Here is a 98,365-nt window from a genome sequence, read left to right as displayed (position 1 = left end):
CTGATCGTGGGGTGCTGGGACCGGTACCGCTGGGAGAACCGGCCTCGCTCCAAGCGCATCCGCGCAGCATGATCACACCTACTGGCGGACGTTCTAAGGACGCACCACGCCACCTCGCCGGGTCGCTGCACACCAGCGGCCCGGCGAGATGGTGTCCGGCCCCGGCCGGACCCTGCCCCGCCGCCCACCCCTGCGGCACGCAGCCCGTGTGAGAGAGAAGGTCTCGATGTCCACAGGAACAGCAGTGACCACCGCGACGAAGAGAGTGCCGCGTGTGCGGCTCGGTCCGGTGGTGGAACGGATCCTCGGTTACGTCATCCTCGGCGCGGCCGTCATCTGGGTCCTCGCCAACGCCATCGCCAACCCGGACCGGTTCCTGGGGTCGGTGCTCGTCGGCCTGCAGAACGGCATGCTCTACGCCCTCGTGGCGCTCGGCTACACCATGGTTTACGGCATCATCGAGTTGATCAACTTCGCCCACGGTGACCTGTTCATGCTCTCGACGATCGTCGCGGCAGCAGTCATGGTGAGCGTGATGGGCGTCGGCCAGCTGGGAGTCTCCACTTTCCTGCCGCTGCTCGTGGCGATGGTGGTCTGTATGGCGTTCGGCGCCCTGGTCAATGTCAGCGCCGAGTTCTTCGCGTACCGGCGGCTGAGAACGGCACCGAAGCTGGCGCCCCTCATGACCGCTGTGGGCCTGAGCTTCGTCTTCCGCGGTTTCGCCCAGCAGGACTACATCAACGGCTCGGCGCAGAAGAACTGGCCCGTCACGTGGGGCGGCCCGATCCTCGAGGGCGTCTACGTCTACAAGATCGTTCTCATCGCGGCGGTCACCATCCCCCTGCTGCTCGCGATGACCTACATCGTCACGCGCACCAAGATGGGCAAGGCCATGCGCGCCGTGGCACAGGACCAGGACGGCGCCCGCCTCATGGGCATCAACGTCAACGGCACCATCTCGTTCGTCTTCATGCTCGGTGGAGCCCTCGCCGGTGCCGCCGGCGTCCTGTACTTCCTCGCGCAGACCCAGACCTACTACGACACCGGCACGCAGCTCGGCCTGATCGCGTTCACCGCTGCCGTCCTCGGTGGTATCGGCAACCTCAGCGGAGCGGTGGTCGGCGGCCTCGCCATCGGCCTGGTGCAGGCCCTCAACGAGGGCGGCACCTACGGGCTCGGCTCGAACTGGTCGCAGTCGGTGGTGTTCCTGATCCTCATCGTGCTCATGGTCTTCAAGCCCGAGGGCATCTTCGGCCGCCCGACCACGGAGAAGGTGTGACGTGGCTACCACGACGGTGAACAGCAAGCGCCCTGGGAGTTCCGGGGGACTGCAGGTGCGGGGCTTCACGGACAAGTACGCGTGGCCGCTCGGCTACGTCGCCGTGATCCTCTTTCTCTTCCTGCTCTACCAGGCGATCCTGCCGAGCCTCATCACCGACGTCTCCGGGCCGGTGCTCGCGTGGCTGCCGGTCGCGACCGTCAACGAGTGCCTCATGTGGGCGATCATGGCGTTGGGTCTCAACGTCGTCGTCGGGTACGCCGGCCTCCTCGACCTGGGATACGTGGCGTTCTGGGCGCTCGGCGGGTACACCGCGGGCTGGCTCATGGCCTACCCGTTCAACTGGGAGTGGGACTTCCACCTCTTCTCCCCGGTGCCGGCCGACGCACCCGGAACGCATATCAACTTCTGGCTGGTCTGCCTCGTCGCGGGTGTGCTGTGCGCCCTGCTGGGCATCCTCATCGGCGCACCGACGCTGCGTCTGCGGGGTGACTACCTGGCTCTGGTGACCCTGGGCTTCGGTGAGGTCATCACCCAGTTCTTCCGCAACTCCAACGAGATCGCGGGCTTCAACGTCGCCAACGGCGACTCCGGCATCTCCTCGATCGACTCCATCGGGACCGGGGTGCTGGGGGCCACGGGCATCGCCCCGCCCCTGCTGACCAACTCCTCGGCCGGCAACGTGTGGAAGATCCTCGTCCTCGGCCTCATCGTCGGAGGGTGCATCTTCGTCTCGCTCCGTATCCGTGAGGGGCGCCTCGGCCGGGCGTGGCTGGCGATCCGCGAGGACGAGCTGGCGGCGTCGATGATGGGCGTGCCGCTGGTACGCACCAAGCTGCTCGCCTATGCCGTCGGCGCCTTCTTCGGCGGTGTCGGTGGCGTGGCGAACGCCTCGGGCATCACCACGGCGGTCTCGCCGTCCGGCTTCGACTTCGGCAAGTCCGTCCTGGTGCTGCTCATGGTGGTGCTGGGCGGCATGGGCAACGTGTGGGGCGTGACCGTCGGCGCGTTCCTGCTGTCGTGGCTCAACAGCAACGGCCTCAAGCAGATCGGCGTGCAGAGCGACGCCCTGTTCGGCACCGACCTCGCTGCCACGCTGCCGCGCTACAACTACATCATCCTCGGCATCCTGCTCGTGCTCATGATGCTGTTCAGACGCGAAGGACTCATCCCCGAAGGCCGGACGAGAGCCCTGCTCAAGACACCGTCACGGACCGAGGCGGAGTCGCTGGGTGCAGACTCGCTGGAGGCGGCGGCGGAGACCGAGGCCGTGGAAAGGGCCGACCCGGCGGCCGACGCCAAGATCGCGGCCTCGGCGGCCGCGATGGCCGGTCCGGCCGGTGATGCGACGTCGAGCGGCGACAGCACGACCTCGCCCGGCAGCGGCACGCAGAGGAAGAACTCCGATGACTGAGACGACAGCCACTGCGCCGGCGCCAGTCGGCGACCCGTTCACCGACAACATCCTCTACGCCGACCACATCACCATCAGGTTCGGTGGTCTGGTGGCCGTGGACGACGTCTCCTTCGCCATCCCCCCGCGGTCGGTGACCAGCCTCATCGGCCCGAACGGCGCGGGCAAGACCACGTTCTTCAACGTGCTCACTGGCCTCTACGAGGCCAGTGAGGGGTCGGTCCACCTCAACGGCCGTGACGTCACCACCGTCAAGCCGCACCGGCGCGCCGCCATGGGGATGGCCCGCACGTTCCAGAACATCCGGCTCTTCGGCCTCATGACGGCCGAGGAGAACGTCATGGTCGCCATGCACCCGCACCTCAAGGCGGGCGTCCTGTCGACCATCATCCGCACCCCCGGGCAGCGCCGCGAGGAGCGCGAAGCGCGGGACACCGCCCGTGAGCTGCTCGCGTACGTCGGCATCCCCAAGGCCGAAGGCGAGCTGGCCCGCAACCTCTCCTACGGCGACCAGCGCCGCCTGGAGATCGCGCGGGCGATGGCGCTACAGCCGAAGGTGCTGCTGCTCGACGAGCCCACCGCAGGCATGAACCCGCAGGAGTCGGCGGCGTTCAACGACTTCGTCTACCGGGTGCGTGACGAGCGGGGCATCTCGGTGCTCCTCATCGAGCACGACATGAGCGTCATCATGAAGATCAGCGAGCGGATCACCGTGCTCGACCGCGGCCGCATGATCGCTGAGGGCACCCCCGACGACATCCGGAACAACCAGCAGGTGATCGAGGCCTACCTCGGCAAGACCGGCACCCGCGAGGGACGTCGCCTGCCCGTGGCCGAGAAGGGGACAGCATGAGCACCACCACCGAGCAGGCGGCCCCCCCGGCCCGTGGAGGCGGCAAGGAGCCGGTGCTGGAGCTGAGAGGCATCAGCGTCAGCTACGGCAGCATCACGGCGGTGCGCGACCTCTCCCTCGAGGTCTACCCCGGCGAGATCGTCACCCTCATCGGTTCCAACGGGGCCGGGAAGTCGACGACGCTGCGCACCATCTCCGGGCTCCTGCGCCCCCGCACGGGCGACGTGGTCTTCGAGGGCAACAGCATCACCGGGGTGCCCGGCCACGAGGTGGTCAAGCGAGGCATCTGCCACTCCCCCGAGGGGCGGAAGATCTTCCAGCGGATGACCGTGTCGGAGAACCTCGACCTCGGCGCCTTCACCCGCAAGGACAAGGAGAAGATCGCCGAAGACCGCGAGAACGTGCTGGAGCTCTTCCCCCGTCTGCGGGAGAGGATCGACCAGAAGGCCGGCACGATGTCCGGCGGTGAGCAGCAGATGCTCGCCGTCGCGCGGGCACTGCTGGGCAACCCGCGCGTCCTGCTCCTCGACGAGCCGTCGATGGGCCTCGCGCCGGTGCTCGTCGACGTCATCTTCGAGACCATCGAGCGCATCCGGCAGCAGGGCGTCACCGTGCTCCTGGTGGAACAGAACGCGCTGGCGGCCCTGGAGATCGCCGACTACGCGTACGTGCTGGAGTCCGGCACCCTGAGCCTGCAGGGGCCCGCCGCGCAGCTCCTGGACGACCCATCGGTCACCGCCGCGTACCTCGGCGGTCACTGACCTTCAGGGCCGTCTGCGCGACGGTCGGAGAACGCACAGCGCCCGGTCCCCGCAAGGGGGCCGGGCGCTGTGCGTTGCCAGGGGCTCAGGAGTGCCTGAGAGGGCCCGTGAGGGCCAGAAGGGGGCTGGTCAGCTGGTGACCTGGCTGAGGACGGCGTCGGCCACCTCGCGCATGGTGAGCCGGCGGTCCATGGAGGTCTTCTGGATCCAGCGGAACGCCTCGGGCTCGGACAGGCCCATCCGGGTCATGAGGAGGCCCTTGGCGCGCTCGACGCGCTTGCGGGTCTCGAACCGCTCGGTGAGGTCGGCCACCTCCTCTTCGAGGTCGGCGATCTCCTGGAAGCGGGAGACGGCGATCTCGACGGCGGGCAGCAGGTCTGCGGACGTGAAGGGCTTCACCACGTACGCCATCGCGCCGGCGTCACGGGCCCTGTCGACAAGCTCGCGCTGGGAGAAGGCCGTCAGGAGGACGACGGGGGCCAACCGCGCCTTGCCGATGCGCTCGGCGGCGCTGATGCCGTCCATGACGGGCATCTTGACGTCCATGACCACGAGGTCGGGCTGCAGCTCCTCGACGAGGCGGACGGCGCTCTCGCCGTCGCCGGCCTCACCGACCACGTCATAGCCCGCCTCGCGGAGGATCTCGACCACGTCGAGGCGGATGATCGCCTCGTCTTCCGCGACGACGACGCGACGGCGCGGCCCCGCGCCCGGCTCCGTCTGGATACCCTGCTCACTCACGCGGGTACTTTAGTGGCCCCGCGGAGCGCGCCCCACAAGCGTGCCCCACCTGCAGCAGTAAACTGAAGAAACTTGCCCCGGTAACCCAATTGGCAGAGGTAGCGGATTCAAAACCCGCTCAGTGTGGGTTCGAGTCCCACCCGGGGCACAGATCAGCGGCGTCAGGACCCTCCGCGGAGAGTCCTGACGATGCCCTTTCCCGCTGTGCGTGGAGCTGTCCGAACGATGGTCGAGTCCGGCGCCGGTGACACAGAGATCGTCCGGGACGCCAGCACGAACGCCGCACCAACGGCTGAGGGGCCGGGCCCGGCGCAGCAGCTGCACCCGGCCCGGCCCCTCGCCGTCGTCGTCCTACTGGTTCTTCTCGTCTCCCACGCGGTGCACGCGGATGGCGTTGGTGGACCCGACCTTGCCCGGCAGCGACCCGGCCACGATGACCACGGTGGAACCGCTCTCGACGCGGTTGATGTCGAGGAGAGCCTTGTCGACCTGGGCGACCATGTCGTCGGTGGTGTCGACGAACGGCACCAGGAACGGCTCCGTGCCCCACGTCAGCGCCAGCTGGTTGCGGGTCGACGGCTCGGGCGTGAACGCCAGCGCAGGGATCGGCGAGCGCAGGCGCGCCATACGACGGGCAGAGTCACCGGAGACCGTGAAGGTGACCAGCTGGCTCGCGCCGATGTTCTCCGCGATGGCCCGCGCCGCCCACGTCACCGCACCGGGCTGGGTGTGGGGCGTGGTGCCGAGGGGGCGGATCCTGTCGAGCGCTTCCTTTTCGGTGTTCGCGATGATCCGGGCCATCGTCTGGACCGTCTCGATGGCGAACTCGCCGACGCTGGTCTCCCCGGAGAGCATCAGCGCGTCGGCGCCGTCCAAAACGGCGTTGGCGACGTCGCTGGCCTCGGCGCGGGTCGGGCGCGGGGCGCTGATCATCGACTCGAGCATCTGCGTGGCCACGATGACCGGCTTCGCGTTGCGGCGGCACAGCTCGACGGCGCGCTTCTGAACGATCGGCACCTGCTCCAGCGGCAGCTCGACGCCGAGGTCACCGCGGGCGACCATGACTCCGTCGAACGCCGCGACGATGCCCTCCAGGTCGGCCACGGCCTGCGGCTTCTCGACCTTGGCGATGACGGGCAGGCGGACACCGACCTCGTCCATGATCGCGTGGACGTCGTCGATGTCGGCGCCGGAGCGCACGAAGGACAGGGCGATGAAGTCGACACCGGTCTTGAGTGCCCAGCGGAGGTCTTCGGCGTCCTTCTCGGACAGGGCGGGCACGGACACGGCGACGCCGGGCAGGTTGATGCCCTTGTTGTTGGAGACCGGACCGGGCACGACGACCTTGGTGTGCACCCGGGGACCGTCGACGGCGGTGACCTCGAGGCCCACCCGCCCGTCGTCGATGAGGAGCGGATCACCGGGGGCCACGTCACCGGCGAGGCCCTTGTAGGTGGTGGAGCAGATGTCCTTGGTGCCCGGCACGTCCTCGGTGGTGATGGTGAAGCTGTCACCGACGGCCAGCAGGTGCGGGCCGTTGACGAAGCGCCCGAGGCGGATCTTGGGGCCCTGCAGGTCGGCCAGGATGGCGACGGCGTGGCCGGCGGCATCGCTGGCCTTGCGGACCAGGTTGTAGCGACGCAGGTGGTCAGCCTGGTCACCATGAGACATGTTCAGCCGGGCGACGTCCATCCCGGCATCGATGACGGCTGCCATCCGCTCCGGGGTGTCGAGAGCCGGCCCCAGCGTGCAGACGATCTTCGCGCGGCGCATGGCTCCAACCCTAGGCCCGCGCCGGGTGCCCCGGATCTCGGGGGCACCCGGCGCGCAACCTCAACCGGGGGGTCAGGGCGGGCTCGTCCTGATGTTCAGACGGACAGCGGGCGCGCGTTCGGCGTGACCGGCGCCGGCAGGGTGCTCGGGCGACCGGTGAGGTACTCGTCGACGGCAGCCGCGCACGCGCGTCCCTCGGCGATGGCCCACACGATGAGGCTCGCGCCGCGGCCGGCGTCGCCGACCACGAAGGTGCCGGGCCGGGAGGACTGCCAGCCCGCGTCGCGTACGAGCGCGCCGTCACGGCCGACCTCGAGGCCGAGCTGCTCGACCATCGGCATCTTTTCGACGCCGGAGAAGCCCAGCGCGAGGAGCACCAGCTGCGCGGGCAGCTCGCGCTCGGAACCCTCCACCACGGTGTAGGTGCGGTCCGGGTGGCGGACCACCTCGACCATGCGCAGACCGGCCACGCCGCCCTCGCCGTCGTCCACCAGCTCCGTGGTGGAGGCGGTGTAGACGCGCTCGCCACCCTCCTCGTGCGCGGAGGAGGTGCGGAGCACCAGCGGGTAGGTCGGCCAGGGCTGGTTACCGGTGCGGTCCTTCGGGGGCGTCGGGCCGATGGCCAGCTGCGTCACCGACTTCGGGTTCTGCCGCAGCACCGTGCCCAGGCAGTCGGCGCCGGTGTCACCGGCGCCGATGATGATGACGTCCTTGCCCTCGGCGGTGATCCGCTTCTCCGCGGGCACTGACGCGGGGATGGGCTGGCCCAGTGCCAGCTTGTTGCCCTGCGGCAGGAACTCCATGGCCTGGAGCACGCCGCGCAGGTGACGGCCCGGCACGTCGAGCTCGCGCGGCTGCAGCGCGCCCACGGCCATGACCACCGCGTCGTAACGGCTGGCGAGGCGGGCGGCGTCGACGGCGCCGCCGACGTCCACGCCGGTGCGGAAGCGGGTCCCCTCCGCCTCCATCTGCTGGATGCGCCGGTCGATGTGGCGCTTCTCCATCTTGTACTCGGGCACGCCGTAGCGCATGAGCCCGCCGAGGGCGTCGTCGCGCTCGTACACGGCCACGGTGTGACCGGCGCGCGTGAGCTGCTGGGCGGCAGCGAGCCCCGCGGGGCCGGAGCCGATCACCGCGACGGTCTTGCCGGTGAGGCGCTCGGGCGGCAGGGGCTGGACCCAGCCCTCGTCCCAGGCGCGCTCGATGATCGACTCCTCGACCAGCTTGATGGTCACCGGGTCCTGGTTGATGCCCAGCACGCACGCCGCCTCGCACGGGGCGGGGCACAGCTTGCCCGTGAACTCCGGGAAGTTGTTCGTGGCGTGGAGCTGCTCGATGGCCTCGCGGAAGTCACCACGGCGGGTGAGGTCGTTCCACTCGGGGATGAGGTTGCCCAGCGGACAGCCGTTGTGGCAGAAGGGGATGCCGCAGTCCATGCAGCGGCCCGCCTGCCGGGAGAGCACGGCCTGGTCGACCGGCTCGTAGACCTCGCGCCAGTCCTTGATGCGCACCGGCACCGGGCGGCGCGGAGCGTTCTCGCGGACGGGGGTGGTGAGAAACCCTCGGGGGTCAGCCACGGACGGCCTCCATGATCTGCTGCCAGACGTCGGCGCCGTCGGGGTCGTTCCCCTCGGCGATGGCGCGCTCACGCAGCGCGGTGACGCGCGCGTAGTCACGCGGGACGAGCACGGTGATGCGGGACAGGGCCTCGTCCGTCAGCGAGCCGTCGGACAGGAGCGAGGAGGCGACGGCGGAGCCGGTCTCCTCCACGTGCCGCGCGAGAAGGCGAGCGACGAGCTCACGCTCGGCGTCGGTGCCCTCCGCCAGCGGCCGTGAGGTCAGCTCACCACTGCGCACAGCGGCGGCGTTGAGCTTCTCCGGGAGCAGGTCGAGCACGAACGCCGTGCCGCCGGACATGCCCGCGCCGACGTTGCGACCGGTCTTGCCCAGCACGAGGACCGTGCCGCCGGTCATGTACTCGCAGGCGTGGTCTCCCGTGCCCTCGACGACGATCGTCGCTCCGGAGTTGCGCACGGCGAACCGCTCGCCCACCCGGCCGGACAGGAACACCTCCCCCGAGGTGGCGCCGTAGCCGACGGTGTTGCCGGCGATGACGTTGTCGCGTGCTCCGAGCCCGCCGAACGGCGCGACGTCGTGCGGACGCACCACCACCCGGCCCCCCGAGAGGCCCTTGCCGACGTAGTCGTTGGCGTCACCGACGAGACGCAGCGTGACGCCCGCCGGCAGGAACGCACCGAACGACTGGCCCGCCGACCCCACGAGGGTGAGGTCGATGGTGCCGTCGGGCGCGCCCTCCGGACCGAACCGCTTGGTCACCTCGTGGCCGAGCATCGTGCCGACCGTGCGGTTGACATTGCGGATGGCGAACGTGGCGCTCACCCGCTCGCCGTCCTCCAGGGCCGGGCGCGCGGCGGCGAGGAGCTGGTGGTCCAGCGCCTTCTCCAGGCCGTGGTCCTGCACGGAGGTCTGGCGGCGGGAGGTGCCCTCGGCGACCTCGACGTCGGCGAGCACCGGGGACAGGTCCAGGCCGGAGGCCTTCCAGTGCTCGACAGCGCGGCGCACGTCGAGGGAGCCGACCTGGCCGACCGCCTCGTCGATGCTGCGGAAGCCCAGCGCGGCGAGGTGCTCGCGCACCTCTTCGGCCAGGTACTCGAAGAACGTCACCACGAACTCGGGCTTGCCGGTGAACCGCTCGCGCAGCACGGGGTTCTGCGTGGCCACGCCCACGGGGCAGGTGTCGAGCTGGCAGACGCGCATCATGATGCAGCCGCTGACCACGAGCGGAGCCGTGGAGAAGCCGAACTCCTCCGCGCCCAGCAGCGCTGCCACGACGACGTCGCGGCCGGTCTTGAGCTGCCCGTCGACCTGGACGCTCACCCGGTCACGCAGGCCGTTGAGCAGCAGCGTCTGCTGGGTCTCGGCCAGGCCGAGCTCCCACGGGGCGCCCGCGTGCTTGAGCGAGGTCAGCGGGGCCGCACCGGTGCCGCCGTCGTACCCGGAGATGAGGACGACGTCGGAGTGCGCCTTCGCCACGCCCGCCGCGACCGTGCCGACGCCGACCTCGGACACGAGCTTGGTGTGCACGCGCGCCGCGGGGTTGGCGTTCTTGAGGTCGTGGATGAGCTGGGCGAGGTCTTCGATGGAGTAGATGTCGTGGTGGGGCGGCGGCGAGATGAGCCCCACGCCGGGCGTCGCGTGACGCGTCTTGGCGATGTTCGGGTACACCTTCGGGCCGGGCAGCTGCCCGCCCTCGCCCGGCTTCGCGCCCTGCGCCATCTTGATCTGCAGGTCGGTGGCGTGGGTGAGGTAGGCGCTGGTGACGCCGAACCGCCCCGAGGCGATCTGCTTGATGGCGCTGCGGCGCTCGGGGTCGAGCAGCCTGTCGACGTCCTCGCCGCCCTCACCGGTGTTCGACTTGGCGCCGAGGCGGTTCATGGCGATGGCGAGCGTCTCGTGCGCCTCGGCGGAGATGGAGCCGTAGCTCATCGCCCCGGTGGAGAACCGCTTGACGATCTCGCTGACCGGCTCGACCTCGTCGATCGGCACCGGCTGGCGCCCGGTGGCCGCGGCGTCCTTGAAGGAGAACAGACCGCGCAGCGTCATGAGGCGCTCGGACTGGTCGTCGACGCGGGCGGTGTACTGCCGGAACACGTCGTAGCGGCGCGCGCGGGTGGCGTGCTGGAGGCGGAAGACCGTCTCGGGGTCGAACAGGTGCGGCTCGCCCTCGCGCTTCCACTGGTACTCCCCGCCCACGGCGAGGCGGCGGTGCGCGGGCGCCGCCCCTTCGACGGGGTAGGCGCCGGCGTGGCGGGCGGCCACCTCTGCGGCCACGACGTCGATGCCGACGCCGCCGAGCTGCGTGGTCGTGCCGGTGAACCAGCGGTCGACCAGCTCCTGGGACAGCCCGATGGCCTCGAAGACCTGGGCGCCCCGGTAGGAGGCCACCGTGGAGATGCCCATCTTGGACATCACCTTGAGCACGCCCTTGCCGAGCGCGTAGATGAGGTTGCGGACGGCCTTCTGCGGGTCCTGTCCCTCCAGCAGCCCGTGGCGGCACAGGTCCTCGACGGACTCCATGGCCAGGTACGGGTTGATGCAGGCCGCGCCGTAGCCGATGAGCAGCGCGACGTGGTGGACCTCGCGGACGTCTCCGGCCTCGACCACGAGGCCGACCTGCGTGCGGGTCTTCTCGCGGATGAGGTGGTGGTGCACGGCGCTGGTGAGCAGCAGCGACGGGATCGGCGCCCACACGGCGTCGGAGTCACGGTCGGACAGGAGGACGAAGCGCGCGCCCTCGGCGATGGCGTCGGAGACCTCCGCGCAGATCTCGCGCAGGCGGCGCTCCAGCTCCTCGCCGCCGCCGGCCACGCGGTAGAGGCCGCGCACCCGGTGGGTGGAGTAGCCGGGCAGGTCCTCCTCGGACCCCATGTGGATGATCTTGGCGAGCTCGTCGTTGTCGATCACCGGGAACGGCAGGCGCAGCTGCCGGCAGTGCTCCGGGGTGGCGGCCAAGGCGTTGCACTCCGGGCCCATGTCCACACCGAGGCTGGTGACGACCTCCTCGCGGATGGCGTCGAGCGGCGGGTTGGTCACCTGCGCGAAGAGCTGGGTGAAGTAGTCGAAGAGCAGCCGGGGGCGCTCGGACAGCACGGCGATGGGGGTGTCGGTGCCCATCGACCCGACAGGCTCCGCGCCGGTGGCGGCCATCGGCGCGAGGATGAGCCGGAGCTCCTCCTCGGTGTAGCCGAACGCCTGCTGGCGACGCGTCACCGAAGCGTGCGTGTGCAGCACGTGCTCACGCTCGGGCAGGTCGCCGAGCTGGATGAGGCCCTCGCGCAGCCACTCCGCGTACGGATGCTCCGCGGCCAGCTGACCCTTGATCTCGTCGTCCGGGATGATCCGCCCCGGCTCGGACTCGGTGCCGACGTCGAGCAGGAGCATCCGGCCCGGCTGCAGCCGACCCTTGCTCACGACGCGCTCGGGGGCGATGTCGAGCACGCCGACCTCGCTGGCGAGGACGACGAGCCCGTCGTCGGTGACCCAGTACCGCGAGGGACGCAGGCCGTTCCTGTCGAGCACGGCGCCGATGAGGCGGCCGTCGGTGAAGGTCACCGCAGCCGGGCCGTCCCAGGGCTCCATGAAGCTGGAGTGGAAGGCGTAGAACGCCCGCCGCGCCTCGTCCATCTGGGTGTGGTTCTCCCACGCCTCGGGGATCATCATGAGGACGGCGTGGGGCAGCGAACGGCCCGTGAGGTGCAGCAGCTCGAGCACCTCGTCGAACGAGGCCGAGTCACTGGCGCCGGGCGTGCAGATGGGGAACAGGCGGGAGAGGTCACCCTCGATGAGGGGCGTGGCGAGCTGGCTCTCGCGAGCGCGCATCCAGTTGCGGTTGCCGCGCACGGTGTTGATCTCGCCGTTGTGGGCGACGTACCGGAACGGGTGCGCCAGCGGCCAGCTCGGGAAGGTGTTGGTGGAGAACCGGGAGTGCACGATCGCCAGCTGGGTCGCCAGGCGCCGGTCGGACAGGTCCGGGAAGAACGGCTCCAGCTGCCCCGTGGTGAGCATGCCCTTGTAGACGAGGGTGCGGCTGCTCAGGGAGGCGAAGTAGACGTCGAGCTCGCGCTCGGCGCGCTTGCGCAGCACGAAGGCCAGGCGGTCGAGCTCGATGCCCGAGATGCCCTGGCGCGAGCCGTTGCCGGCCACGACGAGGTGTCGGAAACGCGGCATGCACGAGCGGGCGGTGTGGCCCACGAGCGAGGCCGTCACCGGGACCTCGCGCCAGCCGACGACGCGCAGGCCCTCCTCGGCGGCGGTCGCGGCGATCTCGGCCTTGGCGATCGCCTCCTCGGTGTCGTCGTCGGGGAGGAAGCCCAGGCCGACGGCGTACTGGCCGGCCGGGGGCAGCTCCACGCCCGACGGCGAGGCCTCCTGCGCCCAGACCTCGCGCAGGAACGCGTCCGGCACCTGCACGAGGATGCCGGCGCCGTCGCCGCTGTCGACCTCGGCGCCGACGGCGCCGCGGTGGTCGAGGTTGCGCAGGGCAGTGAGCGCCTGCTGCACCACCTCATGGGTGGCGCCGGAGCGGAGGTTGGCCACGAAGGCCACGCCGCAGGCGTCCTTCTCCCCCGAAGGGTCGTACAGACCCTGCGCACCGGGCAGCGCGGAGTAGCGCTGCAGTGCGCGGGAGGTCTCGCGCGTGAGGGCCATGGTGACCGTCCTCGGGGCTGGCCGGCGGCATGGTCCGCCGGGTGGGGTCTCGGGGCTGGCGGCAGTGCTGCTGTTCGACTCGATGACTTGCTGGTGGTGCTCGTCGAGCGGGGACGGCGCTGGCCCGGCACGCTTCAGTTGACGATAGCACCGGAGCGAGACTGCTCCGAGGTCGAGACCGGGATCGCTATCTCACATCGCGAGACGAATCATCCCGCCCAGCGGACGGGCTTGACGCTGAGGACGGAGGCGCTGAGCCGGCGGTGTCGTCGACGGTGGCGCCCGGGGCAGTCACGGTGTCAGAGCCGTCAGCGGTGTCGGCTGTCGCGGCGGTATCCCGTCCGGGGACCAGCACCGAGTCCTCGATGCCCGGGTGGCGGCGAGCGCTGACAACGAACGCCACGATGCCGGCCAGACCCACCACGAGGCAGGTCCAGATGTTGAGGCGCAGCCCCAGCACCTGCTCGGCGGGGTCGATGCGCAAAGCCTCGATCCACACCCGGCCGAGCGTGTAGAGGACGACGTAGGAGAAGAAGACCCGACCGTGCCCGAGCCGGAAGCGACGCTGGGCCCACACGAGCACCGCGGCGGCGCCCACGTTCCAGATCGCCTCGTAGAGGAAGGTGGGGTGGTAGGTCTCGACGTCCTCGTAGCCCGGCTCGCGGTGCTGCGGATCGATCTCCAGCGCCCACGGCAGCGTGGTGGGCTTGCCGTAGAGCTCCTGGTTGAACCAGTTGCCGAACCGGCCCACCGCCTGGGCCAGGAGCAGGCCGGGCGCAAGAGTGTCCGCGTAGGCGGAGAACCTCGCCCCGACGGCGCGACATCCGAACCAGGCGCCCACGGCCCCGAGCGCCACGGCACCCCAGATGCCGAGGCCGCCGTTCCAGATGTACAGCGCCGCGACCGGGTTGCCGCCCTCCCCGAAGTACGCCGCCGGTGAGGAGACCACGTGGTAGAGGCGACCCCCGACGATGCCGAACGGCACCGCCCACAGGGCGATGTCGGCGATCTGACCGGGCAGACCGCCGCGGGCCCGCCAGCGGCGGTCGGTCAGCCAGACCGCCAGGGCGATGCCCGCGAGGATGCAGAACGCGTACGCGCGCAGCGGCACCGGACCGAGGTGCCAGACCCCCTGCTCGGGGCTGGGGATGAACGCGAGGACGCCGGCGCTCGCCAGCGCCCCGCTCAGCACGCTGCTGCCACTCGGGTGAGCGGCGTCGGACGGGTCGCGCGGACCGCCGTCGTCGTGTCCATCACGCGCGGGAACCCGCGACGCCGGCGGCGAGGTCACGCACCACACGCTCGAGGCCGGGGACACCCTCCTCGGACAGGGCGCGCACGAGAGCGGAGCCCACGATCACCCCGTCGGCGTAGGCGCCGACCTCGGCGGCCTGCTCGCCCGTCGAGACACCCAGGCCGACACAGACCCGCTCGGCCCCGGCGGCGCGAGACGCGGCGACGAGGCCCTCGGCCGCGGCACCCACGGACGCGCGGGCTCCGGTGACGCCCATCGTCGACGCGGCGTACGTCCAGCCGCGGCACGCAGCGGCCGTGGAGGCCAGGCGCGCGGGCGTGGACGACGGGGCGACGAGGAAGACGCGCTCGAGGTGGTGGGCGTCGCTGGCGGCCAGCCACTCCCCCGCCTCGTCGGGCACGAGGTCGGGGGTGATGAGGCCGGCACCGCCGGCGGAGGCGAGGTCACGGGCGAAGGCCTCCACCCCGTACCGCAGGACGGGCGCCCAGTAGCTCATGACGAGCACCGGTGCCCGCTCGCCGTCGGGAGCCGAGGTGAGCTGCTCCACCGACTCCAGGACGTGGCGGATGCGGGTGCCCCCGCGCAGCGACGTCTCAGCGGCAGCCTGGATGACCGGCCCGTCCATGACGGGGTCGGAGTAGGGCAGGCCCAGCTCGATGACATCGAGGCCGGCCGCCACGGACGCGCGCAGCGCGTCGACGCAGCCGGCCCGGTCGGGGAACCCCGCGGGCAGGTAGCCGACCAGGGCGGAACGGCCGGCCGCACGGGCGGCGTCGATGGCGGTGGCGCTGGCGCGCCCCGTCGTCGTCGTCGCCGTCCCCGCCGTCGTCGTCGTTCCAGTCGTGGTGCTCACCAGCCGTTCCCTTCGCTGTCCTCGACGGGGGCAGCCACGCGCTCGGCCTCGGAGGCGACGAGGTCGGCGTCGCTCACGAGCCCGAACCAGCGGGCGGCGGTGTCGACGTCCTTGTCACCTCGGCCCGACAGGTTGACCAGCACCACGCCGTCCGGGCCCAGCTCGCGACCGGCGCGCAGCGCGCCCGCGAGGGCGTGGGCGCTCTCGATGGCGGGGATGATCCCCTCCGTGCGGCACAGGAGGCCGAAGGCCTCCATGGCCTCGGCGTCGGTAACGGGCTCGTACCGGGCGCGCCCGATCGAGGCCAGGTACGCGTGCTCCGGCCCGACGCCCGGGTAGTCGAGCCCAGCGGAGATGGAGTGGCTGTCGAGGGTCTGGCCGTCTTCGTCCTGGAGGATCATCGAACGGGCCCCGTGGAGCACACCCGAGACGCCTCCGGTGATGGACGCGGCGTGGCGGCCGGTCTCGACGCCGTCGCCAGCGGCCTCCAGGCCCAGGAGCTGGACCTGCGGGTCGTCAAGGAAGGCGTGGAAGATGCCGATCGCATTCGACCCACCGCCCACACAGGCGGCCACGAGGTCGGGCAGGCGGCCCACGCGCTGGAGCACCTGGGCGCGGGCCTCCACGCCGATCGTCCGGTGGAAGTCGCGCACCATCGCGGGGAACGGGTGCGGACCGGCGACCGTGCCGAGCACGTAGTGCGTGTCGTCGACGTGGGCGACCCAGTCACGGAAGGCCTCGTTGAGGGCGTCCTTGAGGGTGGCCGTGCCGTTGCTCACCGGCACGACCTCGGCACCGAGCAGGCGCATGCGGGCCACGTTGAGCGCCTGGCGGCGGGTGTCGACCTCGCCCATGTAGACCACGCACTCGAGGCCCATGAGCGCGGCGGCGGTGGCCGTGGCCACGCCGTGCTGGCCGGCGCCGGTCTCGGCGATGACGCGCTTCTTGCCCATGCGCTTGGTCAGGAGCGCCTGCCCCAGCACATTGTTGATCTTGTGGGAGCCGGTGTGGTTGAGGTCCTCACGCTTGAGCAGCACGCGGGCACCACCCGCGTGCTCGGCGAAGCGGGGCACCTCGGTGAGGATGCTCGGCCGGCCCGTGTACTCGCGCTGCAGCCGGTCGAGCTCGGCGGCGAAGGTCGGGTCTGCGGCGGCGCGGGAGTACTCCTCGTCGAGCTGGTCGAGCGCGGCGATGAGCGCCTCGGGCACGAAGCGCCCGCCGAACTCCCCGAAGTACGGGCCGCGGTCACCGAACCGCTCGAAGAGCAGCTGCTCGCCTCCCGGCGTGGTGGGCGCGCTCACGGCTTGCCACTGCGCGAGACCGCGCGCAGCGACGGGTGGGAGCCAGCGGCGACCAGGTCGGCCACCGCGGTGCGGGGGTCACGACCCGTGACGAGCGCCTCGCCGACGAGCACGGCGTCGGCGCCGGCCCGGGCGTGCTCGACGACGTCGTGGGCAGAGCGCACACCGGACTCGGCCACGCTGACCACCGAGTCGGGGATGCGGTGGGCGCACCGGGCGAACGTCGTCGGGTCGACCTCGAGAGTCTTGAGGTTGCGCGAGTTGACACCGATGAGCTGTGCTCCAGCGGCGACCGCGCGGTCGACCTCGTGCTCGTCATGGGCCTCGACCAGGGCGCACATGCCCAGCGAATGCACGCGCTCCACGAGGGAGACCAGCGCCTCCTGCTCGAGCGCGGCCACGATGAGCAGCACCAGGTCGGCCCCCGCGGCGCGGGCCTCCCAGACCTGGTAGCTGGAGACCACGAAGTCCTTGCGGAGCACCGGGACGTCGACGGCAGCGCGAACGGCGCGCAGGTCGTCGAGGCTGCCGCCGAAGCGGCGCCGCTCGGTCAGGACGCTGATGGCGCTGGCGCCACCGGCCTCGTACTCCTTGGCCAGCGCGGCCGGGTCTTCGATGGGCGCCAGGGAGCCCTTGCTCGGGCTCGACCGCTTGACCTCAGCGATCACCGTTACCTGGCCCCGCTCGTCGCCACCGGGCCGCAGCGCCTCCAGGGCGTTGCGCGCCGAGGGGGCTCGGCGGGCGGCTTCCTTCAGCTCGTCCAGCGACGTGGCGGCCTGGCGCTCGGCCAGGTCCTCCCGGACGCCGGCGAGGATTTCCTCCAGCACGCTCACAGAGCCAGGGTAGTCCGCGCCGAGGAGACCCCTGTCCGCTCGTCCCCGTCCGCCGCCCGTACGGCCGCTGATCGAGAGGCGTACAGCCGCAAGATCGCTACGGTGACGGCAAGGCCGCCGTCCGGCGGCGTGCACGAGACGAGGAGTCCCCATGAGTACCCAGGACCCCTACGGCGCGTCCGACGACGGCCGTCCGCAGCGCACCGGGTCCAGCCCCGACCAGGGGGCGCAGCAGCCCTCCTGGCAGCAGTCGGCACCGTCCGGCCCGGGCGGATACCCCGAGGCCCCTCAGCCGGGGTACCAGCAGCCGGCGCCCTACCAGGGCGCACCCGGCCAGCAGGGCGGCTACCCCGGATACTCCGGCTACCCCGGCCAGGGCGGCTACGACCGCCCCGCCCCGAAGAACGGCATCGGCATCGCCGCGCTGGTGCTCGGCATCCTCGCGCTGCTGTCGGGCTTCTTCGTCATCGGAGGCCTGTTCGGGCTGGTCGCGATCGTGCTCGGGTTCATCGGCACCCGCCGGGCCAAGCGCGGTGAAGCGACGAACCGCGGCATGGCGATCACGGGCATCGTGCTCGGCGCGCTGGGCGTCGTGGGCGCCGTCATCGCCATCGCCTTCTTCGGCTACATCGGCAGCCAGGCGGCGAACTGCAACGACTACCTCGCCAACAACGACGAGGTCGGCTACCAGCAGTGCCTGGCCGAGCAGCTCGGCGTGCCCGCCGACCAGCTCGACGGCTGATACTCCTCCCTGGCAGCACCGATGACGAAGGCCCCGGGCCAGCTCACCTGAGCTGGCCCGGGGCCTTCGTCGTGGAGCCTGGTCAGCGCACCGGGGTCGGCTTCCCGTGCTGCTGCGAGTGCTGCTTCTTCTTTCCCTTGCCAGCCATGACGAGGAAGGGAAGGCCCAGGAGCATCACCACGATGCCGACCCAGAACAGCCACACCATGGCCAGGACCATCGCCACCGAAGCGATGGCCGACCCGAGCAGGCCGAGGCCCGCGCCGGTCCATCCGGTCACGGAGTGGCCGTGGTCGATGTGCTGCTCGACCTCCTCGCGGCGGGCCTGCACGATCGGGTTGCTGTCGGCGTCGGTGCTCATCGGGCTCCTCGTGCTGCGGGCGGGCCCAGCCCCACCTGGCTGCGGCCCCGGGTCGGGACGTCGACCGTCACGTCGAGGTCATTCTGCCCGCTCCCGCGGCGACGCGGCGGACGACCCGTCGGCGGGTCGGTCCTCGATCGCCGCCGTGGGGTCTTCGCCGCGACTCAGGCCGTCCCACAGACCCGCGCTCGTCGGGGGCGACGGCGGAGCGGCTGCCACGCGGCGCGCCGAGGAGCCGCGGGCACCGGCTGCAGCTCCCGGAGCTTCGAACCTCTCGCTCGTGCCCCACGAACGACCAGCGACCAGGGCGATCGCTCCCGTGGCCAGCACGCCCAGCACCGGAACCAGCGCCACGAGGGGCCACGCGGTGGTGCGGGCACCCTCGACGTCGCCGACCCCCGTGGCCGCACGGGCCGCGGCCTGAGCCGCCGGGACCGGATCGAGCAGCAGCGCCACGACGGCCGCGACCGCCGCCGCTCCGGCGACCACCAGGAGCACCGCCGCCGCGACGCGACCCACCGCCCGCAGCACCGACAGCGCGAGCGCCCCCGCGACGGCCACCACCCCCAGGGCCGGCACGGCAGCCACGGCCTCGCGTCCGCTCACGGGTACCTCGGAGGCGCTGCCGCCCGGCCCCACGGGTAACGCGGCGAGCACCCACGGCTGCGTGCTCACGATGAGCACCAGAGCACCCGCCGCGAGACCGACCAGGACGACGACGGGCCGTCGTCGCCATCGAGCTCCCCCGGAAGAACGTCCGGCCGAGGCATCCGGCGCTGGGCCGGGCACCTCGTCAGGCACCGGACAGCGGGCGCAGCGCGCCGGCCCGGGCGACGGCGGCCAGGACCGCTGCCGCCTTGGCGCGCGTCTCGGCCTCCTCGCTGGCCGGCACGGAGTCGGCGACCACGCCCGCTCCCGCCTGCACCCGCGCGACGCCGTCGCGGAGCACGGCGCTGCGGATGGTGATGGCCATGTCGAGGTCACCGGCGACGTCGAAGTAGCCGGCCGTCCCGCCGTACAGGCCGCGACGCACCGGCTCCAGCTCGTCGATGAGAGCCAGCGCCCGCGGCTTCGGAGCACCGGAGAGCGTGCCCGCCGGGAAGGTCGACTGGAGGACGTCGAACGCCGTCCTCCCCTCCTTCACCTCGCCCGTGACAGTGCTGACGAGGTGCATGACGTGGCTGTAGCGCCACACCTCCATGAACTCGACCACCTCGACGGTGCCGGGACGGCACACGCGGGCAAGGTCGTTGCGGGCGAGGTCGACGAGCATGAGGTGCTCGGCGCGCTCCTTGGCGTCGGCCAGCAGGTCGGCCGCGAGCGCCGTGTCCTGCTCGGGGGTGGCGCCGCGAGGACGCGTGCCGGCGATGGGGTGGGTCATCGCCCGGCCCCCCTCGACCTTGACCAGCGACTCCGGGCTGGAGCCGACCACGTCGAAGCGGCCGCCGTCGGCGTCGGCGAACCGGAACAGGTACATGTACGGGCTGGGGTTGGTGGCCCGCAGCGCGCGGTAGACGTCGAGGGCGTCCGCGGAGCAGTCGACCTCGAACGTCTGCGAGGGCACCACCTGGAACACCTCGCCGTCGCGGATGGCCGCCTTGGCGGCCACGACGGCCGCCTCGTAGTCGGCGGCGGTGGAGGTGCGGCGCGGCTCGGCGGAAGCCGCCGCGGCCGCGGCGGCCGGGTCGAGGGTCGACACCGTGGACGGCGCCGGCTCGGCGAGCTGCCGGGTCATGGCGTCGAGGCGGATGACGGCGTCGGCCCAGGCCTCGTCGACCCGCTCGTCGGTGCCGTCGAGGTTGACCGCGTTGGCCACGAGGAGCACGGAGGAGTCGGCGTGGTCGACGACGGCGAGGTCGGTGGCCAGGCACAGGGCCAGCTCCGGCGGCTCGGTGCCCTGCGCGCGCGGCGGGTGCGGGAGATTCTCCCAGCGGCGGACGACGTCCCAGCCGAGCACGCCGACGAGGCCGCCGGTCAGCGGCGGGAGGCCGGGGATCCGCGGGGTGCGCAGGGTGGTGAGGGTCTCGCGGACGGCGACCAGCGGGTCTCCGTCGACGGGGACGCCGACCGGCGGCGTGCCGAGCCAGTGGGCCTGGCCGTCGCGCTCGGTGAGCACGGCCGCGGAGCGCGCGCCGACGATGGAGTAGCGCGACCACACGCCGCCGTGGTCGGCCGACTCCAGCAGGAACGTCCCGGTGCGGTCTCCGGCGAGCTTGCGGTAGACGCCGACCGGGGTCTCCGCGTCGGCCAGTAGGCGACGGACCACCGGGATGACGCGGCGGTCACGCGCGAGCTGGCGGAAGGTCGGCAGGTCGGGCCAGGTGGCGCCGATGCTGAGGTCGGGCGCGGGGGCGGCGGTCGCCGTCGTCGTCGTCGGGTTGTCGGTCGTGGGGTTGTCGGTGGTGGTCACGGGGCAGTCGCCTCGGCGAGGAGGGGGCGGGCGTCGAAGCAGGTCCGGTCACCGGTGTGGCACGCGCCGCCGGCCTGGTCGACCGTGACGAGGACGGCGTCCCCGTCGCAGTCGAGGCTGACGGTGCGCACGCGCTGCACGGCGCCGGAGGTGTCTCCCTTGCGCCAGTACTCGCCGCGGCTGCGGCTCCAGAACCAGCTGCGGCCGGTGGTGAGCGTGCGGTGGAGCGCTTCGTCGTCCATCCAGCCGACCATGAGCACCTCGCGGGTGTCGTGGGCCTGCACCACCGCGGCGACCAGGCCGGCGTCGTCGCGCTTGAGGAGGGAGGCGACCGTGGGGTCGAGGGCGGAGCCGGTGCTCTGCTCGCTGGAGACGGGGCTGCTCACCTCCGCATCATCCCAGTGCGGCGGGGGGTCTCGCCTCGACGGGCCCCGGCGTGCTGAGGTGTACCTCGTGAACGACGGTCAGTGGTATGGAGTTCGTGGCGTGTTCCGGTTCCGGGACGCCTACGAGGAACGGTTCACCGTGTGGCGGGCCGAGAGCATGGAGAGCGCGATGGCGCTCGCTGAGGCCGAGGCCCTCGAGTACGCCCGTGAGAGCGACGCCGGGGAGGTCACCTTCCTCGGGCTGCTGCAGGGCTACCGCATGGAGGGTGAGCCCGGGCACGGCGCGGAGGTCTTCTCGCTGGTCAGGTCCAGCGACCTGGGCACCCGCGAGTACCTCGACAGGTTCTTCGACACCGGCGACGAGCACCAGTCGGTGCTGCGCTCGGAAGCGGGCGAGACCGTCAGCTGACGGCCCGCCGACCGTGGCCTGACGGTCGGCACGCGCCGGGGTTCGAGCACTCGAACGGGGTGCCCGAACCCCGGCTCAGTGCTGCCCTGAAACCCTCGGTGCTGCCCTAAAACCCTCGGCGCCAGGGGTGGGGGTGTCGGTCCGGCGGATCGGACATCTGGCGGGCGTGTTTGGGTGGGCGTGACTCGAAGTGGTGTTAGTGTCGCGCTGACCTGAACGGACCGACGGGACGTCGACCCGGTGTCGGCGGGCTGAGCAGCAGGAGGTGCGCGATGGGCGCGTCACTGGAGCTCGCCGTCTCCACCGTGATCCTGGCGCTGCTGCCGGGCACCACCGCAGGCTGCGGGGACGAGACGCTGCAGCTGCACCTGCCGCTGGTCCGCCGCACGCGTGAGCCTTTCGCCGGGCGGTGGGCGCTGCCCGGCGGCTGGGTCACCCCCGACGAGCGCCTCAGTTCCGCCGCGCGACGCACCCTCGCCGAGACCACCGGCCTGCGCCCCAGCTACCTCGAGCAGCTCTACACGTTCGGTGCTCCGCACCGCTCCCCCACGGGCCGCGTCGTCTCGGTCGTCTACACCGCGCTGGTCCGCGCCCCCGAGGCCGCCGCCGTCGAGATCGGCGAGAACGTCAGGTGGGCCCCCGCCGACCGGCTGATGGAGACCGTCGGCGAGCTCGCCTTCGACCACGCCGAGATCGTCGACTACGCGCTGTGGCGGCTACGGACGAAGGTCGGCTACGCCGCCATCGCCCAGCACTTCCTCGGGGAGACGTTCACCCTTGCCGAGCTGCGCGGTGTGCACGAGGCCGTGCTCGGCAAGCACCTCGACCCCGCCAACTTCCGCCGCAGCGTCGCCGCTTCGGGAGCCGTCGAGGCCACCGACGAGGTCCGGTCCGGCGCGGCGCACCGCCCCGCCCGCCTCTACCGCGCCGTGCTTCCGCCCGGTGGCGCGACCGGCGGGTACCCGCCGTGGCAGTCGCGCCCCGAGCTCGGCTGACGTCCCCGCAGAACGACCGCAGCGCACCCGCCTCAGATCCCCCCAGAGCCTTTCGCAGAGCCCACCGCAGGAGAAGGAAGAGTCCCCATGGTCTCCGTCGCCATCACCCTCGGCCGGTCCGCCCCCACCAGCGCGCCCGTCAGCTCGTGCGACTCCCGGCTCGCCGCCGAGCCGTTCGCTCTCGACGCGATGCCCGGCCTGCCCGCCCCCGCGCCTGAGTACGGACCCGGCGCCTCCGTCGTCGACACCGCCCCCGCGCACACGCCGGTGCAGCAGCAGATCCCCGAGCGCTACCGCCGCATGGAGGCCGACGAGGTCCACGCGCGCATCCGCGCCGCCAAGGACGCGCTCGGCGACGCCGTCGTCGTCCTCGGGCACCACTACCAGCGCGACGAGGTCATCGCGCACGCCGACGTCACCGGAGACTCCTTCCTCCTGGCCCGCCGGAGCCTGGAGCGGCCGGAGGCGAAGTACGTCGTGTTCTGCGGCGTGCACTTCATGGCCGAGACCGCCGACCTGCTCACCCGCCCCGACCAAGCCGTCGTGCTGCCCAACCTCGCCGCGGGCTGCTCGATGGCGGACATGGCCGACCTCGACGCCGTCCAGGACTGCTGGGACCAGCTCGAGGCAGCCATCGGCCGCCCGCTCGACGTGCCTGCTGATGGGCCCGGCGAGGACGGCCTGGTCGAGGTGGTACCCGTCACGTACATGAACTCCTCCGCGGCCATCAAGGCGTTCTGCGGGGAGCACGGCGGCATCGTCTGCACCTCCTCCAACGCCACCGCGGTGCTGGAGTGGGCGTTCGCCCGCGGCCGCCGGGTGCTCTTCGTGCCCGACCAGCACCTGGGCCGCAACACCGCCAAGGCCATGGGCGTCCCGGCCGAGCTCATGCCCCTGTGGGACCCGCGCAAGCCGCTGGGCGGCAACAGCGCCCAGGCCCTCGTCGACGCGCGCGTGCTGCTGTGGCGCGGCTGGTGCTCGGTGCACCAGCGCTTCACGACGGCGCAGATCGACGCTGCCCGTGCCGCCGACCCGTCGGTGCAGGTGGTGGTGCACCCCGAGTGCCCGCAGGACGTCGTCGACGCCGCCGACCAGGCTGGCTCCACCGAGTTCATCATCAAGGCGGTGGCGGCGGCCCCGGCCGGCTCGTCACTGGCGATCGGCACCGAGATCAACCTGGTGCGCCGCCTCGCCGACGCTCACCCCGACAAGACCATCACCTGCCTCGACCCGGTGATCTGCCCCTGCTCGACGATGTACCGGATCCACCCCGGCTACCTCGCGTGGGTGCTGGAGTCCCTCGTGGAGCGCGAAGCTGCGCTGGCAGCGGGGGCTCCCGAGGCGGAGCTCGGCGCCGTGGTGAACCGGGTGGTGGTGGACGACGACGTCGCCGTGCACGCGCGGGCCGCGCTGGAGCGGATGCTGGCGGTCGTCCCGTGACGGGGTTGATGAGGACGACGACGACGGCCGCACTCGCGCCCGGGCTCGTGGCCGCACAGCCGCTCGACGTCGACGTCCTCGTCGTGGGTTCAGGCATCGCGGGGCTGACCACGGCTCTGGAGGTGCTGCGTCTGCAGCCGGGCGCTCGGGTGGCCGTGGTGACGAAGGCGGAACTCGGCGACGGCGCGACGGCGTGGGCGCAGGGCGGCATCGCTGCGGTGCTGAAGGACGACCTGGCCCCGCTCGCCCCGGGCTCTGCCAGCGCGGATGACGTGGCGCTGCACGTCGCCGACACCCTGGCTGCCGGTGACGGTCTGTGCGTGGCCGACGCTGTCGCCGTCCTCTGCGGTGCCGGAGCTGACGCCATCACGGCGCTGGAGCGGCGCGGTCTCGTGCTCGACCGGCGCCCCGACGGCACCCGAGCTCGCGGCCTCGAAGCCGCGCACTCGCGGCCGCGGATCGTGCACGCCGGAGGAGACACCACCGGCGCCCACATCGCGGCAGCCCTCGGGGCAGCGGTTCGGGCTTCGCGCGCTCTGCTGATGGAGCACACGGCGCTGGTGGCACTGGTCACCGCTGCGGGCCGCGGCACCGCCGTCACCGGGGCGCGGCTGCGCGGCCCCGGCGGTGAGGACATGCTGGTCAGAGCTGGCGCCGTCGTCCTCGCCACCGGCGGGCACGCGCAGGTCTACGCGCACACGACCACGCCGTCGGTGGCCACGGGTGATGGCTTGGCCGCCGCCGTGCGGGCGGGGGCGGTGGCCCGCGACGTCGAGATGGTCCAGTTCCACCCCACGGCCGGCGCCGGGCGCGACGGCCGGACGTTCCTCGTCTCGGAGGCCGTCCGCGGGGAAGGTGCCGTGCTGCTCGACGCTTCCGGGCGTCGCTTCACCGACGAGCTGGCCCCCCGCGACGTGGTGGCCCGCGCCTGCGCCGCCGCCATGGCCACCCAGGACGGCGCGCCCGTGCTGCTCGACGCCACGGGGATCGAGGGACTGCGGACGCGCTTCCCCGGGATCGACGCCCTGACCCGCGCCGCCGGGCTGGACTGGACCCGTGAGCCCGTGCCCGTCACGCCGGCCGCGCACTACGCGATGGGCGGCGTGCTCGCCGACCTCGACGGGCGCACCACGCTGCCCGGGCTGTGGGCCGTCGGCGAGGTCGCCTCCACCGGCGTGCACGGCGCCAACCGCCTGGCCTCGAACTCGCTGCTGGAGGGCGCGGTGTTCGGGGCGCGAGCAGCGGCAGCGATCGTCGCGGGGGCTGTCGGCGCTACCGGCACGGAAGCCGCCGCAGTGGACGACAGCGAGCTCCTCGACGTCGAGCTCCCCGCGGAGACGCTGCCCCGGACGGAGCTGCAGGCCCTGGCCTGGGAGCACGCCGGGCTGCTGCGCGACCGCGCCGGCCTGGAGCTGCTCGTCAAGACCCTCGCGGGCGCCGAAGCCGCAGCTCAGGGCTCCGACGTCGAGGCGCTCGAGAACCGGGCTCTCACCGACGTCGCAGCGCTGCTGGCCGCCGGGGCGCTGGTCCGCGAGGAGAGCCGCGGGGCGCACGCCCGCACCGATCACCCGGGTCGGCGCGAGCCGGCCCGTCACGTGCTGCTGCGCGCCGTCGCCCACCCGGCTCCCGGTGGTGACGCGTGAGCGGCTCGATCGCTGGAGCGCTGGCCGACGTCGTCGCCCGTGCCCTCGCCGAGGACGCGCCCTGGGGCGACGTCACGAGCGAGTCGCTGCTCGTCGGGCTGCCCGGCGGCCCCGCCACCACGACCGCCGTGCTGCGCGCCCGGCAGGAGGGCGTGCTCGCGGGAGTCGGCGCGTTCGCCGAAGCGCTCGCGCAGGCGTCGCGCCTGGTGGGCGTTGCTGATGCGGACGGGGCTGGAGGGGACGGGCCTGGAGGGGACGGGCCTGGCGCCGTCGTCGTCGAGGTCCTGGCCCACGACGGTGACCGCATTGTCCCGGGGCAGGTGCTGGCCCGCGCGCACGGCAGCGCCCTGGCGGTGCTGCGCGCCGAGCGCATCGCGCTGAACCTCGTGCAGCACCTCTCAGGTGTCGCGACGGCCACGGCGGAGCACGTGGCGCTGGTGGCCGCGGCGGGTGGCACCGCCCGCGTGGTCGACACCCGCAAGACCACGCCGGGGCTGCGCGCCCTGGAGCGGCACGCGGTGAGGTGCGGTGGAGGCGGCAATCACCGCTGGTCGCTGTCCGACGCGGTGCTCGTCAAGGACAACCACCTCGCCGTGCTCGCGGCGGCCGGCGGCGATGCTGACGTCACCTCGGCACTGGCCGCTGTTCGGGCCAGAGTGCCGCACACGACGTTCGTGGAGGTGGAAGTCGACAGGCTCGACCAGCTGCCCGCGGTGCTGGCCGCCGGGGTGGACGGGGTGCTCCTCGACAACTTCACCCTCGCCGACCTGCGCGCCGGCGTCGCCGCGGTGCGCGAGCACGAGCGGGCTGGTAGCCACCGAGTGCTCGTGGAGGCCAGCGGCGGGGTTCGGCGCGAGACGATCGGCGCCATCGCGTCGACCGGCGTGGACCTCGTGTCGGTGGGGGGGCTGACGCAGGCGTCGGCGGCGCTGGACGTCGGACTGGACATCGGGGACGACGCCGACGTCGCGCCCGTCCGCACCCGCACGGGCTGATGCACTACCTCGACCACGCCGCCACCTCCCCGCCGACCCGACAGGTGCTGGAGGCCGTCTGGCCCTACCTCGTGCAGGTCACCGCCAACCCGGCCTCCGTGCACACGCCCGGTCAGCAGGCACGCGAAGGCCTCGACCGGGCGCGGGCCACGGCGGCGGAGGCCCTGGGGTGTCGCGCGGGCGAGGTCGTGTTCACCTCGGGCGGGACGGAGTCCGACGGCCTCGCCGTGCTGGGTATCGCCCCCGCGGTGGTGGCAGCCCGCGGGCGGGAGCGGCACCTCGTGACCACCGCCGTCGAGCACGCCGCGGTACTCGAGCCGGCGCGTGCGCTGGAGCGGCAGGGGTGGCGGGTCGACGTCGTCGGGGTCGACGGCGAGGGGCGCGTTGATGTGTCAGCGCTGGCCGACGTCGTCACCGAACGGACCGCCCTGGTGTCGGTAATGCACGCGAACAACGAGGTCGGCACCGTGCAGCCCCTCGCGGGGCCGTCTGGTGTGGCACAGCTGTGCGCGGAGCGCGGGGTGGCGCTGCACGTCGACGCCGTCCAGAGCGCTGGGGTGCTCGACCTGCGCGAGCTGTGGGCGCTGGCCGGCGGCGCGGTGAGCGCCGTGAGCGTCTCGGCGCACAAGCTCGGCGGGCTGCGTGGATCGGGGCTGCTGGCCGTGCGGTCCGGGACGCCGCTGGAGCCTGTCGCGCTCGGAGGCGGGCAGGAGCGAGGACGGCGCTCGGGCACGGTGGACGTGGCGTCGGCCGTGGGGCTGGCGACCGCGCTGTCCGCTGCCGCGGCGCGGCGCGAGCACGAGGTGGTGCGGCTGGCGGCCCTGCGGGACCGGCTGGTGGCCGGGGTGCTGGAGATCGGTGCTGCAGCGGGTGTTGCTGCGGCGCTGACCGGTGCGCCTCCTGGGGCCGGGCGGCTGCCGGGCCACGCGTCCTTCGTGCTGCCGGGGCTGTCCGGCGAGGTGGTGCTCGCCGAGCTCGACCTGGCGGGCGTGGCGTGCTCGTCAGGATCGGCGTGCTCGGCCGACAGCGACGACGCCTCGCACGTGCTGCTGGCGATGGGCCTGGCCGAGGACGCCGCCCGCACGTCGGTGCGCGCCACGCTCGGGTGGAGCTCCACCGACGCCGACGTCGACGCCCTGCTCGACGCCCTGCCCACCGCCCTGGCCCGCGCCGGCCGCTGACGCCAACTGACGACCGCTCGGACGGAGGGGCCGGCCGCACCAGCGTCAGCCGACTCGGCGGACCGTGACGCGGTGCAACCGGAACCCCAGCATCCTCTGGAAGTGCCTGAGCCCCGGGGTCAGCGCCGCCGGGTGTGAGGTGTCGGCGAGGTGGCGGACGCCGCGCGCCGCCAGCTCGCGGGCCAGATCGGCAGTGGCGAGGTAACGGCTGTCCGAGTGCTCGGGGTCGAAACCCAGGGTGCGGAAGTACCGCAGCACGGCCCACTGCCCGGAGGCGGGGATGACGGCGAGCAGCAAGGGGGTACCGCGGGAGTCTTGAGCGACCATCCACAGCGCGTAGCCGGGGAGGTCTTCCACCTCGGGCTCCGCCGTCCGGTACACCTCGTCGGGGTGCTTGCGCTCACAGCGGCGGGCGAGCTCGAGCAACGCCTCCCGTTCACCGGGGTCAGTGACCAGCCGCGTGGTGGTGCCTCGGCGCTGTGCCGCGCGGATCTTGCGGCGCAGCGTCTGCTTAGCGCGGCCCGCCACCACGTCCTCGGGATCAGCGGGGACGGGGAGCACCGAGACACCGGTGCATGCCATGGGCACCCCGAACGACCGGCTGAGTAGCGCCGCCCGCACAGCGTCCGTCTCGGCCTCACCACAGCCGGGCCCTCGCGCAGGAAGGTCGGCTCGCAGCCGCGGAAGCCTCAGGACGGCCGCGAGAGCCGCCGCGGTACGCGCGGGATGCCTCACGGCGAAGGCCAGGGGCCCGTGTCCGGCCGCCTGGCGGTCTCCGTAGTACGCCACGAGTGACGGCTCTGACGTCGCGGCAACCAGCCGACGGCGCCCGCGCTCGAGGCGCGAGGGCGGAGCCGCGGCCGGGGCCGTCCGGTTCGCCGCGCCAGAGGTCACGACCGCGAAGGCTACGGCGGGTCGAGGGTCACCCCTGTCTACACAACGGCACGGTGATCCCTCCGAGGGCACCAGCTCGCAGCCATCAGGTGCGGGCGGGTGAGCGCTGTGACACTGCGCGAGGTTGGATGACGCCATGGAGTTCAGGAAGCTCGGACGCAGTGGTCTCAAGATCTCCGAGATCACCTACGGCAACTGGCTGACCCACGGTTCGCAGGTCGAGAACGACGTCGCGACGCAGTGCGTGCGCGCCGCCCTCGACGCCGGCATCAGCACCTTCGACACCGCGGATGTCTACGCGAACGGCGCCGCCGAGGCGGTGCTCGGTGAGGCGCTGAAGGGCGAGCGCCGTGAGTCGCTCGAGGTCTTCACCAAGGTGTACTGGCCCGTCGGCCCCCGGGGCAAGAACGACGTCGGCCTCTCGCGCAAGCACATCCTCGAAGGCATCGACAACAGTCTCGAGCGACTGGGAATGGACTACGTCGACCTCTACCAGGCCCACCGGTACGACCACGAGACGCCGCTGGAGGAGACCATCTCTGCCTTCGCGGACGTGGTCGCCGCGGGCAAGGCGCTCTACATCGGCGTCTCGGAGTGGACCGCCGACCAGATTCGTGCCGGCCAGGCCCTCGCGCAGCAGGCGGGCTTCCGCCTGATCTCCAACCAGCCGCAGTACTCGGCCCTCTACCGCGTCATCGAGGGGCAGGTCGTGCCGACCTCGCGCGAGCTGGGCCTGTCGCAGATCGTCTTCTCGCCCGTGGCGCAGGGCGTGCTGACCGGGAAGTACCTGCCCGGTCAGCAGCCGCCGGAAGGCAGCCGCGCCACCGACACCAAGGGCGGCGCACAGATGATCTCCCGCTGGATGCGCGACGACGTGCTCGCCGCCGTCCAGGAGCTCAAGCCCGTTGCCGCCGACCTCGGCCTGTCGATGGCGGCGCTTGCAGTCGCGTGGGTGCTTCAGAACGACAACGTCGCTGCGGCGATCATCGGTGCGTCGCGACCGGAGCAGGTCGCCGAGAACGTCAAGGCCTCCGGGCTGCGACTGCCGGCCGAGGTCATGACGAAGATCGACGAGCTGCTCGGCGACGTCGTCGCCACCGACCCGGCGCTGACCGCCGCCAACGCCCCGAAGGTTCGCCCCGCCTGACGGCCCCCCGCGCCCCTCCTTCTCGCACTTTCCGCGGCAAGTGCGAGAAGGAGGGGTGCCTTTGGCGCACTTTGCTCGGCAAGTGCGGAAAAGCGCGGTGCGGGGAAGCCCGGGAGACGAGTCGGGTCAGACGTGCTGCGCGGTCCAGGCGGCGTGCAGCCGCGAATACGGGCCACCGGCGTGGGCCAGCTCGGAGGCCGGCCCCACCTCCACCACGCGGCCGGAGTCGACCACGACGACGACGTCCGCCGCCTCCGCCGTCGACAGCCGGTGCGCGATCGCCACGGACGTCCGCCCGCTGAGCACGTGCTCCAGCGCGCGTTGCAGCCGCACCTCAGTGGCGGGGTCGACCGATGAGGTCGCCTCGTCGAGCACGAGCAGGTCCGGGTCGGCCAGGTGCGCCCGCGCGAGCGCGACGAGCTGACGCTCCCCCGCGCTGAGCCGCTCACCGCGCTGCCCGACGGGTGTCTCCAGCCCGTCGGGCAACTGCTCCAGCCAGCGGCTGAGCCCCAGGTCGGACAGAGCGGCGACCGCGTCGTCGTCGGTGGCGTCGGGCCGCCCGAGCCGGATGTTCTCGCCCACGGTGCTGTCGAACAGAAATCCCTCCTGCGGCACCGCGACCACGCGGCGGTGCAGCGAGGCCTCGGGCACCCGGCGCGCGTCGACGCCGGACAGCAGCACGCGACCGACATCGGGATCCACGAGCCGTGTGACGAGCCGCGCCAACGTCGTCTTGCCCGATCCTGTCTCCCCCACGACGGCGATGCGGGAACCGGCCGGCAGCACGAGGTCGACGTCGGAGAGCACCTTCCGCGACGTGCCCGGATAGGTGTAGCCGACGCCCTCCAGCCGTACCTCGACGGGCCCGGCCGGCAGTTCCACCGCGTCCGTCGGTGACGGGTCGGGCACCACGACCGGGGTGTCGATGAGCTCCACCACGCGACGCCACCCGGCGAGTGCGTTCTGCAGCTCGTTGAGCACCTCGGTGGCGGCCTGTACCGGCATGACGAACAGCCCGATGATGAAGAGGAAGGCCAGCAGCCGCCCGAGCGTGATGTCGCCGTCGACCCCCAGCAGCGTCCCGGCCACCACGACGAGCGCCAGCACGAGCCCGGACACGAAGACGCCGACCGAGAACGTCGCCGCTGTCGCCACCTGCGCCGTGACGGCCTGCTTGCGGTGGGCCTCGACGGCGGCGTCGACCGCCCGCCAGCTGCGCGCTGACGCGGCGTGCGCGCGGATGACGTCGGCGCCGACCACGGTTTCGGACACAGCCCCCAGCAGCTCGCCCATCCGCAACCGCACCTGCTGGTAGGCGCGTGTCACCGGTCGCTGCAGTCGCTCGCGCAGCAGCAGCACCGGCACGAAGCACGCCAGCACGAGCAGCGCCAGCTGCCAGGAGTAGACGAACATCAGCACCGTCGCGAGCACCAGCTGTCCGATGGACAGGACCAGCACCACCATGCCGGTCTGCAGGAACGTGGAGATGGTGTCGACGTCGGAGGTGACGCGGCTGACCAGCGACCCGCGCCGCTCCCCGCCCTGGGTCAGCACGGCGAGCCGGTGCACGTGCGCGAACGCCCGCGTCCGCAGGCTCGCCAGACCCGCCTCGGTGGCGCGGAAGAGCCGGTAGTTCACCAGCCACGAGGTGCCCATGGTGAGCAGGACGACGACGGCGGCGGCCACGGTGATGACGGCGACCCGCCCGGCGTCCACCCCTCCCGGCGCGCGCAGGCCCGAGTCGATGGTCTGCTGCACCGCTACCGGCACAACGATGCGGCCCAGCGTGGTGACGCTCGCGAACACGAGGGTGAGTCCCAGCCCCTGAGCGACCTCGGGCGCGAGCTCGCGGGCACGGGCGATCACCCCCTGGGGCTTGGGTGTCGTCGGGGACGGCACCGCAGCCGACGACGACGCCGGGGCGCCGGGAGAGGCGGTTGCGGTGCTCACGCGCGGCTCCCCTCGCCGGTCATGCTCTTACTGCTCATGTTCTCGCTGCTCATGGACTCGGCGGCACGCTGCCGCGCAGCCCGGGCGTAGGCCGAGACCAGCTCGCGGTAGCCCTCGTCACGCTGGAGCAACTCCTCGGCGGTGCCCCGGTCGACCACGCGGCCGCGTTCGAGGTGCACGACCTCGTCGGCCAGGGCGATGGTCGCCGGGCGGGAGGCGACCACCAGCACGGTGGTGCCCTGCCCGCCGTCGAACGAGGCGCCGAGCCCGTCGAGCACGGCGCGCTCGACGGCGGGGTCGAGTGCGGAGGTGGCGTCGTCGAGGACGAGCAGGCGCGGGCGCCGCACGAGCGCGCGAGCGAGCGCCAGCCGCTGGCGCTGGCCACCGGACAGGGTCGTCCCGCGCTCCCCCACGCGCGTGTCGAGGCCGTCGGGCAGGGACGCCACGAAGCCGTCGGCCTGGGCCAGGCGCAAAGCGGCCCACACGTCGTCGTCGGTGACCTCCAGGCCGAGCGCGACGTTGCCGCGGACGGTGTCGTCGAAGACGAACGTCGCCTGCGGTACGAGGGCCGCAACGCCGGCCAGCTCCCCCTCGGCAAGCTCGCGCACGTCGACACCGTCGAGCAGCACCTGCCCGGACGTCGGGTCGACGAGGCGCACGAGCAGCCCCGCCAATGTCGACTTGCCCGAGCCCGTGCCGCCGACCAGCGCGGTGGTGGTGCCGGCGGTGAGGTCGAGGTGGACGCCCGACAGCACGGGCCTCGCCGCTCTGGACCGCCCAAGAGCAGGCGCAGCGGCCGCGGCTCGGCGGCGCGCGTCGTCGTCGTCGTCCTCATCGGTGGGATCGGGGACGGGCACGGGGTGGTGGTACTCCACACCCCGCGCGGAGGGCGCTGCCGGGCTAGCGGTCCGGTCCGCGCGCAGCGTGCCCCACGGTGTCGTGGCGCTCTCCCGCAGCACCGCCTGCAGGCGCGCGTCACCGGCAACGGTGCGGGGCAACTCGGCGAGGGTCCAGCCGATGGCCCGCACCGGGAAGGCGAGCAGGCTCAGCATGTAGGCGACCTGGACGATGTCGCCGACGTCGGCGGAGCCGCTCGCCGCGCGGGCTGCGCCCACCGCCAGCACGAGCAGCGTGCCGAGCTGCGGGAGCGCCTCGATGACCGGGTCGAACGCCCCGCGGGTGCGGCCCGCGGCGATGTTGGCGTCGCGCAGGCGCGCGGCGTGCTCGGAGAACCGGGCGACCTCGCCGTCCGCCAGGCCGAGGGTCTTCACGACGAGCGCGCCCTCGAAGCTCTCGTGCGCGACGGCGGAGACCTCCCCGCGCAGGCGCTGCACGCGCCGGACCTTGGGCGACATCACGCGCGAGTACGCGGCGTTGGCCACCACCAGGGCCGGGACGACGACCAGCCCGATGCCCCCGAGCACAGGATCCGCCGCGACCATGGCCGGTCCAGCGACCCCGATGAGGACGACGACGCCCAGCGCGAAGGGAAGGATGGCCATGGCCTGCCAGGTCGCCTCGACGTCGGAGGCGGCCGTGGCCAGCAGCCGCCCCGCGGGGTGGGAGTGGTGCCAGCTCAGCGGCAGGTCGAGGTAACGGCGGGCCAGGGCCCGGCGGTAGCGGGCCTGCAGGCCGTACATGGCTGCGCCGGCGAAGATGCGCCGCAGGAGCACCCCACCCACGGTGACCAGGGCGACGGCGAGCAGCGCGGCCCCGGCGAGCCACACGTCACCCGTGGTGACGGTGCGTTGCGAGCCGGAGGTCAGGGCGGGGACGACGACGTCTTCGGTGATGCGACCGACCAGCCAGCCGCTCCCCGCGGTGCCCACGCCGTAGACGACGCTGCCGAGCACCGCCCCGGCGAACAGGCGGGGCTCCTCACGAGCGCCGCGGGCGAGGATTTTCAGACCGGGCAGGAAAGTGCCACTCGAACTCACAGGAACACCGCTCGCACGCTCACTCGATGAATCGAAACACGAGCCACCGACATCGGGGCCCGCGAGGCACCTCGCGCTGCCACGGAGCGCGATGCGGGGAACAATGATCGGGTGACAGGGCCCGACCGCGCTCACCTCACCGACCTGCTGCTCGAGGCGGGACCCGACGCTCCCACGCTGTGCGAAGGCTGGGACGCCCGCGAGCTCGCCGTGCACCTCGTGGTGCGCGACGGACGGCCCGATGCTTTCGTACCGCGGCAGCTGTCGGAGCGACTCGAGGCTCGCAGTGCCGTCCCGCCGGTGCTGGCGCGCGCCGTCGCTCACGCCGACGTCGTCGAGGCCCAGCTGCGCTCGCTGCCCTTCGCCGAGCTCGTGCAGCGGTTCCGGTCCGGTCCACCGCGGTGGACGCCGCAGGCGCTGCCGCAGCTCGAGGCCCTCGCCAACGGGCTGGAGTTCTACGTGCACGGGCAGGACCTGCGCCGCGCCGCGCCGTCGTGGGACCCCACCGACCCGGCCTCCGCCGAGGAGCTGCGCCCGGGGCAGCGCGAGGCGCTGTGGCGCAGCCTGCGTGCGGTGGCGAGGCTGGCCTACCGCCGCTCACCCGTAGGCGTCGCGCTCGTGGTGCCGGCCGGGCCGCAGGTCGTGGCGGTGCGACGAGACCGCCAGGTGGTGCTCACCGGTGAGGTGGAGGAGCTGGTGCTGCACGCCACCGGCCGCCGCGGGGCGGCGCAGGTGGAGATCAGCGGCCCGACGGACGCCGTCGCCGAGTTCTCCGCCGTGGTCCAGCAGCTCTGACCCTCCGTGATCATGGGCCTCCGCCACCCTGCGAGCTCGGAGGGTGGCGGACTCCCATGATCACGCTCGGGGGGGGTCAGCGGACGGGGTGGCCAGCCTCCGCCAGCGACGCCTTGACGTCGCCGATGGTCATCTGCCCGAAGTGGAAGACGCTCGCCGCCAGCACCGCGTCGGCCCCGGCGGCCACCGCGGGCGCGAAGTGCTCCACGGCCCCGGCGCCGCCGCTGGCGATCACCGGCACGCCGACGCGGGCGCGCACGGCGGTGAGCATCTCCAGGTCGAACCCCGCCTTGGTGCCGTCGGCGTCCATGGAGTTGAGCAGCAGCTCCCCTGCGCCCAGTTCCGCGACCCGCTCGGCCCACTCGACGGCGTCGATGCCGGTGCCGCGGCGGCCGCCATGCGTGGTGACTTCGTAGCCTGACGCTGGTGAACCAGCCGGCTGCGAGCCCTGAGGAACACGTCGCGCGTCGAGCGAGACGACGAGCACCTGGCTCCCGAACCGCTCCGCGATCTCGCGGACCAGCTCCGGGCGGGCGATGGCGGCGGTGTTGACGCCGACCTTGTCAGCACCGGCACGGAGCAGCCTGTCGACGTCCTCGGGGCTGCGGACCCCGCCGCCCACGGTGAGCGGGATGAAGACCTGCTCTGCGGTGCGACGCACGACGTCGTACGTCGTCTCGCGGTCACCGGAGGAGGCTGTGACGTCGAGGAAGACCAGCTCGTCGGCGCCTTGGGCGTCGTAGCGAGCGGCCAGCTCCACGGGGTCTCCGGCGTCGCGCAGTTCGCGGAAGTTGACGCCCTTGACGACGCGGCCGGCGTCGACATCGAGGCAGGGGATCACGCGCACGGCCAGGCTCACGTCGGCCCAGCCTAGGTCCCCACTCTCCGTGATCATGGACATCCGCCACCTCTACGGCCCACCGGGTGGCGGACGTCCATGATCACGGAGGAGGGTGGCGGAGGTCTCCCGCCTGGACGGCGCTCACCGGGTCAGTGGGCAGGGATGTCACCGACGTCCGCGACCATCCCGGTAGCGGAGTAGACCTCACTCGTCCAAGGGCCGAGCGGGATCCGAGCCAGCGACTCCGCCATCGTGCCTCGGTCCACCAGGGTGCTCTCCCACGCCAGCAGCACCGCCCGCTGCGGGTCGAAGGTCAGCGTCTCCCGCCACACCCCGCCGTTGTGCAGGGTGAACTCGATCGCAGTGCCCGTACGCCCCTGCGGGTCGGTGTGCTCGCCGAGCAGCCCGACGTCGGAACGCGCCGCCATGGCCGTGAATACCGTCGACCTCTGCTCGGCGCTCAGCTGGGGAGACCGCAGGAGTCCCGTCAGGAGGCGCATCTCGGTGTCGGTGACGGTGCCCTCACCGTCGTTGCCGACCATCAACGGCATCGTGGCTGCGGCCCCGGCCACCTGGCGCGCCAGGGCAGTCGGGTCGGTGGGGACGCCGGCGGGTCCGCCCAGCTCGTCCAGGACCGTCTGCTGCTCCCCCTCGGGGCGCTCCCCCGCGCGCCAGGTCGTGGTGCCGTTGCTGAGGTCACCGCCGGTGCTGGTGAGGATCTCCTTGCCGGCCCCGTCGGGAGCCCACCACAGCTGGCTCCGCTGCGTGCCGAGGAGCTCCCCGTTCTGACCTACCCGCACCTGCGAGGTCGTGTCCGTGTAGACGACCTGGCCTCCAGTGGTGGCCCCCGGCTGCGCCAGGGCCACCGAGGCGAGCTCGAGCAGCACCGCACCGGCCGGCGCGGTCGCGGCGGCGCGGGTGTCGGTGGTCACCGGGACGGTGCCCTCGCCCTCGCTCAACACCGGAGAGGACGACGACGGCGGGCTGACGGCCATCGAACCGCTCGGCGCCGGGCGCAGTGCCTCCGCGGCCAGCACCACGCCCGTGGCGGTGACCGCCGCGAGCGCCAGCGCCATGGCCAGGGTGCGGCGGCTCCTGGGCGCCCTCTTCAACGGGGCGCGCCGTAAGCGGGGGCGCAGGCGCGGGGCGGGCTGCTGCTCGGCGGTCGACGTCTCGGGCCCGTGACCTGCGAAGACGGCGGCGAGCAGCGCGTCGCCGTCCTCGGCCAGCAGCGCGGCGACGTCGTCGTCGACATCAGGACGAGCAGACCGGAGGCGCAGCAGCACGGGGTCGTGCGGGTCGAGGTGGTCGGAGGGCAGCGGGGTGGGCGCGGACATCAGGACTCCTCGAGGGCGAGCGGGCGGGCAGGGGTGCGGGTGGTCGTGTGGGCAGGCGCGGCGGCGTGACGGGGACGCGGTGGTGGCGGCGGTGCTGACCAGGCGGGTGGGTCAAGTGCTCGCTCCAGCCGGCGCCGGGCCCGGTGGAGGCGGACGGCGAACGCTCCGGGTGCGCAGCCGAACACCGCTGCCGCCTCTGACGAGCTGAGTCCGTCCCAGCCGACGAGGAGGAGCACCTCGCGGTCTTCGTCGCTGAGGCCGGCGAGGGCCGTGACGACGGCGCTGCGCTCGGCGACGGTGTCAGAGACGTCGGCTCGGCCGTCCCCGCCGCGGTGGAGGCGGTGGTCACCGGCTGCCGCGTGCGCGGCGCTCAGCGCGAGGGCCGCCTGCTGCCCCTGGGAGCGCCAGTGGTGCGCGAGGGTGTTGCGGGCCACACCCAGCAGCCACGGCAGGGCTGGCTCGGGGACGTCGTGCACGCGTCGCCACGCCGTCGCGAAGACCTCGCTGAGCAGATCCGGTGCCGCGTCAGCGGCTCCGCGGCGCAGCAGGAAGCCGAGCACCCGCGGGGCGTGCTCCCGGTAGAGCCGGGTGAGACGCTCGGCGGGGTCGGGTGGGCTGGCGCCAGGAGGGACGTGCACCGGGGTTCCTCTCGTCGGGGACACCCGGGTAGTTCCGTCCCGCGGGGCGTTCTTACAGGGCGTTGTCCTTCGGACGCCCACGATCACGGCCGGAAGGTGGCGGAGGCCCATGATCACGGAGAGAGGGTGGGGTGGCTAGCGTGACCGGGTGCCCGAGCTCACCGACCCGGCCGCCGCGGACATCGCCGAGCGGGTCGTGGAGCTGGTGCTGGGGCGACCCGCCGGGCCGGGCGGGGTGCGCGTCCTGGCCATCGACGGCCCCAGCGGGTCGGGCAAGACGACGCTTGCCGGAGTGGTGGCGACAGCGCTGCGGGCGCGTGGAGTCAGCACCACCGAGGTGCACATGGACGACCTCTACCCGGGCTGGGACGGGCTCGCCGAGTCCGTGGGCCTGGTGACCGCCCAGGTGCTCGAACCCCTGACCGCCGGCACGCCGGCCGCGTTCCGCCGCTGGGACTGGGTGGCGCACACGTGGGCGGAGCAGGTGCCGGTGCCCGCGGCCGCCGTCGTCGTCCTCGAAGGGGTGGGATGCGGGTCGCGTCCGTGCGCACCTCACCTGACCGCCCTGGTGTGGGTGGAGGCCGACGACGACGAGCGCATGCGACGCGGCATCGAGCGCGACGGCGAGGCGTACCGGCCGCACTGGGAACGGTGGGCGGCGCAGGAGCGGGTGCTGTTCGCCGCGGAGGGCACGCGGGAGCGCGCGGACCTCCTGCTGCGGACCTGACCCGCCCGGCAGGATGGACCGCGTGGGCGAGAGCACCGGTCTGGGCAAGAGCCTGCGCGCCGAGGCGGGGAGCCGCCTGCAGCGGCTGCGGGTGCACGCGCCCCACATCGCGCTGTGCGCCTTCGGCGCTGCCACCGCGCTGTTCATCGCTTCGCAGGTGCTGGGCCACACGCAGCCGATCTTCGCGCCGATCGCTGCGGTGCTCGGCCTGGGCGTCTCCTACGGCAACCGCATCCGCCGCGTCGGCGAGGTGGTGGTTGGCGTGGCCATCGGGGTGGCCGTCGGCGACCTGCTGGTCCGCGTGTTCGGCTCCGGTCCGTGGCAGGTGGCGCTGGTCATCGGGTTGGGGATGGCGGTGGCGATCGTCCTGCGTGCCGGCACCCTCATGATCAACCAGATCGCGGTGCAGGGCGTGTTCGTGACGCTGGTGCACCCGCCGACGACGGGCGCGATCGTCGACAGGTGGCTCGACGCCGTCGTGGGTGGCGCGGTGGCGCTGGCCCTCGCGACGCTCGTACCCACCCGGCAGCTGCAGCGTCCGCTCAAGCTCGCCCGGGAACTGGTGAGCACCCTGGCGGACCTGCTGCTGGAGGCCTCGGCAGCGGCTCGCGACGGCGACGCCGACCGCGCCCGCGACGCCCTCACCCACGCTCGGGGCACCCAGGAGCGGCTCGACGGGCTGCGCGCCGCCGCCGCGGAGGGCCTCGACGCCGCACGGCTGTCGCCGTTCCGCCGCCGGCACACCGCCCAGACCCGTTCGGTCAGCGCCATGGCCGTGCCCCTCGACCGCGCCCTGCGCAACGTCCGTGTGCTCGCCCGGCGGCTGTGGGTGGCCACCGACAGGCTCGAGGTGGTGCCCGAGGAGCTGCTGGACCTGGTCGACCAGCTGGCGGCCGCCTCGCTGCGCCTCGCCGAGGACCTCGCGCCCGGCCGGTCTCGGGAGGGGGCGGTGGAGGCGCTCTCGGCGGTGGGTCAAGCGTCTGTGCTGGTGCCGCGCTCGTCGCTGTCCAGTGACGTGGTGCTGGCCCAGGTGCGCTCGGTGGTGGTCGACCTGCTCATGGTCGCCGGACTCGACAACGCGGCCGCGCGCGAGAGGGTGCCGGTCCGGGTGGGGGAGAACTTCGGCTGACGCAGCCCTTCGGTCTGGTCGGTCTGGTCGGTCTGGTCGGTCTGGTCGGTCTGGTCGGTGAAGTGATGACACACCGCGCCGCAACCATCACTTAGCAGTGGAAGTGAAGGTAACGTCCGAACGTGCCGTCAGATCGAGCCGCGAGCGCGGTGGCCTGGCCGAAGCTGGGCAGCCGCGAGGTGCCGTGGACGCCGACCCTGCCGCCCGACCTCGTGCCGCGCTCGATCCGCGAGCTTCACCAGGGTCCGTACGCAGCAGCGGTGGTGCCGTTCATCGCGGAGGCCACGCCTGCGGTCTCGTCGGGCGCGGCGGCGCTGGCGGAGGAGGCGGCCGCGGAGGTCGCGCGCTTCGACGCGGAGCAGGCGGTGGGCGCGGCGGGACCGGACGACGACGACGGGTCGGGGCCACTGCCGTTCCTGCTGCTGCGCAGCGAGTCGGCGTCGTCGTCGCAGATCGAGGGGTTGACGTCGGGGGCGCGGGCGATCGCCGTGGCCGAGCTGGGCGGTGGAGCGACGCGGAACGCCGAGCTGGTCCTGGGGAACGTCAGGTCGATGCAGGCGGCGTTGGCGCTGGCCGACGACCTCACCGCTGACGCGCTGCTGGCGATGCAGCGGGCGCTGCTGGAGGCCAGCGCGCCGTCGATCGCGGGGCGGTGGCGCAGCGAGCAGGTGTGGATCGGCGGAGACACGTACGGACCGCACGGCGCGGAGTTCGTGCCACCGCACCACGAGGACGTGCCGGCGCTCATCGACGACCTGGTCGCGTTCAGCGCCCGCGGCGACGTGCAGGTGCTCGTGCACACGGCGCTGGCGCATGCGCAGTTCGAGACCGTCCACCCGTTCGCGGACGGCAACGGCCGCACCGGGCGGGCGCTCGTGCACGCGCTCCTCCGGCGGCGGGGGCTGGCGCGACGGGTGACGGTGCCCGTGTCCGCGGGGCTGCTCACGGACGTGGGCGGGTACTTCGACGCGCTGACGGCGTACCGCGGCGGCGAGGTCGACCCGATCGTCGAGGTGATGTCCCGGAGTGCGCTGGCGGCCGTGGTGAACGGGCGGCAGCTGGCCGCCGAGCTGCGGTCGGTGCGGGCGCGGTGGGACGACGTGGTGGTGGCCCGCCGCGACTCCGCGGCGTGGCGCCTGGCCGACCTGCTGCTGCGGCAGCCAGTGGTCGACAGCGCCACCATCGCCCGCGAGCTGGGCCTTTCCCCTGCCAACGCCGCCCGCCCGCTCGCGCCGCTGGTGGAAGCGGGAGTGGTGCGGGAGACGACCGGACGTGACCGGGGCCGGCTGTGGCAGGCCGACGAGGTGCTGGCGGCGCTGGACGCGTTCGCTGCCCGGGCCGGGCGGCGCTCCGCCAGCTGACAGGGCCGCGGGGCGTGACAGCCGGGTGTGCAGACGGACGTGCAGAAGTCCGCTGACAGGCCCAGATGCTGCCCTGGAGCCGGGTTCTGCACGTCCGACGTCACGGGCTCCCGCCCCCGTCGTGGCCCTCAGCCGGCAGGTGGCGCCACGACGTCTGCGCCCGGCCCGGTGATGTCGTCGTCGATGCGGCCGTTGACGTCCACCAGCTGGCGGTCCCGCAGCGGCTGCCCGAGCTCGACCACCAGCGGCGCCAGCGGGTGGCCGGGGCAACTCTGGTTGCCCTTGCGGATGTACGTCGACACCGCGATCCGCACCTGGGTGGCCGTCACCTCGACCTGCGGCTCTGCCATGTTCCCCGCGGCACCCTGCCCGCTGGTGCAGCCCCGCTCCTCGACGAGCACCTCGACGCTCGTGGCCGCGGGATCGGGCACGAACCCCGCCGGCAGGAACCACGTGGCCGGTTCGGTGGTCTTCGGGTCTCGGTCGTCCGCACCGAACTCGACGGTGATCGGTGCCCGCCGCCCCAGCACCTCCAGCGTGGCCGCGACCATGGCGGCCGCCGTGGCATCGTCGGCGCGCTTCTTCGCGCCGTCGGGTACGTAGCTGATCGCGTAGTGGCCCGTCGGGGCGTCCAGCCCGCCGCCCCAGTTGTCCGCACCGACGTCGGCTGCGAACGCGTCGAGACCAGCCGACTGGGCACGCTCGCGCTCGGCCTCGGACATGACGGCGCCACCCCGCAGCTCCACCGGGTACGGCAGCTGCTCCGCGAGCGCGACGAGCTCCGCAGGTGGCGGCTCCTCACCGGTATACGCGACCCACGGCAAGACGGCGTCGTCCTCGGGGTCGCCGTAGGCCAGCGCGGAGTAGCGGTCTCCGAGAAGCTGCGGCGCCTGCTCCGCGAAGGGGTTGAAAGCGTCCTGGTCCATCGACTCCCGGGCGGCTTCCTCGAGGGTCATCCCCTCGTGCTCGACCCACCAGGCGAGGTCGGGACGCTGGTCGATGGAGGCCTGCGTCACCGGTGCCCGCACGCCCTTCGGCGTGGTGACCAGCGTCAGTTCAGCGACGGGCCAGACCGCGGCCACCTGGCCTGCTTCGACCTGTCCCGCAGAGGAGGAGGACGACGACGGCGACCCACCAGGTGGAGCTGGCTGCGTCGCGCCCCCGCAGCCGGCCAGCAGGACCGCCACCAGCGCCGCTCCAGCCGCCAACCCCACCGTCCGCGCCCTGAAGTGCCGCACCTGGCCACCGCCCTCCGCGCTCGCCGCCGCGCGTCGCGGCGATCACTCGTCAGACGCTGCCGCAGCGCCCGGCGTTGCAGGGCGGCGCCGCGCCGTCGTCGTCCTCAACCGGCTGCAGGTGCCACGAGGCCGTCGCTCGGAGCGGACCGGCCCTCGCGCAAGGCCCCGTTGACGTCCACGAGCGTCCGGTCGCCCAGCGGCTGACCGAGCTCGACCACGAGCGGGGCCGTGCCGTGCCCGGGACAGGTTTGCGGTCCCTTGAGGATGTACGTCGACACGGCGATCCGAACCTGGGTGTCCGTGACCTCCACCTGCGGTGGAGCCATCCGCTCCCCGGGGTTGACCCCGCTCGCACACTGCGGGGAGTCGACGGTCACTTCGATGCTCGTGGCCGTCGGGTCGGCGGTCCAGCCTGCGGGTAGGTACCAGAAAGCCGGCTCGGTGGTCTTCGGGTCGCGGTCGTCCAGCTCGACCTCGACGCGGAACGGCGCGTCGCGGCCCAGCGCCTTCGCGGCTGCTGCGACCACGGCGGCCTTCACCTCGTCACCGCCCTGCCACTGCTCGGCGGGGATGCCGCTGTAGGTGAACGTCGCAGTGGGGGTGTCGAGGCTCCCGCTCCACCCGAAGCCCTTCGGCGCTGCCGCGGCGAAGGCGTCGGTGCCGACGGACCGCACCCGGTCAGCTTCCGCCTCCGTCAGCAGCGCTCCGCCGCGCAGTTCCATCGGCAGGTAGAAGGCCTCCGCGGCCGCGACGAGCTCGGGCGGCACGTCACCGGTGAACCCGATCCACGCCGGGTCGCCCTCCATCTCCGGGCGGGCCTCGGAGTACCTGTCACCGAGGATCGGCCTCACGGTCGAGGCCACCCAGTCGTGGAACGCCCTGACGTCCTGCTGTTCCCGGACCATCGCCTCCACGGTCATCCCCTCCTGGGCCGCGAAGGAGGTGAGGTCCTGCAGCTCGGCCTCGTCCGGTGCGGGCATCGGCGGGCGCTCGCCCTTCGGGGTGATCGCCACGGTGCGTGCCGCATCGGGCCACAGCGGTGCGCTCTGCTCGGGTGACGAGGACGACGACGGCGAGCCGCTGCCGGCGTCCGGCGCGGGCTGCGCCAGCGGGGTTCCTCCGCACCCCGCGAGCACCACCGCTGTCAGTGCCGTCGCTGCCGCGAGCCCGACCGCCCCTGCCCTGGAACGCCACACGTGCACCACACCCTCCGGTCGCCGCCGCGCGTCGCGGCGATCACCGGTCAGACGCTGCCGCAGCGCTCGGCGTTGCAGGGCGGCGGCGCGCCGTCATCGTCTTGCAACGCCGACGCCGGGCCGTTCCGGAAGCCCATGATCACGACCGGAGGGTGGCGGACGTCCATGATCACGGCGGGAGGGGGTCAGCGGCGCTTCTCGGGGACGGCGGGCAGCACGGACGTGGTCAGCGACGGGTCCGGCTCCTCGCGGAACCGGCGCCGGATCGCGTCGCGCTCCTCGGCCTCGATGCGCTCGCGCTCCTCGCGCAGGAGGCGCTCGACGCGGTCGGCCTGCTCAGCCTCGCTCGGCCCCGCGAACGCCTTCGACCGCTCGATGGCCTCCATCGAGCCGGTGAAGAGGGAGTCGTCGCGCCGGTCCGGCACCTGCACCGGCGGCAGGACGACGGTGGCGGGGGTCGCCGGCCCGGGCACGCGGCGCGGGGCCTTCGGGTCGTGCGCGCCCTTCGCGGGGACGCGCTCCTCGGCGCCCGAGACCAGCGCCGCCTGCGCGGCCTCCTCCGCGCCGACGCCGGTGAGCCGCACGCGGGGCAGCCCCTCGGGGTTGTACGCGACGAGCCAGCGGACCATCGCCTCCCGCACGTGGCAGCGCAGGTCGAAGGCGGTCGGCCCGTCCTGCGCCGAGACGAGGATGCGCACCTGCACGAAGCTGCCCACGGCATCGGTGACCTGCAGCACCGCCACGCGGCGGTCCCACAGCTCGTCGGCCTCGACCACGCGGTGCATCTCTTCGCGCATGGCGTCGAAGTCGGTACGCCAGTCGACCTCGAACAGCACCACCCCGAGCAGTTGGGAGTCCTTGCGGGTCCAGTGCTGGAACGGGGTGGAGGTGAAGTATGTCGAGGGGAGCACGAGGCGGCGGTCGTCCCAGATGTGGACGACGACGTAGGTGAGGGTGATCTCCTCGATGCGCCCCCACTCCCCCTCGACCACGACGACGTCGTCGACGCGCAGCGCGTCGGTGAACGCCAGCTGGAGCCCCGCGAAGACGTTGCTCAGCGAGCTCTGCGCGGCCAGGCCCGCGACCACGGACAGCAGGCCCGCGGAGGCGAAGATGCCGGTGCCGACCACGCGGGCCTCGGGGAAGGTCCAGAGCATCGCGCCGACGGTGAGCAGCGCGATGACCAGCAGCGCGATCCGCCGCAGGAAGATGATCTGGGTGCGGATCCGGCGCGCGTGGCGGTTGTCGGCCACGTCCACCCGGAACTTCTCGAGGAGCAGGTCCTCGATGACCAGCACGACCTTGGCCAGCAGCCAGCCGACGCAGGCGATGACGGCGAGCAGCAGCACGGTCCGGACCGCGGAGAGCCAGCCGTCGTTGCCGGTGGAGCGCACGAACACCTGCTGCGCGGCCAGCGTCACGAGGATCCAGCGGAACGGTCCCTTGAGCCGCGCGGCGAGCGTGCGCGCCACCATGGACGTGTTGCCGATGCGCAGCACGACGGCGTGGATGACCATGCCCAGCACCAGCGCCCCGATCGCCGCGCCCGCCGCGATGGCGACGAGCTGCAGCGCTTGGAACCCGGTGAGGGGGGTGGTCCCAGCGGCGCCGTCGCCGATGAAGAGGGGGGCGAGGAAGTCGAAGACGTTGGGCATGACTGGCGGGGGCCTCCAGGTCTGGGGCGGGTGGTGCAGGCGGTGCATCCACTGTCGCAGAAGACCCCGCTGTCGTGCACGCTCGCTGGATGGCACCTCAACGCCGACTGATGATGACCCTGCTCGGGCTCCTCGTCGTCGTCGTGCTGGGGGCCGGGGCGCTGCTGCTGGGCGGCCCCGCCTCCCTCGCCGGGATTCTCGGGGACGACGACGACGGCGGGCGCGGGCGCGGCGCGAGCGGCTCCGCCGGACCGGCCGACCAGTCGGTACCGGGCACGGTGCTGCTCGTGCCCGGGTACGGCGGGAGCACGAGCGGGGTGCAGGTGCTCGCCGGGGCCCTGGAGCGCGCGGGGCGTCAGGTGCAGGTGGTTGCGGCGGTCGGTGACGGCACCGGTGACCTCGCCGACCAGGCCGACGCCCTGCAGCGGGCGGCGACCGAGGCGCTGGAGGCGGGGGCGCCGTCGGTGGACGTGGTCGGCTACTCGGCCGGTGGTGTGGTGGCGCGGCTGTGGCTGGCCGGCGACGGAGCTGACGAGCCGGTGCGCCGAGTGGTGACGCTCGGCAGCCCGCACCAGGGAACGGACCTGGCGCGCTTCGCGGCGGTGAACGCCCCGCAGGACTGCCCGGAGGCGTGCCAGCAGTTGTCGCCCGGCAGCAGCTTGCTCCGGACACTTCCGGAGATCCCCGGTGACGGCACCCGCTGGACGAGCGTGTGGTCGACCTCGGACCAGGTGGTGGTGCCGCCGGCGGATGCTTCCTCGCTACGGGGCGCCGTCGGCATCGAGTTGCAGCGGGTGTGCTCGGGAGCGCGCGTCGACCACGGTGGCCTCGTGAGGGATCCGCTGGCGGTGGGCGTGGTAGACGCGGCGCTCGACGGGGCGGTGCTCGAGGGGGCGCCGTCCTCGTCGGACTGCGACGCCCTCACCACCCGCGGGCGCGCCCTCCTCACCCAGTAGTGGCGCTCAGCCGCATGATCGTCGGGGAGGGGTGGGGCGTGGCGTCGGCACTGGACCGTCCCCGACGATCATGCGAATGAGCGCCACCATCCAGAGGTCAGCTGGTGATGTCGCGGGTGGTGAACGACGCCCACGCCGCCGCGAGCAGCACGCCCGCCCACCCGAGCTGCATGAGCACGCCGCGCCGCACGTCGGTCCACAGGATCGGGTCCCTGAACAGGTCCACCCACGCCAGCCAGTACCGCGTGGGCAGCAGGTCGTGGATCGCCGACGCCGCATCCAGCCCCACGAGCACCGTGCTCGCGACGAGGAGCGCCAGGCCACCCAGCGCCGCGACCAGCGGTGAGTCAACGAGCGTCGAGAGCAGCAGCGCCAGCGCTGCCACCCCGAGCATCGACACCGACACGTACGCCATCACCAGCAGCGTCCGCACGAGCAGCTCCTGCGGGGACAGCGACGTCCCGGACAGCGACGCCGTCGTCGTGCCGAGGGCATCGGGACGGGTGCCCAGGAGCTGGGTACCCGCCACGAAGGACACCAGGGCGACGGCGACGACGGCGCCCAGCGTGAAGGCGAGCACCGCGAACAGCTTCGCCACGAGCAGGCGGGTCCGGCCGACGGGCCGCACGAGCAGGTAGCGCAGCGTGCCGGCCTGCGCCTCCCCCGCGATGGCGTCTCCGGCGACCACGCAGACCGCCACCGGCAGAAAGATCGGGACGACGATGCCCAGCGCCGCCGCCGGGTACAGCTGGCCGTTGCCGAGCACCGCCGACAGGAACGCCGGACCCTGCCCGGGCCGGGGCGCCAGCTCGCTCGTACCGAGAAATGCCGCAACCACCACGGGCAGCGCGCACAGCAGCCCCACCGAGACCCACGTGCGGGGCCGCAGGGCGAGCTTGCGCAGCTCGACGCCGGTCAGCGCTGCCAGCCTCACGCGCCCATCCCTTCTCCGACCGCCGTGGTGCGGGACAGGACGACATCGGTGAGCGTGCGCCGCTCCACCACGGCCTCGCGGACGGCGAGGCCGCCGCGCACCAGGTCACCGACGACGTCTCCGGCGTCAGCGACCACGAGCCGCACGCCGGCCGCCCCGGGGTCGGGCGCGGGGACGGGGCTCTCCAGCAGGCGGGACCCGAGCAGCTGACCGGCCAGCGCAGCGGCCCGCGCGCCGTCGTCGTCGTCCTGATCTCTGACGGCCAGGGTCACGAGCAGCCTGCCGGTGGGGGCGCGCAGGGCGTCGACGTCGTCCTGGACCACGAGGTGGCCCCGGTCCATGACCCCCACGCGCGTGCACAGGTGCTCGACCTCGGAGAGCAGGTGGCTGGAGACGAGCAGCGTGGTGCCCTGCGCGGAAAGCTGCAGCAGCAGGTCGGTGACGAGGGCGATGCCCTGCGGGTCGAGGCCGTTGGTCGGCTCGTCGAGGACGAGCAGGCGCGGGCGGCGCACCAGCGCGGAGGCGATGCCCAGCCGCTGGCGCATCCCGAGGGAGTAGGCGCGGACCGGCCGGCGGCCCACCTGCGCCAGACCGAGGGCCTCCAGCGCGTCCTCCACGCGGCGGCGCCGGGTGCGACGCCCGCCCGGGGTGGGGACGGCGGCGTCGAGCAGCCGCAGGTTGGCGCGCCCGCTCAGGTGCCCGATAGCTGCTGGCCCCTCCACCATGGCACCGACCTGCGGCAGCACGCGGGCGGCGTCCTGCGGGACCCGTCCGCCGAGCACGCGCACGCGCCCGGCCGTGGGGAGCACGAGGCCGAGCAGCATCCGGACGGTGGCCGTCTTGCCGGAGCCGTTGGGCCCGAGGAAGCCGTACCGGTCTCCCTCGGTGACGCGAAGGTCGACGTCGGTGACGGCCTGGACCCGGCCGAAGCGCTTGGTCAGGCCTTGCGTCTGGACGGCGAGGTCGCTCACGGGTGGATCGCTCCTGGGTGCGTCACGGGCGGCGCTCCGGGGGCTCGGTGACCAGCTGGGCGGCGGCGCGGGTAAGCAGCTCGGGCTGCACCGCGCCGGAGACGAGGTAGGCCCGCCTCTCCCGCCGACCCTCCCCATCGGGGACGACGACGATCGCGGCGCTCAGCGCTCCCGCCCGCACGAGCGCGGTCCGGGCGGCGGGGGTGGAGGCGTCGTCTGCTGGGTCGAGGGGGTCCGCGCCGGCCGCCTCCGCGGCGAACAGCGCCTGCCGGCCCTGCTCGGCGGGCAGCGACACCACCGCCAGCCGCAGCAGCCCCGTGCCGTAGGCGACGGCTCCCGTGCTGAGTGGGTCCTGCAGGGCGGGCAGCCCGGCCAGCTGGTCGGGCAGTGCCCAGGGCGCGGCGGTCGCGGCGCCGGCGGCGACGTCGACCTCGGCGGTCCGGACGCTGGCGCCCGGAGGGTCGGGGACGACGAGGGCGGCGGGGTTGGGCGCGCCGAGGGCGACGTCGTCGAAGGCCGCCGAGACGACCGGACCCCCGACGATGTCGACCACGTCGACGGCGAGCGGCAGCCCGGTGGCCCGGTCGACCCAGACGTCGGCGTGGTCGAGCGTGGAGAGGCGGGACGCATCCGGCTGCTCCGCGGTGGGGGTCGTGCGCAGCCGGACGCCGTCGGCGAGGCGCCCGGCGACCACCCGCTCCCCGATGTCGGTGGCGCCCTGCTCGACGAGCTGCTCAGGGGTGGCGCCGGCCAGGAGCGAACGCGCCAGCGTCGGCGGCAACAGGTCGGAGGCGCGCGGCAGTCGGGCGCCCGACAGCGGGGCGTCCACCGTGATCGCGTCTCGCTCGTAGTCCCACCCGGTCAGCTGCCCGCCGGAGGCGTACTGGCCGCGCTCGCCGGTGGCCGTCAGGACATCGGTGCGCCACGTCCCCTCGCCGGCCCACCACGTCCGGGTGCGGGTGCTCTCTCCCACCAGCGCGGCGACATCGCCGAGGCGCGGCAAGTCGGGCAGGCCGAGGGCGCCGCTGCTCGTGGCGGTGCCGGTGAACGGGACGGACGCCGATGCGGCGGCCCGGGCGAGGACCCGGGTGACGCCGTCCCCACCCGCATCGCCTCCCTCAGGGCCGTCGCCACCACCGGCGCTCCACGCCGGTCGTCCGACGAGCGCTGCCGTCACGAGCAGCACCGTCCCCAGGACGACGACGACCCATCGCAGCCCCGCGGCCCGGCGGTGAGGAGCAGCGGGCACCTAGCCACCGTACGTGCCGTCCCTGACAGCCGCCCCCCTCGCGACGATCAAGGACGTTGTGCACAGTGACCGTGACAGTGACCGTGCACAACGTCCTTGATCGTCACGGAGGGGTGAGCGGTTACCGCTGCGCGAGGCGCTGCCAGGAGTCCAGCGGCAGCACCCCGAGACCCGTCACCGCGTCCCAGCCGTTCGTCGTCCGCAGGGAGGAGTCGCGGTCGAGGGTGACCAGGACGTTGGCCTGCTTGCTGGGCGAGAACGACGCCAGCGCGAGCGTGCCCGCAGGCGCCTTGACGTCGCGGACCACGGAGGGAGCCACCTTGGCAAGCTGGTAGATCGCGGGGCTGGCGAACCCGACGCGCGCGCCGATACGCCCCTGCACCGCGGCGACCTGGGCGGCGACCATCGGCGACGCCAGGGACGTCCCCCCGGTGGGATAGGCCTCGTACTCCCCCGTGGCGGTCGACCCGTCCTCGAGGATCGGGGTGTACCCGGTGAGGAAGCCCGTGTACGGGTCGGCGATGTTGGCGATGTCCGGTACCGCGCGGTAGCCGCGCGAGATGGCGTCGGGCACCACGCCGCGCTGCCAGTCGGGCTCGCGGTAGATCGTCCCGGTGCCGCCACCGGCACCGGCGTAGAAGTCGCCGGGCGGCGCCGGGTCATAGGCCGTCCCCGTGATGACGGACCGCGCGTTGCCCCAGCCGGTCTCGACGGCGATACGCCCTGAGGCGTCGACGCCCACCGAGGTGCCGCCCACGGCCGTCCAGAACGGGTGCGCCGCAGGGAAGCCGACCTGCTTGGGGATGTCGTTGATGGTCTCGTCGCCGTCGTCACCGCTGGAGGCGTACAGACCGATGCCCTGGGCGGCGGCCTGCCAGCCCTGGTAGTCGTAGATGGCCCGGTCAGCGGACACGAGGTACTGCTCCGGGATGCCCCAGCTGTTCGAGATCACCGACGCCGCCTGGGTGTCGAGCACCCGCGAGACGGCGATGTACAGCCCAGCGCCGCAGTTCGCGCCGGCGGAGTAGACGATGCGCGCCTTCGGCGCGACCGCGTGGACGGCCTGGACGTCGAGGGACTGCTCCCCCTGCCACGCCTCCTCCCCCTGGCAGGCCTCCTGGTCGGTGAAGGTCGACCTGTCGACGCCGATCTCCGAGTACAGCCCGCTGATGCCGGGCTCGCCCTGCGCGGCGAACAGCTTGTTGCTGTCGGCGACGACGGTCGGCGAGGCGTACGCGTCGACGATGGCCACGGTCTGGCCGGCGCCGTCCCCGGGGACGGTTCCGGACACCGCCCGCATCTGGGCCGCGGTGTACCCGCAGATGTTGGTCGGGAACGACGTGCGCCCGTAGGCCCGCGGAGCGGTGAAGGACCGCTGGCCCCAGAAGTCCGAGCAGGGCACCTGCTGCGCGGGCGCCGCCTGCCCGGCTCGCGCGAACGATGCCGGCTTCTCCCGCCCCGGTGACAGGGCACCCGGCCGGGCCTTCAGCGCGCCACCGGACAGGCTCACCGAGCTCACGAGCGCGCCGACGGAGGATGGCAGCGACGGGGTGCTGGAGGGTGCGGTCACCGTGTCGCCGTCGACGCGGTACTGCCGCAGCGACGTGCCGAACAACCGGTTGACCTTGTCGGCGGGGCCGCGGAAGACGACGTAGGTACGGCTGGCGGGCACCGCGGTGACGGTCATCCCGTAGGCCCGCAGGAGCGCCGTCACGACGTCGACGGTGGTCTGCGTCGGTGCATAGGTCGAGATCCACTGCTGGGCCGAGACGAACTGGCCGTACCGGGCGGAAGTCGGTGTCGACACGGCGACGGCGAGGGCGCGGGCACCGGCGGCGTCCCGGAGCGGCAGCGCCAGGTAGCCCTCCACCGATGTGTCGGCCGGTGCAGCACCGGCGTCCGAGGCCGCGGTGGCCCACGCGGGCTTCGCGTCGGGGAACGCCGTGCGGTCAGCGGCCTGGGCGGGCCCGGCGACGAAGCCGGTCGAGAGGCCGGTCAGGGCGATGGTGAGGAGGACGGCAGTGACCGCTGCCGCTCTGGTCGTCCACCGCCGGGGGGCGAGCTCCGATATGCGCACCGCACTCCTTCGGACAGGCTGGAGCGGTGACTGCGGCGGACCGCCGCAGCCACCGCTGGGAGATCGCCGACGCTAGACCGACGTGACCTCACGCGGGCCCGGTTGCCCAACACCGGTTGCCACCGGACACCGGACCACGCGGTGTTTCGCCCTGTCAGCGCAACCCCTGCGTCACCGCAGCGGGCTCGTCAGCGGCTGTGCAGGGCAACGAGGGTGGCGAGACGATCCGCTTCGACCCGGCCGCGCTCGCCGTCGGACCGCTGGACGCCCATGACGGCGAGCGTGTCGCCGTCGGCGAGGTCGAGCTGCACCCACGGGCGCCCCCCTCCGAAGGAGACCCCCACGACCTCCGCCCACTCCAGCCGCCGACGGTTCACGAGGTTGCGCACGTACAGGCCGCGCTCGTCCGGGATGGCGACCACGCGGGCCTGCATCTCGCAGAACGCCATGACGAGCAACCCCGTGACGACGAACGCGACCCGGTCCCACAGCGTCTGCCCGACGACGAACAGCGCCAGCACCGTGAACAGCACCACCGCGACCACGCCGAGCACCCGGGCCACCAGCCGGCCCCGCACGGGGCGGAACGGCGCATGCAGCCGCGCGACGTCGTCGTCGTCGAACGACGAAGAGGACGACGACGCCGAGGGCGGCGTCACAGCCGGCAGGCGTGGATCGTCGTGACGAGGATGGCGCGGGCGCCGAGGTCGTACAGCTCGTCCATGACCCTGTTGGTGGTCGCCCGAGGCACCATGGCGCGCACCGCGGCCCACGCCGGGTCCGCCAGGGGTGCCACCGTCGGTGACTCGAGCCCGGGGGTCAGCGCGCAGGCGGCGTCGAGGTGCTCGCGCGGGACGTCGTAGTCGACCATGACGTACTGCCGGGCCACGAGCACGCCCTGGATGCGCCGCAGCAGCACGTCGAGCCCGGCGGGGCGCACCGGCCCTCCGCCGGCCTCGATCGAGCGGCGCGTGATGACGACGGCCTCCGAGCGCAGGATCGGCTCGCCGAAGACGGCCAGGCCTGCCGAGCGCAGCGTGGAGCCGGTCTCGACGACGTCGGCGATGGCGTCGGCCACGCCCAGCTGCACCGCGGTCTCGACGGCGCCGTCTAGCCGCACCACCGACGCGCTGACGCCGGCCGCCGCGAGGTGGTCGGCCACGAGACCGGGGTAGCTGGTGGCCACGCGCTGACCCTGCAGGCCGGCGACGTCGAGCCCGCCGGCCACCTGCGACGCCGGCCCCGCGAAGCGGAACGTGGACGCGCCGAAGCCCAGCTGCATGACCTCCTCGGCCTCCGCGCGGGAGTCGAGCAGCAGGTCGCGGCCGGTGATGCCGACGTCGAGGGTGCCCGAGCCGACGTACACGGCGATGTCGCGCGGGCGCAGGAAGAAGAACTCGGCCCCGTTCTCGGGGTCGGCGAGCACGAGCTCGCGGCCCTCACGGCGGGTGGCGTACCCGGCTTCGCGCAGGAGCTGCGCCGCCGGCTCGGACAGCGATCCCTTGTTGGGGACGGCGATCCGCAGCGGCGCGGTGGCTGCTGCGCTCGCCGCGGAGCTGGCGGCGTGGGGCAGGGGGCTGGTCATCGTGCTGCTCACAGGTGCTCGTAGACGTCGTCGAGGGACAGACCGCTGGCGATCATCAGCACCTGCGCGTGGTACAGCAGCTGCGAGATCTCCTCGGCGGCGCGCTGGGGCGTCTCATGCTCGGCGGCCATCCACGACTCAGCGGCCTCCTCCACCAGCTTCTTGCCGATGGCGTGGACGCCGGCGTCGAGCTCGGCCACGGTGCGGGAGCCGGCGGGACGCTCGGCGGCTTTGGCGGACAGCTCGACGAAGAGCTGCTCGAACGACTTCACGAGCGGCCAGCCTACGGGCGATCGCCGGGGAGCTTCGCCCCCGGGCGACCCGGACGGCCCAGAAGACCCCGTCAGGCCACCGAGGCGACGACGACGCCGGCCATGGCCAGCTGGAACGCCGAGGTCACCCAGGCGGCGGGGTGCATCGCTCCGGTGGGCAGATGGGTGCACACGAGGTCACCGAGCTTGCCGGGTGTCAGCAGGTCGAGCACGAAGAGCGCCACGGCCTGCATGACGATGCCGACCAGTCCGAAGACGATCGTCCACAGCAGCGCCGGCCCGAAGCCGGCGTCGGCGTTGCGCCAGATGGTGGTGAAGGTGATCAGCCCGACACCGAGGGCACCGGCGGCGGTGACCAGCGCCGCGCCGGGCTCGGCGTCGCGGAACACCCGTGTGGCCAGCTTGCCCGGCACGATGAGGTCGAGGGCGTAGAAGCCCACGAGCAGCAGCCCGAGCCCCACCGCCGTGTACACCGCGGCAGCACCGACCGCCATCGCCAACCCGTCCACGCGGACCTCCTGCTCGATCCCTGGTCGATCTCTGCTCGACAGCCGTCGGTCACTCGGCGAGCCACGCGGCCCGCTGCTGCGGGCTCGGTGCCGGCCCGTCGATGTGGTGCGGCACGAAGCGCGCGTAGTAGTCGGTGACCGGGGAGTCGCTCTCGCGGATCCCGCACCCGGCTGCCTTGCCGTCCACGATCCAGCTACCGACCACAGCCTTGTTGCCCTCGAAGTCGGGCATCCGCACGTACTGCTGGTAGACGAAGCCCTCCTCGCCGTACTCCCCCGGCTGGACCAGGGAGAGGTCGCGGGAGGAGACCTCGATGTTGTCGCCCTCGCGCCCGTGCAAGGGCTTCTTCACCCACTCGGTCATGCCGTTGGGCTCGCCCATCGACGCGGGCAGGAGGTTCTCGTGGCCCGGGAAGCACCGCCACAGCGCCACGAGCAGCGCCTTGTTGGACAGCACCACCTTCCACAGCGGCTCCAGCCAGACCGTCGCGCCTTGCTCCAGGGTGCTCAGGGCGTGCGCGCCGAAGTCTTCCCAGAGCACGTCCTCCCAGGGGTAGAGCTTGAAGAGGACGTCGATGACGTCGTCGTCCAGCCCGATGAACCGCTGGACGTCGGGGTTCCACCCCAGCTGCTCCACCTGGAGCTGGCACGTGGACCAGCCGGCTTGGTCGGCGCAGTCGCGCAGGTAGCCGACGGTCATCTCCTCCTCGCCGCTCTTCTCCGCGCCGAGGTGCGCCAGGTGCAGCACGCCGAGGCCCGTGCGCTGGCGGATGCCGCGCCAGGCCTCGACCAGGCGCTCGTGCAGGGAGTTCCACTGGTCGAGCTCGGGGGCGACGTCCTGCAACCAGTACCACTGGGCGACGCTCGCCTCGACGAGCCCGGTGGGAGTGTCGGCGTTGTACTCGAGGACCTTGGCGGGAGCGTCGTCGCGGCCGTCGAAGCGCAGGTCGAACCTGCCGTACAACGATGGCGGCGCGGCGTCGAAGGAGACGCGAGCCGCCTCCAGCGCACCCGGCGGCAGTCCGAGGTCTCCCAGCTCACCGCTGCACAGGTAGCGGGCGGCCTCGACGCACATCGTGTGGACGCGCTCGGTGACGGTCTCGAGGTGGTCCACCTCGTCGCTGCTCAGCACGTAGCAGGCCCGCTCGAACCAGTACTCCTGCTCGCCGAGACCGTTGCGCGACGGCGTCATCGGGTAGACGAGCCCCTGCGACACGACCGTCTCGCGCCACCCCGGGCGCGGTGTGGTGCGGATCCTCTTCACCGGGCGGTCACTCAGCTGCCGGCCTTCGAGCCGCCGCCGAGTCCGCCGCGCACGGTGCTTCCCGACTCCGTCACGCTGAGCACCCGGCCGCTGGACGACGACGCCGTGCGCAGGCTGTCGTCGCTGACGGTGCCTCCGGCGCGGTCGGCTCCTCCCGACACGAAGGTCGAGCCGTCCGGCACGCTGCGGTCGAAGCCCGCGTACTGCCCGTTCTGGCTGCCCGAGCCCCCGGTGCTGCTGCTGCCGCCGCCAGTCGGCATGGCCGAGCCGACCGCGGGGATCCGGGCGCCGCGACCGCCGTAGTACCAGTAGTGGCCGCCGCCGGAGCCGCCCGTGCCGCCGTGGCCGTCGTCCTCGCCGCAGTCGTCGTCATCGGCGCGCTGGCCGGTCGTCTGGTTGACGCAGACCCCCTGGTACTCCGCGTCGGAGCCGTCAGAACTGCCGGAGCCGTTGTCCGTGCTGCCCGAGCATCCGGACAGGGCCAGCGCCAACGACGACGTGATGATGAGCGGCACCGCTGCCGACTTCCTCACCCGTTCCTCCCACACGATCGGAAGCGCTGAGGCTACGGCCAGTCGTGACCACCGTAGGAGCCGGGGATCTGCAGGAGCGCTCGCGCCGCCAGGTTCTTGCGGTCGCTGTTCAAGCCGACGCCCAGCTCCTCCAGTGCGCCACAGGTCTTCAGCGGCAGCAGATCCTCTGGGCACAGGTGACCGACGTCGACCAACGAGAGCTGCCGCAGGGCGGGGGCGGTAGCGAGGGCTGAGAGGTCGACCAGCCCCTTCATCGTCTCCAGGTGGACCCGCTCGAGCGCCGTGCACCGAGAGAGGTCCGGCAGTGCGCGGACGTTCCGGAGAGCTTGCAGGAACAGGTGCTCGAGGTGGCCCATATCGGCGAGGAAGCTCACGTCGGCGAGGCCGCGGACCAGCCACAGCTCGAGGTAGGTGATCCGGCCGATCTCGGGGACGACGCTGAGGTCGGTGATCCCTCCGAGGCGGATCTCCAGCGTGCGCAGCCGGGTCAGCGCCGTCAGGGGCGCGAGGTCAGCCGTGACCGATCGGAGCTTCAGGTGCTCGAGCTGGGTGACCCCGGCCAGGGGTCTGAGATCGCGGGCCCGTGCTTCCAGGCGGAGGTCGCGCAGCGGCGTCGGCAGGTGATCCAGACTCTGAGGGCCGAGCACGACCTCATGGTCGAGTGAGTCGATGCTCAGGCCGGTGAGCCGGGGGTAGTGCCGGAGGAAGGACAGGTCAGCGCCGTCCCCGAGCCCCCCGGCGCAGACGCGCAGCGCGGCCTGCGGGTGCTCCTGGAACCAGGAGCCGAGCCTGCGGTGATCGCGGTCGGTCAGCGGCGTCGCGAGCTGCACCACGCGGACCCCGCGTCGCAACAGCGAGAGCATGCCCGGCGTGAAGGGACTGGCCACCTCCACCAGCCCTCCACCCTGCGGGCGGAGCGGGAGCCTCACGCCCACCAGAGCCGTCGGACCTCAGGCGTCGGCGTCGGCGTCGGCCGGGGTGCGGGTGGTGCTGTCGCCGCCGGCTCCCGCGGCGCTGCGGCGCAGGAGGGCACCGACGTCCACGCCCGTGGTGCGCCGCACCAGCTCGAGGGTCTCGGTGAGGTTGGTGGCGACGCCCTTGGACAGGGCGCTCGCGCCGTCGGTGGAGATGACCGTGAGGTCGCTGATGGCGGCCATCGGCGCAGCGAGCTCGCGCGCGACCTTGGGCAGCGCCTCGACCACCATCTGCGTGGTGGCGGCCTGGCCGTACCGCTCGAACGCCTCGGCGCGCAGGCGCTGCGTCTCGGCCTCCGCCTCGCCCTTCGCGCGGATGGCGGCGGCCTCCGCCTCACCCTCGGCGCGGACGGCGTTGGCGATGGCGGTGCGGCGGGCCAGCTCGGCCTCACCCTCCAGCCGCACCTTCTCGGCGGCGGCTGCAGCGGCGACGCGGGCGGCGTCGGCGTCGGCCTTGGCGAACGTGGTGGCCCGCTCGGCGTTCGCGGCGGTGGCCAGGCGGGTGCGCTCGGCTTCCGCCTCGGCCTCGGCGATGGCGGTGGCCTTGGCGCCCTCGGCCTGGAAGATCTCCGCGTTGCGGCGGCCCTGGGCCTCCTGCTCGGCCTGGTAGCGGGCGGCGTCGGCGGGCTTACGGACCTGCGTGTCGAGCTGGCGCTCGGTGAGGGCCGCCTGCCGCTCGGCCACGCGCTCCTGGCTGGTGAGCACCTCCTGGTCGCGCTCGGCCTTGGCCAGGGAGCCGGCGGCCTCGGCGTCGGCGGCGGCCCTGTCGGTGTCGGCCTTGAACGCGGAGCGACGCAGGTCGAGGTCGCGCTGGGACTCGGCGATGGCCTCGTCGGCCTTGGCCTGGGCCTGGCTCGCCTCGCGGCGGGCGGCGGCCTCGGCGATGGCGGCGTTGCGGGCCGCGGCGGCGGCCTCGGGGCGGCCCAGGTCGCGAAGGTAGTTGGTGTCGTCGGAGACGTCCTGGATCTGGAAGGTGTCAAGCACCAGACCCTGGTTGCTCAGCGAGGAGATCGACTCCTCGGCCACCTGCGTGGCGAAGGCGGCGCGGTCACGGATGATCTCGTCGACGGTGAGCGTTCCGACGATGGACCGCAGCGAACCGGCGAGCACCTCCTGCGTGAACGACTCGATCTCGTCCTGCTGGTGCAGGAAGCGCTGCGCAGCGGCGCGCACGTTGTCCTCGGAGCCACCCACCTTGACGATGGCGACGGCGTCGAGATTCAGGCGGATGCCCTGCTTGGAGACGGCCCCGCCGATCTTCACCGAGATCCGGCGGCTGCTCAGCGACAACACGTGCACGCGCTCGACCAGCGGCTTGACGAAGACACCGCCGCCCATGACCACGCGCTGGCCCGACAGGTCGGTGGAGACTTGCCCCGTCTCGGGATTGGTCACCGCTTTGCCCTTGCGGCCGGTGACGATGAACGCCTCCGACGGGCTGGCGATCTTGTAGCGCCGGGCGAGAGCGAAGACCACCGCCAGGACGACGACGATGACGACGCCGATCGCGACGATGGGAACGAGCGCCGATGTCAGGTCCACGCGCTCGACCCTAGGGCGACGCTCTCGGCGGGCGAGTCAGCCCGCAGGTGGGTTCACCCGCGAGGGGGCCTCACCCTCCGGCCAGCACTCACCCTCCGGCCAGCGCACGCAGCTGCGCGATGGCGGCGGCCGGGTCGGCGGCGCCGTACACCGCGGAACCGGCGACGAAGACGTCCGCGCCGTTCTCCGCGCACCGCTCGATAGTCTCGGCAGAGACGCCGCCGTCCACCTGCAGCCGCACCTCCAGGCCGTGCTCGTCGACGGCGGAGCGCAGGCGGCGCAGCTTGGGCAGGCACCCCTCGAGGAAGCTCTGGCCGCCGAAGCCGGGCTCGACGGTCATGACGAGCACCATGTCGAACTCGCTCAGCCAGTCGAGGAACGGCTCGGCGGGGGTACCGGGGCTCAGCGCGAGGCCGGCACGGGCCCCGCGGTCGCGCAGCTCACGAGCGAGGCGGATCGGTGCCGCGACGGCCTCGGCGTGAAAGGTCACGGAGTGTGCGCCGGCCTCGGCGTACGAGGGTGCCCACCGGTCGGGGTCGGCGATCATCAGGTGGCAGTCGAGCGGCACCGGGCTGACCTGCGCCAGGCGCTGCACCACGGGCAGGCCCAGGGTGAGGTTGGGCACGAAATGCGCGTCCATGACGTCGACGTGGGCCCAGTCGGCGGTCGCGATGCGCCCGAGCTCAGCCTCGAGGTTGGCGAAGTCTGCGGACAGGATGCTCGGGGCGATGGTCACGGCCACGTCCGGCAACCTACCCAGCCGCCCGTCCCACCGGTCGGGCGGCGACGCCGGCAGCATCGATGTGGCGCAATCTCGCATGATCGTCGCGGACCAGGTCGTCGACGATCATGCGGCTGAGCGCCACAGCCCCCGCACGATCATGCCGATCCGCGCCACCCGGCGGAGGTCAGAGGGGACGGCGGAGCAGGCTGATGCTCATCGCGTCCGTGCCGTGCAGGTGGGGCCACAGCTGCGCTCGCAACGAGCCGCTGCCCGTGCCCGCGTCGACGCCGGCGACCTCACGCAGCACCGCGGGGGCGTCGAGCACCTCCACGGGCTCGCCGTCCTTGGTGTGGCGGCGGACGACGTCGTCGACCACGGCCTGCGTCTCCGCGGGGTGCGGGCTGCAGGTGACGTACGCGACGACGCCGCCGGGGCGCACCGCGTCGAGCGCCGAGGAGAGCAGCTCGCGCTGCAGGGGTGCAAGAGCGGTGAGGTCAGCGGGGCTGCGGCGCCAGCGCGCCTCCGGGCGGCGGCGCAGCGCACCCAGGCCCGTGCAGGGCGCGTCGACGAGCACCCTGTCGAACTCGCCGGGCCTGTCGTACCCGACTGTGCGGCCGTCTCCGGTGACCACCTCGACAGCCCCGGGTCGCTCGGACACGACGGCGGCGAGCGCCTGCTGGACGAGCTGCGCGCGGTGCGGCGCCACCTCGACGGCCAGCAGCCGGGCGCCCCGCTGGGCGGCGCTCGCCGCAAGCAGCGCAGCTTTGCCGCCGGGGCCGGCGCACAGGTCGGCCCAGCGCGCATCGGCGTCCTCGCCCGCCAAGGGAGCGGCGAGCAGCGCAAGCGCGGCGAGCTGGCTGCCCTCGTCCTGGACGCGAGCGCGGGCCTCACGGACGGCGGGCAGGTCGCCAGGGTCACCGTCGGGCATGACCGCGGCCAGCGGCGACCAGCGCCCCGGCTCCGCACCGGCAGCGTGGAGCTCGGACGGCTCCGTCAGCCCCGGCAGGGCGGCGAGCGCCACGAGGGGGCGGGCGTTGTCGGCGGCGAGCAGATCCGGCAGCTCCGATGCGGGGCGGCCCGCGAGGACCAGCGCCTCGCGCAGTGCGCGCACGATCCACGCCGGGTGGCTCTCACGGACGGCCAGTGCGGCGACGACGTCGGCTCCGGGACCTTCCAGCGGCGGGGCCACCTTGTCGAGCCAGGTCGGCAGGTCGTGCTCGGAGACACGCCGCAGCACAGCGTTGACGAAGCCCGAGGGGCCGGCGCCGATGGCGCCGCGCACCAGCGCGACCGTCTCGCTCACCGCAGCGTGAGCGGCGACGCGAGTAGCGAGCAGCTGGTGGGCGCCGAGGCGCAGCGCGTCGAGGACAGGCGGGTCGAGCTGGGTCAGCGGCCTGTCGACACAGGCGGCGAGCACCGCGTCGTAGGTGCCACGTCCCCGCAGCGCGCCGTACGCGAGCTCGGTGGCAAACGCCGCGTCACGCCCGTCGAGCCGGGCGGCACGAAGAAGACGCGGCAGCACGAGGTTGGCGTAGGCGTCCTGCTCCTCGACGGCGCGCAGGACGTCGAAGGCGACCCGGCGGGCGGGGTCGCCGCTGCGCGGTCGCGCGGAGGGCGCCGTCGTCGTCCACGACCTGCCCGGACCGCCCGGGGTGCCGCGGGGACCGCCACGCTGGGGCCCACCTCGCTGCGGACCACCCCGCTGGGGCCCCCGCTGCGGACGGCGCTCCGGCGGCTGCGACGCGCTCATGCCAGCACCTCCCCGGCGCCCAGGCGCGCACCGCGCGCCCACGCCGCAGCGGGCATGGCCCGCTTACCGGCGGGCTGCACCTCACCGAGACGCACGGGCACGGTCGCGGTGCCGACAAGCACCTCCTGCCCCTGCACCAGCAGCTCCCCCGGCGCGAGGCGGGGCGCGGACGCCGTCGCCAGGGCCACCGGAGGCAGTGGCTCGACAGGGCCGATCTTGAGCCGTTCCACCACCTCGCCGGGCTCGGCGCCGGGCCGCGCGACCGTGGTCCACGCCCCCGGTGCGGGAGTGACGCCGCGAACACGCCGATCGACGGCGAAGGCGGGCTCGTCCCAGCGGACGCGGGCGTCCTCGACGGTGACCTTCGGGGCCAGGCTGACGCCCTCGGCGGGCTGCGGCACGGGCACCAGCGCACCGGCCTCGAGGCCGTCGAGCGTGGCGACCAGCAGCTTGGCGCCGTCCACAGCGAGACGGGCGAGCAGTTCGCCGGAGGTCTCCCGGGGGCCGATGGACGTCGTCGTCGTCCCCAGGACCGGTCCGGTGTCCATGCCCTCCTCCAGGAGGAAGGTGGTGGTGCCGGTGACGTCGTCACCGGCCATGACGGCGCGCTGCACCGGGGCAGCGCCACGCCAGGCCGGCAGCAGCGAGAAGTGCAGGTTCACCCAGCCGAGGCGGGGTACGTCGAGGACCGGCCGCGGGAGCAGCGCGCCGTAGGCGACCACGGGGCAGCAGTCGGGTTCGAGCGCGGCCAGGCCCGCGAGGAAGTCGGGGTCGGAGGCGCGGGTCGGCTGCAGCACCGGCAGGCCCGCGGCGAGCGCACGCACCACCACGGGGCTCTGCAGGGCACGGCGGCCACGACCGGCGACGGTGTCGGGACGCGAGACGACGCCGACCACCTCGTGGTCGGACGCGAGCAGCGCTTCCAGCGCCGTCTCGGCGACGGCGGGCGTGCCGGCAAAGACGATGCGCACCAGGTCACGGTACCGACCAGACCGAGCGGCCCCCTCGGGCCGGTGCCTCAGGGCAGCAGCGCGAGGGCCTCGGTGTGACGGGGACGCACCACCGAGAAGTGCCGGCGGTCGACGGTCGCGACCTCGACGATGCCCAGCCGCTCCGCAGCAGCGACGACCGAGGCGTCGACGGCACCCAGCGGCAGGTCGGAGTACCGGGCAACCAGCGTCGCGATCCGCATCCAGTCCGAGGCGTGCACGGGCTCGACGGTGAAGGACCCCGAGGCGATGTCACCGAGGAAGCGCACCTCCGCCTTCGCGCTGAGGCGCGTCGAGAGCAGGTAGCAGACCTCGGTCACCACGAGCGTTGGGACGATCAGCGGACCGGGGTGGTGGGTCAGCAGCTCGAGACTGGCCTCGTGATGCCGGTCATCAGCATCGACGTAGGCGTACAGAGGGCCCGCGTCGACGATCAGCGCGGCGATGGCGTGGGGAACTCGGTAGCGAGGATCTCTTCGATCCGCTCTGAGACGTCATCGCGACCACTTCGACCTGCTGCTGCCGCGCCGAGACGCCGCGTCGGGCCTCCGAGGTGCGCCTCGAGCGCTTCTCGCGTCACCTCGGCGATCGTCACACCCCGGCGTTGTGCCTCATAGCGCAAGCGAGCATCTAGCTCGTCAGAAAGCTTCAGCGTGGTCCGCCGCACGTATGCCAGCATACCGCCGGTCTCACGCTCCATCAGGAGCCACACGCGGCCGCGGGTCAGCGGCTGCTGTCCCGACTGCCACCTCACGATCGACGGACGGAGACGACGACGCCGCCGAGAGACAGCTGGTCACCCTCGTGAAGCTCCACGGACACGTCGGCGACGAGCTCCTGGGGCGGCCGCCCGGGCCGCACCAGCTCGGTGCCGTTGGTGGAGCCACGGTCGACCGCCCACAAGGCACCGCCCTCGAGGCGGAGCAGCAGGTGCGTCTTGGACACGAGGCGGTCTCCGTCGGGTACCCGCACCGCCGTGGTGCCCTGCTCGCCGTCTCTCGGTTCGGGGTCACGCCCGAGCAGGGTGGGCTTGTCGACGACGACGCGAGCGCCGTCGGCGAGCGTCACCGTCCAGGCAGGAGCCGCCGGCGCGGGACCGGGACGTAGCGAGACCTGGGTGGCTTCGTCCGCTTCCTGGGAGGCCACTCCTGCAGCCGGCGCCGGCGCTGCAGCGGGTGCGGCAGGTGCAGCCGAAGGAACAGGTGCAGCCGAAGCAACTGGAGCAGGCGGCGGAACCGGCGGCTGCGGAGCCCGAGGCTGTTGAGCGGGGGGCTGTTGAGCGGGGGGCTGCGGAGCGGGGTCCCGAGGCGCGAACGGCGCGGGCGGCCCGAATCGTGAGGGTGGTTCGGCCACCGCGCCGGGGGCCTTGGCCGCCATCGGCCGGTACGGGACGGGCGCGGGAGGCGGCGGCCCAGCCACGGGGCGATCGACAGGCCGGGGCGCGGGCGTCGAGATCGGGCTGGCGCGCTCGTCGATGACGATGCTGCCGAAGATCTGGTCGTGCCACATCCGGCCGTCGTTGTTCGGCTCCCGCGTCACGATGACGATCATGATGATCGTGCCGATGCCGAAGGTGAAGCCGTTGAGCGCCCCGAGCACGAGCATCCGGCCGATGATCGGTCCGAGGGTGAGGTTCTCGCCGCTGTCGAGGTTCGCGACGCGCAGACCCATGACCCGCTTGCCGAGGCTGGCGCTGCGCGACTCCATGACGACCCACGCCGCGGCCCCCGCCAGAGCCCCGACGGGCCAGAAGGCCAAGAGGAGCAGACCCAGGCGGACGACGGCGTCGCCAGGGAGCTGCGCCCCCAGGGTGACGAGCAGCCCCCCGACGAGGAAGAACACCAGGCTCGCGGCCGTCGAGATGGCCGCGTTGATGGCGTAGGCGCCGAGGCGGCGCCCCAGCGGCGCGGGTACCAGACGGGACGGATGGGGACCGTACGACATCACGACACCTCCGAGAACGCGATCGTGGACCGCTCGGAGAGGACGACGCCGGGGCGCAGCATCCTTCGTCGGCGGCGAGGACTGGTGGCGCGCACCGCCAGGACCGGGGAGGGGTGTCCGGCCACGGACATCACGAGCCCTGGCGACCGACGGTGATGGTGACTCCGCCGCCCAGGTCGAGGACGGATCCCTCGACCACCGTGGAGCTCACCCCCGGCGCCAGCGTCTTCGACGGCCCGTCAACCGAGCGCAGGGAGGTGCCGTTGGTCGAGTGGAGATCGCGGGCGAGCAACGTCCCCGAGTCGTCGACACGCAGCTCGAGGTGGGTACGTGAGACCTCACCCGGCGGGCTGTCGACGGACACCAGCTGGGGGACGTCGGGGCCGGGCACGCGTTCGGCGCTGGGGTCTCGACCGACGAGCACCCGACCGCGCACGGTCACCTCCTGCCCGTTGGACAAACGCAACAGCCAGAGCGGTGCGCTCGACGGCGCCGTCCCTCCCCCAGGCGGCTGTGATGTAGGTGGCTGCGGACGCGGCCAGGGCACGTCGGAGACGGCTGCCGAGACCGTCTGCCCGTCGTGGTCGGAGTTGCGCACGACCACCTGCGCCGGCGCGGGGACTGGAGCGACGGGCGGCACCGCCGGCGCGGGTTCCTCCACGACCTGCGGCGGGTCAGGGCTCGGGGCAGAAGTCGGGTCAGGACTCGTGTCAGAAGTCGGGTCAAGGCTCGGGTCGGCGACTGGCGAGGCAGCAGGAACCGGCCCGGCCGCAGTCACCGGACCGCCCGAAGGCTCGGGAGCGGCATCGAGCGCGGGATTGCCGCCCTCGACGCCGCCGTCGTCGTCCTCGTCCTCGTCCTTCGTGTTCTGGTCGACCGTGTTCTGGTCGACCCACCGCACCTCGGCGGCCATGACCGCCCCCGCGCGCAGCGGAAGCACCGGACCGTCCGGCGAGCTGTCAGCGCTGGGCAGGTGCACCGCGGTGAGTGCGTCGATGCGCTGCTCCGCCCACGTGAGCACGCCGTCCCCGGTGAGTTCGACGGGCTGCCCGGTCGCCTCCCCGACGACCCGCGCCGGGCCCCTCACCACCACCGCCACCTGCTGCCCGACGATCCGCTGGACGAGCACGAAGTGCGGAGCGCGGGCCCAGCCCCCGGCGAGCACGGCCTCCAGCAGCTCGCCGAGGTCAGCCCCCGTGTCGACCGATGGCCACAGGCGATCCAGCAGCTCGTGCACCTCGAGCTGCGGTCCGGGGAGCACGGCGACCAGGGCTTGCTCCGAGGCGACCACGAGCCATGCGCCCGGGCGGTAGGTGAGGCTCATGCTCGTGCCTCGGGACTCGGCACGCAGAGATGGCGGAGGCGGCGCACGGTTCTCCTCTCGCCACACCCCGCACGAGCCGGATGCGGCGGTCGTCGGGCAGCGGTCGGAGGCTAGGGAAGATCCGCTGTGTCCGACAGGGGGTGCTTGTCCCTTCAAGAAGGACTGGTCGGTGTGGTGGCCGACGAGGCACAGAGCTCGCGCACGTCACCGCCGAAGCCACCGAGCGGGTGGCGCAGCGGATCGGTGGCATCCAGACGTCGTCGGCCTCGATGGCCAGCGCCTTCGGCAGGTAGCCGCTCCCTCAGACGACGTGCTCGGGGTCGAGCTGCACCCTCACCGACCCGGGTTCCTTGCGGGCGCTGCGGACGGCGACGGCGCCCTGCAGCGCCTTCGCCAGTGCCGCCCGCTCGGCGAGCGGCACGCGGACCAGGGCGAACGCGCGCGGGACCGGCGTCCCGCCGTCGTCCCCCCCGCCGCTGCCAGACGGGCGACCTCCGCTGCCTCCACGGGGGTAGCGGTCGGGTTCCAGCGGAGTCGGGCCCAAGACCTCGGCATGCGGGGGCAACGCGGCCCGGTCGTCGTCGGTGCGCTGCAGCGCGGCCAGGAGGCCGTCGACGGCGACAGCGGGGCCGTCGAGCCGGGCGAACGCCGCCCCTGGCGGCAACCCCAGCTCGCGGCGCTCGGCCAGCTCGCGGGAGGCGTGCCAGGCCGGGTCCCACCGCACGAGCGCCTCCACCGGCGGCACGCCGGCCGGTGCCAGCAGCACCACCGCGCCGCCGGCTGACTGCGGTCGCACGAGTGCGGCGGCCGCGGCCCAGCGCCGCAGCGCCTCCTCGGCGGCACGCAGCTCTTCGCGCTCGAGCATCGCCCAGCCGTCCAGCAGCAGCGCCGCGGCGTACCCGCCCTCGGCGACGGGCTCCGCGCCGGGCGTGCTGATGACGAGCGCAGGTTCGCCGTCGACAGCCTCCAGCACGCCCGCTCCCCCGCCGGAGGTCTTCACAGGCACGCCGGGGAAGGCCCGTCCCAGCTCCTCGGCGGTACGCCGGGCACCGACCACCGCCGAACGCAGCCGGTCACCACGGCACTGCGGGCAGGTCCACGTCGGGTCGTCCGTGCTGCACCAGCGGCAGGCGGGGTGCTGGTCGGCACCGGTCAGCTGCAGCGGGCCGGCGCACCGGCGGCAGCGAGCACGTGCCCGGCAGTGCTCGCACCGCAGTGTCAGCAGGTAACCGCGGCGCGGCACCTGCACGAGCACCGGCCCGGGGCGTGACTGGCTCGGCAGACGCCCCGCGAGCGCGGCCTGCGCCGTCCGGAACGCCAGCGACGGCAGCCGGGCGGAGCGGGCGGCGGCATCGCGCTCGGCCTCGATGTCGTCGCCGGGGAGCAGCACCCGGGGAGAAGCGGTGCGCACCAGCTCGCGGGGGGCCTCGACCGCGCGGGCCCAGCCCGACTCGACCCAGCGCTGCCCCTCGGCGGTACGGCTGTGCCCGCCCACCAGCAACGCTGCGCCGGTGCGGTCGGCGCGCAGCGCCAGCACCTCCCGGACGTGCGGGTAGGGGGCGTGAGGTTCGGCGTGGAGGTCGTCGCCGTCGTCCCAGATGGCGAAGAGCCCCGGATCGACGACCGGCGCGAGCGCCGCCGCCCGGGTTCCGACCGCTACGCGGACGTGCCCGCGGCGCAGCGCGAGCCAGGCGGCGTAGCGGGCGGCGGGACCCTGGTCGGCGGTGAGTCGCACGTGCCGGGGCGCGGAGCGGGTGCTCCCCAGCGCGGCCGTCAGGGCAGCGTCGACACGGGTGACGTCGCGGTGGTCGGGGACGACGATGAGCGCACCCCTGCCCGCAGACAGCGCCGCCTGCGCCGCTGCGGCCAGGGCTGCCGGCCAGTCCTGGGTCGGCTCCGGCGACGGCAGAGCCGTCCACACCGCACGGACACCCGCGGTGGCAGCCGTGGTGGCAGCCGTGGTGGCAGCCGGCGCGGCCAGCCGCTCCAGCAGCGCGGGGCCGGCGGGGTAGGGCGCCCACGGGCCGGCAGGGTCGTGGGGGTCGGGTGCGGCGGGCAGCTCCGGCCGCGCGGGGGCGCTCCCCTCGGCGGCAGCGGCTTCGTCACGTGCGGCGACGCGCTCCGCCGTCGTCTTCTCGGTGGTGGCGTGGCGCCTCGGCACGGCGAGCCGCAGCACGTCGGCGAGGGTTCCCGCCCACCGGTCGGCGACGGCGCGGCACGTGCCGAGCAGCTCCACGTCGAGCACGGGCTCCGGCGAGACCACCGCCCGCAGCGGTGCGAGCCGGCCGGTGTGCTCCGCCACCTGCTCGCGGCTCAGCAGGAATGCCTCGACGTCTTGGCCCGCGAACCGCACGCGCACGCGCACGCCCGGCTGCGCGGTCTCGGCCATGGAAGCGGGCACGGCGTACTCGAAGACCCTGTCGAGGTGGGGCAGGGGGACGTCGACGACGACGCGCGCCACCGGCGCGACCTCGGCCACGGGCTCGGGCGGTTTCGGTGCGCGCTTGCCGCCCTTCGCTGCGACCTTCGCGCGGGCCTGGGCGGGAACGGCCACGTCGAGGGCGAGTTCGCCCGCTCCGTCCGCCTCGGCTGCCACGCCTCCACTGTGTCAGCCGCCACCGACAACCCTCGCCGTCCCACCCCAGACCTACGCAGGCCCAGGCGCAGACGCAGGCGCACTGTCACTCGGGACGCACGACGCGCACCTCGCACCGCAGACCAGCCGCTCGCGCCAGCCGCAGGTCCGCGGTCACCAGAGGACAGCCGAGCGACTCCGCGGCCACCGCGTACGCCGCGTCGTTGCCGGTCACGTGTCCGCGCAGCTCCCACATCCGCCGCAGGAGCGGGCTGGTGGCCACTGGCTCGATGACCGCCGCAGCCAGAGCGGCGATCGCGTCGAGGGCTCGTTCTTCCGTGATGTGTCCGCCGGCGCGGCGCCCCCGCACCGCCGAGAAGACCTCGACGACGAGGTGGGCCGGGGCCGCCCAGCGCAGGTCCCGCGACAGTTCAGCACGGGCCGCTACGCCGAGGGGCCCGTCGTCGGTCAGGGCGCTGGTGAGGACGGACACGTCGAGGACGATCACGGAACGTCTCTGCTGCGCCTCCCGGCGTCCAGCTCTGCCAGGACGTCGTCGGCGGAGAGCCGAGCGCCATCAGACCTGCCCTCGAAGGTCCGCGGCAGGGTCGCGTTCCGTGAGCGCTGCGCCTCAGCCGTCACGAGGGTCAACAGGAAGGCCTGCAGGGACTGGCCGGCAGCCTCGGCGCGACGGGCGAGCTCGTCGCGGACGTCGTCGGGGACGTCGCGGATCTGCAGAGCGACCATGCATGCATATTGCATGCACCCATGCCCGCCAAGCCGTGCGCGAACTGTCAACGAGCCGCAGTGGCGGAGTCATGGCGGGCACCAGTCGCCGATGCGGACCCGATTGTCATTCGACAGAAATCTGACGGTCGTCGAAGAATGCTTGACATTCACTGAGCACCGGGGCCACGATCGGCTTCCCTCCAGCAGCGTCGCTAGGGGCCGTGAGCACCGTCGCAGAGGGCGCCCGCGTTGCCGGAGGTCCAGTCCGCCGTCACGAAGGGCCCTCCGATGATGAAGAGGCTTTCCCGGCTCGCCCTGCTGGCCGCCGCCGCTCTCGCGCTGAGCGCGTGCACCGACTCCGCCGCCCCGACCGCTGCCGCTCCGAGCGGCAGCGGCAGTGCCACGGGCGAGGTGCGGCAGGTCCGGGTCGCCGCCCTCCCGATCGCCGAGACAGGTGCCCTGTGGGCCGCGATCGACGCCGGCATCTTCACCAAGCACAACCTGGACGTCGAGGTCGTGCCCGCCCAGGGTGGCGCCCAGGCGATCCCCGCGCTGCTCAGCGGCGATATCCAGTTCGCGATCGGCCAGCCTTTCGGCCCCTTCCGCGCCGACCTGCAGAACCTCGGCATCGTGATGATCGGCGACTACGCCGACAGCAACACGGAAGGGCCCGACGTCAACGCCGTCGTGGCACCCGCGGGATCCGGCATCACCGGCCCCGCCGACCTCGCCGGCAAGCGCGTGTCGGTCAACAGCCTCGGCGCAGCGGGCGACGTGACGATCATGAAGGCCGTGCAGGACGCCGGCGGTGACCCCGCGAGCATCCAGTTCGTCGAGGTGGCCTTCCCGGATGCACCGGCCCAACTCGACGCCGGGAGCATCGACGCCGCCTGGGTGCCCGACCCGTTCATGTCGAAGGTCATCGCGGCGGGAGGCACCAAGGTCGTGTCGCCGTACCAGGCGACAATCCCCGGGCTGCCGGTGCTGACGAACATCACCACGCAGAAGACGCTCGATCAGGACCCGCAGCTCGTCGCCGACTACTCCGCCGCCATGGAGGAGGCGCTGACGTGGGCTGCAGACAACGAACCGGCCGTCCGCGACGCGATCGCGACGAACCTGAAGATCCCCGCCGACGCCGCCGCCGGCATCACGCTGCCCACCTTCAGGTGGCAGCTCGACACCCAGAACCTCCAGAAGCTCGCCGACACGGCCGTGGAGTTCACGGTGCTCGACAAGGCACCCGACTTCGACCGCCTCGTGAAGCAGCAGTAGTTCGCCTCCCCCGGAAGCGAGGCCTCCCATGCAACCGTCCGCTCTCGCGCCAGCGGCCGTCGCTCGAGCGAGCACGCCCGCGCCGTCGTCGTCCTCCTCTCCCCGACGCGGACGGGGACGGCGCCGCGCGGCGCGCCGCGCCGGGCTCGGCGCGCTCGGCATCGTCCTGTTCGTCGGGGTGTGGCAGCTGGTCCCCACCGCGGGTCTGCTCGACGGCCGCTACTTCCCGCCGCCGACGGCGGTGCTCCCCCGCCTGGCGACCGACCTCGGCGACCTGGAGTTCTGGCGCAACATTCGGCGCACCATGTCGACCTGGGCGATCGGCCTGGTCGTCGCCACGTCCGCTGCGACGGTGCTGGCCACGGTCATCGGGCTCGTGCCGTTCCTGCGCAGCGCCACGCACACCACGGTGGAGTTCCTCCGTCCCATCCCGTCGGTCGCGCTCATCCCGCTGTGCGTCCTCGTCTTCGGGATCCAGCCGCAGGCGGCGCTGGTGATCATCGTGTTCGCGTCGTTCTGGCAGGTGTTCGTACAGGTGCTGTACGGCGTGGCCGACGTCGACTCCGTCGCGCGCGACACCGCCCGTAGCTTCGGGCTCGGCCGCTGGTCGCGCGTACGGCACCTCGTGCTGCCGACGGCGCTGCCCTACCTGATGACGGGCGTCCGGCTCGCTGCGGCGGTGGCGCTGATCCTCGCCATCACCGCGGAGATGTTCATCGGCAACCCGGGGCTCGGACGTGCCTTGATCTTCGCGCAGTCCGCCGGCGACTACCCGCAGGTGTACGCGCTGGTCATCGCGACAGGTCTGCTCGGGCTGGGCGTGAACCTCGTGTTCCGCCTCGTCGAGCGCCGGGCGCTGTCGTGGCACCAGTCGGTGCGCGGGGAGGAGGTGCCGTGACGACATCGAGCGGCGCGGTCGCCAGGTCCCGCCCGCGCCACCGCACGTGGCAGCGCCTCGTGGGCGGCGCGGGGTTCGCGCTGGGACTGCCCGTCGTCCTGCTGCTGGTGTGGGGCATCTGGGCGTCCTTCGCGGTATCGCCCTTCTTCCCGAGCCCGCTCGTCATCGGCGACGCGTTCGTGAGCACGTGGGTCGGCCCGTCGTTCCTGCAGGACGTACTGCCGAGCCTCGCGCGCCTGGCCGTCGGTGCGGCGCTGTCGATCCTGCTCGGCGTCGTCCTCGGAACGGTCATCGGCCTCGTGCGCTGGCTCGGTGACCTGCTGGAACCCCTCCTGGAGTTCCTCCGCGCGATCCCGCCGCCCGTGCTCATCCCCATCGTCGCCGTGCTCCTGGGGCCGACCGACGCGATGAAGATCACGGTGATCGTGGCTGGCTCGTTGTGGCCGGTGCTGCTCAACACGATCGACGGCGTGCGCGCCACCGACGCCGTGATGACGGAGACGGCACGGTCGTTCTCCCTCACGCGCACCGAGCGCCTGCGCTACCTCGTGCTCCCGGCGGCGAGCCCGCGCATCATGACGGGGGTGCGGCAGGCGCTGTCCATCGCGCTCATCCTCATGGTCATCTCGGAGATGTTCTTCTCGTCCTCCGGCCTGGGGTACCGCATCGTGTACTTCCAGCGGAACTACCTCATCGATCAGATGTGGGGCGGCATCGTCCTGCTCGGACTCATCGGCGTGCTGCTCGCCGTCGTCTTCTCGCTCGTCGAGCGGCGCGTACTGCGGTGGTACCACGGAACCAAGGAGGTGGCACGTGCCTGACAACCTGCTCACCGTCACGGGACTGCGGAAGGTTTACGACTCGTCGACCGGCAGCGTCGAGGCGATCGGCGACATCACGTTCCGCATGGACGCAGGCGAACTGGTCTGCATCGTCGGACCGTCCGGGTGCGGCAAGACGACCCTGCTCAAGTGCATCTCGGGGCTGCTCAAGCCGACGTCGGGCAGCGTCGAGCTGCGCGGTCGGCCGGTGACCTCCCCGCCGCCGAACATGGCGCTCGTCTTCCAGGAGTACGGCCGCAGCCTGTACCCGTGGCTCACGGTGCGCGGCAACGTCGAGCTGCCGCTCAAGCACAAGTACCCGTCGCGCTCCGAGCGTGGCCGTCTCGTCGAGGATGCGCTGCGTGCTGTAGGGCTCGACCACGCCGCTGCCAGCTACCCGTGGCAGCTGTCGGGTGGTATGCAGCAGCGCGTGGCGATCGCGCGCGCCGTTGCGTACCAGCCCGAGGTGCTGATCATGGACGAACCGTTCGCCGCCGTCGACGCGCAGACCCGCGCCGACCTCGAAGACCTCGTGCGTGCGCTGCACCGCGAGCGGGGCATGTCGATCCTGTTCGTCACGCACGACATCGACGAGTCCGTGTACCTGGGCGAGCGCGTGGTCGTGCTATCGAAGTCGCCGACGTGGGTGCAAGAGGATGTGCACGTGGACCTGCCCGACGACCGCGACCAGATCACCACGCGCGCGCTGCCGAGGTTCACGGCGCTGCGTACCCACGTGTATGAGCAGATCCAGCGCGCCAAGCGCGGTGAGGCGGTCCGTCCTCCGGCACCCGTGGCGTGACCAGCGCCCTGGAGGCCGTCCGGCCGGCCGTGGTCGAAGGCTCGGTCCTCGCCCGCAAGCCGCGGCAGCTGCTGCTCGCACTGTTCGGCGAGTACGTGTGCGATCAGTACTTCGAACCACTGCGCACGTCGGTGCTCATCGGCGCCTTGGAACCTGCGGGCTTCGCGGCTCCCGCCGTGCGGACGAGCCTCGACCGCATGGTCGAGAGCGGGATGCTCGCGCGCCGCAGGCTCGGCCGCGAGGTGGGGTTCGAGCTCACCGCGAGCGGTGTCGACGTCCTGCGGGGCGCGTCGGAGCGCGTCAAGGGCGCGGAGCCCTTCGCGCCGCAGGGCGAGGGGTGGACGGTGGTCGCCTTCACGCTGCCGGAGGACCAGCGCGCGCTGCGCCACCGCCTGCGGGCAGCGCTCACGTGGGCCGGGTTCGCCGCACTGCGCGACGGTCTGTGGATCGCGCCTGGGGCCGTCGATCTCGCGGCTGTGCTCGACGACGTCGAGGACGAGCTGCCCCCGGGCGCGGTGACGGCGTTCGCCGCGTCGGAGCTTCCCGGTTACCCGATGGCCGACGCGGTGCGCGTCGCGTGGGACGTCGCGGGGATCCGCCGTGCTCACGAAGAGTTCATCGCGGCCTGGGAGCACCCGGACGCGGCGGCCGGGCTACCCGCGCTCACACGTCACGTGCTGCTGGTCGCCGACTGGCTTGCGCTGCTGCGTGTGGATCCCCGTCTGCCGCCGCAGTACATGGGCGAGGACTGGCCGGCGACACGCTCGGTCGACGTGTTCACCGCCCGGCACCGCGCGTTCGCTTTCCCCGGCGTGCGTGACTTCGCCGCGCGCGTCAGCTGACGCCGCCTCCCGTCGGCCGCCGAGCTTTCCACCGGCAACCGGTCTTTCCACCGGCCACCGTTGTCGGCACCTCGGCCTAGCCTGCCGCCATGAGCAGCGAGAATGCCCTAGCGCCCGTCCCGTACCTGCTGCTGCCCGGCATCGCGCGCGCCGCCCTCGTCCGCTACCAGGAGGTGTTCGGCGGGGAGCTGCAGTTCCACAGCTACGCGGACTTCGGTAGATCTGACGGGCCACCAGACCTCATCGCCCACGGCCAGCTGCGCGGGTCGGTGTCACTGTTCGCCGCGGACGCCCACGGGTCAGAGGAGCCATTCCGATGCTCCGGGCTGCTGCTGTCCCTGCTGGGGGCTGCAGCGCCGGAGGAGCTGCACCGCTGGTTCGACGCGCTGAGCGAGGGCGGCACCGTGCTCGACCCCCTGCAGCAGCGCCCCTGGGGCGCCAGCGATGGCCAGGTCCGCGACGCGCACGGCGTCACCTGGCTCATCGGGTACGAGCCGGATGACGCCGCCTGACGTCGTCGTCCTGATCAGTGCCCCGGTCGCCAGGGTGACCCTGCGCCGAGCGGGCGCCTACTCTCCGCGCCGTGCGCTTCTCCCTGGATCAGGTCGTCATCGACGCCGTCGACCCGCAGCAGCTCGTCCGCTTCTACGCGGGGCTGCTCGGCGGCGAGCCCGTCGACCGCGCCCGCGGCTGGTCGCACGTGAAGCCGCCCGGCTTCCCCAAGCTCTCCTTCCAACCTGTCCCGGAGCCGGTGGCAGGCAAGAACCGGCTCCACCTCGACATCGAGGTCGACGACGACGACGCCCTGCAGGCGGCGTTGGCTCGCGCCGAGGCGCTGGGCGGTCAGCGGGTGGGGACCCCGGTCCGGGACGACGCGGGCGCCTACCAGGTGGTGCGCGATCCCGAGGGCAACGTCTTCTGCTTCGTCTGCGACTGATCGGGCCTGAGCACTCTAGAGCTGGACGCCGCCGCCCCCCTCACGACGACGATCAAGCACCTTCGCGCCACGTCGTCCGCCCAGGTCGGCAGGTTGAGTGCCGCTGTCACCGCCCCCGAGTGCCATGACGCCCGACCAGTTCGGGGTTCACCTCACGCCGCTGACGATCTCAGGCGTCTAGCGTGCGCTCCACGGGGCATTCCCTGGTGGAGGAGGAGCTGTGTACGCACTGCTGTCGAGCGTCAACGTCGGCGTCACGAACCCGGGCCTCCCCGACCAGAGCTTCCCCGACCCAGGGTTCCCCGAGCCCTCGGCAGCTGGAGGATTCGGGACGTTCATGGCTCTGATCGTGGTGGTGTTCATCGGTGTCGTGGTGTTCACGATCATCAGCGCTGCCCGCAACTACGCCGTCATGAAGCGCGGTGGCCTCGACCCGATGACGGCGGAGTCTCAGCTGGCGGTGGACCTGCACCAGAAACTCAACGCGACCCCGCCCCCTGCAGCCCCTCCGACGGCCCCAGCGAAGTCCCTCGAAGAGCGCCTGGCTGAGCTCGACGACCTTGCCGCGCGGGGCGTCATCAGCCAGCAGGAGCGCACCGAGGCCCGCGCGAAGCTGCTCTCCGCTCCTTCGTCCTGAGGATCACCGCACGTCGGCCTCAGGCCCCTCGGATGCGGTGCCTCATCTGCCTCACCGGGGCCTTCCAGCTCGACCGGAGCGGACCCTGGGCGTGGGGAGCACCTCACCACACCTGATCAGCACAAGCGCGGTCGGGTGTCCACCGTGGTCGTCCCTCTCCGGCGCGTCGTCACGGCGCGCTGATCGAGGCTTGGCGCCGGGCGCGCCATTCGTGCTCGAGCACCGACATGATCACGTGGTCGTGCCAGGTGCCGGCGTGGAAGGCGACCTCGCGCAGCCGGCCCTCCTCGGTGAAGCCCGCGCGGCGGTAGGCGGCGAGCGCTCGGTCGTTGTACGCCCACACCTTGAGCGCGACGCGGTGCAGGCCCAGCTCGTCGAAGGCGTACCGGAGCAGCACGGCCACGGCGTCGGGGCCGAGCCCTCGACCCTGGTGGTCCGGGCCGAGGATGATCGCCAGTTCCGCGGAGCGGTCCCACCAGGTGGCGCCCCAGAGGGTCACGTGCCCGGCCAGCTCGTCCGTGGCCCGCTCGACCACGCTGAAGCCGACGTCGGCGGTCCTGCCGTCGTTGGCGCTCCAGCTGCGGAACTGCTCGGTCGCAGATCCAGCAGGACGGGGGACGACGACGGCGGCCTGCAGCGCCTTGTCCTCGCTGCGCTGCCACCAGGCGTCGAGCAGCGGGAGGTCGCCGTCGGCGAGGGGTCGCAGCTGCACGAGCTCTCCGACGAGCAGGCCCGCCGCGTACGAGCGGGCGCCGTCGGTGCTGGTGAGGTCGTCCACGCAACGATGATCACAGGTCGGCGGAGGGCCCCGACCGCGCTGGCGCCAGGATGACCCGCGTGGACCTGCCGCCGTGGCTCGCGTCAGCCGCCCGCCCCGTCACCGCCGCCGGGGCGCTGGTGCTCAGCCCGGTCGGCGAGGTGCTGCTCGTCGAGCCGACGTACAAGCCGACCTGGGAGATCCCCGGCGGGCTCGTCGAGCCCGGAGAGTCACCGGCCGCCGCGTGCCGCCGGGAGATCGTCGAGGAGCTGGGCCTCACCCCCGGCGGTCTCGCTGACACGGGCGTGCGGGTGGGCCGGCTGCTGTGCTTCGACTGGACCGACAGCTCACCCGCGGCCCCCGCGCTGCGGCTCATCTACGACGGCGGGGTCCTCGACGACCTGTCCGCCCTGCACCTGCCGCCCGCTGAGCTGGCGTCCGCCCGCTTCACGCCCCTCGACCTGCTGGATCAGCGCTGCGGAGACCGGCTCGCACGCCGCATCCGTGCCGCAGTGGCCGCGCTCGCGACCGGTGACCTCGCGGAGTTGGACGACGACGGCGGCCCCGCAGCGTGACGGCCCACGTTCCGTACCGGCCGCTCCCCCGCGACCTCGACGATGTCCGCTACGAGCACGGACCCGATTCCGTCCGCAGCCCAGACGTGCCGGTGGGGTACACGGAGGAGCTGGTCTGGGACAGCAGCTCGGTCTACCCGGGCACGTCACGGAGATATGGATCCACGTCCCGGCCGCCGTGCGGCGCGAGGAACCAGCTGGCGTCGTCGTCCTCAACGACGGGTGGTGGACGCTCGATCCGCAGGGCGAGGTTCGCGGCGCCGTCGTCCTCGACAATCTGGTCCACCGGGGTGAGGTCCCGCCGACGGTCGGCGTCTTCGTCGACCCCGGTGTCTTCCCGGGGGCGGAGCAGCCGAAGAACCGCAACGTCGAGTACGACACTTTCGACGACCGGTACGTGACCTTCCTGCTCACCGAGGTGGTCCCTTTCGTCGCCGAGCGGTGCACCCTGGTGGACGACCCCGCCCGCTGGGTGGTGTGCGGTGGGAGCAGCGGCGGGAACGCCGCGTTCACCGCGGCGTGGATGCGCCCGGACCGCTTCGGCGCCGCCCTGTGCTTCCTGTCGAGCTTCGCGCAGATGCCCGGCGGCAACCCCTACCCGTCTCTGGTCCCGCGCACCGAGCGCAAGCCCGTGCGCTTCTTCCTCCAGTCGGGAGCGCGCGACCTCGGCTGGGACCGCCCGACCAGGAACTGGCTGGCGGAGAACCTGCGCACCGCCGCGGCCCTGGCCGAGGCCGGCTACGACCTGCGGCTCGTCGTCGGAGACGGGGGCCACAACCCCAACCACGAGGGCGTCCTGCTCCCCGACGCCCTCCGCTGGGCCCTGTCACCCCCTCCGCGGTGAGGGGACGCCGACCGCTGGAGCCGTCGGACACATCACGGCGCTCCAGAGGGATCCCACCGCACCAGCACCCCGACGCCACCGGTGAAGGGCTCGCCGGGGCCCTGGCGTCGCCAGGCCGGGTCGACCAGCAGGCCCGTCAGGTACAGACCCGGTGGTGCGTCGTCGTCATCGACCGGGGTGCAGGGGGCGACCTCTGTCGCCTTACGGACGAAGGGGGCGTTTCGAGTGGTCTGCGTCACGGACAGCGAGCATCCTCGACGGAGAGACAGCTGCAGCAGCGGGGGCGGTCGCCATGGGCTCAGAGTGCGCGAGGTCGTTCCTCGCCCTCCCCCACGACGACGGCGCCGCCCGGACCGTGCGCGCCCACCTCGCCGAGGTCGGTGCCGCGTGGAACCCGCAGGTGCTGCACGCCGCGCTGCTGCTGGCCACGGAAGCGGTCACCAACGCGGTGCGCCACGCGCCCGCCGCGCCCGTGCTGGTCCGCATCGCCGACGACGACGAGCAGCTGGGCATCGAGGTGGTCGACGGCGGTACCTCGCCCCTGCCGCCGCTGCACTGCCAGGACAGTCGCATGCCCTCCACCTGCCACCTCGGTGGGCGGGGGCTGCCGCTGTTCGGGCTCCTGTCCGACGGGTGGGGCAGCCAGCTGGAGAAGGTCGACGACAGCGCCCGCGACAGCGACGCGTGCGGCGAGCGCCACGTCGTCTGGTTCACCCTGGCCCACAGCGCGCAGCCGCTGACGCGGGCCGCGCGGCGCGAGCGCCGCACGCGCGCCCAGCCGGTGGCGACCTCCGGGCAGCGGACCACGGGCGCTCCGGGGTTCGCCGCCCTCCACGCGGCGCCGAGGGTCGCAGCAGCCGGGTAGCGTGCGCCGGTGGTCGTCGACGACTTCGGCGGAGAGCGGTTGGACCCCGGGCTGTGGGTGGACCACTACCTGCCGCAGTGGACCACGTCCGAGCGGTCGGTGGCGCGCTACGACCTCACCGGTGCCGGGCTGAGGCTGCGCATCGACGCCGACCAGCTCGACTGGCGTCCCGAAGACGCACCGCTGCGGGTGTCCAACCTGCAGACGGCGACGTTCTCCGGCCCGCTCGGGTCGGAGCGCGGCACGCACCGCCACCGCACCGACGGCCTGGTGGTGCGGACAGCGGTGACCGAGCGCCTGCTGTGGGCACCGGCCAGCGGGCGGGTGGACGTCACCGTGACGGCGAGCACCGACCCCGGCTGCATGCTCGCGGTGTGGCTCGTCGGCACCGAGCACCTCGACGCGCGCGACAGCGGCGAGGTATGCGTCTTCGAGATCGACGCCGAGGCCGTGGGCGAGCGGACCACCACCGCGCGCGTCGGGGTGAAGGCCCACCACGACCCGCGCCTCGTCACCGACATGACGGAGGTGGTGGTGCCCGTGGGACGCGGCGAGCAGCACACCTGGACCGCTGCGTGGGACGAGGACGGTGTGCGCGTCGCCTGCGGCGGGCAGCTGGTCTACAGCTCGACGCAGCGCTTGCTCTACCCGCTGCAGCTCATGGTGGACCTCTTCGAGACCGCGCTTCCCGGGCCGGCGAGCAACTACCCGAAGTCGGCGCTGGTGCACCGCGTCGCGCTCAGCTGACGCTCCAGAGCCCGACCTCGTCGCGGAACGCATCGACCACCCGCTGCACGGCGCCGCCGGGCGCCAGGACCCGGAGGACGTCGCTGGCGCTGGCCGCCGCGTCGCCGTCGGCCCACGCGAGCAGCAGCTGCAGGTCGTCGGCGACGACGGTGTCGACCTCTCCCCACCGCCGGGCGCCGGTGGCCCGGTCGGTGGTCCAGGTGCTGTCGTGGACGCTGACGAGACCGGCTGCCGCCAGGAGCGTCTTGCGCGCGAGGCGACGGCCCAGCGCCGACGAGGGCGTGTCCCGCCCCGCGCGGGTGCGGACGGCGTCGCGCCACCGGTCCAGGTGCAGCGCGATGTCTCCGTTGAAGCCCCGGGCGGCCCGGGCGTCCGCGGGGAACGGGCGCCAGCGCGCGGCGACGTCGTCGCCTGCGAGCAGCACGCAGTAGTGCTTGAGGAAGACGCGGTTGCCGTGCGCCTCGTCGTCGCCCTCGGAGTCCTGCACCTGCCCGGCTCCAACGGCCACCTCGCGGCACAGGTCGGCGAAGCGCGTGGAGAGCTCCTGCGCCACCGGCTCGGGCGCTGCAGGCGGTACGCCGAGCACCACTGCGTCGACGTCTGAGGTCGGCGGCCGGGCCTGTCCGGTGGCCACCGAGCCGTAGAGCAGCAGCGACGACGGCGCGGACGGCGCGAAGGCGGCGAGCAGCGCTCCGAGGACCGGCTCGTAGACCGCAGGCACCCGCGACCTGTCGGCGCCGGTGCGGATGCAGCCGTCGCCGTCGACGCCCTCCAGCGGATCTCGCACGGGACCACGGTGTCGCACCCTGGGGCGGCGGGTCCACCGAACCTGAGGAGCAGCCATGAGCGACAGCACGTCCAGCAGCGCCGGAGCGGCGCACCCGGCTTCCGCGCTCGTCATCGGCGCCTCCCGGGGACTCGGGCTGGGGATCACCGCCGAGCTGCTCCGGCGCGGCACCCGGGTGGTGGCCACCGTCCGCGGTGTCGTGCCGGCCGCGCTCCACGAGCTGGCCGACGGCGCAGCCGGACGGCTGCTGGTCGAACGGCTCGACATCACCGACCCGGTGCAGGTCAGCGCCCTGCGCGACCGGTTGGCGCAATGGACCTTCGACCTCCTGCTCGTCAGCGCCGGCGTCACGCACGACCAGCAGCTCACCGCCGCGACGATGAGCGCCGAGGAGTTCTCGCGGGTGCTCGTCACCAACGCCCTGTCGCCCATGAGGGTGGTCGAGCAGCTCAGCCACCTGGTCGCACCGGCGGGGACGATCGCCGTCATGTCCTCCGGCCAGGGCAGCGTCTCGGGCAACCACGGCGGCGGCTGGGAGGTGTACCGGGCGAGCAAGGCGGCGCTCAACCAGCTCATGCGCAGCTACGCGGCGCGCCTGCAGGGGCAGCACACGCTGCTCCTGCTGGCGCCCGGGTGGGTCCGCACCGACCTCGGCGGCCCGCAGGCGGGGTCCACCGTCGAGGAGGCCGTGCCGCCACTGCTCGACGCGGTGGAGGCGCAGAAGGGGCGGCCCGGCCTGCAGTTCATCGACCGGGACGGGCGGCCCGTCGCCTGGTGACGCGTCAGCGGCTCACGGCCCCACGGCCACCACGACCGGCGGGCGCGCGGGCTTCAGCCGCGCAGCGAGCGTCGCACGGGCCGCGGCGTACCGGCTGCGGGCCGTGGACGCAGTGACGTCGGTCATCTGCGCCGCCTCGGCGATGCTGAAGCCCTCCCAGTGCACGAGGCGCACGAGCTCCCGCTGGGCGTCCGGGAGCGCGTCGAGAGCTTCCTCGACGCTCACCGAGGACGACGACGGCGACGCTGCGGCCGGTTGAGTCCGCAGCTGCTCCGCGAGCTGCGTGCGCAGCGCGGCGGCGAGGTCGTCGGCGCGCCGCGTGCCGCGGACGTGGTTGGCCAGCACGTTGCGGGCGGTGACGAACAGCCACATGCGCAGCGGCTCGTCGGCTGCGGGCAGGTGGTCGACCTTGCGCCAGGCGATCACGAAGACCTCCGAGAGCAGGTCGGCGGCGTCTTCGGTGGGTCGGACGCGGCGCTGGAGGTAGGCGAGCACGTCGGAGCCGTGCGCCTGGACCGCCGCGGTGAGCCGCTCGGAGGGACCATCAGCAACAGCCCGAGTGGTGCGGCTCATCGCGAGGCCCCGGTCTCGGTCGTCGAGTCCGCCGCGGTGCCTGCCGGGGCCTGGCAGAGGCGCGCCACGCTGACCCCCGACCACGGGCCGACCTCCATCCCCTGAGCGGCGACGTGGGCCTCCATCATGTTCCAGACCGTGGTCTGGTAAGCGTCGGCCAGCATCTGCTCGTCGGTGTAGAGCTCCTTGGCCGGGACGGTGCGGAGGTCGTTCCCGTCAGCGTCGACCTCGGTCACCAGCTCCTCGCGCTTCTTCAAGAACTCCGCCGTCGGATCGACGTCCTCCACGGACAGGGACGCCAGGTAGGCGAGGGCCGCCTGGAACGCGGGCCCGTCGACGCCTCCGCGGTCGGTGTCGAGGTCGAGGTCGAGCCCGACCGCAGCGCAGCGTCCCGGCTCCATGTGGTCCGTGACCGATGACATCGTCCAGCCGGCGGTCTCTGCCCGGAAGCTCTGGGGGCTGTCGTCGTTGGCGGCAGCCATCGACGCACCGGACGCCGCCAGCACCACCGCCCCTGCGCCCAGCAGGAGGCGCCTCCTCAGCTTCTGGCGCCGACCGCCCGTGATCGGTGTCACCGTGCCCGGCCGGGCTGCCTGCAGCAGCGCCTGCACCTGCGCGTCGACCTCCGGCCCGTTGACGACGGGCGGCGCGGTGCGCGTGAGTAGCAGGTCGAGGCCGTCGTCGTCGTGGTCTCGCGGCGGCGGCAGGAGGTGGGTCGCCATGGTGGCTCCTCGGGAAGGTGGTGTCAGGACATGCGCGCACCTCTACGTGTCCGGGACGGCGCGAAACGTCCACCGCCGCTCCACATTTCTCAGACCACCTCGGGCGCCACCGGCACCGGCCCCCGCACCGCGTACAGCACAACGCCCACCACGAGCGCCGCGAGCGCCGAGACCACAGCCGGGCCTGAGTCAGCAGGGACGCCGGAGACCGTGGGCCACGCCCACCAGCCTGCCCCGTCGATCGTCGGCTTGGGCGCGGCGAGGTAGACGACCGTGCCGTACCCGAACACCGGCGCCCACGCCGCACGCGCCGGCAGCAGAGCCGCCGAGGCCAGCGCGATGCCGGCGAAGCCCGCGGTGTTGCGGGCCATCGCCACAGCACCGAAGTGCCACGGGTCGGGTAGCACCGCCAGGACGAGCGCCCCCACGGCCAGCGCCACGGCGAGCACCGCGTGGGTAGCCCGCCACCGCGCGGTGGTCCGGGCCGCGCTGCGCTCGAGGGAGGTGTCGGCGCCTGCGAGGGTCGCCAGTACCAGCAGCGCCCCCGCGAGCGCCGCGCCCACCACCACCGGAGGCCGGGCGAACCGTCCGCCGAAGCGGGGGCTGCTGCTCAGCGCGTCAGCGCACCACGCTCCCACGAGGACGACGACGACGAGCGCCACCAGCGCCTCCGGCACGTGCCGCGCGCGGGCGTGGAGCCAGATGCCTCTCACCAGGCGGCCAGCCGCTCGAGCTCGGGCACGTCACAGGACCGTGACGCGGTGAGGAAGGAGGCCATCCACGCACGGGCCTGCGCCGGGTCGGCCTCCAGCCGCGCAGCGAGGGCCGCGCCGCGCTCGTCCTGGGCGAACGCCTGCTGTCCGAGCAGTAGGTCAGCAGTGTCGCTCACGGTGACGGCCCAGGCCGGGGACGTGTGCTCCATCTCGGGGCAGTAGAAGGCGGTCAGCGAGCTGAGGTTGCTGCCGGCCCACTGCTGCAGGGCGTCAGGGTCAGCCCCTGAGCGGTAGGGCTGCCCCATCCCCGAGAGGGGGATGAGCGGGAACACGTCAGCGGCACCGGTGACGCCCCAGTCGAGCTCCTCGGCGCGGTCGACAGGCAGGTAGCGGCCCACCACCTGCAGCTGCTGTCGAGCGACGGGCGCCACGTCGCGGAGGAACCCGGCGTGAATGCGCTGCACGCAGACGACGGGGGCGTCGTCGGTGCACACCGGGACGACGGCGGCCGGGTCAGCTTCCACCCAGGAGCGCTGCACGGGCTCGACGCCGGGAGCGCCGTCGCGCCCGAGGTGGGGCGCCACCTGCAGGGCCGCCGCACAGACGACAGCCACCCCGGCGGCGGCCGCCGCCACGCGCCAGTGGCGTCGTCGGCCCAGTGCCACCACGCCGATCATCACCACGAGGGATCCCGTCCAGGCCGCAGCCAGCGGGATGACCCGGGCCTCCAGCTGCTCGCCGTCGAAGACGGCGAGGTTGCCCACGGGCACCAGCTGGATCCAGCGGGCATCGAGGTAGACGGGGATGGCCGTGAGGACGTAGAGCACGATGCCCAGCGCCGGGGGGACGAGCCGACCCGGTACCCACCGGCCGAAGGCCGATCCCACGGCGGCGCAGAGCAGCATGCCGAGCGCCATCAACAGCAGCGTCGCCCACCACCGTCCGCCCCAGTACGAGACCGAAGGAAACACCCCGCCCACGACCACGGCGGTCTGGATGAGCCAGCCGAGCAGCAGCGCGGCCGAGACGGCGCCCGACGTGGCGAGCCGCCGCTGCCACGACGGGCGTGCGGTGCTGGCCAGGAGGTCGCCCATGCGACGGCGGCGCTCGCGCCCAGCGACCCACGCAGCCACCGTCGCGACCACCGGCCCGAGCACGATTCCGGACGACGAGACGAACTCCAGGGCGTCGGCCACCGTCGATGACCAGGTCGACCAGGTGTTGAAAGGCCGCTGCTTGGCCGCGAAGAGGACCACCCCCGTGAGGGCCAGCGCCACGGCGACGAACGCGCCACCGGTGCGCCGCCACTCCAGGGCGCCCACGCCCCGCCAGGTCATGCGCCGGCCGCCGAGGTCGGGGCTCCGGAGGTGCTCGCCGCCGGCTCGGGCAGGACGACGGGCGCCGCGCCCGGCCCGCTGACCCGCGCCGCGCGCAGCACGCCGGTGTAGCCGCGCTCGATCGCAGAGGCGAGCCCGTCATCGGCGGAGCCAGAACCCACCAGACCGCAGACACCGTCGCCGTCGTGAACCAGCCCGCGCCGACCTGCCTCGGCGAGCCCCGCCGGGGTTCCGGTGGCCACCACGCGGCCCGCCTCCATGAGCACCACGTGGGTGCAGGCACCGGCGACGTCCTCGACGAGGTGGGTGGAGACGACGACGGCGGCGTCGAGCGCCAGCTCGCGCAGCAGCGAACGGAACGCCACGCGCTGTTCGGGGTCGAGGCCGGCGGTGGGCTCGTCGAGCAGCAGCACGCGGGGGTCGTTGACCAGCGCCTGCGCCACGCCCGCGCGCCGCAGCATGCCGCCGGACAGCGACTTCATGCGGTCACCGGCCCGATCGGCGAGGCCCACGCGCTCCAGCGCGGTGTCGACGGCGACTCCGGCGCGCGCGGCCGGCACCTCCTTGAGCCAGGCGAAGTACTCGACGAACTCGCGCACGGTGAACCGCGGGTAGTAGCCGAACGCCTGGGGCAGGTAGCCGATCTGGCGACGCAGCTCGCGGCGTCGGCGGACGTCGCGGACGTCCACGCCGAGCAGGCTGATGTCACCGCTGCTGGGTGGCAGCACGGTGGCGAGCACCCGCACGAGCGTCGTCTTGCCCGCGCCGTTCGGGCCGAGCAGCCCGTGCACGCCCGCACCGAGCCGCAGGTCCAGCCCGTCCACGGCCCGCCGCTGCTTCTTCCCCCGCCCTAGGACCACCGCCAGGTCGGACACCTCGACCAGCACCTGCTCGCTCACGCCTCGCCACCTCCCGTTGTCCACCGCGCGGTCAGCGACGGCTTGACCGTTCCGAACGCGTCACGCCGCACCACCACCACGACCACCGCGGCGGCCAGCACGAGCAGCCACACCGGCTGCGCCCACCCGCTGATGAGGTGCACCACCCAGGCGGACGCGAAGGGGGTTGCGGAGCTGTCGAGCGCGCTGCCCACGGCCGAGGACGACGGCGTCCGGAGGACCAGCGACGGCACCCCGACCACCAGCAGCCAGACAACCCCGACCACCGCCGCCGCCTGCCAGAGCACCAGCCAGGTGCCGAGCGCCAGCGCGGTCGCGGTGAGCGCGAGCGCCGGCAGCAGCCACAGGACGGGCAGCCACGCCCCGCTGACCCCCGACGTACCCGGCGGCACCAGCCCGGGCGGGGCCGGTCCGGTGAGCGACGCGGTCACCCAGCCGGCGAGCAGGGCAAGCGGCACCGCCGTGACGACCACGGCGAGCGCGCGCCACAGCACGAGCCGCCATCCGGCGGACGGTGTGGCCAGTTCGAGCTCGAGCTCGTCGCCAGCACCGAGGCCGCTGAGGGCCACTCCCGCCACGGGCACGGCGGGCGCCAGCAACCACAGCAGCCAGGCGGTGCCGCTGGTCGGGCTGTTGGTGGCACCGACGACGACGTGGGAGATCCCCGCGAACGCCGTCGCCGCGGCCACCGCCAGGGCCACAGCCCCCAGGGACGCCGGTCGCACCACCCACCGCAGGTGCCACGGAGCGCCTGAGCGAGCGCCGACCCGGACGATCGCCCGGCGCAGTCCGGCGCTGGCCGCACGCTGCCCGAGCCGCTGGGCAGCTGGAGCCGGCGGGGGCTGGGAGAGCACGCGGGTCCGTGCGAGCGCGAGCACGTCGCGGGTGTCGTCGACGTCGTCCACGATCCGCCCCAGCTCGGCGCGGCACGAGGGGCAGGAGACCAGGTGCGCTTCCGCGCTCCAGGCGTCGGCGGCGCTGAGCCGCCCGAGGGTGTAGGCGACCAGCAGCGCCGGACTCGCGTGCCACGGCTGCGGGGACGCGCTGGGCTGGGACTGAGGCTGGGGCTGGGGCGCGCTCATGCGAGGGCCGCCCGGACCTGGGCACGGGCGCGCATGGCTCGCGTTTTCACCGTGCCCTCGGGCACCCCGAGCAGCACCGCAGCCTCGCGGGTGCTTAGCCCGTCGAGCACCGTGGCCTGCAGCACGGCGCGCAGCTCCGGCGACAGTCCCTCCACCGCCGCGGCCAGCGGCCCGGTCAGCAGTCCGTCCACCACGTCCTCCTCCGCCGAGGGGACCCAGGCCCGGGCCCCCGATGTCGCGTGCAGGTGCTCGAGCTCCACGTGGCCGTGATGGGCCACGGCGGCCGTCTTCTCCCGGACCGCCCGCCGCCGGAACGCGTCGACCAACCGGCGCGCGGCGATCGTCCACACCCAGGCGGCCACGTCACCGCGCCCGTCCCACGTGCCGGCCGCGCGCCAGGCGGAGCTGAACGCCTCCTGGAGGACGTCGACGACGACGTCGTCGTCCGAGCAGCGGCGGCGCAGCCGCACGAGCACCATCGGCGCGAGCCGGTCGTAGAGCTCCCCGAACGCCGCCGCGTCACCGCGGGCGCTGGCGCGCAGCAGCGCCGCGTCGTCGGCGGCCGCCGGGTCCACGCTCCTCACACTCCCTCTGACGCACGGCGAGCGATCGCGGTTCTCGCACCCGTGTGGTGACCACGGCCCCGCGGTGCGAGCGTCACGCATGCCGTCGCGCTCTCCGATGCCCCGCCCGGCTGGTCGGGCAGGGCACGCACACGGGCGTCTTCGAGGGAATCGCCCCGACCGGGCGGACCGTGCGCACGCAGGAGCTGGTCTTCTACCGGGTGGTGGGAGGCAAGATCGTCGGCGTCTGGGGCGACCTGTTCCCCGTGGTCCGCGACGCGCTCAGAGCACTGGATGCGGCATGAGTTCTTCGTCGAGACCGTCGGCAGTGGCTGTCTCCCACGACTCGCCCTCGCCGGAGGCGTCCCACTCGGCGAAGGCGTCGGCGTAGGAACCTCGGAGGCCTCCAGGGCCCAGCAGCTGGGCGCCGCACGGCCCCATCAGCGTTGACCTGCGACGAAGGCGCGGACGTGCGCGTGTCCGCGGACGGCGCGGACGACGAGCGGGTCATCGTCGTCCTCGTAGTCCAAGCGGACCGAGACGGTGGGCGGGGTCACCGACGTCCACGCGGACAGGGCCACCGGGTGGGCCAGCTCCCACACGCCACCGCGCCGGTGGCGCCGCCACCCCCGGGCGGACAGCCCGCCGGTGAGCGAGCCGACGTCGTCGAGCAAGCGGTCATGAACGGCCGCTCGTACGAGGTCGACGACGACGTCGAGGGCGGCACCTGTCCCGAGGTCCTCCTGCACGCCACGGAGTGTGGCCTCCGAGGCCTACCCGGTCCACTCCCGTCGCGGAGCAAACCGCTCCACCCCTTCGGTGAAGGCCGCCGATGTGGCGCGCAGACGCTTGATCGTGCCGAGGTCCGCCCGGTGGCTGCCGGGGCCACATGGGAAGGTGATGATCTCTTCCGCCCGAGCACCCCGTCGAGTGACCTGGAGTCGCGCATGCCTCTCACCGGCATCACCGGATCGCCGTCGATGAGCCTCGGACACCGCACCGATCTGGTGGTGCTGCGACTGACCGGCAGCGACATCACCGAACACGGTCCGCTCACGCTCGTGAGGACGCCGAGCAACCCCACCTACCGGTGGGGCAACTTCGTGCTGGTCGACGACTCGGACGACGGTGCGGACTGGTTCGAGGCGCTCGGCCTCTTCCGCAGTGCCTTCCCCGGTGAGACGACCGTGAGGTTCGGCATCGCCCCCAGCCCACCCATGATCGTGCTTCCCGGCTACATCGCCCGGCTTGACCTCGAGGGCGACGTGGCCCTGGTCTCTGATGCGGCTCCGTCCGCCCCCGTCCCCGACGGGATGACGGTCAGGGCGCTGGAGGACGACGGCGACTGGGCCGCCGCCTTCGAGCTGCAGCGCGTGAACAACGGCTACGAGGACGACGCCGACGTCGACTTCCTCACCCAGCAGCTGGCCGCCTACCGCGGGGCGGTCGAGCGCGGTAGCGGGCGGTGGTTCGGCGCGTTCGTCGGCGAAGCCCTAGTGGGCGGGCTCGGCGTCTTCAGCGACGGGGGCCCCGACGCGCGCTACCAGTCCGTGGACACCCACCCGGACTGGCGCAGGCGCGGCGTCGCGTCGGCGATGCTCGCTGCGGCGGGGCGCTGGGCCCTCGACGCGCTGGGGGCGCAGCGACTGGTCATCGTCGCGGAGCGCGACTCGGCAGCGATGAGGCTCTACGAGCGCCTCGGCTTCTCCGAGGTCGACGTGCAGCTGCGCCTGTCAGGCCCCCAGTCGGTCCTCGGCCTCTGAAGCGTGCACAACGTCCATGATCACGGTGGGGGGCAGGTCAGGCGGAGGGCGACGACGGCGACGTCGTCGGTGACCACCGGCGGGAGCATCTCCTCGAGCACGAGGTCCAGGAGCTGGTGCAGGTCGGCCGCCTGCGGCGCCACCCGCTTCACCACCTGCTGCAACCGCCGAATGCCCTGGAGCAGAGGCTGATCACGCCGCTCCACGAGGCCGTCGGTGTAGAGCAGCAGCGTGGCGCCCACGCCCAGAGAGAGCTTCGTCTGACGGCGCCGGGTGGCTGGGTCGACACCGAGCAGGAGGTCCGTGGACGGCGCGGTGAGGAGCCGCACCACGCCGTCCTTGGCGAGGACGAGCGGCGGCGGGTGGCCCGCGTTGGACCACTCCACGAGCACCGCGGGGGCCTCATCACCATGAGCAGGCACTGGGCTGCTGACATCGCCGGGCGCCGCGAGGCGCACGACGGCCGACGTCGCCGTCGTGTCCATCCCCGAGGCGCGCATCAGCGCGTCGGCGCGGCGCAGCACCTCGGCGGGCCCGTCGTCGGTGAGCATCCCCAGCGTGCGGACGGTCGAGCGCAGCTGCGCCATCGAGGCGGCGGCGTCGGTGTCGTGGCCCATGACGTCGCCGATGACGGCGACGGCAGCCCCGCCGGGCTGGGTGAAGACGTCGTAGAAGTCGCCACCCACGCGTGCGGCTTCCGCTGCGGCGACGTACCGCACGGCGACGTCGACGTGACTCGGAACGGCCCCGGGCGAAAGCGTGAGCAGCGACCGCTGGAGTCCCTCCGCGAGGTCGCGTTGCTGGCGGTACAGGCGGGAACGGTCCAGGGCCAGCCCGGCGCGGGCGGCGATGTCGGAACCCAGGTCCACGTCGTGCTGCGTGAGCGGCTCCCGCTCACGGTCGGTGCCTACGGTGAGCAGCCCCAGCGTGCGACCGCCGCTGCGCAGCGACCACGTCGCCATCGACGAGGGGTTCAGCGCCAGCAGCGCGTCGCGGGCTCGGCCGGGACGCATCATGCGGGCGAGGTCTTCAGCCACCGACCTCCCGTCGGGAGGTGTGCCCGGGGCAGCCACGGCGACAGCATCGGGGCCGAGCAGCGACAGCAGGAGCTGGTTGCCCGCCTCGTTGAGCTCGGACAGCCGCCGGGTCGCGATCTCCCGGACCAGCGTGCGGCGGTCAGCGTCGTGATGCCACCACGCCACGTCGCGCAGACCCCGACGCCGGCGCGGGGGACGCGCGGGCGCGGCAGGATCCGACGACGACGCACGCTGCGACGCGCCACCCGCGTCGCCGTCGCCGTCCCCAGCCGCCTCGTCGGGCGCGTCCGGCTCGTCATCGACATCGGCGTACCGCAGATCGGGCAGGGAGGTGGCCGACGTGTCGTCACCCACCACGGCGATCATCGCGAAGTCGGCCAGGTCGGGGACGACGAGGTGCGCCAGCCTGTCCACAGCCACCCGCGCGTCGGTGACCTCCGACAGCTGGCGGGTCACCTCCGCCAGCAGCCGCAGCCGCGCGTTGGCGACCTCCACCTCAGCTCGCGCCGCCTGCTCCGCCGCGAGCGCGCGGTCACGCTCGGCGTCGGCGGCGATCCGGCCCGACACGTCGGTCTGGATACCGACGTAGTGCGTGACCTCACCGTTCGCGTCGACGACGGGGCTCATCGCCACCTGGTTCCAGAACGCCGTGCCGTCGGCGCGGTAGTTGAGCAGCACCTCCGTGATGGACCGGCCCGTCTCCAGGGCCTCACGCATCCGCAACGCGCTCGCGGGGTCGGATCCCGGCCCCTGGAGGAACCGACAGTTGCGGCCTACCGCCTGCTCGAAGGTGTACCCGGTGACCGCGGTGAACGCGGGGTTCACCCACACCAGCGGCAGGTCCGGCGCGTGGGCGTCGGCAACCGTGAACGACAGGCCGGTGGCCAGCACGGCGGCTTCTCGCAGCAGCACCCCGCCGTCGTCGTCCTGCGCACCCGACGGGGTCAGTGGGACCAGTGGCACCACTGGCACCAGGGAGACCGACTGGCCCGATGAGCCCGCCGCGCCCGGCCGGCCGGCCGCCCCACCAGGGCCAGGGGACGCGGCAGCGTGCGCCTCCTGTGCGCGCTGCTGCATCTCCTCGCGGTCGCGCACCGGCAGGAACACGACCAGGGCGCGTCCCTGCAGGTCGGGGGCGTCGTCCAGTGGCAGCGCCACCACCCACAGCGGTTCGCGGCTGCGGCCCATGTCCGAGTGCCGGGCAGCGGAGACCCCCTGCCCGGCCACCGGCTCGAACCGCGCGATGCGCCAGAGCGGGTGCGCGGTCTCGTCGAGCTGCTCTCCGTCGAGGTCACGCAGGTCAGCGGCTGCCGACCAGTCTTCGACGGTCACCGGGAGCGTCAGCCCGGGGGCCAGCTGTGCCGCAACCTCGTTGGCGTACAGCACCCGGCGCGCGGCCAGGTCGACCACGAGCACCGCGGCGGGGGCATCCGGGCGCACCTGCGCGACCCCTCGGGGCAGCATCAGCCGGGCGCCACCGCCCAGCTCCAGCCCGAGGGAGGCCTGGCGCAGCGGGTCCTGTCCGTCGGCGGTCACGAGGACACGTCCGGCTGGCGTAAGTGGGCGACGGCGTCGTCGCGGGTGTCGTAGACGCGCAGCACCGCGGGCAGCCCCAGCGACCCCAGCAGGTGGCGCAGTTCCGGGCTGGGCCCGGCCAGCACCAGCTCGCCGCCGCGGGCGCGCACTTCGCGCCGTACCGACAGCAGGGCACCGACACCGGTGGAGTCGACGAAGGGCACATCGGTGAGGTCGACGACGACGACGGTGGCCCGCTCACCGCCGTCCGCGGGCTCCGCCAGCAGCTCCGAGGACCACCCGCGCAGCTCGGGAGCCGACTGGAGGTCGAGGTCTCCGATGAGGTGGAGGACCTCCACCTCATCGTTCTCATCGTTGCGGTGGAGGTCGACGTCGAGCGGGCGGCGCACGGGGGCCTCGTTCCACGGTTGGCGGGTGTCAGCCGCGGTCTGCGCTCACGCTGACAGCGGCTGGCACCGGCATCTGCCGGTGCACCCGCAGAGGATCTCGCACCGCTCCTGGTCTCGCCCGCCGAGCCCTGACGCAGGCCCTTCCGCCAGGGCCGCGGCCCGACGTCAGGGAGGACGCACACCCGGCCCCCCATCTGGAGGACAATCATGATCAGCTCCATCAAGGACCGCCGCCCTGCGACCGAAACCCGGACCATGAGTTCCACCCCGCCCGCGGCACCGTCCGCCTCCGCGCCCTGGCGGGTGGGGCGTACCGCCGGGTGGGGCAATGTCGTCGGCGGTGTGGCAGCCGGAATCACCACCCTCCCGACATGGGCGTCGCCTACGAGCGGCACAGCAGTGGTCCTCGTCCTCTCCGCGCTGGCAGCCGTGTGCGGTGTGGGCACGCTGCGGTGGGGGGCGCTGCTGCCGCGCTGGTCGCTGCACGTGCTCGTGGGCCAGGCAGGGCTGATGATCGCTGTCGCTGTCGTGTGCAGCGAGTCGAACGCCGCTGCTCTGGCGACCGCGGGCATCTTCACCTTCTGCGCCGTCGACCATGTCTTCTTCCACACGCTGCGGCGAGCGCTCCTGCGCAGCGCGGCCCTGCTCGTGCCGATCGGTGGCGCCCTCCTGTGGCGCGACGTGCACCCGAGCGCGGTGGCGGCCCTCGTGCTGGTCGAGCTGGGGATGGTCGCGGTCATCGGCCTGCGCCTCCGCGGGGCAACCAGCGCCCAGGTCGACGACCTCACCGGGCTCGCGGACCGCCGCGCCTTCGATGGACTCCTGGAGCGCTGGGTGCAGGTGGCGGGGCGCAAGGGCGAGCCACTGTCGGTGGTGCTGCTCGACGTCGACGACTTCAAGGAGATCAACGCGACGCAGGGCAGCGCGGCGGGAGACACCGTGCTCGCCCACCTCGCGGCGGACCTGGCGCACGAGCTGCGCACCACAGCCCCGCACGCCACGCTGGCGCGCCTGGGCGGGGACGAGTTCGCCGTCATCGCCCGCGGCTGCACCGTCCAGGCCGCCCTGGAGCTGGCCGAACGGCTGCGCTCGGTGGCGGCGCCGGTGGGCGTCTCGGCGGGCGTCGCGCAACTGGTCCCCGGCGAGGACGCCCCCCGGGTCACCCGTCGGGCCGCAGCTGCGCTGCACCAGGCGAAGTCATCCGGACGCGGGCGCATCCTCGCGTCGACGAGCGACGATCTGCAGCTCATCCAGGACCTCACTACGGCCATCAGCGCCAACGCCATCTCCGTGGCGCTGCAGCCCCTGGTCGACCCGAGCGATGGCCGACTGCTCGGCGTCGAGGCGCTGGCCCGGTGGATCCACCCGGAGCGCGGGTTCGTCTCGCCAGCGGAGTTCATCCAGCTCGCCGAGGAGCACGGCCTGGTCGTCGACCTGGGCGCAGTGATCCTCCGCCGAGCCCTGGCGGAGGCCGAGGCCCTGCGCGAGGAGATCGGGCACGACTTCCTGCTCACCTTCAACGTCTCGGGCAAGCAGCTCGTGCACCCCGGCTTCGTGAACAGCGTGGTCGACGCGCTGGTCGGGAGTGGGTGGAACCCGAAGCAGCTGGTCGTCGAGGTGACCGAGAGCGTCGTCGATGCCAGTTCCGCCGTCGCACGCGAGGCGCTGGAGGATCTGCGCTGGTGCGGCATCCAGGTCGCCATCGACGACTTCGGCACGGGCTACTCGTGCCTGAGCCGCCTCGACGAGCTCCCCGTCGACTTCCTCAAGCTGGACTCCGGCTTCATCGGCGAACTCCTCACGAGCCCCCGCCGACGCGCGGTGATGGCAGGCATGCTGGCGATGAGCCGGGCCATCGGCCTCGTGGTCATCGCGGAGGGCGTCGAGACGCTTGAACAGGCCCAGCTCCTCGTCGAGCTCGACTGCCCGCTCGCGCAGGGCTACCACTTCGCCCGGCCGGCGACGGCGGCGGTGCTCGCCGAGCACTACCGCGCGTCCGGGCACGCCACAGACCGCCCGGCCGCTGAGCCGGCCCCGTAGGCGCCCCACACCTGTCCGCTGGCACCCTCGCGGCCGGCCCTCGCCACGCGGCCGTGCTCAGCCCACCCCGGCCTCGGCGATACGCCAAGGGTCAGCGTCGGTGTGGCGGACGAGCACGTACCCCCAGCCGCTGGGGACGTCCGTCGAGAAGCCGGAGCCGTCTCCGGTCACCGTTAAGGTCACCGTGACGTACCGGACCTGCTCCCATGCCTGGAGCGCCGGTGGGCTCGAGGCGGTGTCGTACGGAGTGGAATCGGCCGACACGCTGACGTCGCGCAGCCGCGGGTCCGACCCGTGCTGCCACGGGTCCGAGTCGGCGTAGCCCGGGGTGCTCACCGCGGCGGCTGCGTCGTCGTCCCCGGCCTGGATCGCGTCGAGGTAAGCGCGCACCACCTGCGGCGGTGATGCGTCTTCGGGAGGCGCGGAGGCACTGGCGCTGCCCCCGCACCCGGAGAGGACCAGGCCGAGGGCGAGGACACCCACGCCGAACAGGGCGCGTGCAGACGGCATGGGATGCACGGGTGACTCCTTCAGCGTGACGGAGTGATCACGCTAGGGGTCCTCAGCGCCCGCGGTCGTCATTCGGCAGGTTGATCCCGTGACGGACGAGCTGGCAGTACGAAAGGCCGAGCTGGACGACGTGTCCCAGATCACGCACTTCGGGCGCGCCCACGTCGCGCGCCACTACACGCCGATCCTCGGGGCGGCGGCCGCGGCCGGGCAGGTTCGGCAGTGGTGGACGGACGCGGCCATGACCACGGCGACCGCCGCGGGGCTCGTCGTCGTCGCTGAGACTCTCGGCAAGGTGGTGGGGGTCGCGGAGCTGGGTCGCTGGGAGGGGGCGCCCGTGGTGTGGAAGCTCTACGTGCACCCCGACCACCGCGGCGCCGGGCTCGGCCCGCGTCTACTCGCGGCGGTGGAGGAGCTGGTCGACGACGACGACGAGCGCCTCCTGCTCGAGCACTTCGCCGGCAACGTGCGCGCGGCGGCGTTCTACGAGCGAGAGGGCTTCACCGTGGACCGCGTCGAGCCGGCGCCGTCAGGGCGGCGCGAGCACGACGTCGTGTGGCGCTCGCGCCCCCTGCGGCGGCGGGGCTGACGAAGCTCAGCCGACGGGGACGGCGCCGAGCGCGCGCCCGGCCTCGCGCGCCGCGGACAGCGCTTCGGCGTGCAGCACCTTCGCCTGCTCGGTGAACGCGTCGAGCGCGGGGTTGACACCCACGAGGGTGAAGTCGCGCTCGACCACGGTGAGCTCGGCGCCCCACACGTCGGCGAGGATCCGGCGCAGGTACGCGGTGGAGTGGTCCCAGCCCTCCCGCGGGGTGCCGGCGCTGTAGTTGCCGCCGCGGACGGCGGCGAGCCCTCGACGAGGGAGGACGACGACGCAGCGCCGTCGCCAGCACTCCCACGAGCGATGACGCCCCCGCCGGCGGGTGGCTCTCCGCGGAGCAGCAGGAGGCATGGAAGGCCGTCGTCGGCCTGGCGTCGCTACTGCCCGGCCCGCTCGACGCACAGCTGCAGCGCGACTCCCGACTGAGCCTCTTCGAGTACATGGTTCTCAGCTCGTTGTCGATGCTGCCCGGCCGCAGCGCCCGGATGAGTTCCCTGGCGCGGTTGGCCAGCGGGTCGCTGTCACGCCTGTCGAACGTGGTGAAGAAACTCGAAGACCGCGGGCTCGTGCACCGCTCCCCCGACCCGGACGACGGCCGGTTCACCGTGGCGACACTGACGGACGCCGGGTGGGACGTCGTCGCCGCCGCGGCTCCGGGCCACGTGGAGGCCGTGCGCACGCACGTGCTCGCGCCCCTGGACGACGAACACCTCCGGGTGCTCGTCGACATCGCCGAGCGCCTCGGCGCGATGCCGGGCCCGGCGCGCAACTGCTAGTTCGCGCCGAGGAGCGCCCTGTCGGGGCTCTCCCCGCGCGTTGTGCTTGCGCCGCGGGCCGCCGCCGTTCCACCATCCGGGCATGAGCGTCTCCGACGACGCGGTCAGCGCTGACCTCGTCGAGGGCCCCTTGGGTCCCCTCCGCCCGCGCCAGCTCCTCCTGATCACCGGCACCGTCATCGCTTGCGCGGGGCTGTTCGCTGTGACCGTTCTGCACGGATACCTGGCCAATGGTCTGCTGCAGGTGCCGGTGGATCAGATCAGCAATGGCGCTTACGACCCCCGTGACCTGCCCGACCCGCCGTCCACGCTGAGCCAGGTGCTCGGCTACCTGGCGATCGCCACCGCACCGCTGGCGGGGTTCTCGGCGCTGATGGTCTCCGGGGCCGATGTGCTGCAGTCGGTGCACGATCACCGGTCACCGCGCGAGATGGTGCCGTCAGCTGCCGTGGTCCTCCTGGCGGTGGCGATGCTCGCCGGCTGCGCCGCGCTCAGCCCGATCGCCAGCTGGTGGCTCGACTAACGGCCTCGCGCCGCTGGTCTGCACGTCCGCTCTCACTCGCCGGTCGATCCGTCCAGGGCTACGGGTCGATGCCCCGCGGAGATGACAGAAGACCGACGGGTGTCTGCACGTCGACTGGACAGCGTCTGGAGAGCGTCCGGAACGCCAGCGAGGGGCCTCCGAGAGGAGGATGCTGGACCTGTGGACAGACATCACGCCTTCGCCCTGGACCTGCACGCCGTCGAGCCGGGCCTCGTCCCGCAGCCGCGCAGCCACAAGGACGGCCTTAGCTGGCCCGCTTGCGAGTGCGCGGGGTGCTTCGACGAGGGCGGCGTCTCCTGGACCTCCCCCGGCTTCCCCGCGGTCAGCGCCTCTCGCTGATCCCGCCTCCCGGCACGTCGCCGGGGCGCTGCGCGGCACCGTCGCCGCGTAGCGTCGATGCGTGAGGATCGTTCTTCTCGACGACTACCAGCACGTCGCGCTCGACTGCGCGGACTGGGGCTCGCTGCCAGACGACGTCGACGTCGACGTCGTCCACCAGCACCTCACCGGCTCCGCGCTGCGGGGCGCGCTCGCCGGGGCCACCGTGGTGGTGGCGATGCGCGAGCGCACCCCCTTCGACGCGGCCCTCCTCGCCGACCTGCCCGACCTACGCCTGCTGGTGACGACGGCGATGGGCAACGCCGCCATCGACCTCGACGCCTGCCGCGCCCGCGGCGTCGTCGTCTGCGGCACCGGGATGGTGGAGCCGGGGACGGCGGAACTCACGTGGGCGCTGCTGCTCGCACTCGTGAAGCAGGTGCCGCGCCTGGACGCGGGCGTGCGCGCGGGGGCGTGGCAGCAACGGCTGGAACGGGCGTCCGGCATCGGGGGTGACCTGGCGGGCGGCGTCCTCGGTGTCGTCGGGTTGGGCAAGCTCGGTCAGCGGGTGGCGCGCGTGGCGCAGGCGTTCGACATGCACGTGATCGCGTGGTCCCAGCACCTCGACCCCGACCTGGCCCGCAGCCTCGGCGTCGAGCCCACCACCAAGGACGACCTGCTGGCCCGCTCCGACGCCGTGACGCTGCACCTCAAGCTGTCGGAGCGGTCTCGCGGGATCATCGGTGCGCGGGAGCTGGCGCTCATGAAGCCCGGGGCGCTGCTCGTCAACACCTCGCGGGGGCCGCTCGTCGACGAGGCTGCGCTGCTGGAGGCACTGCACTCGGGGCACCTCGGCGGCGCGGGACTCGACGTGTTCGATGAAGAACCTCTCCCCCACGACCACCCGCTGCGCACCGCGCCTCGCACTGTGCTCACCCCGCACGTCGGATACGTCACGGAGACGACGTACCGGACGTTCTACGGGGAGGCGCTCGAGGACGTCGTCGCATGGCTCGCGGGGGCGCCCGTGCGCGTGCTCACCTGAGCCGCCTCGACGCACGACGAGGGCGTGCGGGCACGTCCCCTCCTCCCCGGGGAGGAGGGGACGTGCTCCCAAGGTCTGATCTTGGGCGCGGGAGCTCGGTGGCCGGCCGGTGCTGCGTCATGCTCGATCGGTGAGCATCCCGGACGACCCCTCAGGACGACGACGGACGCGCTGGCGGTCGCCGCTGCTGATCGCTCACGCGACGCTCGCCGTCGTCGTCCTGGTGGTGGCGCCGATGCTCCCGGTCAGCGTCGCTGCTGCTGCGGGGCCGGGTCTCGTTGCTGGTGCGGTGGACGCGACGCGGCTTTTGCTGGGTGCGCCGTGGTGGCTGGTCGTCGGCCCGCTCGCCCTGCTGGGGGCTTCCGACGTACCGAGCTGGGTCGTGCAGGGCGTTCCGGTGCTGGTGAACCTGGTGCTGCACGTGCTGCTGCTGAGGGTGGTGCGTCGGCGCACGGCCACTGGTGAGGCGCTGCAGGCTCGCGACGACCAGCCCGCCGTGCGGCGGTGGCCCGCCAGTCGGTCCGCGCAGTTCGGGCTGGCGATCGCGCTCGGTGCGCTGGTGTGGGGCGCGTGGCTCGGGTGGGACCGGACGGCCAGCTTCGACATCATGACGGGCACCACCCAGTACCCGTACGTGACGCTGCAGGTGGCCGGGTGTGCGGTCACCGTGGGGCTGCTGACGGGCGTGCTGGCGTCGCGATGGTCGCCGCTGGCAGTGGCTGCTGGTGTGTCGGTCGGGTTCCTCGTGTGCTGGACCACGCAGGCGGCGGCCACCGACTCCACGGGGCTCTACCTCGTGGGGGCCATGATGCTGACTGTCGGTCTCACCGGGGGAACCGCGCTGGCCGCTGCGGTGGGGCACGTCGTGGGTCTGGCGAGGCAGCAACGACGGACGGCGTGACCGTTCACCGGCTGGTGCGGGTGGAGAGCCGGCACCGCTGTCGGGCCGTCTGACAAAAGTGCTGGTCAGTGCCTGTTGTCGGTGGTGGGTGCTGTGATGTGGACATGGGTTCGACGTCGGTTTCGGTGCTGGAGGATCACCTCGCGGTGCTCCTGCGGCAGCGCGCCGGAGCCCACCCGCACGGCTACGAGATCGACCCGCCGGCTGGGGTGGTGGGCCAGTTCAGCCAGCCGCTGAGGGTGCCGGCGCTGCTGTTCACTGACCCGCGGCCCGTCACCGTTGCTGATGAGGACGACGACGACGCGCGGCTCGTGGCGCCCGCGCTGCCAGGGCCGCGGGGTGCGTTGCCGGGGTTGGCGCCGGAGGCGTGCCTGGTGGGGGTACGCGACCGTGGGGCGTTGTCGTGGGCTGGCCTGGCTCCGGGGTCGTGGTTGGTGCAGGCGGTGGAGGCGCTGTGGGGCGAGTTGTCCGTGGATCTGGATGCTGCGTGCCGGCCTATCGACTCCGCGCTCCCAGCTCCCGACCTCGCGGCTGCCGACCCCGCCACCGGCGCGAGCACCGGTACCACCACGAGCTCGAGCACCGCTGCAGCTGACGAGACTGCTGCAGAGGACTTCGGCGTCGATGGCGCCTCGGAAGCGTCCACCAGCGACGCGCAAGCCGCTGAACGGCTCGCTGACGATCCCGAGTCGACCGGGCGGGCCGACGCTGAATGTGTCGACGTCGATGCTGAGGCGGCCCCGACCGCGCCGGGGGCGGACCCGGCGGATCCGGCTGCAGCCTCAGATGGGGTGTCGGCGGGGGTCTCGGATGCGGAGTTGGTGGAGGCGGTCGCGGCGTGTGAGCGGCAGTTGGCGGCGTTGGCTGCTCGCCGTGACCAGCTGGCGGGGGTCTTCGCTGCTCGCCGGCAGGCGGAGGCTGAGCAGGACGTCGCTGATGCCCGCGCTGCCACCGCCCGCGATGGCAAGGGTCGTCCGTGGGCCAGGCAGGTGCGTTCGACGGCGGCCTCGGAGTTGTGTGCCCGGTTGGGGATCGGTTCGGCGGCTGCTGATGCTCTGGTGGAGCGGGGACTGGCAGCTTTGGGAGCTCACCGGGAGGTGGCGGCGGCGATGGCCGCCGGGGCGCTCACCGCGGGTGCGGGCACGTGGATGTTGGAGCAGCTGACGGCGGTGGGTGCCACCGCCTACCTGAGCGCGCTGGAGCGGGAGACCGCCATCCGCGAGGAGGCCCTCAGGCAGGCGCGTGCTGTTCAGGACGAGGTGCGTGCCGAGGCCGGGCAGGCGCCGCTGACCCAGGAGGAGCTGCGGGCAAGGTCGGCTGCGGACCGCCAAGCGCTCGATGCTGAGGCCGAAGTCGCAGCGCGCGAGCATGCCGAGCGGGTGGCCGCTGCGGTGCGGCGGGAGTTGCTGGGCAAAGCTACCGGGTCCGACACCTGGCCCACCGACAGCCCGGCTGACGGTTCACCTGCTGGCCCTGCCGACAGCTCGACCGACGGTTCGACCGACGGTTCGACCGACGGTTCGGCTGACGGTTCAGCTGCTGGCCCGGCCGACAGCTCGACCGACGGTTCGGCTGACGGTTCACCTGCTGGGCCTGATGACGCTGACGATGCTGGTGCCCAGGGGCCCTCCCCGTCGTCGCCATCTCCTGATGCGGCGGGGTCACGACCGAGTGCGGGGGCGGGGTTGGGTCCGAACCGGCGGGCGTGGACCAAGCGGTTGAACACCGCGGTGCACCGCATCGACCCTGATGCTGCTCAGGCTCGTGCGGCCAAGGCGCGGGCGGGGTGCTCCACGTCGCGCTGGAGTGAGGCTGATGGGCAGGCGGGGTTGCAGCTGCGGGGGCCGGCGGA

Annotated in this window: 96 protein-coding genes, 1 tRNA gene and 2 pseudogenes; 41 read left to right on the top strand and 58 right to left on the bottom strand. The window is 73.1% G+C overall.

All coding sequences use genetic code 11. From position 1 onward, the window contains the following. Positions 1–226 precede the first annotated feature (226 nt). Genes BXY45_RS15990 through BXY45_RS15975 form a run of 4 tightly spaced genes read left to right on the top strand, consistent with a single transcriptional unit; the run spans position 227 to position 4,307 of the window. Entirely contained in the window at positions 227–1,279 is a 1,053-nt protein-coding gene (locus tag BXY45_RS15990) for a branched-chain amino acid ABC transporter permease (RefSeq protein ID WP_109775501.1), read from the top strand. Position 1,280: 1 nt separating this feature from the next. Next, complete coding sequence (locus BXY45_RS15985; protein WP_211319633.1) at positions 1,281–2,693, top strand: branched-chain amino acid ABC transporter permease; 1,413 nt, start codon at positions 1,281–1,283, stop codon at positions 2,691–2,693. Next, positions 2,686–3,546 carry an ABC transporter ATP-binding protein gene (locus tag BXY45_RS15980; RefSeq protein WP_109775500.1) on the top strand — a complete coding sequence of 287 codons (861 nt, stop codon included), beginning with the start codon at positions 2,686–2,688 and terminating at the stop codon, positions 3,544–3,546. The genes BXY45_RS15985 and BXY45_RS15980 overlap by 8 nt, the downstream gene beginning before the upstream one ends. Next, entirely contained in the window at positions 3,543–4,307 is a 765-nt protein-coding gene (locus BXY45_RS15975; RefSeq protein ID WP_109775499.1) for an ABC transporter ATP-binding protein, read from the top strand. The genes BXY45_RS15980 and BXY45_RS15975 overlap by 4 nt, the downstream gene beginning before the upstream one ends. Positions 4,308–4,436: 129 nt before the next feature. Here BXY45_RS15975 and BXY45_RS15970 read toward each other — a convergent pair whose 3' ends face one another. Next, positions 4,437–5,048, bottom strand: a complete 612-nt coding sequence (locus tag BXY45_RS15970) for an ANTAR domain-containing response regulator (RefSeq protein ID WP_109775498.1) — start codon at positions 5,046–5,048, stop codon at positions 4,437–4,439. Between the two features lie 74 nt (positions 5,049–5,122). On the opposite strand from BXY45_RS15970, the gene BXY45_RS15965 reads away from it, so the two are divergent. Then, positions 5,123–5,196 (top strand) — tRNA-Leu (locus BXY45_RS15965). Positions 5,197–5,399: 203 nt separating this feature from the next. Here the strand turns inward: BXY45_RS15965 and pyk are convergent. From pyk to trpC, 7 genes are all read right to left on the bottom strand, one after another. After that, on the bottom strand, positions 5,400–6,821 hold the full coding sequence (pyk, locus tag BXY45_RS15960; protein WP_109775497.1) for a pyruvate kinase: 1,422 nt from the start codon (positions 6,819–6,821) through the stop codon (positions 5,400–5,402). Between the two features lie 95 nt (positions 6,822–6,916). Then, positions 6,917–8,398, bottom strand: coding sequence for a glutamate synthase subunit beta (locus BXY45_RS15955; protein WP_109775496.1), 1,482 nt, complete (start codon positions 8,396–8,398; stop codon positions 6,917–6,919). Then, positions 8,391–13,049, bottom strand: coding sequence for a glutamate synthase large subunit (gene gltB / locus BXY45_RS15950; protein WP_109775495.1), 4,659 nt, complete (start codon positions 13,047–13,049; stop codon positions 8,391–8,393). Before gltB ends, BXY45_RS15955 begins: the two co-directional genes overlap by 8 nt. A 187-nt stretch (positions 13,050–13,236) precedes the next feature. Next, positions 13,237–14,238: a prolipoprotein diacylglyceryl transferase gene (lgt, locus tag BXY45_RS15945; RefSeq protein ID WP_109775522.1), complete on the bottom strand. Its 1,002-nt coding sequence runs from the start codon at positions 14,236–14,238 to the stop codon at positions 13,237–13,239. Positions 14,239–14,302: 64 nt separating this feature from the next. Further along, positions 14,303–15,157 carry a tryptophan synthase subunit alpha gene (trpA, locus tag BXY45_RS15940; RefSeq protein ID WP_109775494.1) on the bottom strand — a complete coding sequence of 285 codons (855 nt, stop codon included), beginning with the start codon at positions 15,155–15,157 and terminating at the stop codon, positions 14,303–14,305. After that, positions 15,154–16,425, bottom strand: coding sequence for a tryptophan synthase subunit beta (trpB, locus tag BXY45_RS15935; protein WP_109775521.1), 1,272 nt, complete (start codon positions 16,423–16,425; stop codon positions 15,154–15,156). The genes trpA and trpB overlap by 4 nt, the downstream gene beginning before the upstream one ends. A gap of 29 nt (positions 16,426–16,454) precedes the next feature. Continuing rightward, positions 16,455–17,291, bottom strand: a complete 837-nt coding sequence (trpC, locus tag BXY45_RS15930; RefSeq protein WP_109775493.1) for an indole-3-glycerol phosphate synthase TrpC — start codon at positions 17,289–17,291, stop codon at positions 16,455–16,457. 151 nt (positions 17,292–17,442) lie between these two features. Between trpC and BXY45_RS24600 the strand changes: the two genes are divergently transcribed. Next, entirely contained in the window at positions 17,443–18,033 is a 591-nt protein-coding gene (locus BXY45_RS24600) for a DUF4190 domain-containing protein (RefSeq protein WP_109775492.1), read from the top strand. An 82-nt stretch (positions 18,034–18,115) separates the two neighbouring features. Here BXY45_RS24600 and BXY45_RS15920 read toward each other — a convergent pair whose 3' ends face one another. From BXY45_RS15920 to hisI, 4 genes are all read right to left on the bottom strand, one after another. Continuing rightward, positions 18,116–18,394 (bottom strand): HGxxPAAW family protein, encoded by a 279-nt coding sequence (locus tag BXY45_RS15920; protein WP_109775491.1) that lies wholly within the window; start codon positions 18,392–18,394, stop codon positions 18,116–18,118. Between the two features lie 78 nt (positions 18,395–18,472). Further along, positions 18,473–19,183, bottom strand: a complete 711-nt coding sequence (locus BXY45_RS15915) for a Trp biosynthesis-associated membrane protein (RefSeq protein WP_281270611.1) — start codon at positions 19,181–19,183, stop codon at positions 18,473–18,475. Positions 19,184–19,187: 4 nt separating this feature from the next. Beyond that, complete coding sequence (locus BXY45_RS15910) at positions 19,188–20,804, bottom strand: anthranilate synthase component I (RefSeq protein WP_109775489.1); 1,617 nt, start codon at positions 20,802–20,804, stop codon at positions 19,188–19,190. After that, positions 20,801–21,190 (bottom strand): phosphoribosyl-AMP cyclohydrolase, encoded by a 390-nt coding sequence (hisI, locus tag BXY45_RS15905; RefSeq protein WP_109775488.1) that lies wholly within the window; start codon positions 21,188–21,190, stop codon positions 20,801–20,803. The genes BXY45_RS15910 and hisI overlap by 4 nt, the downstream gene beginning before the upstream one ends. 100 nt (positions 21,191–21,290) lie before the next feature. Here hisI and BXY45_RS15900 point away from each other — a divergent pair, with 100 nt between their 5' ends. The 6 genes from BXY45_RS15900 (at position 21,291) to BXY45_RS15875 (ending at position 27,853) form a co-directional block, all read left to right on the top strand. After that, positions 21,291–21,599 carry a hypothetical protein gene (locus BXY45_RS15900; protein WP_211319632.1) on the top strand — a complete coding sequence of 103 codons (309 nt, stop codon included), beginning with the start codon at positions 21,291–21,293 and terminating at the stop codon, positions 21,597–21,599. Between the two features lie 272 nt (positions 21,600–21,871). Continuing rightward, positions 21,872–22,594 carry an NUDIX hydrolase gene (locus BXY45_RS15895; RefSeq protein ID WP_109775487.1) on the top strand — a complete coding sequence of 241 codons (723 nt, stop codon included), beginning with the start codon at positions 21,872–21,874 and terminating at the stop codon, positions 22,592–22,594. Between the two features lie 87 nt (positions 22,595–22,681). Further along, positions 22,682–24,034 (top strand): quinolinate synthase NadA, encoded by a 1,353-nt coding sequence (nadA, locus tag BXY45_RS15890; RefSeq protein WP_109775486.1) that lies wholly within the window; start codon positions 22,682–22,684, stop codon positions 24,032–24,034. Continuing rightward, a complete protein-coding gene (gene nadB, locus BXY45_RS15885; RefSeq protein WP_211319631.1) occupies positions 24,031–25,677 on the top strand; it encodes an L-aspartate oxidase in 1,647 nt (548 codons plus the stop codon). The genes nadA and nadB overlap by 4 nt, the downstream gene beginning before the upstream one ends. Beyond that, entirely contained in the window at positions 25,674–26,672 is a 999-nt protein-coding gene (nadC, locus tag BXY45_RS15880; RefSeq protein ID WP_245961860.1) for a carboxylating nicotinate-nucleotide diphosphorylase, read from the top strand. Before nadB ends, nadC begins: the two co-directional genes overlap by 4 nt. Beyond that, positions 26,672–27,853, top strand: a complete 1,182-nt coding sequence (locus tag BXY45_RS15875; RefSeq protein WP_109775484.1) for a cysteine desulfurase family protein — start codon at positions 26,672–26,674, stop codon at positions 27,851–27,853. Before nadC ends, BXY45_RS15875 begins: the two co-directional genes overlap by 1 nt. A gap of 45 nt (positions 27,854–27,898) precedes the next feature. Here the strand turns inward: BXY45_RS15875 and BXY45_RS15870 are convergent, their stop codons facing one another. Continuing rightward, positions 27,899–28,747 carry a hypothetical protein gene (locus tag BXY45_RS15870; protein WP_109775483.1) on the bottom strand — a complete coding sequence of 283 codons (849 nt, stop codon included), beginning with the start codon at positions 28,745–28,747 and terminating at the stop codon, positions 27,899–27,901. Positions 28,748–28,883: 136 nt separating this feature from the next. Here BXY45_RS15870 and BXY45_RS15865 point away from each other — a divergent pair, with 136 nt between their 5' ends. Continuing rightward, a complete protein-coding gene (locus tag BXY45_RS15865; protein ID WP_109775482.1) occupies positions 28,884–29,894 on the top strand; it encodes an aldo/keto reductase family protein in 1,011 nt (336 codons plus the stop codon). Between the two features lie 126 nt (positions 29,895–30,020). Here BXY45_RS15865 and BXY45_RS15860 read toward each other — a convergent pair whose 3' ends face one another. Both BXY45_RS15860 and BXY45_RS15855 read right to left on the bottom strand, forming a co-directional pair. Next, complete coding sequence (locus BXY45_RS15860) at positions 30,021–31,844, bottom strand: ABC transporter ATP-binding protein (protein ID WP_109775481.1); 1,824 nt, start codon at positions 31,842–31,844, stop codon at positions 30,021–30,023. Further along, positions 31,841–33,781 (bottom strand): ABC transporter ATP-binding protein, encoded by a 1,941-nt coding sequence (locus tag BXY45_RS15855; protein ID WP_109775480.1) that lies wholly within the window; start codon positions 33,779–33,781, stop codon positions 31,841–31,843. Before BXY45_RS15855 ends, BXY45_RS15860 begins: the two co-directional genes overlap by 4 nt. 111 nt (positions 33,782–33,892) lie before the next feature. Between BXY45_RS15855 and BXY45_RS15850 the strand changes: the two genes are divergently transcribed. Further along, entirely contained in the window at positions 33,893–34,576 is a 684-nt protein-coding gene (locus tag BXY45_RS15850) for a TIGR03085 family metal-binding protein (protein WP_109775479.1), read from the top strand. A 76-nt stretch (positions 34,577–34,652) separates the two neighbouring features. Here BXY45_RS15850 and hisF read toward each other — a convergent pair whose 3' ends face one another. The 3 genes from hisF to BXY45_RS15835 form a co-directional block, all read right to left on the bottom strand. Continuing rightward, complete coding sequence (gene hisF / locus BXY45_RS15845; protein WP_109775518.1) at positions 34,653–35,435, bottom strand: imidazole glycerol phosphate synthase subunit HisF; 783 nt, start codon at positions 35,433–35,435, stop codon at positions 34,653–34,655. Between the two features lie 131 nt (positions 35,436–35,566). Beyond that, the gene (locus tag BXY45_RS15840) at positions 35,567–36,754 is read right to left on the bottom strand and encodes a hypothetical protein (protein ID WP_109775478.1); all 1,188 of its coding nucleotides are present in this window, start codon (positions 36,752–36,754) and stop codon (positions 35,567–35,569) included. Further along, on the bottom strand, positions 36,754–37,392 hold the full coding sequence (locus BXY45_RS15835) for an RNA polymerase sigma factor (protein WP_211319629.1): 639 nt from the start codon (positions 37,390–37,392) through the stop codon (positions 36,754–36,756). The genes BXY45_RS15840 and BXY45_RS15835 overlap by 1 nt, the downstream gene beginning before the upstream one ends. 148 nt (positions 37,393–37,540) lie before the next feature. Here BXY45_RS15835 and BXY45_RS15830 point away from each other — a divergent pair, with 148 nt between their 5' ends. From BXY45_RS15830 to BXY45_RS24595, 3 genes are all read left to right on the top strand, one after another. Beyond that, positions 37,541–38,119: a nucleoside/nucleotide kinase family protein gene (locus BXY45_RS15830; protein WP_109775477.1), complete on the top strand. Its 579-nt coding sequence runs from the start codon at positions 37,541–37,543 to the stop codon at positions 38,117–38,119. Positions 38,120–38,141: 22 nt separating this feature from the next. Continuing rightward, complete coding sequence (locus BXY45_RS15825) at positions 38,142–39,248, top strand: FUSC family protein (RefSeq protein ID WP_170131557.1); 1,107 nt, start codon at positions 38,142–38,144, stop codon at positions 39,246–39,248. 122 nt (positions 39,249–39,370) lie between these two features. After that, a complete protein-coding gene (locus BXY45_RS24595; RefSeq protein WP_211319628.1) occupies positions 39,371–40,609 on the top strand; it encodes a Fic family protein in 1,239 nt (412 codons plus the stop codon). A gap of 128 nt (positions 40,610–40,737) precedes the next feature. Here the strand turns inward: BXY45_RS24595 and BXY45_RS15815 are convergent, their stop codons facing one another. From BXY45_RS15815 to BXY45_RS15805, 3 genes are all read right to left on the bottom strand, one after another. After that, the gene (locus BXY45_RS15815; protein ID WP_109775475.1) at positions 40,738–41,691 is read right to left on the bottom strand and encodes a hypothetical protein; all 954 of its coding nucleotides are present in this window, start codon (positions 41,689–41,691) and stop codon (positions 40,738–40,740) included. A gap of 260 nt (positions 41,692–41,951) precedes the next feature. Next, positions 41,952–43,043 carry a hypothetical protein gene (locus BXY45_RS15810; protein ID WP_170131556.1) on the bottom strand — a complete coding sequence of 364 codons (1,092 nt, stop codon included), beginning with the start codon at positions 43,041–43,043 and terminating at the stop codon, positions 41,952–41,954. A gap of 185 nt (positions 43,044–43,228) precedes the next feature. Then, a complete protein-coding gene (locus tag BXY45_RS15805) occupies positions 43,229–44,698 on the bottom strand; it encodes a mechanosensitive ion channel family protein (protein ID WP_172601961.1) in 1,470 nt (489 codons plus the stop codon). A gap of 89 nt (positions 44,699–44,787) precedes the next feature. Here BXY45_RS15805 and BXY45_RS15800 point away from each other — a divergent pair, with 89 nt between their 5' ends. Further along, positions 44,788–45,654 carry an esterase/lipase family protein gene (locus BXY45_RS15800; RefSeq protein ID WP_109775473.1) on the top strand — a complete coding sequence of 289 codons (867 nt, stop codon included), beginning with the start codon at positions 44,788–44,790 and terminating at the stop codon, positions 45,652–45,654. A 97-nt stretch (positions 45,655–45,751) separates the two neighbouring features. On the opposite strand, the gene BXY45_RS15795 is transcribed toward BXY45_RS15800, so the two are convergent. The 22 genes from BXY45_RS15795 to BXY45_RS15695 form a co-directional block, all read right to left on the bottom strand. Beyond that, a complete protein-coding gene (locus BXY45_RS15795) occupies positions 45,752–46,573 on the bottom strand; it encodes a DUF2705 family protein (RefSeq protein ID WP_109775514.1) in 822 nt (273 codons plus the stop codon). A gap of 11 nt (positions 46,574–46,584) precedes the next feature. Further along, on the bottom strand, positions 46,585–47,559 hold the full coding sequence (locus tag BXY45_RS15790) for an ABC transporter ATP-binding protein (protein ID WP_211319626.1): 975 nt from the start codon (positions 47,557–47,559) through the stop codon (positions 46,585–46,587). 22 nt (positions 47,560–47,581) lie between these two features. Beyond that, on the bottom strand, positions 47,582–48,808 hold the full coding sequence (locus tag BXY45_RS22955) for a hypothetical protein (RefSeq protein ID WP_119700385.1): 1,227 nt from the start codon (positions 48,806–48,808) through the stop codon (positions 47,582–47,584). Between the two features lie 121 nt (positions 48,809–48,929). Next, positions 48,930–50,885 carry a S53 family peptidase gene (locus BXY45_RS15785; protein WP_109775471.1) on the bottom strand — a complete coding sequence of 652 codons (1,956 nt, stop codon included), beginning with the start codon at positions 50,883–50,885 and terminating at the stop codon, positions 48,930–48,932. 188 nt (positions 50,886–51,073) lie between these two features. Further along, positions 51,074–51,544, bottom strand: a complete 471-nt coding sequence (locus BXY45_RS23885; protein WP_211319625.1) for a PH domain-containing protein — start codon at positions 51,542–51,544, stop codon at positions 51,074–51,076. Beyond that, a complete protein-coding gene (hisG, locus tag BXY45_RS15775) occupies positions 51,541–52,470 on the bottom strand; it encodes an ATP phosphoribosyltransferase (RefSeq protein WP_109775512.1) in 930 nt (309 codons plus the stop codon). Before hisG ends, BXY45_RS23885 begins: the two co-directional genes overlap by 4 nt. A gap of 8 nt (positions 52,471–52,478) precedes the next feature. Then, a complete protein-coding gene (locus tag BXY45_RS15770) occupies positions 52,479–52,742 on the bottom strand; it encodes a phosphoribosyl-ATP diphosphatase (protein ID WP_109775470.1) in 264 nt (87 codons plus the stop codon). A 71-nt stretch (positions 52,743–52,813) separates the two neighbouring features. After that, positions 52,814–53,251: a DUF350 domain-containing protein gene (locus tag BXY45_RS15765; RefSeq protein WP_211319624.1), complete on the bottom strand. Its 438-nt coding sequence runs from the start codon at positions 53,249–53,251 to the stop codon at positions 52,814–52,816. 49 nt (positions 53,252–53,300) lie between these two features. Then, a complete protein-coding gene (locus tag BXY45_RS15760) occupies positions 53,301–54,515 on the bottom strand; it encodes a glutathionylspermidine synthase family protein (RefSeq protein ID WP_109775469.1) in 1,215 nt (404 codons plus the stop codon). Positions 54,516–54,526: 11 nt separating this feature from the next. Beyond that, positions 54,527–55,048: a hypothetical protein gene (locus tag BXY45_RS15755; protein WP_146211236.1), complete on the bottom strand. Its 522-nt coding sequence runs from the start codon at positions 55,046–55,048 to the stop codon at positions 54,527–54,529. Between the two features lie 32 nt (positions 55,049–55,080). Further along, positions 55,081–55,977, bottom strand: a complete 897-nt coding sequence (locus BXY45_RS15750) for a leucine-rich repeat domain-containing protein (RefSeq protein WP_146211235.1) — start codon at positions 55,975–55,977, stop codon at positions 55,081–55,083. Positions 55,978–55,998: 21 nt separating this feature from the next. After that, the gene (locus BXY45_RS15745) at positions 55,999–57,564 is read right to left on the bottom strand and encodes a flotillin family protein (RefSeq protein WP_245961858.1); all 1,566 of its coding nucleotides are present in this window, start codon (positions 57,562–57,564) and stop codon (positions 55,999–56,001) included. Between the two features lie 88 nt (positions 57,565–57,652). Continuing rightward, entirely contained in the window at positions 57,653–58,306 is a 654-nt protein-coding gene (gene rpe, locus BXY45_RS15740; RefSeq protein WP_109775509.1) for a ribulose-phosphate 3-epimerase, read from the bottom strand. A 166-nt stretch (positions 58,307–58,472) separates the two neighbouring features. After that, positions 58,473–60,038 (bottom strand): RsmB/NOP family class I SAM-dependent RNA methyltransferase, encoded by a 1,566-nt coding sequence (locus BXY45_RS15735; protein WP_109775466.1) that lies wholly within the window; start codon positions 60,036–60,038, stop codon positions 58,473–58,475. Next, entirely contained in the window at positions 60,035–61,009 is a 975-nt protein-coding gene (fmt, locus tag BXY45_RS15730) for a methionyl-tRNA formyltransferase (RefSeq protein ID WP_109775465.1), read from the bottom strand. The genes BXY45_RS15735 and fmt overlap by 4 nt, the downstream gene beginning before the upstream one ends. Positions 61,010–61,056: 47 nt before the next feature. Next, on the bottom strand, positions 61,057–61,461 hold the full coding sequence (locus BXY45_RS15725; protein WP_281270610.1) for a type II toxin-antitoxin system VapC family toxin: 405 nt from the start codon (positions 61,459–61,461) through the stop codon (positions 61,057–61,059). Beyond that, on the bottom strand, positions 61,461–61,706 hold the full coding sequence (locus BXY45_RS24755) for a ribbon-helix-helix protein, CopG family (RefSeq protein ID WP_109775508.1): 246 nt from the start codon (positions 61,704–61,706) through the stop codon (positions 61,461–61,463). The genes BXY45_RS15725 and BXY45_RS24755 overlap by 1 nt, the downstream gene beginning before the upstream one ends. Positions 61,707–61,777: 71 nt before the next feature. Further along, positions 61,778–62,971: an RDD family protein gene (locus BXY45_RS15715; RefSeq protein WP_109775463.1), complete on the bottom strand. Its 1,194-nt coding sequence runs from the start codon at positions 62,969–62,971 to the stop codon at positions 61,778–61,780. Between the two features lie 130 nt (positions 62,972–63,101). After that, entirely contained in the window at positions 63,102–64,295 is a 1,194-nt protein-coding gene (locus BXY45_RS15710) for an FHA domain-containing protein (RefSeq protein ID WP_109775462.1), read from the bottom strand. A 301-nt stretch (positions 64,296–64,596) separates the two neighbouring features. Then, positions 64,597–66,891, bottom strand: coding sequence for a primosomal protein N' family DNA-binding protein (locus BXY45_RS15705; RefSeq protein ID WP_170131555.1), 2,295 nt, complete (start codon positions 66,889–66,891; stop codon positions 64,597–64,599). 85 nt (positions 66,892–66,976) lie between these two features. Beyond that, positions 66,977–67,378 carry a type II toxin-antitoxin system VapC family toxin gene (locus tag BXY45_RS15700; protein ID WP_109775461.1) on the bottom strand — a complete coding sequence of 134 codons (402 nt, stop codon included), beginning with the start codon at positions 67,376–67,378 and terminating at the stop codon, positions 66,977–66,979. Continuing rightward, positions 67,375–67,617, bottom strand: coding sequence for a FitA-like ribbon-helix-helix domain-containing protein (locus BXY45_RS15695; protein WP_211319621.1), 243 nt, complete (start codon positions 67,615–67,617; stop codon positions 67,375–67,377). Before BXY45_RS15695 ends, BXY45_RS15700 begins: the two co-directional genes overlap by 4 nt. A gap of 273 nt (positions 67,618–67,890) precedes the next feature. Between BXY45_RS15695 and BXY45_RS15690 the strand changes: the two genes are divergently transcribed. From BXY45_RS15690 to BXY45_RS15655, 8 genes are all read left to right on the top strand, one after another. Next, a complete protein-coding gene (locus tag BXY45_RS15690; protein ID WP_211319620.1) occupies positions 67,891–68,874 on the top strand; it encodes an ABC transporter substrate-binding protein in 984 nt (327 codons plus the stop codon). 28 nt (positions 68,875–68,902) lie between these two features. Continuing rightward, positions 68,903–69,772 (top strand): ABC transporter permease, encoded by an 870-nt coding sequence (locus tag BXY45_RS15685; protein ID WP_109775458.1) that lies wholly within the window; start codon positions 68,903–68,905, stop codon positions 69,770–69,772. After that, entirely contained in the window at positions 69,769–70,593 is an 825-nt protein-coding gene (locus tag BXY45_RS15680) for an ABC transporter permease (RefSeq protein WP_109775457.1), read from the top strand. Before BXY45_RS15685 ends, BXY45_RS15680 begins: the two co-directional genes overlap by 4 nt. Then, positions 70,586–71,395 carry an ABC transporter ATP-binding protein gene (locus BXY45_RS15675; RefSeq protein ID WP_109775456.1) on the top strand — a complete coding sequence of 270 codons (810 nt, stop codon included), beginning with the start codon at positions 70,586–70,588 and terminating at the stop codon, positions 71,393–71,395. Before BXY45_RS15680 ends, BXY45_RS15675 begins: the two co-directional genes overlap by 8 nt. Beyond that, the gene (locus BXY45_RS15670; RefSeq protein WP_109775455.1) at positions 71,392–72,237 is read left to right on the top strand and encodes a PaaX family transcriptional regulator; all 846 of its coding nucleotides are present in this window, start codon (positions 71,392–71,394) and stop codon (positions 72,235–72,237) included. The genes BXY45_RS15675 and BXY45_RS15670 overlap by 4 nt, the downstream gene beginning before the upstream one ends. A gap of 89 nt (positions 72,238–72,326) precedes the next feature. After that, positions 72,327–72,749 carry a VOC family protein gene (locus BXY45_RS15665; RefSeq protein ID WP_109775454.1) on the top strand — a complete coding sequence of 141 codons (423 nt, stop codon included), beginning with the start codon at positions 72,327–72,329 and terminating at the stop codon, positions 72,747–72,749. 71 nt (positions 72,750–72,820) lie between these two features. After that, positions 72,821–73,174 carry a VOC family protein gene (locus tag BXY45_RS15660; protein WP_109775453.1) on the top strand — a complete coding sequence of 118 codons (354 nt, stop codon included), beginning with the start codon at positions 72,821–72,823 and terminating at the stop codon, positions 73,172–73,174. Between the two features lie 220 nt (positions 73,175–73,394). Then, entirely contained in the window at positions 73,395–73,811 is a 417-nt protein-coding gene (locus BXY45_RS15655) for an SHOCT domain-containing protein (RefSeq protein ID WP_109775452.1), read from the top strand. 169 nt (positions 73,812–73,980) lie between these two features. Here the strand turns inward: BXY45_RS15655 and BXY45_RS15650 are convergent, their stop codons facing one another. After that, a complete protein-coding gene (locus BXY45_RS15650) occupies positions 73,981–74,589 on the bottom strand; it encodes a GNAT family N-acetyltransferase (protein WP_170131554.1) in 609 nt (202 codons plus the stop codon). Between the two features lie 59 nt (positions 74,590–74,648). On the opposite strand from BXY45_RS15650, the gene BXY45_RS15645 reads away from it, so the two are divergent. After that, positions 74,649–75,143, top strand: coding sequence for an NUDIX domain-containing protein (locus BXY45_RS15645; protein WP_245961857.1), 495 nt, complete (start codon positions 74,649–74,651; stop codon positions 75,141–75,143). Continuing rightward, positions 75,140–75,987, top strand: a pseudogene (locus BXY45_RS15640) (alpha/beta hydrolase). The gene BXY45_RS15645 and the pseudogene BXY45_RS15640 overlap by 4 nt, the downstream one beginning before the upstream one ends. A 32-nt stretch (positions 75,988–76,019) precedes the next feature. Here the strand turns inward: BXY45_RS15640 and BXY45_RS15635 are convergent. Further along, positions 76,020–76,226, bottom strand: coding sequence for a hypothetical protein (locus tag BXY45_RS15635; RefSeq protein ID WP_109775450.1), 207 nt, complete (start codon positions 76,224–76,226; stop codon positions 76,020–76,022). Positions 76,227–76,279: 53 nt separating this feature from the next. On the opposite strand from BXY45_RS15635, the gene BXY45_RS15630 reads away from it, so the two are divergent. Further along, positions 76,280–76,852, top strand: a complete 573-nt coding sequence (locus BXY45_RS15630; RefSeq protein WP_109775449.1) for an ATP-binding protein — start codon at positions 76,280–76,282, stop codon at positions 76,850–76,852. 9 nt (positions 76,853–76,861) lie between these two features. Further along, positions 76,862–77,599: a family 16 glycosylhydrolase gene (locus BXY45_RS15625; RefSeq protein WP_172601960.1), complete on the top strand. Its 738-nt coding sequence runs from the start codon at positions 76,862–76,864 to the stop codon at positions 77,597–77,599. Here the strand turns inward: BXY45_RS15625 and BXY45_RS15620 are convergent. Next, positions 77,592–78,386, bottom strand: a complete 795-nt coding sequence (locus tag BXY45_RS15620; protein ID WP_146211234.1) for a hypothetical protein — start codon at positions 78,384–78,386, stop codon at positions 77,592–77,594. The two genes, BXY45_RS15625 and BXY45_RS15620, sit on opposite strands and share 8 nt — an antisense overlap. A 55-nt stretch (positions 78,387–78,441) precedes the next feature. Here BXY45_RS15620 and BXY45_RS15615 point away from each other — a divergent pair, with 55 nt between their 5' ends. Beyond that, positions 78,442–79,164, top strand: a complete 723-nt coding sequence (locus BXY45_RS15615; protein ID WP_109775447.1) for an SDR family NAD(P)-dependent oxidoreductase — start codon at positions 78,442–78,444, stop codon at positions 79,162–79,164. Between the two features lie 12 nt (positions 79,165–79,176). Here the strand turns inward: BXY45_RS15615 and BXY45_RS15610 are convergent, their stop codons facing one another. The 7 genes from BXY45_RS15610 to BXY45_RS15580 all read right to left on the bottom strand — a co-directional run bounded on the left by BXY45_RS15610 (position 79,177) and on the right by BXY45_RS15580 (position 85,074). After that, positions 79,177–79,737, bottom strand: coding sequence for an RNA polymerase sigma factor (locus tag BXY45_RS15610; protein ID WP_109775446.1), 561 nt, complete (start codon positions 79,735–79,737; stop codon positions 79,177–79,179). Then, positions 79,734–80,459: a hypothetical protein gene (locus BXY45_RS15605; protein WP_109775445.1), complete on the bottom strand. Its 726-nt coding sequence runs from the start codon at positions 80,457–80,459 to the stop codon at positions 79,734–79,736. Before BXY45_RS15605 ends, BXY45_RS15610 begins: the two co-directional genes overlap by 4 nt. 89 nt (positions 80,460–80,548) lie before the next feature. After that, complete coding sequence (locus BXY45_RS15600) at positions 80,549–81,172, bottom strand: hypothetical protein (RefSeq protein ID WP_109775444.1); 624 nt, start codon at positions 81,170–81,172, stop codon at positions 80,549–80,551. Further along, positions 81,169–82,509, bottom strand: a complete 1,341-nt coding sequence (locus tag BXY45_RS15595) for a hypothetical protein (protein ID WP_146211233.1) — start codon at positions 82,507–82,509, stop codon at positions 81,169–81,171. The genes BXY45_RS15600 and BXY45_RS15595 overlap by 4 nt, the downstream gene beginning before the upstream one ends. Next, positions 82,506–83,408: an ATP-binding cassette domain-containing protein gene (locus tag BXY45_RS15590; RefSeq protein WP_211319618.1), complete on the bottom strand. Its 903-nt coding sequence runs from the start codon at positions 83,406–83,408 to the stop codon at positions 82,506–82,508. Before BXY45_RS15590 ends, BXY45_RS15595 begins: the two co-directional genes overlap by 4 nt. Next, positions 83,405–84,490, bottom strand: a complete 1,086-nt coding sequence (locus BXY45_RS15585; protein WP_109775442.1) for a zf-HC2 domain-containing protein — start codon at positions 84,488–84,490, stop codon at positions 83,405–83,407. The genes BXY45_RS15590 and BXY45_RS15585 overlap by 4 nt, the downstream gene beginning before the upstream one ends. Next, on the bottom strand, positions 84,487–85,074 hold the full coding sequence (locus BXY45_RS15580; RefSeq protein WP_109775441.1) for an RNA polymerase sigma factor: 588 nt from the start codon (positions 85,072–85,074) through the stop codon (positions 84,487–84,489). Before BXY45_RS15580 ends, BXY45_RS15585 begins: the two co-directional genes overlap by 4 nt. Positions 85,075–85,118: 44 nt before the next feature. Here BXY45_RS15580 and BXY45_RS15575 point away from each other — a divergent pair, with 44 nt between their 5' ends. After that, positions 85,119–85,358 (top strand): ester cyclase, encoded by a 240-nt coding sequence (locus tag BXY45_RS15575; RefSeq protein ID WP_109775440.1) that lies wholly within the window; start codon positions 85,119–85,121, stop codon positions 85,356–85,358. A 135-nt stretch (positions 85,359–85,493) separates the two neighbouring features. On the opposite strand, the gene BXY45_RS15570 is transcribed toward BXY45_RS15575, so the two are convergent. Next, complete coding sequence (locus tag BXY45_RS15570; protein WP_170131553.1) at positions 85,494–85,802, bottom strand: hypothetical protein; 309 nt, start codon at positions 85,800–85,802, stop codon at positions 85,494–85,496. A gap of 198 nt (positions 85,803–86,000) precedes the next feature. Between BXY45_RS15570 and BXY45_RS15565 the strand changes: the two genes are divergently transcribed. Further along, the gene (locus BXY45_RS15565) at positions 86,001–86,816 is read left to right on the top strand and encodes a GNAT family N-acetyltransferase (RefSeq protein ID WP_170131552.1); all 816 of its coding nucleotides are present in this window, start codon (positions 86,001–86,003) and stop codon (positions 86,814–86,816) included. A gap of 20 nt (positions 86,817–86,836) precedes the next feature. Here BXY45_RS15565 and BXY45_RS15560 read toward each other — a convergent pair whose 3' ends face one another. Beyond that, positions 86,837–89,389: a GAF domain-containing SpoIIE family protein phosphatase gene (locus BXY45_RS15560; RefSeq protein ID WP_109775437.1), complete on the bottom strand. Its 2,553-nt coding sequence runs from the start codon at positions 89,387–89,389 to the stop codon at positions 86,837–86,839. Further along, the gene (locus BXY45_RS15555; RefSeq protein WP_109775436.1) at positions 89,386–89,778 is read right to left on the bottom strand and encodes an STAS domain-containing protein; all 393 of its coding nucleotides are present in this window, start codon (positions 89,776–89,778) and stop codon (positions 89,386–89,388) included. Before BXY45_RS15555 ends, BXY45_RS15560 begins: the two co-directional genes overlap by 4 nt. Before the next feature lie 207 nt (positions 89,779–89,985). On the opposite strand from BXY45_RS15555, the gene BXY45_RS15550 reads away from it, so the two are divergent. Continuing rightward, entirely contained in the window at positions 89,986–91,818 is a 1,833-nt protein-coding gene (locus BXY45_RS15550) for a putative bifunctional diguanylate cyclase/phosphodiesterase (RefSeq protein WP_109775435.1), read from the top strand. 57 nt (positions 91,819–91,875) lie between these two features. Here BXY45_RS15550 and BXY45_RS15545 read toward each other — a convergent pair whose 3' ends face one another. Then, on the bottom strand, positions 91,876–92,328 hold the full coding sequence (locus tag BXY45_RS15545; protein WP_146211232.1) for a hypothetical protein: 453 nt from the start codon (positions 92,326–92,328) through the stop codon (positions 91,876–91,878). An 88-nt stretch (positions 92,329–92,416) separates the two neighbouring features. On the opposite strand from BXY45_RS15545, the gene BXY45_RS15540 reads away from it, so the two are divergent. Continuing rightward, complete coding sequence (locus tag BXY45_RS15540; RefSeq protein ID WP_211319617.1) at positions 92,417–92,917, top strand: GNAT family N-acetyltransferase; 501 nt, start codon at positions 92,417–92,419, stop codon at positions 92,915–92,917. A gap of 6 nt (positions 92,918–92,923) precedes the next feature. Here BXY45_RS15540 and BXY45_RS15535 read toward each other — a convergent pair. Next, positions 92,924–93,178 (bottom strand): annotated as a pseudogene (locus BXY45_RS15535) (flavodoxin family protein); the annotation flags it as partial. A gap of 119 nt (positions 93,179–93,297) precedes the next feature. On the opposite strand from BXY45_RS15535, the gene BXY45_RS15530 reads away from it, so the two are divergent. The 6 genes from BXY45_RS15530 to BXY45_RS24290 form a co-directional block, all read left to right on the top strand. After that, positions 93,298–93,705, top strand: coding sequence for a MarR family transcriptional regulator (locus BXY45_RS15530; protein ID WP_109775433.1), 408 nt, complete (start codon positions 93,298–93,300; stop codon positions 93,703–93,705). Between the two features lie 82 nt (positions 93,706–93,787). Further along, the gene (locus BXY45_RS15525) at positions 93,788–94,228 is read left to right on the top strand and encodes a hypothetical protein (protein ID WP_109775432.1); all 441 of its coding nucleotides are present in this window, start codon (positions 93,788–93,790) and stop codon (positions 94,226–94,228) included. Between the two features lie 180 nt (positions 94,229–94,408). Then, on the top strand, positions 94,409–94,588 hold the full coding sequence (locus BXY45_RS15520) for a hypothetical protein (RefSeq protein ID WP_109775431.1): 180 nt from the start codon (positions 94,409–94,411) through the stop codon (positions 94,586–94,588). A gap of 61 nt (positions 94,589–94,649) precedes the next feature. Further along, the gene (locus BXY45_RS15515) at positions 94,650–95,612 is read left to right on the top strand and encodes a D-2-hydroxyacid dehydrogenase family protein (protein ID WP_109775430.1); all 963 of its coding nucleotides are present in this window, start codon (positions 94,650–94,652) and stop codon (positions 95,610–95,612) included. Positions 95,613–95,742: 130 nt separating this feature from the next. After that, positions 95,743–96,513: a hypothetical protein gene (locus BXY45_RS23880; protein ID WP_211319615.1), complete on the top strand. Its 771-nt coding sequence runs from the start codon at positions 95,743–95,745 to the stop codon at positions 96,511–96,513. A gap of 104 nt (positions 96,514–96,617) precedes the next feature. Next, positions 96,618–98,365: hypothetical protein (locus BXY45_RS24290; RefSeq protein ID WP_245961854.1), on the top strand; the 1,748-nt coding region annotated here is incomplete at its 3' end.

The sequence above is a fragment of the Quadrisphaera granulorum genome, from assembly GCF_003149145.1.
GTDB classification, from domain to species: Bacteria; Actinomycetota; Actinomycetes; order Actinomycetales; family Quadrisphaeraceae; genus Quadrisphaera; species Quadrisphaera granulorum.
This window is presented reverse-complemented; position numbering and strand designations above follow the sequence as displayed.

Coding starts and splice junctions, on each gene's coding strand:
- nadA (WP_109775486.1), top strand. CDS start 22,682: ATGGTCTCCGTCGCCATCACCCTCGGCCGGTCCGCCCCCACCAGCGCG.
- BXY45_RS15685 (WP_109775458.1), top strand. CDS start 68,903: ATGCAACCGTCCGCTCTCGCGCCAGCGGCCGTCGCTCGAGCGAGCACG.
- BXY45_RS15545 (WP_146211232.1), bottom strand. CDS start 92,328: ATGCCGTCTGCACGCGCCCTGTTCGGCGTGGGTGTCCTCGCCCTCGGC.
- BXY45_RS15865 (WP_109775482.1), top strand. CDS start 28,884: ATGGAGTTCAGGAAGCTCGGACGCAGTGGTCTCAAGATCTCCGAGATC.
- hisG (WP_109775512.1), bottom strand. CDS start 52,470: ATGACCAGCCCCCTGCCCCACGCCGCCAGCTCCGCGGCGAGCGCAGCA.
- pyk (WP_109775497.1), bottom strand. CDS start 6,821: ATGCGCCGCGCGAAGATCGTCTGCACGCTGGGGCCGGCTCTCGACACC.
- BXY45_RS15665 (WP_109775454.1), top strand. CDS start 72,327: ATGAGCAGCGAGAATGCCCTAGCGCCCGTCCCGTACCTGCTGCTGCCC.
- BXY45_RS15920 (WP_109775491.1), bottom strand. CDS start 18,394: ATGAGCACCGACGCCGACAGCAACCCGATCGTGCAGGCCCGCCGCGAG.
- BXY45_RS15800 (WP_109775473.1), top strand. CDS start 44,788: ATGGCACCTCAACGCCGACTGATGATGACCCTGCTCGGGCTCCTCGTC.
- BXY45_RS15585 (WP_109775442.1), bottom strand. CDS start 84,490: ATGAGCGCGCCCCAGCCCCAGCCTCAGTCCCAGCCCAGCGCGTCCCCG.
- BXY45_RS15615 (WP_109775447.1), top strand. CDS start 78,442: ATGAGCGACAGCACGTCCAGCAGCGCCGGAGCGGCGCACCCGGCTTCC.
- BXY45_RS15550 (WP_109775435.1), top strand. CDS start 89,986: ATGATCAGCTCCATCAAGGACCGCCGCCCTGCGACCGAAACCCGGACC.
- BXY45_RS15805 (WP_172601961.1), bottom strand. CDS start 44,698: ATGCCCAACGTCTTCGACTTCCTCGCCCCCCTCTTCATCGGCGACGGC.
- gltB (WP_109775495.1), bottom strand. CDS start 13,049: ATGGCCCTCACGCGCGAGACCTCCCGCGCACTGCAGCGCTACTCCGCG.
- BXY45_RS15840 (WP_109775478.1), bottom strand. CDS start 36,754: ATGTCCGCGCCCACCCCGCTGCCCTCCGACCACCTCGACCCGCACGAC.
- BXY45_RS15610 (WP_109775446.1), bottom strand. CDS start 79,737: ATGAGCCGCACCACTCGGGCTGTTGCTGATGGTCCCTCCGAGCGGCTC.
- BXY45_RS15695 (WP_211319621.1), bottom strand. CDS start 67,617: ATGGTCGCTCTGCAGATCCGCGACGTCCCCGACGACGTCCGCGACGAG.
- BXY45_RS15715 (WP_109775463.1), bottom strand. CDS start 62,971: ATGTCGTACGGTCCCCATCCGTCCCGTCTGGTACCCGCGCCGCTGGGG.
- BXY45_RS15980 (WP_109775500.1), top strand. CDS start 2,686: ATGACTGAGACGACAGCCACTGCGCCGGCGCCAGTCGGCGACCCGTTC.
- BXY45_RS15895 (WP_109775487.1), top strand. CDS start 21,872: ATGGGCGCGTCACTGGAGCTCGCCGTCTCCACCGTGATCCTGGCGCTG.
- BXY45_RS15875 (WP_109775484.1), top strand. CDS start 26,672: ATGCACTACCTCGACCACGCCGCCACCTCCCCGCCGACCCGACAGGTG.
- BXY45_RS15605 (WP_109775445.1), bottom strand. CDS start 80,459: ATGGCGACCCACCTCCTGCCGCCGCCGCGAGACCACGACGACGACGGC.
- BXY45_RS15565 (WP_170131552.1), top strand. CDS start 86,001: ATGCCTCTCACCGGCATCACCGGATCGCCGTCGATGAGCCTCGGACAC.
- BXY45_RS15990 (WP_109775501.1), top strand. CDS start 227: ATGTCCACAGGAACAGCAGTGACCACCGCGACGAAGAGAGTGCCGCGT.
- BXY45_RS15525 (WP_109775432.1), top strand. CDS start 93,788: ATGAGCGTCTCCGACGACGCGGTCAGCGCTGACCTCGTCGAGGGCCCC.
- BXY45_RS15630 (WP_109775449.1), top strand. CDS start 76,280: ATGGGCTCAGAGTGCGCGAGGTCGTTCCTCGCCCTCCCCCACGACGAC.
- BXY45_RS15690 (WP_211319620.1), top strand. CDS start 67,891: ATGAAGAGGCTTTCCCGGCTCGCCCTGCTGGCCGCCGCCGCTCTCGCG.
- BXY45_RS15735 (WP_109775466.1), bottom strand. CDS start 60,038: ATGAGCGCGTCGCAGCCGCCGGAGCGCCGTCCGCAGCGGGGGCCCCAG.
- BXY45_RS15595 (WP_146211233.1), bottom strand. CDS start 82,509: ATGACCTGGCGGGGCGTGGGCGCCCTGGAGTGGCGGCGCACCGGTGGC.
- BXY45_RS24755 (WP_109775508.1), bottom strand. CDS start 61,706: ATGCTGGCATACGTGCGGCGGACCACGCTGAAGCTTTCTGACGAGCTA.
- BXY45_RS24600 (WP_109775492.1), top strand. CDS start 17,443: ATGAGTACCCAGGACCCCTACGGCGCGTCCGACGACGGCCGTCCGCAG.
- BXY45_RS15975 (WP_109775499.1), top strand. CDS start 3,543: ATGAGCACCACCACCGAGCAGGCGGCCCCCCCGGCCCGTGGAGGCGGC.
- BXY45_RS15710 (WP_109775462.1), bottom strand. CDS start 64,295: ATGAGCCTCACCTACCGCCCGGGCGCATGGCTCGTGGTCGCCTCGGAG.